The 113,768-nt window shown below is 73.7% G+C and carries 106 protein-coding genes and 2 tRNA genes (2 of these 108 cut by a window edge); 59 read left to right on the plus strand and 49 right to left on the minus strand.

Annotated elements, in window-relative coordinates; all coding sequences use genetic code 11:
* On the plus strand, positions 1-689 hold the 3' portion of the coding sequence (locus tag QRT03_RS02525) for an MT-A70 family methyltransferase (RefSeq protein WP_286050873.1). It extends 25 nt beyond the left edge of the window; 689 of the gene's 714 nt are visible here — the last part of the coding sequence; its start codon lies beyond the left edge, outside the window; its stop codon occupies positions 687-689.
* Positions 690-817: 128 nt separating this feature from the next.
* Positions 818-1,045 carry a helix-turn-helix domain-containing protein gene (locus QRT03_RS02530; RefSeq protein ID WP_286050874.1) on the plus strand — a complete coding sequence of 76 codons (228 nt, stop codon included), beginning with the start codon at positions 818-820 and terminating at the stop codon, positions 1,043-1,045.
* A 3-nt stretch (positions 1,046-1,048) separates the two neighbouring features.
* On the opposite strand, the gene QRT03_RS02535 is transcribed toward QRT03_RS02530, so the two are convergent.
* Positions 1,049-1,567, minus strand: coding sequence for an ester cyclase (locus QRT03_RS02535; protein WP_286050875.1), 519 nt, complete (start codon positions 1,565-1,567; stop codon positions 1,049-1,051).
* An 80-nt stretch (positions 1,568-1,647) separates the two neighbouring features.
* Between QRT03_RS02535 and QRT03_RS02540 the strand changes: the two genes are divergently transcribed.
* Positions 1,648-2,214, plus strand: coding sequence for a hypothetical protein (locus QRT03_RS02540; RefSeq protein WP_286050877.1), 567 nt, complete (start codon positions 1,648-1,650; stop codon positions 2,212-2,214).
* Between the two features lies 1 nt (position 2,215).
* On the opposite strand, the gene QRT03_RS02545 is transcribed toward QRT03_RS02540, so the two are convergent.
* Positions 2,216-3,070, minus strand: a complete 855-nt coding sequence (locus tag QRT03_RS02545) for an MBL fold metallo-hydrolase (protein WP_286050878.1) — start codon at positions 3,068-3,070, stop codon at positions 2,216-2,218.
* Positions 3,067-3,837: a type I methionyl aminopeptidase gene (gene map, locus QRT03_RS02550; protein ID WP_286050879.1), complete on the minus strand. Its 771-nt coding sequence runs from the start codon at positions 3,835-3,837 to the stop codon at positions 3,067-3,069. Before map ends, QRT03_RS02545 begins: the two co-directional genes overlap by 4 nt.
* Before the next feature lie 204 nt (positions 3,838-4,041).
* On the opposite strand from map, the gene budC reads away from it, so the two are divergent.
* On the plus strand, positions 4,042-4,812 hold the full coding sequence (gene budC / locus QRT03_RS02555; RefSeq protein ID WP_286050880.1) for a meso-2,3-butanediol dehydrogenase: 771 nt from the start codon (positions 4,042-4,044) through the stop codon (positions 4,810-4,812).
* 4 nt (positions 4,813-4,816) lie between these two features.
* On the opposite strand, the gene QRT03_RS02560 is transcribed toward budC, so the two are convergent.
* Positions 4,817-6,289, minus strand: coding sequence for a flavin-containing monooxygenase (locus QRT03_RS02560; RefSeq protein ID WP_286050881.1), 1,473 nt, complete (start codon positions 6,287-6,289; stop codon positions 4,817-4,819).
* Positions 6,290-6,314: 25 nt separating this feature from the next.
* Between QRT03_RS02560 and QRT03_RS02565 the strand changes: the two genes are divergently transcribed.
* Entirely contained in the window at positions 6,315-6,701 is a 387-nt protein-coding gene (locus QRT03_RS02565; protein WP_286050882.1) for a thiol-disulfide oxidoreductase DCC family protein, read from the plus strand.
* Here the strand turns inward: QRT03_RS02565 and QRT03_RS02570 are convergent.
* Positions 6,659-7,975 (minus strand): amidase, encoded by a 1,317-nt coding sequence (locus QRT03_RS02570; protein WP_286050883.1) that lies wholly within the window; start codon positions 7,973-7,975, stop codon positions 6,659-6,661. The genes QRT03_RS02565 and QRT03_RS02570 overlap by 43 nt on opposite strands.
* Positions 7,976-8,005: 30 nt before the next feature.
* Here QRT03_RS02570 and QRT03_RS02575 point away from each other — a divergent pair, with 30 nt between their 5' ends.
* From QRT03_RS02575 to QRT03_RS02615, 9 genes are all read left to right on the plus strand, one after another.
* Positions 8,006-8,803, plus strand: coding sequence for a helix-turn-helix domain-containing protein (locus QRT03_RS02575; RefSeq protein WP_286050884.1), 798 nt, complete (start codon positions 8,006-8,008; stop codon positions 8,801-8,803).
* 89 nt (positions 8,804-8,892) lie between these two features.
* The gene (locus tag QRT03_RS02580) at positions 8,893-9,255 is read left to right on the plus strand and encodes a VOC family protein (RefSeq protein ID WP_286050885.1); all 363 of its coding nucleotides are present in this window, start codon (positions 8,893-8,895) and stop codon (positions 9,253-9,255) included.
* Between the two features lie 233 nt (positions 9,256-9,488).
* Positions 9,489-9,899 carry a VOC family protein gene (locus QRT03_RS02585; protein WP_286050886.1) on the plus strand — a complete coding sequence of 137 codons (411 nt, stop codon included), beginning with the start codon at positions 9,489-9,491 and terminating at the stop codon, positions 9,897-9,899.
* Positions 9,900-9,917: 18 nt separating this feature from the next.
* Entirely contained in the window at positions 9,918-11,096 is a 1,179-nt protein-coding gene (locus QRT03_RS02590) for an MFS transporter (RefSeq protein WP_286050887.1), read from the plus strand.
* Positions 11,096-11,839: an IclR family transcriptional regulator gene (locus QRT03_RS02595; RefSeq protein WP_286050889.1), complete on the plus strand. Its 744-nt coding sequence runs from the start codon at positions 11,096-11,098 to the stop codon at positions 11,837-11,839. The genes QRT03_RS02590 and QRT03_RS02595 overlap by 1 nt, the downstream gene beginning before the upstream one ends.
* Before the next feature lie 49 nt (positions 11,840-11,888).
* Entirely contained in the window at positions 11,889-12,809 is a 921-nt protein-coding gene (locus tag QRT03_RS02600) for a PDR/VanB family oxidoreductase (protein WP_286050890.1), read from the plus strand.
* A complete protein-coding gene (locus QRT03_RS02605) occupies positions 12,809-14,017 on the plus strand; it encodes a cytochrome P450 (protein WP_286050891.1) in 1,209 nt (402 codons plus the stop codon). Before QRT03_RS02600 ends, QRT03_RS02605 begins: the two co-directional genes overlap by 1 nt.
* Positions 14,018-14,063: 46 nt before the next feature.
* Positions 14,064-14,390, plus strand: coding sequence for a DMT family transporter (locus tag QRT03_RS02610; protein ID WP_286050893.1), 327 nt, complete (start codon positions 14,064-14,066; stop codon positions 14,388-14,390).
* Complete coding sequence (locus QRT03_RS02615; protein ID WP_286050894.1) at positions 14,380-14,931, plus strand: TetR/AcrR family transcriptional regulator; 552 nt, start codon at positions 14,380-14,382, stop codon at positions 14,929-14,931. Before QRT03_RS02610 ends, QRT03_RS02615 begins: the two co-directional genes overlap by 11 nt.
* On the opposite strand, the gene QRT03_RS02620 is transcribed toward QRT03_RS02615, so the two are convergent.
* Together QRT03_RS02620 and QRT03_RS02625 are read right to left on the minus strand one after the other, a co-directional pair.
* Positions 14,905-14,977: transfer RNA gene (locus QRT03_RS02620), tRNA-Ala, on the minus strand. The two genes, QRT03_RS02615 and QRT03_RS02620, sit on opposite strands and share 27 nt — an antisense overlap.
* A gap of 8 nt (positions 14,978-14,985) precedes the next feature.
* Positions 14,986-15,102, minus strand: a complete 117-nt coding sequence (locus QRT03_RS02625; RefSeq protein ID WP_286050895.1) for a DLW-39 family protein — start codon at positions 15,100-15,102, stop codon at positions 14,986-14,988.
* A gap of 77 nt (positions 15,103-15,179) precedes the next feature.
* On the opposite strand from QRT03_RS02625, the gene QRT03_RS02630 reads away from it, so the two are divergent.
* The 3 genes from QRT03_RS02630 (at position 15,180) to QRT03_RS02640 (ending at position 17,792) form a co-directional block, all read left to right on the plus strand.
* Positions 15,180-16,376, plus strand: a complete 1,197-nt coding sequence (locus QRT03_RS02630; protein WP_286050896.1) for a Tm-1-like ATP-binding domain-containing protein — start codon at positions 15,180-15,182, stop codon at positions 16,374-16,376.
* A complete protein-coding gene (locus QRT03_RS02635; RefSeq protein ID WP_286050897.1) occupies positions 16,373-17,206 on the plus strand; it encodes a phosphoenolpyruvate hydrolase family protein in 834 nt (277 codons plus the stop codon). The genes QRT03_RS02630 and QRT03_RS02635 overlap by 4 nt, the downstream gene beginning before the upstream one ends.
* A gap of 169 nt (positions 17,207-17,375) precedes the next feature.
* A complete protein-coding gene (locus QRT03_RS02640) occupies positions 17,376-17,792 on the plus strand; it encodes a histone-like nucleoid-structuring protein Lsr2 (RefSeq protein ID WP_286050898.1) in 417 nt (138 codons plus the stop codon).
* Between the two features lie 61 nt (positions 17,793-17,853).
* On the opposite strand, the gene QRT03_RS02645 is transcribed toward QRT03_RS02640, so the two are convergent.
* From QRT03_RS02645 to dnaA, 11 genes are all read right to left on the minus strand, one after another.
* Positions 17,854-17,927, minus strand: a tRNA-Ile gene (locus tag QRT03_RS02645).
* Between the two features lie 55 nt (positions 17,928-17,982).
* Complete coding sequence (locus QRT03_RS02650) at positions 17,983-18,888, minus strand: DUF3566 domain-containing protein (protein WP_286050899.1); 906 nt, start codon at positions 18,886-18,888, stop codon at positions 17,983-17,985.
* 40 nt (positions 18,889-18,928) lie between these two features.
* Positions 18,929-22,705, minus strand: a complete 3,777-nt coding sequence (gyrA, locus tag QRT03_RS02655) for an intein-containing DNA gyrase subunit A (RefSeq protein WP_286050900.1) — start codon at positions 22,703-22,705, stop codon at positions 18,929-18,931.
* A gap of 195 nt (positions 22,706-22,900) precedes the next feature.
* A complete protein-coding gene (locus QRT03_RS02660) occupies positions 22,901-24,220 on the minus strand; it encodes an MFS transporter (protein WP_286050901.1) in 1,320 nt (439 codons plus the stop codon).
* Positions 24,221-24,270: 50 nt separating this feature from the next.
* Positions 24,271-24,975, minus strand: a complete 705-nt coding sequence (locus tag QRT03_RS02665) for an FkbM family methyltransferase (protein WP_286050902.1) — start codon at positions 24,973-24,975, stop codon at positions 24,271-24,273.
* A 127-nt stretch (positions 24,976-25,102) separates the two neighbouring features.
* Positions 25,103-27,103, minus strand: coding sequence for a DNA topoisomerase (ATP-hydrolyzing) subunit B (gene gyrB, locus QRT03_RS02670; RefSeq protein WP_286050903.1), 2,001 nt, complete (start codon positions 27,101-27,103; stop codon positions 25,103-25,105).
* A gap of 222 nt (positions 27,104-27,325) precedes the next feature.
* Positions 27,326-28,153, minus strand: a complete 828-nt coding sequence (locus tag QRT03_RS02675) for a DciA family protein (RefSeq protein ID WP_425604772.1) — start codon at positions 28,151-28,153, stop codon at positions 27,326-27,328.
* 67 nt (positions 28,154-28,220) lie between these two features.
* Entirely contained in the window at positions 28,221-29,405 is a 1,185-nt protein-coding gene (gene recF, locus QRT03_RS02680) for a DNA replication/repair protein RecF (protein ID WP_286050904.1), read from the minus strand.
* A 67-nt stretch (positions 29,406-29,472) separates the two neighbouring features.
* Positions 29,473-30,384 carry a phosphogluconate dehydrogenase (NAD(+)-dependent, decarboxylating) gene (gene gnd / locus QRT03_RS02685; RefSeq protein ID WP_286050905.1) on the minus strand — a complete coding sequence of 304 codons (912 nt, stop codon included), beginning with the start codon at positions 30,382-30,384 and terminating at the stop codon, positions 29,473-29,475.
* Positions 30,385-30,493: 109 nt separating this feature from the next.
* Entirely contained in the window at positions 30,494-31,726 is a 1,233-nt protein-coding gene (dnaN, locus tag QRT03_RS02690; protein WP_286050906.1) for a DNA polymerase III subunit beta, read from the minus strand.
* 953 nt (positions 31,727-32,679) lie between these two features.
* A complete protein-coding gene (gene dnaA / locus QRT03_RS02695) occupies positions 32,680-34,359 on the minus strand; it encodes a chromosomal replication initiator protein DnaA (RefSeq protein ID WP_286050907.1) in 1,680 nt (559 codons plus the stop codon).
* A gap of 503 nt (positions 34,360-34,862) precedes the next feature.
* On the opposite strand from dnaA, the gene rpmH reads away from it, so the two are divergent.
* From rpmH to QRT03_RS02735, 8 genes are all read left to right on the plus strand, one after another.
* On the plus strand, positions 34,863-35,006 hold the full coding sequence (rpmH, locus tag QRT03_RS02700) for a 50S ribosomal protein L34 (RefSeq protein ID WP_230750295.1): 144 nt from the start codon (positions 34,863-34,865) through the stop codon (positions 35,004-35,006).
* Positions 35,007-35,031: 25 nt separating this feature from the next.
* Positions 35,032-35,412 carry a ribonuclease P protein component gene (rnpA, locus tag QRT03_RS02705; protein WP_286050908.1) on the plus strand — a complete coding sequence of 127 codons (381 nt, stop codon included), beginning with the start codon at positions 35,032-35,034 and terminating at the stop codon, positions 35,410-35,412.
* Positions 35,413-35,604: 192 nt separating this feature from the next.
* On the plus strand, positions 35,605-35,895 hold the full coding sequence (gene yidD, locus QRT03_RS02710; protein ID WP_345783237.1) for a membrane protein insertion efficiency factor YidD: 291 nt from the start codon (positions 35,605-35,607) through the stop codon (positions 35,893-35,895).
* On the plus strand, positions 35,889-36,992 hold the full coding sequence (yidC, locus tag QRT03_RS02715; protein ID WP_286050910.1) for a membrane protein insertase YidC: 1,104 nt from the start codon (positions 35,889-35,891) through the stop codon (positions 36,990-36,992). The genes yidD and yidC overlap by 7 nt, the downstream gene beginning before the upstream one ends.
* A gap of 141 nt (positions 36,993-37,133) precedes the next feature.
* Positions 37,134-37,718: a Jag family protein gene (locus tag QRT03_RS02720; RefSeq protein ID WP_286050911.1), complete on the plus strand. Its 585-nt coding sequence runs from the start codon at positions 37,134-37,136 to the stop codon at positions 37,716-37,718.
* A gap of 46 nt (positions 37,719-37,764) precedes the next feature.
* On the plus strand, positions 37,765-38,508 hold the full coding sequence (rsmG, locus tag QRT03_RS02725) for a 16S rRNA (guanine(527)-N(7))-methyltransferase RsmG (protein WP_286050913.1): 744 nt from the start codon (positions 37,765-37,767) through the stop codon (positions 38,506-38,508).
* Between the two features lie 149 nt (positions 38,509-38,657).
* Positions 38,658-39,554: a ParA family protein gene (locus tag QRT03_RS02730; RefSeq protein WP_286052036.1), complete on the plus strand. Its 897-nt coding sequence runs from the start codon at positions 38,658-38,660 to the stop codon at positions 39,552-39,554.
* A complete protein-coding gene (locus QRT03_RS02735; RefSeq protein WP_286050914.1) occupies positions 39,551-40,597 on the plus strand; it encodes a ParB/RepB/Spo0J family partition protein in 1,047 nt (348 codons plus the stop codon). The genes QRT03_RS02730 and QRT03_RS02735 overlap by 4 nt, the downstream gene beginning before the upstream one ends.
* A gap of 53 nt (positions 40,598-40,650) precedes the next feature.
* Here QRT03_RS02735 and QRT03_RS02740 read toward each other — a convergent pair whose 3' ends face one another.
* Positions 40,651-41,649 carry a D-alanine--D-alanine ligase family protein gene (locus QRT03_RS02740; RefSeq protein ID WP_286050915.1) on the minus strand — a complete coding sequence of 333 codons (999 nt, stop codon included), beginning with the start codon at positions 41,647-41,649 and terminating at the stop codon, positions 40,651-40,653.
* 44 nt (positions 41,650-41,693) lie between these two features.
* Complete coding sequence (locus QRT03_RS02745) at positions 41,694-43,091, minus strand: aminotransferase-like domain-containing protein (RefSeq protein WP_286050916.1); 1,398 nt, start codon at positions 43,089-43,091, stop codon at positions 41,694-41,696.
* A gap of 252 nt (positions 43,092-43,343) precedes the next feature.
* On the opposite strand from QRT03_RS02745, the gene QRT03_RS02750 reads away from it, so the two are divergent.
* Entirely contained in the window at positions 43,344-44,018 is a 675-nt protein-coding gene (locus tag QRT03_RS02750) for a GNAT family N-acetyltransferase (RefSeq protein ID WP_286050917.1), read from the plus strand.
* Between the two features lie 83 nt (positions 44,019-44,101).
* Here QRT03_RS02750 and QRT03_RS02755 read toward each other — a convergent pair whose 3' ends face one another.
* From QRT03_RS02755 to QRT03_RS02795, 9 genes are all read right to left on the minus strand, one after another.
* The gene (locus tag QRT03_RS02755; RefSeq protein WP_286050919.1) at positions 44,102-45,262 is read right to left on the minus strand and encodes an N-acetylmuramoyl-L-alanine amidase; all 1,161 of its coding nucleotides are present in this window, start codon (positions 45,260-45,262) and stop codon (positions 44,102-44,104) included.
* 274 nt (positions 45,263-45,536) lie between these two features.
* Positions 45,537-45,863, minus strand: a complete 327-nt coding sequence (gene trxA, locus QRT03_RS02760; RefSeq protein ID WP_285594427.1) for a thioredoxin — start codon at positions 45,861-45,863, stop codon at positions 45,537-45,539.
* Positions 45,864-45,907: 44 nt separating this feature from the next.
* Positions 45,908-46,921 (minus strand): thioredoxin-disulfide reductase, encoded by a 1,014-nt coding sequence (gene trxB / locus QRT03_RS02765; protein WP_286050921.1) that lies wholly within the window; start codon positions 46,919-46,921, stop codon positions 45,908-45,910.
* 58 nt (positions 46,922-46,979) lie between these two features.
* Entirely contained in the window at positions 46,980-47,699 is a 720-nt protein-coding gene (locus QRT03_RS02770) for a hypothetical protein (protein ID WP_286050922.1), read from the minus strand.
* A complete protein-coding gene (gene sigM / locus QRT03_RS02775) occupies positions 47,696-48,343 on the minus strand; it encodes an RNA polymerase sigma factor SigM (protein WP_286050923.1) in 648 nt (215 codons plus the stop codon). The genes QRT03_RS02770 and sigM overlap by 4 nt, the downstream gene beginning before the upstream one ends.
* Before the next feature lie 60 nt (positions 48,344-48,403).
* On the minus strand, positions 48,404-50,368 hold the full coding sequence (locus QRT03_RS02780; RefSeq protein WP_286050924.1) for a protein kinase family protein: 1,965 nt from the start codon (positions 50,366-50,368) through the stop codon (positions 48,404-48,406).
* Positions 50,369-50,545: 177 nt separating this feature from the next.
* Positions 50,546-52,489, minus strand: a complete 1,944-nt coding sequence (gene murJ, locus QRT03_RS02785; RefSeq protein ID WP_286050925.1) for a murein biosynthesis integral membrane protein MurJ — start codon at positions 52,487-52,489, stop codon at positions 50,546-50,548.
* Between the two features lie 560 nt (positions 52,490-53,049).
* Positions 53,050-55,335, minus strand: a complete 2,286-nt coding sequence (locus tag QRT03_RS02790) for a DUF6049 family protein (RefSeq protein WP_286050927.1) — start codon at positions 55,333-55,335, stop codon at positions 53,050-53,052.
* A complete protein-coding gene (locus tag QRT03_RS02795; RefSeq protein WP_286050930.1) occupies positions 55,332-55,817 on the minus strand; it encodes an NUDIX hydrolase in 486 nt (161 codons plus the stop codon). The genes QRT03_RS02790 and QRT03_RS02795 overlap by 4 nt, the downstream gene beginning before the upstream one ends.
* Before the next feature lie 191 nt (positions 55,818-56,008).
* Between QRT03_RS02795 and QRT03_RS02800 the strand changes: the two genes are divergently transcribed.
* Both QRT03_RS02800 and QRT03_RS02805 read left to right on the plus strand, forming a co-directional pair.
* Complete coding sequence (locus QRT03_RS02800) at positions 56,009-57,406, plus strand: CCA tRNA nucleotidyltransferase (RefSeq protein WP_286052037.1); 1,398 nt, start codon at positions 56,009-56,011, stop codon at positions 57,404-57,406.
* Positions 57,407-57,514: 108 nt separating this feature from the next.
* Positions 57,515-58,096, plus strand: coding sequence for a hypothetical protein (locus QRT03_RS02805; protein WP_286050932.1), 582 nt, complete (start codon positions 57,515-57,517; stop codon positions 58,094-58,096).
* Here QRT03_RS02805 and QRT03_RS02810 read toward each other — a convergent pair.
* The gene (locus QRT03_RS02810; RefSeq protein WP_286050933.1) at positions 57,982-59,430 is read right to left on the minus strand and encodes an MFS transporter; all 1,449 of its coding nucleotides are present in this window, start codon (positions 59,428-59,430) and stop codon (positions 57,982-57,984) included. The genes QRT03_RS02805 and QRT03_RS02810 overlap by 115 nt on opposite strands.
* Positions 59,431-59,576: 146 nt before the next feature.
* On the opposite strand from QRT03_RS02810, the gene QRT03_RS02815 reads away from it, so the two are divergent.
* Positions 59,577-60,179, plus strand: coding sequence for a YqgE/AlgH family protein (locus QRT03_RS02815; protein WP_286050934.1), 603 nt, complete (start codon positions 59,577-59,579; stop codon positions 60,177-60,179).
* Positions 60,180-60,186: 7 nt separating this feature from the next.
* On the opposite strand, the gene QRT03_RS02820 is transcribed toward QRT03_RS02815, so the two are convergent.
* Positions 60,187-60,690 (minus strand): hypothetical protein, encoded by a 504-nt coding sequence (locus QRT03_RS02820; protein WP_286050936.1) that lies wholly within the window; start codon positions 60,688-60,690, stop codon positions 60,187-60,189.
* Positions 60,691-60,723: 33 nt separating this feature from the next.
* Here QRT03_RS02820 and QRT03_RS02825 point away from each other — a divergent pair, with 33 nt between their 5' ends.
* Positions 60,724-61,218, plus strand: a complete 495-nt coding sequence (locus QRT03_RS02825; RefSeq protein WP_286050938.1) for a DUF427 domain-containing protein — start codon at positions 60,724-60,726, stop codon at positions 61,216-61,218.
* Between the two features lies 1 nt (position 61,219).
* On the opposite strand, the gene QRT03_RS02830 is transcribed toward QRT03_RS02825, so the two are convergent.
* Positions 61,220-61,690, minus strand: coding sequence for an SdpI family protein (locus QRT03_RS02830; RefSeq protein ID WP_286050939.1), 471 nt, complete (start codon positions 61,688-61,690; stop codon positions 61,220-61,222).
* Positions 61,691-61,793: 103 nt separating this feature from the next.
* On the opposite strand from QRT03_RS02830, the gene QRT03_RS02835 reads away from it, so the two are divergent.
* Together QRT03_RS02835 and QRT03_RS02840 are read left to right on the plus strand one after the other, a co-directional pair.
* Entirely contained in the window at positions 61,794-64,724 is a 2,931-nt protein-coding gene (locus QRT03_RS02835; RefSeq protein WP_286050941.1) for a leucine--tRNA ligase, read from the plus strand.
* 211 nt (positions 64,725-64,935) lie between these two features.
* Positions 64,936-65,856: a hypothetical protein gene (locus tag QRT03_RS02840; protein WP_286050943.1), complete on the plus strand. Its 921-nt coding sequence runs from the start codon at positions 64,936-64,938 to the stop codon at positions 65,854-65,856.
* 155 nt (positions 65,857-66,011) lie between these two features.
* Here QRT03_RS02840 and QRT03_RS02845 read toward each other — a convergent pair whose 3' ends face one another.
* Positions 66,012-67,085 carry an inositol-3-phosphate synthase gene (locus QRT03_RS02845; protein WP_286050945.1) on the minus strand — a complete coding sequence of 358 codons (1,074 nt, stop codon included), beginning with the start codon at positions 67,083-67,085 and terminating at the stop codon, positions 66,012-66,014.
* Between the two features lie 45 nt (positions 67,086-67,130).
* A complete protein-coding gene (locus tag QRT03_RS02850) occupies positions 67,131-67,700 on the minus strand; it encodes a PadR family transcriptional regulator (protein WP_286050946.1) in 570 nt (189 codons plus the stop codon).
* 131 nt (positions 67,701-67,831) lie between these two features.
* Here QRT03_RS02850 and QRT03_RS02855 point away from each other — a divergent pair, with 131 nt between their 5' ends.
* The 9 genes from QRT03_RS02855 to dnaB all read left to right on the plus strand — a co-directional run bounded on the left by QRT03_RS02855 (position 67,832) and on the right by dnaB (position 78,768).
* On the plus strand, positions 67,832-68,239 hold the full coding sequence (locus QRT03_RS02855; RefSeq protein ID WP_286050947.1) for a DUF5318 family protein: 408 nt from the start codon (positions 67,832-67,834) through the stop codon (positions 68,237-68,239).
* 75 nt (positions 68,240-68,314) lie between these two features.
* Positions 68,315-71,017, plus strand: a complete 2,703-nt coding sequence (locus tag QRT03_RS02860) for a transglycosylase domain-containing protein (protein WP_286050948.1) — start codon at positions 68,315-68,317, stop codon at positions 71,015-71,017.
* A gap of 5 nt (positions 71,018-71,022) precedes the next feature.
* Positions 71,023-72,630, plus strand: coding sequence for a glycosyltransferase family 87 protein (locus tag QRT03_RS02865; RefSeq protein WP_286050949.1), 1,608 nt, complete (start codon positions 71,023-71,025; stop codon positions 72,628-72,630).
* A gap of 187 nt (positions 72,631-72,817) precedes the next feature.
* Entirely contained in the window at positions 72,818-73,840 is a 1,023-nt protein-coding gene (locus tag QRT03_RS02870) for a hypothetical protein (RefSeq protein WP_286050950.1), read from the plus strand.
* A gap of 149 nt (positions 73,841-73,989) precedes the next feature.
* Positions 73,990-74,322, plus strand: a complete 333-nt coding sequence (gene rpsF / locus QRT03_RS02875) for a 30S ribosomal protein S6 (protein WP_286050952.1) — start codon at positions 73,990-73,992, stop codon at positions 74,320-74,322.
* Positions 74,322-74,867 carry a single-stranded DNA-binding protein gene (locus QRT03_RS02880; protein ID WP_286050954.1) on the plus strand — a complete coding sequence of 182 codons (546 nt, stop codon included), beginning with the start codon at positions 74,322-74,324 and terminating at the stop codon, positions 74,865-74,867. Before rpsF ends, QRT03_RS02880 begins: the two co-directional genes overlap by 1 nt.
* Positions 74,868-74,900: 33 nt before the next feature.
* A complete protein-coding gene (gene rpsR, locus QRT03_RS02885; protein WP_018330393.1) occupies positions 74,901-75,137 on the plus strand; it encodes a 30S ribosomal protein S18 in 237 nt (78 codons plus the stop codon).
* Between the two features lie 17 nt (positions 75,138-75,154).
* Positions 75,155-75,607 (plus strand): 50S ribosomal protein L9, encoded by a 453-nt coding sequence (gene rplI / locus QRT03_RS02890; RefSeq protein ID WP_286050956.1) that lies wholly within the window; start codon positions 75,155-75,157, stop codon positions 75,605-75,607.
* Positions 75,608-76,143: 536 nt separating this feature from the next.
* A complete protein-coding gene (gene dnaB / locus QRT03_RS02895; RefSeq protein WP_286050957.1) occupies positions 76,144-78,768 on the plus strand; it encodes a replicative DNA helicase in 2,625 nt (874 codons plus the stop codon).
* A gap of 7 nt (positions 78,769-78,775) precedes the next feature.
* On the opposite strand, the gene QRT03_RS02900 is transcribed toward dnaB, so the two are convergent.
* On the minus strand, positions 78,776-79,726 hold the full coding sequence (locus QRT03_RS02900; protein ID WP_286050959.1) for a pyridoxal-phosphate dependent enzyme: 951 nt from the start codon (positions 79,724-79,726) through the stop codon (positions 78,776-78,778).
* Positions 79,727-79,863: 137 nt separating this feature from the next.
* Between QRT03_RS02900 and QRT03_RS02905 the strand changes: the two genes are divergently transcribed.
* Complete coding sequence (locus tag QRT03_RS02905; protein WP_286050960.1) at positions 79,864-80,022, plus strand: hypothetical protein; 159 nt, start codon at positions 79,864-79,866, stop codon at positions 80,020-80,022.
* Here QRT03_RS02905 and QRT03_RS02910 read toward each other — a convergent pair whose 3' ends face one another.
* The 3 genes from QRT03_RS02910 to cutA all read right to left on the minus strand — a co-directional run bounded on the left by QRT03_RS02910 (position 80,023) and on the right by cutA (position 82,736).
* Positions 80,023-81,051 (minus strand): sigma-70 family RNA polymerase sigma factor, encoded by a 1,029-nt coding sequence (locus QRT03_RS02910; RefSeq protein WP_286050961.1) that lies wholly within the window; start codon positions 81,049-81,051, stop codon positions 80,023-80,025.
* Between the two features lie 123 nt (positions 81,052-81,174).
* Positions 81,175-82,410 carry an MFS transporter gene (locus tag QRT03_RS02915; RefSeq protein ID WP_286050962.1) on the minus strand — a complete coding sequence of 412 codons (1,236 nt, stop codon included), beginning with the start codon at positions 82,408-82,410 and terminating at the stop codon, positions 81,175-81,177.
* A gap of 11 nt (positions 82,411-82,421) precedes the next feature.
* A complete protein-coding gene (cutA, locus tag QRT03_RS02920; RefSeq protein ID WP_286050963.1) occupies positions 82,422-82,736 on the minus strand; it encodes a divalent-cation tolerance protein CutA in 315 nt (104 codons plus the stop codon).
* Between the two features lie 44 nt (positions 82,737-82,780).
* On the opposite strand from cutA, the gene QRT03_RS02925 reads away from it, so the two are divergent.
* Positions 82,781-84,208, plus strand: coding sequence for an MFS transporter (locus tag QRT03_RS02925; protein ID WP_286050966.1), 1,428 nt, complete (start codon positions 82,781-82,783; stop codon positions 84,206-84,208).
* 152 nt (positions 84,209-84,360) lie between these two features.
* Positions 84,361-85,227, plus strand: a complete 867-nt coding sequence (locus QRT03_RS02930; protein ID WP_286050968.1) for an aldo/keto reductase — start codon at positions 84,361-84,363, stop codon at positions 85,225-85,227.
* Positions 85,228-85,320: 93 nt separating this feature from the next.
* On the opposite strand, the gene QRT03_RS02935 is transcribed toward QRT03_RS02930, so the two are convergent.
* Positions 85,321-86,970 carry an SDR family oxidoreductase gene (locus tag QRT03_RS02935; RefSeq protein WP_286050970.1) on the minus strand — a complete coding sequence of 550 codons (1,650 nt, stop codon included), beginning with the start codon at positions 86,968-86,970 and terminating at the stop codon, positions 85,321-85,323.
* Between the two features lie 400 nt (positions 86,971-87,370).
* On the opposite strand from QRT03_RS02935, the gene QRT03_RS02940 reads away from it, so the two are divergent.
* The 3 genes from QRT03_RS02940 (at position 87,371) to QRT03_RS02950 (ending at position 90,067) form a co-directional block, all read left to right on the plus strand.
* Positions 87,371-87,916, plus strand: coding sequence for a hypothetical protein (locus QRT03_RS02940; RefSeq protein ID WP_286050971.1), 546 nt, complete (start codon positions 87,371-87,373; stop codon positions 87,914-87,916).
* A gap of 186 nt (positions 87,917-88,102) precedes the next feature.
* The gene (locus tag QRT03_RS02945; protein WP_286050972.1) at positions 88,103-88,696 is read left to right on the plus strand and encodes a DoxX family protein; all 594 of its coding nucleotides are present in this window, start codon (positions 88,103-88,105) and stop codon (positions 88,694-88,696) included.
* Between the two features lie 96 nt (positions 88,697-88,792).
* On the plus strand, positions 88,793-90,067 hold the full coding sequence (locus tag QRT03_RS02950) for a D-arabinono-1,4-lactone oxidase (RefSeq protein ID WP_286050973.1): 1,275 nt from the start codon (positions 88,793-88,795) through the stop codon (positions 90,065-90,067).
* Here QRT03_RS02950 and QRT03_RS02955 read toward each other — a convergent pair.
* A complete protein-coding gene (locus QRT03_RS02955) occupies positions 90,010-92,415 on the minus strand; it encodes an FUSC family protein (RefSeq protein WP_286050974.1) in 2,406 nt (801 codons plus the stop codon). The genes QRT03_RS02950 and QRT03_RS02955 overlap by 58 nt on opposite strands.
* A gap of 170 nt (positions 92,416-92,585) precedes the next feature.
* Here QRT03_RS02955 and QRT03_RS02960 point away from each other — a divergent pair, with 170 nt between their 5' ends.
* The 3 genes from QRT03_RS02960 to QRT03_RS02970 all read left to right on the plus strand — a co-directional run bounded on the left by QRT03_RS02960 (position 92,586) and on the right by QRT03_RS02970 (position 96,298).
* Positions 92,586-94,445, plus strand: a complete 1,860-nt coding sequence (locus QRT03_RS02960; protein ID WP_286050975.1) for an acyl-CoA dehydrogenase — start codon at positions 92,586-92,588, stop codon at positions 94,443-94,445.
* A gap of 125 nt (positions 94,446-94,570) precedes the next feature.
* Complete coding sequence (gene argG / locus QRT03_RS02965; protein WP_286050976.1) at positions 94,571-95,986, plus strand: argininosuccinate synthase; 1,416 nt, start codon at positions 94,571-94,573, stop codon at positions 95,984-95,986.
* 105 nt (positions 95,987-96,091) lie between these two features.
* Entirely contained in the window at positions 96,092-96,298 is a 207-nt protein-coding gene (locus QRT03_RS02970; RefSeq protein WP_286050978.1) for a hypothetical protein, read from the plus strand.
* Positions 96,299-96,364: 66 nt separating this feature from the next.
* Here the strand turns inward: QRT03_RS02970 and QRT03_RS02975 are convergent, their stop codons facing one another.
* The 4 genes from QRT03_RS02975 to QRT03_RS02990 all read right to left on the minus strand — a co-directional run bounded on the left by QRT03_RS02975 (position 96,365) and on the right by QRT03_RS02990 (position 100,895).
* Positions 96,365-97,237 carry a DUF1206 domain-containing protein gene (locus QRT03_RS02975; protein ID WP_286050979.1) on the minus strand — a complete coding sequence of 291 codons (873 nt, stop codon included), beginning with the start codon at positions 97,235-97,237 and terminating at the stop codon, positions 96,365-96,367.
* Positions 97,234-99,105: a VanW family protein gene (locus tag QRT03_RS02980; protein ID WP_286050980.1), complete on the minus strand. Its 1,872-nt coding sequence runs from the start codon at positions 99,103-99,105 to the stop codon at positions 97,234-97,236. The genes QRT03_RS02975 and QRT03_RS02980 overlap by 4 nt, the downstream gene beginning before the upstream one ends.
* Before the next feature lie 80 nt (positions 99,106-99,185).
* Entirely contained in the window at positions 99,186-99,485 is a 300-nt protein-coding gene (locus QRT03_RS02985; RefSeq protein WP_373696103.1) for a GroES family chaperonin, read from the minus strand.
* 219 nt (positions 99,486-99,704) lie between these two features.
* The gene (locus tag QRT03_RS02990; protein WP_286050982.1) at positions 99,705-100,895 is read right to left on the minus strand and encodes an ATP-binding protein; all 1,191 of its coding nucleotides are present in this window, start codon (positions 100,893-100,895) and stop codon (positions 99,705-99,707) included.
* A 177-nt stretch (positions 100,896-101,072) separates the two neighbouring features.
* Between QRT03_RS02990 and QRT03_RS02995 the strand changes: the two genes are divergently transcribed.
* Together QRT03_RS02995 and QRT03_RS03000 are read left to right on the plus strand one after the other, a co-directional pair.
* Positions 101,073-102,014 (plus strand): AurF N-oxygenase family protein, encoded by a 942-nt coding sequence (locus QRT03_RS02995; RefSeq protein WP_286050983.1) that lies wholly within the window; start codon positions 101,073-101,075, stop codon positions 102,012-102,014.
* 11 nt (positions 102,015-102,025) lie between these two features.
* Positions 102,026-103,510, plus strand: coding sequence for an FAD-dependent oxidoreductase (locus tag QRT03_RS03000; RefSeq protein WP_286050984.1), 1,485 nt, complete (start codon positions 102,026-102,028; stop codon positions 103,508-103,510).
* Positions 103,511-103,623: 113 nt separating this feature from the next.
* On the opposite strand, the gene QRT03_RS03005 is transcribed toward QRT03_RS03000, so the two are convergent.
* Both QRT03_RS03005 and QRT03_RS03010 read right to left on the minus strand, forming a co-directional pair.
* Positions 103,624-104,256: a response regulator gene (locus QRT03_RS03005; RefSeq protein ID WP_286050985.1), complete on the minus strand. Its 633-nt coding sequence runs from the start codon at positions 104,254-104,256 to the stop codon at positions 103,624-103,626.
* Entirely contained in the window at positions 104,253-106,238 is a 1,986-nt protein-coding gene (locus QRT03_RS03010; protein ID WP_286050987.1) for a sensor histidine kinase, read from the minus strand. The genes QRT03_RS03005 and QRT03_RS03010 overlap by 4 nt, the downstream gene beginning before the upstream one ends.
* Positions 106,239-106,393: 155 nt before the next feature.
* Between QRT03_RS03010 and QRT03_RS03015 the strand changes: the two genes are divergently transcribed.
* The gene (locus tag QRT03_RS03015) at positions 106,394-106,813 is read left to right on the plus strand and encodes a hypothetical protein (protein WP_286050988.1); all 420 of its coding nucleotides are present in this window, start codon (positions 106,394-106,396) and stop codon (positions 106,811-106,813) included.
* Between the two features lie 32 nt (positions 106,814-106,845).
* Positions 106,846-107,367 carry a hypothetical protein gene (locus QRT03_RS03020; protein WP_286050989.1) on the plus strand — a complete coding sequence of 174 codons (522 nt, stop codon included), beginning with the start codon at positions 106,846-106,848 and terminating at the stop codon, positions 107,365-107,367.
* A gap of 219 nt (positions 107,368-107,586) precedes the next feature.
* Here QRT03_RS03020 and QRT03_RS03025 read toward each other — a convergent pair whose 3' ends face one another.
* Positions 107,587-108,210, minus strand: coding sequence for a TetR/AcrR family transcriptional regulator (locus tag QRT03_RS03025; protein ID WP_286050990.1), 624 nt, complete (start codon positions 108,208-108,210; stop codon positions 107,587-107,589).
* 91 nt (positions 108,211-108,301) lie between these two features.
* Here QRT03_RS03025 and QRT03_RS03030 point away from each other — a divergent pair, with 91 nt between their 5' ends.
* The 3 genes from QRT03_RS03030 (at position 108,302) to QRT03_RS03040 (ending at position 110,756) form a co-directional block, all read left to right on the plus strand.
* A complete protein-coding gene (locus QRT03_RS03030; protein WP_286050991.1) occupies positions 108,302-108,841 on the plus strand; it encodes an SCP2 sterol-binding domain-containing protein in 540 nt (179 codons plus the stop codon).
* 23 nt (positions 108,842-108,864) lie between these two features.
* Positions 108,865-110,064 carry an acyl-CoA dehydrogenase family protein gene (locus QRT03_RS03035; protein WP_286050992.1) on the plus strand — a complete coding sequence of 400 codons (1,200 nt, stop codon included), beginning with the start codon at positions 108,865-108,867 and terminating at the stop codon, positions 110,062-110,064.
* A 122-nt stretch (positions 110,065-110,186) separates the two neighbouring features.
* The gene (locus tag QRT03_RS03040) at positions 110,187-110,756 is read left to right on the plus strand and encodes a hypothetical protein (RefSeq protein ID WP_286050993.1); all 570 of its coding nucleotides are present in this window, start codon (positions 110,187-110,189) and stop codon (positions 110,754-110,756) included.
* Here QRT03_RS03040 and QRT03_RS03045 read toward each other — a convergent pair.
* Positions 110,740-111,354 carry a maleylpyruvate isomerase family mycothiol-dependent enzyme gene (locus QRT03_RS03045; protein ID WP_286050995.1) on the minus strand — a complete coding sequence of 205 codons (615 nt, stop codon included), beginning with the start codon at positions 111,352-111,354 and terminating at the stop codon, positions 110,740-110,742. The two genes, QRT03_RS03040 and QRT03_RS03045, sit on opposite strands and share 17 nt — an antisense overlap.
* A 108-nt stretch (positions 111,355-111,462) precedes the next feature.
* On the opposite strand from QRT03_RS03045, the gene QRT03_RS03050 reads away from it, so the two are divergent.
* Positions 111,463-112,683: an acyl-CoA dehydrogenase family protein gene (locus tag QRT03_RS03050; RefSeq protein WP_286050997.1), complete on the plus strand. Its 1,221-nt coding sequence runs from the start codon at positions 111,463-111,465 to the stop codon at positions 112,681-112,683.
* 6 nt (positions 112,684-112,689) lie between these two features.
* Here the strand turns inward: QRT03_RS03050 and QRT03_RS03055 are convergent, their stop codons facing one another.
* Positions 112,690-113,391 (minus strand): DUF1707 SHOCT-like domain-containing protein, encoded by a 702-nt coding sequence (locus QRT03_RS03055; RefSeq protein ID WP_286050998.1) that lies wholly within the window; start codon positions 113,389-113,391, stop codon positions 112,690-112,692.
* Positions 113,392-113,647: 256 nt separating this feature from the next.
* On the opposite strand from QRT03_RS03055, the gene QRT03_RS03060 reads away from it, so the two are divergent.
* Positions 113,648-113,768, plus strand: the 5' portion of a protein-coding gene (locus QRT03_RS03060) for a hypothetical protein (RefSeq protein WP_286051000.1). It continues 215 nt past the right edge of the window; the window shows 121 of its 336 coding nt (coding positions 1-121); its start codon is at positions 113,648-113,650; the stop codon falls past the right edge of the window.

The following is a 113,768-nucleotide window of genomic DNA, read 5'->3' on the forward strand; positions in this document are numbered from 1 at the left end:
CCTCCCCGGACGCCCCGCCCGCACGCCGCGCCCGCCGGGCCGACCCGCTGCGGGCCGACGTCACGCCCGCGGAGTCGGTGCCGCTGCCGACGGTCGAGGGCGGCTGGCCCTGCGTGTACGCCGATCCGCCCTGGCGCTTCTCCAACCGCACGGGGAAGGTCGCGCCGGAGCACCGCCGGCTCGACCGGTACGACACCATGACGGCGGCCGAGATCGCGGCGCTGCCCGTCGCCGACGTCGTGGCCGACAACGCCCACCTCTACCTGTGGGTGCCGAACGCGCTGCTGCCCGAGGGGCTCGCCGTCATGCAGGGCTGGGGCTTCCGGTACGTCTCGAACCTGGTGTGGGCGAAGCGACGCAAGGACGGCGGGCCCGACGGCCGTGGCGTCGGGTTCTACTTCCGCAACGTCACCGAGCTGATCCTGTTCGGCGTGCGCGGGTCGATGCGGACCCTCCCGCCCGCCCGTCGTCAGGTCAACATGATCGAGACGGTGAAGCGGGAGCACTCCCGGAAGCCCGACGAGGCCTACGACGTGATCGAGGAGTGCTCGCCCGGGCCGTACCTGGAGATGTTCGCCCGCTACCCACGGCCGGGCTGGACGGTGTGGGGGGCCGAGTCCGCGGAGGACGTGACCCCGCGCGGGCGGCAGCACCCGGCCTACCGCTCGGCTTCTCCGCCGCCGAACTGATACGAAGGGTCACTCCAATGCGCGAACGGTGACCACTTTCCGTCGTTCAGACGCCTATGTCGACCGTTCAGCATCTCTGTACCAGCAAGTTCTGGCGCTCGACGGCCACGCACGGTGAGAATACCGCCATGACGAAGACTCCCGACCTGGCGCGTAACCAGCGGGTGACCGGGTCCGAGCGCGAGAAGCTGTCGGGCGAGCTGCTGAAGCGGTACCAGAAGGGCGCGAGCATCCGGGAGATCTGTGCCGAGACCGGCTACAGCATCGGCCGGGTCCGTCGCCTGCTCGTCGACGCGGGCGTCGAGTTCCGTGGGCGCGGGGGCACGCACGGCCGCGCGCGCAAGAAGGTCGAGTAGCGCTCAGCCCCGCAGCCGCGCGAGCAGGTTGTAGCCCCGCCTGAGCCCGACGTCGAGCCGGGACCCGTCGGCGGGCAACAACCCGAGCTGACGCGCGAACTGCATCTGGTCGTAGATCACGAAGTTCGACAGGATCTTCCCGTCGCGGACGGTGAAGTGGTCCACGCCGTCGATGTCGAGCCGCTTCCCGGTCGGTTCGATGCCCTCGAGTGCGGCGCCGGTGTGCGTTCCGGTCATCGTCCAGCGCACGAACACGTCCTCGCCCTGCTCGGCCATCGCCTGCATCGTCAGGGTGAGGTCGGGCAGCGCGGCGAACAGGCCTTCGAAGTACGCCTGGATCTCTGCGCCGCCGCGGTAGGTGGCGTTCGGCATCCGCTCCCGCGTGTCGTCGGTCCACACCGCGCGCAGCGGGGCCGCGTGGTGGGTGTTGAGCACGTCGAAGGTCCAGCGCACGAGCGTGCCCGGGCTCGCGTCGGCCCCGGGCGGGGTGGGAGCGGGCGGGCCCGCGCTGGTCGACGGCATGGCAGCGGACCCTAGGGCAGAACCATCCCGTGGGCGCGTCGGTGAGTAGAAGGAGCCCCCGGGTGGGCACTCGCCCGCCCATGAGCTCCCAGACCATCGCCCAGTGGGTGTCCGCGATCGGCAGCGCCGGATCGCTCCTCGGTTTCGCCGCCTACGTCTGGATCATGCTCCTGAACCGCAAGGACTCGGTCGAGGTGCGCCAGGAGCAGCAGGCGCAGGGCGTCGCGTCGTGGCTCGACGACGGCGCGAACCACGACCGGGACGAGGACTACGTGCTGTGCGTGCACAACGGCGGCGACTCGCCGGTGTTCAACGTCAGGTGCCTGTTCTCCCTGCCCTCGAGCGACGACCAGCACTCGGTGGAGCTGGCCCTGCTGCCCCCGCACCACGACGCGGTGCGCTCCCTGCCGTTCGGCGCCGACGAGGTGTCACGCGAGGAGCTCTACTCCGCCCCGGCGGTGCCGGAGATGCGGTTCACCGACTCGCACGGCACGCACTGGGGCCGCGACGGCGAGGGACAGCTGCACCGGGTGGAGAACCGCGGCGTGCGGCGGCGGCCGCAGAGCCGCACGGACCAGGACACCGGGCGCGACGACTCGGACTGGGAGTCCGCACACCGCGAGCGGGCGGGCGCGACGCAGGACTGATTCAGGCCGGCAGGTACACCGAGCACCGGTCGAACACGGCCTCGCGGACCTCCTCGCCGTCGCATTCCCGCGCCGGCCGCACGACGACGGACGGGTCTCCTGCGACGAGCCGGTCGAACGCCTCGGCGACGTCGACGACGTAGCGCGGCTCGGCGACGGCCAGGCCGAAGTGCGCCATGCACACCAGGGAGACCTCGAGCTCCGCCAGGCGGGCGGTGGACCGGGCGAACGCCTCGAGGTCGCACTCCGGCGCCTGGGCGTAGATCGGCCCGGAGTTCAGGGTGTCGCCGCCGAACAGGACGCCGTCGCGCTCGTCGAGCAGGCAGATCGAGTCGGGGCTGTGCCCCGGGGTGTGGAGGACGGTCAGGGTGCGGCCGCCGAGGTCGATCCGGTCGCCGTCGTGCAGCGGCGCCGGCTCCGGTCCCGACGGCGGGCCGGGGTCCACCCAGCGCTCGACGTCGTCGGGCAGGGGTCGCGGGTCGGAGTCCGCCGTCAGCAGGTGGAAGTACCGCCGGTCCAGGTCGCGGTAGGCCGCGGCGGCGTCGAGGACCTCGCGCATCCAGGCGAGATAGGCCGCGCGCTCGGCGGCCGCACCCGCCGCCGGGGCCCCGAAGGCCGAGACGCGGGAGAACTCGGCGTTCCCGCCGACGTGGTCGAAGTGCGCGTGGGTGTTCACCACGTCCACCGGCAGGGAGCACACCGACTCGACGACCGGCCGGATCGGGGCGATCCCCAGGCCGGTGTCGACGAGCACGGTGCGGTCGTCCCCGGCGACCAGCCAGGAGTTCACGTGCGCCGGCTCCGCGATCAGCCACACCCCGCGCGCCACCGGGCGCACGTGGAACCAGGGGGTCACGGCAGCGTCAGGATCCGCGGCCCCTCCGGGGTGATCGCGACCGTGTGCTCGACGTGCGCGGCACGGCTGCCGTCGGCGGTGCGGAGGGTCCAGCCGTCCGGGTCGTGGCGGTAGTCGTCCTCCCCGCCCCGGTGCAGCATGGGTTCGATCGCGATGACGAGGCCGGGCTGGAGCTTCATGCCCTTGCCCCGGCGGCCCTCGTTGGGGACGTGCGGCTGCTCGTGCATGGCGCGCCCGATCCCGTGGCCGCCGTGGTCGGCGAGCATCCCGTAGCCCTGCGGGCGGGCCACGCCGGCGATCGCCGCCCCGACGTCGCCGAGGGTGTTGCCGCGCCGGGCCTCGGCGATCCCGGCGTGCAGGGCAGCGGCCGTGGTCTCGATGAGCGCGAGGTCCTCCGGGTCGGCCGTCCCGACCACGTAGCTCACCGCCGCGTCCCCGCACCAGCCGTCGACGAAGGCGCCGATGTCGATGCTGACCAGGTCCCCGTCCTGCAGGCGGTAGGAGCCCGGGATGGCGTGCACGACGGCGTCGTTGACGCTCGCGCAGATGACGCCCGGGTACGGCGAGGGGGCGAAGCGCGGGTGGTAGTCGAGGAACGCGGGCTTGGCGCCGTGGTCGTTCATCACGTCGTGCGCGACGGTGTCGAGCTCCTTCAGCGTCACGCCCGGGGCGCTCGCCTCCTGGACCGCGGCCAGGCAGCGCGCGACGACCCGACCGGCCTCGCGCATCAGCTCGATCTCGGCGGGCGTCTTCAGCTCGATGGTCACGCGTCGTCTCACCGGCGCGACAGTAGCCCGGGACCACCGACCCGGCGCGAACTACACACGTGTGCTTCATCCACACTGTGGACAACGCCTGTGGACGAACTACACCGGTGTCATTCGATCCCCACCGTGGACAGCTCCTGTGGACAACCCGCGTGTGACCGGCGTCCTCGTTCGGGCGTCGCGTCGGACGGGGATGCCGACGACATGGTTGAAGGTCGTTCCACCGGCAAGGTCGTCGTCGTCACCGGAGGGGGCTCCGGCATCGGCGCCGCCGCCGCGCACCGATTCGCCGCCGACGGCGCCACGGTCGTCGTCGCCGGCCGGTCGCAGGACAAGCTCGACAAGACCGTCGCCGACGCCCCGGCCGGCTCGACGGTCGTCGCGAAGGCGTGCGACACCTCCGACGAGCAGGCGATCACGCACCTGATCGACGAGGTCGCCCGCGAGCACGGGCGGTTGGACACGCTGGTCAACAACGCCGCGATCGCCCGGCCCGGCACCGTCGACGACCTCGACGCGAACACCTGGCGCGAGGTGATGGCGACCGACGTCGACGGCGTCTTCTACGCCTCGAAGGCCGCGATCGGGCACCTGAAGGCGACCCGCGGCAGCATCGTCAACGTCGGTTCGGTGTCCGGCACCGGCGGCGACTGGGGCATGGCCGCCTACAACGCCGCCAAGGGCGCGGTGGTCAACCTGACCAACGCCATGGCCCTCGACCACGGCGCCGACGGCGTCCGCGTCAACGCCGTCCACCCCTCGCTCACCGCGACGGAGATGAGCGAGGGGATCCGGTCCGACGACGAGGTCATGGCGCGCTTCCGCGACCGGATCCCGATGGGCCGGGCCGCCGAGCCCGCCGAGGTCGGCGACGTCATCGCCTTCCTCGCGAGCGACGACGCGCGCTTCGTCTCCGGCGCCCACATCCCGGTCGACGGCGGGCTGGGCGCCTCGAACGGTCAGCCCCGGATGTGACCGCTCAGGGCGACACCTTCTGCTCGCCCGGCGCCAGCCACACGTACTCGTCCGGGTCGATCGCCTCGGTCGCCTTCTCGTACTGCGACATGTAGCCGGGCCAGTTCGTGATGATCCGGCCGGACTCGTCGCGGTACCAGGAGTCGCACGCCTGCCAGGCCGTCCCCTCGAACGCGGACTGGACCTCGGCGTCGGAGGCCGCCTCGACCTCGGGGCGGACCTCCGCCGCTGAGGCCCCCCGCCGGTCGGCCTCCTCCAGCGCGGTACGCACGTAGCGTGCCTGCGCCTCCAGGTACACGATGATCGACCCGCCCGACGTGTTCGTGTTCGGGCCGTACATGACGAACAGGTTCGGGAAGCCCGGCACCGTCATCCCGAGATGGGCGTGCGGCCCGCTCGCCCACTCGTCGCGCAGCGACCGACCCTCGCGGCCGATCACCTCCATGGGGAACATGAAGCTCGTCGTCCGGAAGCCCGTGCCCCAGATGATCGTGTCGACCTCGTGCAGCCGTCCGTCCTTCGTCCGCACGCCCTCCGGCTCGACGCGCTCGACGGAGTCCGTGACCACCTCGACGTTGTCGCGCTGCAGCGCCGGCAGCCAGTACGAGCTGAACAGCACGCGCTTGCACCCGAACGTGTAGTCCGGCCAGACCTTGCGGCGCACCTCCGGGTCGCGCAGCTGGTGCCGCATGAAGATCTGCGACTTGAGCCTCAGCACCGGCCCGGCGGTGCGGGGATGGCGGATCGAGAGGGTCAGCGACTCCAGGTACAGCCGCTTCAGGCCCCAGCGGCGCACCTTCTGCACGCCCGGGACCTTCAGCAGGGCCCGCACCGAGCGCGGGTAGCGCAGGTTCTTGCGCGGCAGGAACCAGTTCCCGGTCCGCTGGAACACCGACAGCTTCCCGACGACGGGTGCGATCTCCGGGACGAATTGCACGGCGCTCGCGCCCGTCCCGATCACGGCGACGCGGCGGCCCGTCAGATCGTGCTCGTGGTCCCACTCGGCCGAGTGGAAGGAGCGGCCCGCGAAGTCGTCCTTCCCGGGGATGGCCGGGATCGACGGCTGGGCGAGCTGCCCCGTCGCGATGACGACGGCGTCGGCGGTGTACTCGTCGCCCTGCTCGGTCTCGACCCGCCACAGGCGTGCCTCGTCGTCCCACCGGGTGGCCGTGACCTTCGTGTCCGGCCGCACCAGGTGGTCCACCCCGTGCTCGCGGGCCACCGCGCGCAGGTACTCCAGGATCTCCGACTGCGGGGAGCACAGGCGCGACCAGGTCCGCCGCTGGGCGAAGGAGTACGAGTACAGGTGGCTCGGGACGTCGCACGCCGCACCGGGATAGGTGTTCGCGAGCCACGTCCCGCCGATGCCCGGTGCGGCGTCGAGGATCGTGACGTCCGTGAAGCCGTGTGCCCGCAGCTCGATGGCGGCACCGATGCCACCGAACCCGGCCCCGATGATGACCACGCGCCGACTCATGTCCCGGGAACCTACCCTGGGAGTCATGGCTGACGGTTTGTTGGTTTTCGACGGGTACTGCGGCTTCTGCACCCGCAGCGTCGGGTGGGCCCGCGCCCTGGACCGCCGCGGCCGGGTCGAGATGCGTCCGTACCAGGAGCCCGGGGTGCCCGAGTCGATCGGCACCGACGCGGCGACCTGCGCGGACGCGGTGCAGTTCCGCGGACCGGACGGCGTGCGCCACGGCGGGGCGGCGGCGGTGAACGCCCTGCTCGACACGGTCACCGGCACCCGCGTCCCGACTACGGTCTACCGCGCGACGGCGGGTCTGCAGGAGCGGGTCTACCGCTGGGTCGCCGACCACCGCGGGCGTTTCCCCGGCATGACCCCCTACTGCGAGTCCCACCCGTCGGAGTGCGCCGCGAGCACCTGACCCGCCAGCGACATCAGCAGCGCGTCGGCTCCCGGCGCGGCGGCGAGCTGGACGGCCGCCGGCAGCCCTGCCCCGGTGTCGACCGGCAGGGAGACCGCCGGCGCCCCGGTGTGGTTGTGGAGCGGGGTGTACCCGTAGAAGCGACCCATCGAGGTCAGTGTGCGCAGCCCGTTGCGCCCGGGCCCACCCCATCGGTCGACCGCCGGGGCCGTCCCCCGCATCGTCGGGGTGAGCAGCACGTCGACCCCCAGCTGCTCCAGCAGCCGCTCGCCGAGCCGACGGCCGTGGGCGACCGCGCGGACCACCACGGCGTCGGGGATCGCGGCGCCGGCGCGCACGAGGTCACGGATGCGTGGCTCGAACCGCTCGGGGTGGTCCGCCCCGGCCGCGGCGTCCGCGAGCCCGCGCAGGATGCGAGTGGTGACGGCGAGCGCGGCCGCCTGCGCCCGGTCGGCCCGGATGCGCACGGGCCGGACGTGGTGGCCCGCCGCCGCGAGCCGGTCCGCCACGAGCCGGACAGCCCCTCCGACGTGCGGGTCCAGTGGCACCGGTGGCGCGAGGGGCAGCGGGTCGACCGACACCCCGATCCGCAGCCGCCCCGGCTCGGCGTCCAGCGCGGCCCGCAACGGCTCGGGGAACGTGCCGACCGCGTCGTAGAAGGACGCCGCGAGCGCGAGCTCCCGGGTGAGGCAGCCCGTCGTCGCCAACCCGCACCAGCCGGCGGGGACCGCGGACGACGGGTCGTCGGGCCAGGAGCCGGGCATCGTCCCGGTGGTCGGCTTGAACCCGGGCAGCCCGCAGCAGGCCGCCGGGATGCGGATCGAGCCCGCGCCGTCGCCCGCGGTCGCGAGGTCGACCACCCCCGCGGCGACCGCGGCGGCCGACCCGCCGGAGGAGCCGCCGGGGGTGTGCCCGAGGGCGAGCGGGTTGCGGGTGGTGCCGTGCGCAGCGGAGTCGGTGACGCCGAACGCCGCGAGCTCGGGCAACGTCGTGCGGCCGATCGGCACGAGGCCGGCCCGCCGGACCGCGGCCATGAACGGGTCGTCGGCCGGGTGCGGGGACGTGAACGCGCGCCCGCCCCGCCCGGCGACCCGTCCCGCCGCGCCGACGTCGTCCTTCACCGCGATCGGCAGCCCGCGCAGCGGCGGCTCGCCGGCGGACCCGTCCGGGAGCTCGGGTCCGATCGCGACGAACGCGTTCAGCAGCGGCTGGGACTCGTGGGCGCGACGGACGGCGTCCCGCACGGCATCGCGGACCGGATCGGGGGCGGACACGCGCGGCACCGTAGCGGCATCATCACCGGGGTGTTCCTGGTCGCGGACGTGCCGGCGCCCTTGCGTGGCGTCGTCCGACGGCTGGTGGCCTACGACGAGCGGGCGACCGACCCGGTCCGTCGCCGCCAGGCCCCGGGCGCGACGTGCACGCTCGTGATCGGGCTGGCCGACCCGCTGCTGGTCGACGGGACCGCCCTGGGCTCGTTCGCCGGAGGCCTGACCGACGTGCCGGCGCTCACCGAGTTCCGCGGCCACCAGCGCGGGCTCCAGGCCGACCTGACCCCGGGCGGCGCGCTCCGGCTGTTCGGCACGCCCCTGCCGGGCACGGTGCCGCTGGACGCGCTCGGTCCCGCGTGGGCCCGCCTCCCCGGACGCCTCGCGGAGCTCCCGGGCTGGGCCGCCCGTCTGACCGCACTCGCCGGCACGCTCACCGCGCTGCTGGACGGCGCGCCCCCGGACCCCGAGGTCCGGCGGGCGTGGTCCCTGCTCGAGTCCTCGGCCGGCCGCGTGCCGGTGGGCTCGATCGCGGCCGACGTCGGGTGGAGCCGGCGGCACCTGTCCCGCCGGTTCGGCACGCAGCTCGGGCTGTCCCCGACGACGGCGGGTCGGGTGCTGCGCTTCCGCCGCGCGGCCGACCTGCTGGTGCCCCCGGCGGGCACGGCGGCGGTGGTCCGGCGCATCGCCGACGTCGCGGCGGACTGCGGGTTCGCCGACCACGCCCACCTCGACCGGGAGTTCGCCGCGCTCGCGGGCTGCTCGCCCCGGGCCTACGTCGCGGGCTGGGCGGACGTCGCGGTCGACCCGGCCGAGGTGACGCGGACGCCCTGACCGCGCACGCCCCGACCCCCCATGTCCGACCGCCCGCGATGTCCCCGACGTCCAAGACCACCGGGCGCCGACCGCGCCAGGATCGCCGCATGCTCGTTCCCACGCTGCGCAGCTCCGACATCCCCGCCCTCGCGGCGCACCTCACCGACGTCCTCGGACTCACCGCCGGCCACGTCTCGGCCGGGCACGCCGAACTCTTCTGGGGTGACGGGGCCGTCCTGCTCGGCCCGCGCCGCCCCCACGACCCGTTCGACACCGGACGCGCCGTCCTCTACCTCGTCCTCGACGACCCGGACGCCCACCACGCGCGGGTCAGCGCCGCCGGGGCCGACGTCGTCATGGGCCTCACCGACCAGGACTACGGCTCCCGCGAGTTCGCCGTCGTCGATCCCGAGGGCAACACGTGGTCCTTCGGGACGTACCGTCCGGTTCCGCCACACACGGAAACGTGACCATCCGGCACAATCCGGACCGTGAGGCGAGGGAGCACGCACGTCCTGGTGGCGGTGACGATCGTGCTCGTCCTCGCCGCGGCCGCCGTCGAGTTCGCCCTGCTGCACCAGATGTCGACCGGGCCGGCGCCGGTCTCGGCCACGCTCGTGGTCCCGACCGAGCCCGCCCCGGCGACGCCGGTGACCCCGCGTCCGGACCCCGTGACCGGATGTGATCTGGCTAACATTGGCCCATGGGCACCCACCTCAACCCCTACCTGCAGTTCGACGACTCCGCGCGGCAGGCCATGGAGTTCTACCGCGACGTCTTCGGCGGCACCCTGAACGTCATGTCCTTCGGCGACATGGGCGCGGAGGGCCCGGACGCGGACAAGGTCATGCACGGCCAGCTGGAGTCGCCCAGCGGCTTCGTGCTCATGGGCTCGGACACCCCGAGCGGCATGGACGCCCCGACCGGGTCGGCGTCCCGGATCAGCCTGTCCGGTGACCAGGGCGACGAGCTCCGCGGCTACTGGGCGAAGCTCTCCGACGGCGGCACCGTCGACGTCCCGCTGGAGAAGCAGATGTGGGGCGACGAGTTCGGGCAGTGCGTGGACCGCTTCGGGGTGAGGTGGCTGGTCAACATCTCGCAGCCGCAGGGGTGACCCTGGTGTGATGTGCCGGTGAGCGACGGTGCGAACGACGTGGCGGGGACCGCCTCCCGCGGAGCGATCGTCCCGCTCTACGCCGCGGGGTTCGTCACGGCGTTCGGGTCGCACGGCATCGCGGCGAACCTCGGCTTCACCGGCGACCTGGACCAGCAGCTGCTGACCCTCGGCATCCTGCTCGCGCTCTACGACGGCGCCGAGATCATCCTGAAGCCGGTGTTCGGCGCCCTCGCCGACCGCGTCGGGCTGCGCCCGGTCCTGCTCGGTGGGCTGTTCGCGTTCGCGGTGGCGTCCGCGGCGTTCGTGCTGGTCGGGAACCCGGCCCTGCTGGGCCTGGCACGGTTCGCCCAGGGCGCCGCCGCCGCGGCGTTCTCACCGTCGGCCGGCGCGCTGATCGGACGCATCGCCCCCCGGCAGGGACAGGGCCGGGCCTTCGGCAGCTACGGCGCGTGGAAGGGCCTGGGGTACACCGCGGGCCCGCTGCTCGGCGGCGTGCTGGTCGCGGCCGGCGGCTACGCGCTGCTGTTCACGGTCCTGACGGTGCTCGCGATCGCCGTCTTCGTGTGGGCGGTGATCGTCGTACCGAACCCGCCCCCGCTCCCCCGCCGTCGCCAGGGTCTCGGGCAGGCGCTCCGCGGCCTCGCCGACCCGGGCTTCCTGCCGCCGACCCTGGCCCTGGCCTCCAGCGCCGCTGCCCTCTCCTGCGGCGTCGGGTTCCTGCCGCTGGTCGGCGCCGCCGACGGCCTCTCCCCGGTGGCGACCGGCGCCGCGGTCTCCGTGCTCGCGATCGTCGCCGCGGTGAGCCAGCCCCTCGTCGGGCGGGTCCGCGACGCGGGCCGGCTGCCGGATCGCGTCGCGATCGTCGGCGGGATCCTCCTGACGGCGATCGGGCTGGCGGTCCCGGCCGTCGTCGGTCACCTGGTGGGCCTGCTGGCCGCGGCCGTCGTCATCGGACTGGGGACGGCCATGATCACCCCGGTGGCCTTCGCCGTCCTCGCGGCGTCGAGCCCGGAGGAACGCCTCGGCCAGACGATGGGGTCGGCCGAGATCGGCCGGGAGTTCGGCGAGGCGGGCGGACCCTTCCTCACCGGGCTGATCGCGGCCGGCCTCGGGCTCGGCGGCGGCTTCCTCGGGATCGCCGCGATCGTCGCCCTGACCGCGCTCGGGGGCCTGCGGATGCGCCGGACGATCTGATGGCCCGCTCGGACTCCGGCGAGTCGGTGCTCGAGCGGGTGGTGCGGATCCTGGAGGCGTTCACCCCGGACGCGCCCGCGCTCGGCGTGGGCGAGGTGGCCCGGCGGGCCGGTCTCCCGCCCGCGACGGCGTCGCGGCTGGTGGCCGACCTCGTCGCGCACGGGCTGCTGGTCCGCGACGACCGGCGGGTGCGGGTCGGAACGCGGCTGTGGGAACTGGCGTCCCGGGCGTCGCCCACCCTGTCGCTGCGCGAGACCGCGATGCCGGTGCTGGAGGACCTGCACCGCGTCGTCGGGCACCACGCCCAGCTCGGGGTGCTCGACGGCGACGAGGTGCTGTTCGTCGAGCGCCTCTCCGCCGACCGCGCCGTCATCAACCTGACCCGCATCGCCGCACGGTTGCCGTTGCACGCCTCGTCGTCGGGCCAGGTCCTGCTCGCGTTCGCCTCGACCGTGCTCCAGGAGCGCGTCCTGGCCCGGCCGCTGGGCGGTTTCACGCGGAACACGATCACCGACCCGGCGGCCCTGCGTCGCGTGCTCGCCGAGATCCGCGAGCGCGGCGTGGCCCTCTGCCCCGGCCACATCCACCTCGACGCGACGGGCGTGGCCGTCCCGGTGCGCCGGCCGGACGGTCAGGTGGTCGCCGCGGTGTCGGTGGTGGTCCCGAACGACGGCGAGGCGGCCAGGACCGTGCCCGCCCTCACCGAGGCCGCCCGCCGGATCGGGAGCCGTCTCACCCATTGAACGGGATACGGCTGTCGGTCGTGTCCGCCGTCACGCACCCTCACCGGCCATGACCTCGCTGGTGGTGACCGCCCGGGACGACGTCGCCGAGGGCGTCGTCGCCCTCACGCTCGCCCGTCCCGACGGCGGGCGGCTGCCGGACTGGACGCCGGGCGCGCACGTCGACCTCACCCTCGGCAGCGGCGACACCCGGACGTACTCGTTGTGCGGGGACCGTCGCGACCCGTCGTCGTACCGGGTCGCGGTACTGCGCGAGCCGGCCGGGCGGGGTGGGTCCAGCTACGTGCACGACGTGCTCCGGGTCGGCGACCGCATCGGCCTCGGTGGCCCGCGCAACCACTTCCCGCTGGTCCCGGCCGCGCGGTACCGCTTCGTCGCGGGCGGCATCGGCATCACCCCGCTGCTGCCGATGATGACGGCGGCCGACGTCCTCGGGGCGGAGTGGGCGCTGCTCTACGGCGGCCGCCGCCGTGCGTCGATGGCCTTCCTCGACGAGCTCCGGGCCGACCGGACGACCGTGGTCCCGCAGGACGAGCAGGGTCTCCTGCCGCTGGCCGCGTGGCTGGGTCCGGTCGATCCGGACACCATCGTCTACGCGTGCGGTCCGGCGCCGTTGCTCGCCGCCGTCGCCGAGCTCGTCCCGGCGGCCCGGCTGCGGACGGAGCTGTTCGTCGCCGCCGAGCTCGCCGCCCCGGTCCGCGACACGCCGTTCACGGTGGAGCTCGCCCGTGCCGGCGCGACGGTGACCGTCGACGCGGGGACCAGCGTCCTCGACGCCGCCCGGCGCGCGGGGGCGACGACGTTGTCGTCCTGCGAGCGCGGCACCTGCGGCACGTGCGAGACGACCGTCCTCGCCGGCGTCCCGGACCACCGCGACCAGATCCTCGCCGACCACGAGCGCGCGGCCGGCGACGTCATGCTGCCCTGCGTCTCGCGCGCCGCCTCCGACCACCTCGTCCTGGACCTGTGATGACCACCGCCGATCTCCTGCCCGTGAACGACACCGACCCGTTCTCCGTCGAGGTCCTCACCGACCCGCTGCCGTTCCAGGCCGCGCTGCGCGACGCGGGCCCGGTCGTGCACCTGAGCCGCTACGACCTGTACGCGATGGGCCGCCACGCCGAGGTCCGCGCGGCGCTCACCGACTGGCAGCGGTTCTGCTCGTCGGCCGGCGTCGGGCTGTCGAACTTCCGCCGCGAGGCGCCGTGGCGGCCACCGTCGTTGCTGCTCGAGGCGGACCCGCCGCACCACGACGCCCCGCGCCGGGTGCTCTCGGCGGTCCTCGGCCCGCGGGCGCTGCGCCGGTGGCGGGAGCGGTGGTCCGCCGCCGCGGTCGAGCACGTCGACGCGCTGCTCGACGGGCGCCGCGGGCCGGTGGAGGTCGACGGGATGGCGGCGCTCGCCGAGTCGTTCCCGCTGCGGGTGTTCCCGGACGCGGTCGGCATCCCGCGCGAGGGGCGCGAGCACCTCCTGCCCTACGGCGAGTACCTGTTCAACGCCTTCGGGCCGCACAACGAGCTGGTGGCGGCCCGCGCGGCCGCCGCGTCGGAGCACGCGGCCTGGGTGAACGCGCAGTGTGCGCGCGAGGTCCTCGCCGACGAGGGCTTCGGCGCCGACATCTGGGCCGCCGCGGACCGCGGCGACCTGACCCCCGAGCAGGCCCCGCTGGTCGTGCGCTCGCTGCTCTCGGCCGGCGTCGACACCACCGTGCACGGTCTGGGCTGGGTGCTGCACGGCCTGGCCACCCACCCCGACCAGTGGGAGCTCTTCCGCGCCGACCCGTCCCGACGGCGGGTCTGCTTCGACGAGGCGGTCCGCTGGGGCTCGCCGGTGCAGACGTTCTTCCGCACCGCCGAGGTGGACGTGCCGATCGGCGACGTCGTCGTCCCCGAGGGGTCGAAGATCCTGATGTTCCTCGGCTCGGCGAACCACGACCCGCGGGCCTGGGACGACCCCGACCGCTTCGACCTGCGTCGCGACCCGTCCGGTCACGTCGGCTTCGGGTTCGGGCTGCACCAGTGCGTCGGCCAGCACGTGGCCCGTCTCGAGCCGGAGACCCTGCTCGCGGCGCTGGCCGACCGGGTCGAGCGGATCGAGCCCGCCGGGGAGCCGGTGCGCCGGCCGAACAACACGATGCGCGAGTGGGCGTCGCTGCCGCTGCGGCTCCACGTCCGGTGAGCAGCGACGCAGACTTCTGGAGCGAGTGCTCCAGTAGTCTGGGGGCATGTACCTCTGGTTGGCGCTGGCGATCGTGGCCGAGGTCGCGGCGACCGTGTCGTTGAAGCTCTCCGAGGGCTTCAGCCGGCTGGTCCCGTCGATCGTCGTGGTGATCGGGTACGGGACCGCCTTCTTCTCGCTGTCGCAGGCGCTCGGTCGCGGCCTGCCCGTCGGGGTCGCCTACGGGATCTGGGCCGCGACCGGGGTGGCGGCGATCGCCGTCATCGGGGCGCTGTTCCTGGGCGAGTCGCTGACCTGGGTGCAGGTCGGCGGGATCGCCCTCGTCATCTGCGGCGTCCTGGCCCTCGAGCTCGGCGGGTCGCATGCCGCCTGACGTGATCGCGGACGGGCGCCGGCGCAAGGGCGCGACCCGTCGTCGGGAACTGCTCGAGGCGACGCTGCGGCTCGTCGCGCGCGACGGGGTCGGCGGTGTGAGTCAGCGCCGGGTCGCGGACGAGGCCGGCGTGCCCGCCAGTGCGGTCCTGTACTACTTCGCCTCGGTCGACGAGCTGCTCGTGAGCACGCTGGCCGGGGTGAACGACCGCTACATCGCCGGGCTCGAGGCCGAGCCGTCCCTCGCCGGCCTGGCCACGACGATCGCGTCGTCGGACCGGGCGGAGCTGATCGCCGAGTACGACCTGTTCCTGCTCGCCGCCCGGCGCGACGACCTGCGCGGCGAGGTCGACCGCTGGGACGCCGCGCTGCGGGCGGTGGCGGACCGCCTGGCCCCCGAGCGGCCCGAGGTGCTGGTGGCGGCCGTCAATGGCCTGTGGCTGCAGGCGGCGGTGTCCGGCGTCGGCGAGGACGAGGTGATGCGCGTCCTGACGGGCGCGGCGGGTGCCGGTGGGTGGAGACAAGGGGAATCGAACCCCTAACCCCCGCCTTGCAAAGGCGGTGCTCTGCCAATTGAGCTATGTCCCCTCGGGGGCCTACGACGCGCGGGTCGCCTCGCGCCAGACCTCCGCGGCCGGCCGCTCCTGCTGCTTGCGCCGCACGAGGTGGACCACCCCGTACGCCGCCGCGGCGAGCACGACCAGCTTCTTCACGACTCCACGCTAGCAGCCGCGGGAGGCCGTCGAGTGCGGTAGGACTCGGGCGACGACACCGAGGTCAGGAGCTCCGTATGGCACACGCGTACGTGGTGGGCACGTTCGACACGAAGGGCGACGAGCTGCACCACGTCGCCGACCTCGTCCGGGCCGCCGGTCACGAGGTGACCACGGTCGACGTCGGGACCTCCGAGGCGGACGCGCGGCGGGCGGACGTGACGCCCCACGAGGTCGCCGGTCCCGAGGTGTTCACCGGCGACCGCGGCACCTCGGTGAGCGCGATGGCCGACGCCCTGGCGCGGTGGCTGCCGCCGCGGCGCCCCGACGGGGTGCTCGCGCTGGGCGGCTCCGGCGGGACCGCGATCGTGACCCCGGCGCTGCAGCGGCTCCCGGTCGGCGTGCCGAAGATCGTCGTGTCCACCGTGGCCTCCGGGAACACCGCGCCGTACGTCGGCTCCTCGGACATCACGCTCATGTACTCCGTGACCGACGTGGCCGGGCTCAACCGGATCAGCCGCGTCGTCCTGTCCAACGCCGCCCACGCGCTCGCCGGCGCGCTGTCCGCGCCCCCGGTCGACACCGTGGACCGCCCCGCCCTCGGGCTCACGATGTTCGGGGTGACCACCCCGTGCGTGACCGCGGTGACCGAGCAGGTCGCCGACGAGTACGACTGCCTCGTCTTCCACGCCACCGGGACCGGCGGGCGGGCGATGGAGAAGCTCGTCGACGACGGGTTGATCTCCGCCGTCGTCGACGTCTCCACCACCGAGATCGCCGATTTCGTGGCCGGCGGGATCATGGCCGCCGACGCCGACCGGCTCGGGGCGATCTCCCGGCGGCGGGTCCCCTGGGTCGGTAGCGTCGGTGCCCTGGACATGGTCAACTTCGGCGCCCCGGACACCGTGCCGGAGCACTACCGCGGCCGGACCCTCTACGAGCACAACGCCCAGGTGACGCTCATGCGCACCACCCCCGACGAGTGTCGCGCCGCGGCACGCTTCCTCGCCGAGGGGCTGAACGCGTGTGAGGGTCCGGTCCGGCTGGTGGTCCCGACGGCGGGAGTCTCGGCCCTCGACGTCGAGGGCGGTCCCTTCGCCGATCCCGACGCGACCGCCGCACTGGTCGAGACGCTGCGCGCGGAACTGCGCGCGTCGGCCGACCGCCGGTTGATCGAGACCGATCTGCACGTGAACGACCCGGAGTTCGCGCGGGTGCTCGTCGAGAACCTGCACGAGATCGCCGGACACGACCAGGAGAGCGGAGAGGCATGAGGCGCGAGGAGATCCTGGAGCGGTTGCGGGACAAGGTCGGACGCGGCGAACCGATCGTCGGAGGGGGCGCCGGAACGGGGCTCTCGGCCCGCTGCGAGGAGGCGGGCGGCATCGATCTCATCGTCATCTACAACTCGGGGCGCTATCGAATGGCGGGCCGCGGGTCGCTGGCCGGGCTGCTCGCCTACGGCAACGCGAACGACATCGTCGTCGAGATGGCGCGCGAGGTCCTGCCCGTGGTGCGCGAGACCCCGGTGCTCGCGGGAGTCAACGGCACCGACCCGTTCCTCCTGCGGGACCGATTCCTGCGCGAACTCGCCGATCTCGGATTCGCCGGCATCCAGAACTTCCCGACCGTCGGGCTCATCGACGGGACGTTCCGCGCGAATCTCGAGGAGACCGGGATGGGCTTCGCGCACGAGGTGGACCTCGTCGCCGCGGCGCGGGAGCACGACCTGCTGACCACGCCCTACGTCTTCTCCGCGGACGACGCGCGGGCGATGACCCGGGCCGGCGCGGACGTCGTGGTCTGCCACATGGGCCTGACGACGGGTGGGTCGATCGGCGCCGGGACCGCCAAGTCGCTGGACGACTGCGTCGCGCTCACCGACGAGTGGGCCACGGCCGCGCGGGAGGTCCGCGACGACGTCCTCGTCCTCGTCCACGGCGGGCCGGTCTCGGCCCCGGAGGACGCGGCCTACGTGCTCGAACGGGCCCGGACCTGCCACGGTTTCTACGGGGCCAGCAGCATGGAGCGTCTGCCCACCGAGGAGGCACTCACGGCACGCACCCGGGAATTCACCCGACTCCGACTCGCGAAGGGGAACTGACCGCCGGGCAGCGAGGTGTGACGCGTGTGACTTCGACGGTCGGCATTTCGCGCCACCGTCGGGTGACATCACCCCGGGTGCTCGCGTTCGTGGGAATTCTTGATAACGTGAATACACACCGGATCTGTTTCCGGTCGCATTTCCCCCGCGAGCCGAGGAGTACCGCCAGATGGCCCAGAAGACCGTCGTCACGTTGGTGGACGACCTGACCGGTGAGGAGTCCGAGGACATCACGACCGTCGAGTTCGCGCTCGACGGTGTGACCTACGAGATCGACCTCGACGACAAGAACAGCGCCGAACTGCGGGATTCGCTCGCGCAGTACGTCGCCGCGGCCCGGCGAACGGGTGGACGCCGCGCCGCAGGCGGCGGCGGACGCCGCCGCGCCTCCGGTGGGGCGGGCACCGGCACCCCGCGCGCGACCTCGCCCGGCGGGTACGACCGCGAGACCTCCAAGCAGATCCGCGACTGGGCCCGGTCCGAGGGCTTCGAGGTGTCCGACCGCGGACGCGTCCCGAACAACGTCGTGGAGGCCTGGGAGTCCCGCGGCAAGAACGGCAGCACCGCGGCGGCCTTCTCCGGCTGATCCCGCGACGACGAAGGGCCCCGGAGCAGACGCTCCGGGGCCCTTCGTCGTGAGGGGGGAGTGGGCCCAGATGGATTTGAACCATCGACCTCGTCGTTATCAGCGACGCGCTCTAACCAACTGAGCTATGGGCCCGAACGGTGACGAGGTTACCGGAGGGTGTCCGGGCGCCCCGCCACCGGGGTGGCCCCTAGTCGCGCTCCGAGAGCGTGACCTCGATGCCGCCCGCGACGTCCGCGGAGATGTTGTAGATGAACGCCGAGACGCTCGCGAGCGCGGTGAACAGGATCGTGTTGACGACCCCGACGATCGCCGCGACGCCGAACACCCCGCCCGCCGTGATCAGCTGCCCGCCGGTCCCCCCGGTGTCCGAGGTGAGGTCCTGGTAGGTGCCGTTGAGCTGCGCCCACACTCCCATGCCGTCCAGCACGGCGTAGAGCACGCCCACGGCGAACATCCACACGAAGAAGAGCGCGACGCCGAGCACCAGGGCGAGCTTGAGCACCGACCACGGGTCGAAGCGCTTGACCTGCAGGCTCGCCCGCCGCGGGACCTTGCCGCGGGCGGGACGGGCACTCGGGGTGTCGTCGTCGTCGTCCAGCGCGTCGAAGTCCGGCTCCGGCTCGGGCCGCATGCCCGTGCGCATCCCCAGCTGCTCCGGGGAGAGCTGGTTGGTCGGCGCGTCGATGAGTGCCGTCGACGAGCGACCCTGCTCCCCGGGTCGACCCGGACGGGGGGTGCCGGCGGCCGGGGTCCCGGGTGCCGGGGTGCCGGACGCCGGGGTCGGGCCGGACCCACCCGGTGCGGGACCGGATCCGCCCGGTACCGGGCCGCCACCGGCCGGCAGCGGTCCCGTGGGCGGCCGCGACGGCGACGGGGCGTCCGGGCGCGGCTCGCCACCGCCGGCCGGGCCACCCTCGGTCCCGCGCGCTCCGGAACGCTGCCAGGGCGGCGGGGGACCACCGGCGGGCGGCGTGCCCTTGGCGGGCGACTCGTCACCCGCCGCGGTCGTCACCACGGTGTCCTCGGCGGACCCGGGGCCCTGGCCCTTCGGCGTGGCCCCGGCCTTGCCTTCGTCCGGTGTCGGTGTGCTCACGTGGCTCGTTCCATCGTCGGATCGTGTCGCGCCGGCCGGCTCACAGCAGCGTGTTCGGAGGCTGCTCCGAACCGCCGGAGTCGGGGTCGGAGGCGTTCTCGGCGTTGCGGGCGACGGCGAGCAGGGTCGCGTTCTCCCCGAGGTTCATCAGGCGCACGCCCTTGGTCTGGCGGCCCGCCTTGCGGACCTCCTTCGCCGTGGTGCGGATGACCCCGCCGCTCGAGGTGATGGCGTACAGCTCGTCCTCCAGCTCGACGATCAGGGCGCCCACCAGCGTGCCGCGCCGACGGTCGTACTGCAGCGTCAGCACGCCCTTCCCGCCGCGGCCCTGCACCGGGTAGTCCTCGATCGGCGTCCGCTTCGCGTACCCGCCGCCCGTCGCGACCAGCAGGAACGTGCCGTCGCGCACGACCCCGAGGGAGAGCAGCTCGTCGCCGGAGTTGAAGCGCATCCCCATCACGCCCGACGTGGCGCGGCCCATCGGGCGCAGCACCTCGTCGGTCGCCGAGAAGCGGATCGACTGGCCCTCGGCGGAGACCAGGAGCAGGTCGTCGTCCCCGGAGCAGAGCACCGCGCCGACGAGCTCGTCGCCGTCGCGCAGGTTGATGCCGATCAGCCCGCCGGTGCGGTTGGAGTCGAAGTCGGTCAGCTTCGACTTCTTGACCAGCCCGCTCTTCGTGGCGAGCACCAGGTACGGCGCGGCCTCGTAGTTCGTGATCTGCATGACCTGGGCGATCTGCTCCTCGGGCTGGAACGCGAGGAGGTTCGCCACGTGCTGGCCGCGGGCGTTCCGGGTGGCCTCGGGCAGCTCGTAGGCCTTCGCCCGGTACACCCGGCCCTTGTTCGTGAAGAACAGCAGCCAGTCGTGCGTGGAGCAGACGAAGAAGTGGGCGACGATGTCGTCCTGCTTGAGCGTCGCGCCCTGCACGCCCCGGCCGCCGCGCTTCTGGGCGCGGTACAGGTCGGTCTTGGTGCGCTTCGCGTAGCCGGTCCGCGTGATCGTGACGACGACGTCCTCGACGGCGATCAGGTCCTCGTCGGCGACCTCGCCGTCGTAGCCGACGATCCGCGTCAGGCGGTCGTCGCCGTACTTCTCGACGATCTCGGCGAGCTCGTCGCGGACGATCTGCCGCTGCCGCTCGGGCCGGTCGAGGATGTCCTGCAGGTCGCGGATCGTCTCCTCGATCTCGGCCAGCTCGTCGATGATCTTCTGGCGCTCGAGGGCGGCCAGGCGCCGCAGCTGCATGTCCAGGATCGCCTGCGCCTGGATCTCGTCGACCTCGAGGAGCTCCATCAGGCCGGTGCGCGCGAGGTCGACGGTCTCCGAGGCGCGGATCAGCGCGATGACCTCGTCCAGCGCGTCCAGCGCCTTCGCGAGACCACGCAGGATGTGGGCCCGCTCCTCGGCCTTGCGCAGGCGGTAGCGCGTCCGCCGGACGATGACCTCGATCTGGTGGCGGATCCAGTGCCGGATCAGCTGGTCGAGCCGCAGCGTGCGCGGCACGCCGTCGACGATCGTCAGCATGTTCACGCCGAAGCTGAACTGCAGCTGCGAGTGCTTGTAGAGGTTGTTCAGCACCACCTTGGCGACCGCGTCGCGGCGCAGGGTGATGACGATGCGTCGGCCGACCCGGTCCGAGGACTCGTCGTTGATCTCGGCGATGCCGGTGACCCGGCCCTCGCGGACCATCGTCGCGATCGACTCGATGAGGTTGTCCGGGTTGACCTGGTAGGGCAGCTCGGTGACGACGAGGGTGGTGCGACCCTTCGTGTCCTCCTCCACCTCCACCACGGCGCGCATGCGGATGGAGCCGCGGCCGGTGCGGTAGGCGGAGTCGATGCCGTCCTTGCCGACGACCAGACCCGCCGTCGGGAAGTCCGGACCCTTGATGCGCTCCATGAGCGCCTCGAGGGTCTCCTCCTCGGAGGCCTCCGGGTGGTCGAGCGCCCAGGTGGCGCCGTCGGCGACCTCGCGCAGGTTGTGCGGCGGCATGTTCGTCGCCATGCCGACCGCGATGCCGGCGGACCCGTTGATCAGCAGGTTCGGCACGCGGCCGGGGAGGACGGCCGGCTCCTGGGTGCGGCCGTCGTAGTTGTCGACGAAGTCGACGGTCTCCTCGTCGATGTCCTGCAGCATCGACATCGCGAGCGGCGTGAGTCGGCATTCGGTGTTGTGGCTGACGAAGCCGTCGGTGAGGAAGGCGTGATCGTCGGAGTCCACCCGCACGCTGTAGACGTCCTGCACGCCGGCGTCGGCCACGGAGGCGACCTCGGCGTAGTAGAAGCGCCCGTCGGTCAGCTCCTCGGCGATCGTGCGCGCGTCCGGGTCGTCGACGTGGGCGAGGATCTCGTCGCGGGCGAGGTCCCAGCGCTCGATCCGGTCGAGGTTGTGCTTGTCGAGCCACTGCTGCTTGCGGCGGTCCGTCGTCCCGTGCGCGCGGAGGAACGCGCCGAGTCCGGGGACGTGGTCCGAGCCCATCGCCCGCGTCGCCCGGGCCTCCGGCCCGAGGATCCCGGCGATCTTCTCCTGCTTGGCGCCGAGGAAGCCGATCCGCGTGGCGAACAGGCGGGCGTCCCGGCGGTTGGTGACGACGACCTTCCACTCGCCGACGGCGTGGAGGTAGCGCTTGCTGACCACGCCGAACTCGAGGAGCAGGTTCTGGACGTCCTTCGCGAGCTGCTCGCTGCGCGTCGAGTACGACACCTGCACGGTGTTCCGCGGCAGCGCCGAGCACGACCCGTCGCCGGTGAACAGCGCCTGGAGGAAGAACCGCTTGCGGGCCGCCCCACCCCGCCAGATGAACTCCGGCACCCGCTTCTGCGCGCTGCGCGCACCGGCGAGCTCGGCGAGCACGCTCGTGCGGACCTCGGTGAGATCCTGCACGTCGATCTCCCGCAGCTCGGAGCCGGAGGCGATGGTGCGGGAGGAGACGTACCGACGCCCGCCGACGGCGGTGTCGTAGGCGGCGAGGACCAGGCCGAAGTACTCCGGGTCGATGTTGTTGAAGCCGGCGCGGCGTTCCGAGACGAAGCCCTCGGCGACGAAGGCGCCCAGGACGATCGCCGCCGCGGCCTCCCTCCACTCCGGACCGCCGGGGTCGAACGCGGGGGTCCGGGCCATGGCGACGCGGTCGCCGGGTCGGATCTCCTCGGCCAGCTTCCACAGCAGCGTCGGGATGCCGGCGACGTCGACCAGGCAGAGCACCGGGTGGTTGTGCGTGCCGGTGAGCTCGTAGCCCTCGCGCGTGGTGACGGTCAGCGTCGGGTGGGTCCCGGAGTGGAAGAACGCCTCCGCGCGGACCGGGTCGCCGTTGCGGTCGAGCAGCTTCTCGTCGATCGGGGTGTCGGAGTTCGGTGCGGCGCCCGGCACGAGGTCGGCGATGCGGGGGCTCCCACCGGTCGCACGACGCACGCGTGTGACCCCAGTCACACAGTAGCGCATTGCGGCAGCCGGGTCGTTACCCGGCGAGCCGAAGTTGCCCTGGCCGTCGATCAGCGGGTAGCGCATCGACCACGGCTGGGCCAGGCGGACCAGGGCGTCGTAGATCGCCGAGTCGCCGTGCGGGTGGTAGTTGCCCATGACGTCGCCGACGACGCGCGCACACTTGACGTAGCTGCGGTCCGGGCGGAAACCCGAGTCGTACATCGAGTAGAGGACACGGCGGTGCACCGGCTTGAGGCCGTCCTCCACCAGCGGCAGGGCGCGCCCCACGATCACGCTCATGGCGTAGTCGATGTAGGAGCGCTGCATCTCCTGCTGGATGTCGACCGGCTCGATCCGGTCGCCGGAATCCGGAGGCAGCGTCGTCTCGGTCACGCGGTGTCCACTCCACTCTGGGCGCCCCCGGAGCACGGCTGGTCACCGCGTCGAACTCGTCAGGGGCGAGCCCGTCCCGTCGGGAGCCGACACGCCGGTCCCGACCACCCGATTCTACCGAGAGCACCGACGATCTCGTGGGCGCCCCGCGCAGGTCGTGGCCGGTCAGGTGCGGTGCGGGCCGGTGACGGAGGGTCAGGAGCGGACCGCGGCCCCCGCCCCGTCGTCGGGAACGGAGACGAGGTCACGGCGGAGCGTCTCGGTCATGGCCCACGAGCACGCGAGCGAGACCAGCGCCATCGCGGCGACGTAGGCCGCGACCGACATGAGGCTGCCGGTCCAGAGCACGAGCAGCCCGCAGACCGCCGGCGCCACGCCACCGAGGATCGAGGCGAGCTGGTAGGCCAGGGATGCCCCGCTGTAGCGCAGGTGGGTGGGGAACTGCTCCGCGAAGTACGCCGACTGCGGGCCGTAGACCGCGCTGCGGCACGCCTGGACGACCAGCCCACCCAGGATGAACAGGCCGATGTTGCCGCTGCCGACGAGCAGGAAGTACGGGACCGCGGTGATCGCGAGGACCGCCATGCCGACCAGGAACAACGGCCGCCGGCCGACCCGGTCGGAGAGCAGCCCGAGCAGCAGGATCATCGGGATGTCCGAGGCGGAGAGGAACGTGTTCGCGCCGAGGATCGTGGACCGCTCGTACCCGAGCTCGGTGGTCGCGTAGGACACCAGCCACACCGAGCTCACGTAGAACGTGGCGTTCGTGGCCAGGAACGAGCCCGCGGCCAGGAAGATGATCCGGGGGTGCTCCCGCAGCACCTCGAGGACGGGGAGGCGGCTCGCCTCGCGTCGCTCGGCGTCCGCGGTGAAGACCGGGCTCTCGGCGACCGTCAGGCGGATCCACATCCCGACGGCGATCAGCAGGGCGCTCGCGAGGAACGGGATCCGCCAGCCCCAGGCGAGGAACGCGGACTCGCTGACGGTGAGGTCCAGGACGAGGAACGAGCCGGTGCCGAGGACCAGGCCGAGCGGGACGCCGACCTGGGGCCAGCTGCCGTAGAAGCCACGGCGGTGGTCCGGGGCGTTCTCCACGGCCATCAGCGCGGCGCCGCCCCACTCCCCGCCGACGCCGAGGCCCTGGCAGAAGCGCAGCAGGACGAGCAGCACCGGGGCGCCCACGCCGATCGTCGCGTAGCCGGGCAGCAGACCGATGCACACCGTCGCGGCGCCCATGAGCAGCAGCGAGTAGACGAGCATCGGCTTGCGCCCGACCCGGTCCCCGAAGTGCGCGAACAGCGCGCCGCCGATGGGCCGGGCGACGAAGCCCGAGGCGAAGGTGCCGAGCGCGGCGATCGTCCCCAGGGCCGGGTCGAACGAGGGGAAGAAGACCTTGTTGAAGACCAGGGCCGCCGCGGTCCCGTAGATGAAGAAGTCGAACCACTCGATGGTCGTGCCGACCAGGCTCGCGGCGGCGACCTTGCGGGGGACCCGGAGGGCCGGACCGGTGACCATGGCTGCCTCCCGTGGCGTCGGTGCCAAGTCGACCAGTGGTACGGGCCCGGTCAAGGAATGGTCAAGCCCTCTTCCGTCGGCAGGAAGAGCACGTTGCGTCGCCTGTCGTCCGTGTGCCGGGGCAACCACCGTCCCCGCCAGGTCCACGGCGCGTACCCGCGTCCGGCCAGGTCGTCGACGACCTCGGCCACGCTCGTGTCGAAACGGGCCAGGTGGCGGTCCTCGAGCTCGAGCATCAGCACCGGGCGGAAGCTCTCCAGCGTCTTGTGCGCCCCGGCGAGCAGGCCGGCCTCGGCGCCCTCGATGTCGACCTTCACCAGGTCGAGGCGGTCGAGCGCGAGGTCGGCCACCAGCTCGTCGAGGGTGCCGACCTCGACCGGAACGTCCTCGTGGTGGGCGAACTCCGCGTTCGAGCCCAGGCCGACCGCACCCGTCGTCAGGAAGGCGCGGCCGTGGACGGGGAGCAGGCGGCGGCGCGGCAGGGAGAGCACGCCCGCCCCGCCCTGCGCTCCGAGGGCGAGGCGATGCACGGTGACGTGCCCGGCGCGCAGCAGCCGACGGACCGCCCCGATGAGGGTCGCGGGTGCCGGCTGGGGCTCGACGGCGTGCACGTGTCCGGTCGGCCCGACGAGCCCGGCGAGCGTCCAGGTGTAGAGGCCGTACTCCGCACCGACGTCCACGCAGACCGCGCCCGGACCGACGAACGGTGCGAGCCCACCGACCTCGTCCTCGAGGAACCAGGCGTGGGGCGCCACGGCCCGGAGCGTCCGACTCAATCGCTCGGTGGCACCCACTGGGCCGTGCACCTCCATCCGCGCGTCCGGACGGGCGCGCGGATGGAGGTTATCGCCGACGTTTCCCGTGGAACGCCGCAGGCCTCACCTACACGTCCAGGAAGCGGACGTCCTTCGCGTTCCGGGTGATGAACGAGCGTCGCGACTCCACGTCCTCACCCATGAGGACGCTGAACAGCTCGTCGGCCGTCGCGGCGTCGTCCAGGGTCACCTGCATCATCAGGCGCGTGGCGGGATCCATCGTGGTCTCCCAGAGCTCCTTGGCGTTCATCTCGCCGAGGCCCTTGTAGCGCTGGATGCCCTCGTCCTTGTTGACCTTCTTGCCCGCGGCGCGGCCGGCCTCGAGCAGCGCGTCCCGTTCGCGGTCGGAGTACGCGAACTCCGGCTCGGCGTTCCGGCCGCCCCACTTGATCTTGTACAGCGGCGGCATCGCGAGGAACACGTGGCCGTTCTCGATCAGCGGGCGCATGAAGCGGAACAGCAGCGTGAGCAGCAGCGTCCGGATGTGCTGGCCGTCGACGTCGGCGTCGGCCATCAGCACGATCTTGTGGTAGCGCAGCTTGGCGAGGTCGAACTCGTCGTGGATGCCGGTGCCGAGCGCCGTGATGATCGACTGGACCTCGTTGTTCTTGAGGACGCGGTCGATGCGGGCCTTCTCGACGTTGATGATCTTGCCGCGGATCGGCAGGATCGCCTGGTACATCGAGTCGCGGCCGGACTTCGCCGAGCCACCCGCGGAGTCGCCCTCGACGATGTAGACCTCGCTGCGCGACGGGTCGTTCGAGCGGCAGTCCGCGAGCTTGCCGGGCAGGCCGCCGAGGTCGCCGGCGGTCTTGCGCCGGACCAGCTCCCGGGCCTTGCGGGCCGCCATCCGGGCCTGCGCCGAGCCGACCGCCTTGTTGATGATGGTCTTGGCGTCGGCCGGGTTCCGCTCGAACCAGTCCGCGAGGTGCTCGTTGCAGACGCGCTGCACGAACGACTTCACCTCGGTGTTGCCCAGCTTGGTCTTGGTCTGGCCCTCGAACTGGGGCTCGGCGACCTTGACCGAGACGATCGCGGCGAGGCCCTCGCGGATGTCGTCGCCGGTCAGCGCCGGGTCCTTCTCCTTGATGAGCTTCTTGTCGCGCGCGTACCGGTTCACCGTGGTGGTCAGCGCCGAGCGGAAGCCCTCCTCGTGGGTGCCGCCCTCGGTCGTGTTGATCGTGTTGCAGAAGGTGTAGACCGACTCCGAGTAGCCGGAGTTCCACTGCATCGCGATCTCGACCTGGTGGCCGGTGCCCTCGGCGGTGAAGCCGACCGGCTTCTTGTGGATCGGGTCCTTCGAGTTGTTGATGAAGGCGACGAAGTCCTCGAGGCCGCCGGGGTAGTGGAAGGTCCGCTCCTTGACCTTCGCGACGTAGCCCTCGGCGTCGGGCACGTCGTCGAGGCCGTCGCCCGTGGCCTCGCCCTCGGGCTTGCGCTCGTCGCGCAGGTTGATGGTCAGCCCCTTGTTGAGGAAGGCCATCTCCTGCAGCCGACGCGAGATCGTCTCGAAGTTGTACGTCGTGGTCTCGAAGATGTCCGGGTCGGCCCAGAACGTGATCGTGGTGCCGGACTTCTTCGTGGGGCCGACCTCGGTGAGCGGGCCCGGGCGGGCCTTCTCGTAGTGCTGGGTCCAGATCTTCCCCTTGGTGTGCACCTCGACGTCGAGCTCGGTGGACAGCGCGTTGACCACCGAGACGCCGACGCCGTGCAGACCACCGGAGACCGCGTAGGACTTGTCGTCGAACTTGCCGCCCGCGTGCAGCATGGTCAGGACCATCTCCACGGCGGGCTTCTTCTCCACCGGGTGCATGTCGACCGGGATGCCGCGCCCGTCGTCGACGACCGAGATGCCGCCGTCCGTCTGCAGGGTGACGGTGACCGCCGTGGCGTAGCCGGCCATGGCCTCGTCGACGGAGTTGTCCACCACCTCCCAGATCAGGTGGTGCAGCCCGCGCTCGCCCGTGGACCCGATGTACATGCCGGGCCGCTTGCGGACCGCCTCGAGACCCTCGAGGACGGTGATGGACGAGGCGCTGTACTCGTTGTTGTTCTTCGCGGCAGCCACGGGCCTCGGTGTCTCCCTACCTCCGGTGCGGGCGAGAGATCGCCCGGACGTCGCCCTCCAGTCTACTGGTCCGCCCTTACGGGAAGGGGTCGGATGGCATGTTGAGCGCGTCGCAGACGGCCTGACGGCATCGAGGGAGGGTCCCGACGGCGGGTCTGGCGCTCGCCGGGAGCCTGGGCGCGGTCAACGGGCGCTGAGAGGGCGAACGGCGCCGTGAGGGTGTCAGCCGTACGTGTCGCGGGGTCCGCGGCCCGAGACGTGCCGGGGGCCGCGCCGCCAGCTCGGTGCCGAGGGGCCGTGGATGCGCATGCCGGTCACGACGCCGGGTCCGAGGCCGGCGGCGATGCGGCCGAGCAGCTGGCGCTGCAGCAGCCGGAGCTGGGTGGCCCATGCCGTCGAGTCGGCCTGGACGGTGAGCTCCCCGTCGCGCAGGGCGGTCGGGGTGGCGTGCTCGGCGACCTCCGGCCCGACCAGCTCCGCCCACCGGCCGAACACCGAGCCGTTCGCCAGCTTCGGCACCCAGCCGCGCTGGGTGGACAACCGGGAGGCGATCCGGCCGAAGGTCTGGGGATCGCGGTCGTCGGCGCCCGCCCCGGACCAGCCGCGGCGCCGCCGCCGGGTGCCCTCACCGGCGTCCCGGCGCACCGTGCGCCGGGGCCGGCCCCGGGTGAGGCCCCGCTCCGCCTGCCGGGCCCGGGCCGCCTCGAGCGCGGCTCGGGCGATGTCCGCGCCCCGGGGGGCGTCGGGGTCGGCGGGGTCGGCGGGATCGCGGGGGTCCTGCGGGTCCCGGAGGTCCGACTCCATCGGGTCGGTCCCGGAAGCCTCGATGTGGTCCTCGTCGTGGGCACCCTGCGTGGCCGGGCGGCCGCCGTCCGGGGTGCGCCCGGGGCCGAGTCTCGCGGGCGGCAGTGCCACCGGCTCGCGGTCCGTGGGCGGGGTGTGGACGGCCGGGTCAGCGACGTCGAAGAGCCCCTGCAGGTCATCCGCCGGGTCCGGGCGCCGCGCGAGGCGCCGGGATCGTCCGGACCCCGAGTTGTCCACAGCATCCACAGGTCTGTCCCCAGATTCGCCGCCGTCTTCACCGATTCGGATCACCAGTGTCCACCCCGGTCGTCCGTCACGACGCCACTTCGTCACGCACCGTGCCACCCTCGATCACGTAGCGTGCTCCACGCAGGGTCGCCGGGACGTCATCGTCCACGGCGGCCGTCACGAGGACCTGCTCGGCCCGGGCGGCCGTCCGGGCGAGGGCCTCCCGACGCCGGGCGTCGAGCTCCGCGAAGACGTCGTCGAGGACCAGGATCGGCTCCGAGCCCTCCTCGCGCAGCAACTCGAACCCGCCGAGCCGCAGGGCCAGGGCGAGCGCCCAGGACTCGCCGTGGCTGGCATAGCCCTTCGCCGGCCCCTCCCCGAGGCTGAGGTCCAGCTCGTCGCGGTGCGGGCCGACCAGGCACACGCCGCGCTCGATCTCCTGGTCGCGCCGCCGCCCGATCTCGGCGAGCAGCGCGGCCTCGACCTCCGCGGCGAGCTCGGCGTGGGTGGCGCCGCCGGTCACGTCCTGCCACCCGTCGTCGGGACCCGGCTCCGCGCGGCCGGCGAGGTCGTCCACCGCCTCGACCCGCGAGCGGTACCGCGCGCCCACCGGGACCGACTCGGGCGCGACGTCGGCGTAGGCGGCCGTGACGTGCGGCGCGAGGGCCGCGGCCAGCAGGATGCGGCCCGCGGTCAGGGCGGCGCCCGCCCGGGCGAGGTGGCTGTCCCAGACGTCCAGGGTGCCGGTGTCGCCGCGGGCGTGGCGGGCGGTCTTGAGCAGCGCGGAGCGCTGGCGGAGCACCTTGTCGTACTCGGCCCGGACGCCCGCCCAGCGGGGCGCGCGGGCGACCAGGAGCTCGTCGAGGAAGCCCCGGCGCTCCCCCGGATCGCCGCGGACCAGGGCGAGGTCCTCGGGCGCGAAGACCACGGTGCGCACGATCCCGAGGATCTCGCGGGCCCGGGGCACCGGCGAGCGGTTCACCCGCGCCCGGTTGGCCTTGCCGGGCTGGATCTCGACCTGCACGGTCAGCTCCCGGCCCGCGTTGACCACGGTGGCCCGCACGTGGGCCGCGGCCGCCCCGCGGCGGACGAGCGGGGCGTCGGACGACACGCGGTGCGAGCCCAGGGTGGCCAGGTACCCGACGGCCTCGACGAGGTTCGTCTTGCCCTGGCCGTTCGCCCCGACGAGCACCGAGACCCCCGGCGCGAACGACAGGTCGGCCTGCGCCCACGACCGGAAGTCGGTGACCGACAGCTCCCGCACGTACATCGGCTCTCCCGTCGCCGGCTCGCCCCCGGTGGCTCTCCCTCGCTCCGCTCGCCCCGGGGCGCCGGGCTCAGCCGCCCGTCGGCGGCTCGTTCGCGGCCTCGCCCGCCTTGTGCACCGCGTGCCCACCGAACTGGGCCCGGAGGGCGGCCACCGCCTTCATCGCGGGCGAGTCGACCTGCCGCGAGGCGAAGCGCGCGAAGAGCGCCGCGGAGATCACCGGCAGCGGCACGGCGTGCACGATCGCCTCGTCGACCGTCCACCGGCCCTCGCCGGAGTCCTCCGCGTAGCCGGTGATCCGGTCGAGGTGCGGGTCCTCCTCGAGGGCCCGGACCATGAGGTCGAGCAGCCAGCTGCGGACGACCGTGCCGCGGCTCCAGGCCTTCATCACCGCGCCGACGTCGGTGACCGGACCACCGGCGCTGAGCAGCTCGTAGCCCTCGGCGTAGGCCTGCATCAGGCCGTACTCGACGCCGTTGTGGACCATCTTCGCGTAGTGCCCGGCCCCGACCGGTCCGGCGTGGGCGAAGCCCTCCTCGCGCGGGCCCTCGGGACGCAGCGCGTCGAAGACCGGCATGAGGCGCTCGATGTCCTCGTCGGAGCCGCCCGCCATCAGGCCGTAGCCCTCGGTGCGGCCCCAGACGCCGCCGGACACCCCGCAGTCCGCGTAGTGGACGTCGCGGGCGCCGAGGCGCTCGGCGTGCACCGCGTCGTCGGTGAAGCGGCTGTTGCCGCCGTCGACCACCAGGTCACCGGGCTCGAGGAGCTCGGCGAGGGCGTCCACAGTGGAGTGCGTCGCGTTCCCCGAGGGGACCATGAGCCACACGGTGCGCGGCGCGGTGAGCGCCTTCACCAGCTCGTCGAGGGACTGCACGTCCCCGGACCCGTCGTTGGCGTACCCGACGACCTCGTGGCCGGCGGCCCGGAGCCGCTCGGCCATGTTGCCGCCCATCCGCCCCAGCCCGACCATTCCCAGCTGCACCGCGATCCGCTCCCCACTCGTCGACGGGTCGGGCGGCGCCGCCCGACAACCGGTTCGTTCGCGATCGTCGTACCCCTGATCGATCCCCGTGTCCCGGGGACGGCGGGAATCAGCCCGGCAGGCGCACCGGCATCAGCAGGTACAGGTACCCCGGGCGGGGTTCGGGCAACTCGACGTCGCCACCGGGGCCGGGCTCGACCGCCGTGGTCGAGGCCTCGTCCGCGGCGACCTCCCCGGCGGCGGCCGCGTCGCTCTCCCCGGGTGCGCTCGCGGGCCGCAGCAGCGCCGGCCGGCTGGGCGTGGTGAACGAGAGGTGGGCGTACTCCGAGCCGAGGGCGCCGAGACCGTCGAGGAGGTAGCCCGGGTTGAACGCGATCGTCAGCGGCTCGCCGGCGAACGAGCAGGGCAGCTGCTCCTCGGCGCTCCCCTCGTCGTCACCCCCGGCGGTGAGGCGCAGCGAGCCCTCGTCGAACTCCAGCCGCACCTGCGTGCCCCGCTCGGCGACCAGCGAGACGCGCTTGATGGCGTCGACGAGCGGCGCGACCTCGAGCACGGCGGCCGAGGTGTGCTCCTTGGGGAGCAGCTGGCGGTAGCGGGGGAACTCCGCGTCGAGCAGGCGGGTGGTGGACCGGCGCCCGGCCCCCGACAGGCCGAGCAGCCCGTCACCCCGCCCGAGCGCGAGCTCGATCGTGCCGCCGGCCGACGTCAGGGTCTTCGCCGCCTCGGAGAGCGTCTTGGCCGGGGCCAGGATCGCCGTGGGCTCGCCGTCGGCGGCCGCGGCGTCGGCACCGGGCTCCCAGGTGAACTCCCGCACCGCGAGGCGGAACCGGTCGGTCGCCGCCATCGTCAGCGAGGAGCCGTCGATCTCGACCCGGATGCCGGTGAGCATCGGCAGCGTGTCGTCCCGGCCGGCGGCCACCGCCACCTGGGAGACGGCCCGCGCGAAGACCTCCGGGGCGAGCTCGCCGACCACCGGCGGCATCTCGGGCAGCTGGGGGTAGTCCTCGGCCGACATGGTCGGGAGGCTGAACCGAGCGTTGCCGCACGTGAGCGAGGCGCGCGGACCGTCGACGGTCAGGTCGACCGGGTGCGGCGGCAGGGACCGGGTGATGTCGGCGAGCAGGCGCCCGGAGACCAGCGCGCGGCCGCCGTCCCCGATCATCGCCGGCACCTCGACGCGCGCCGAGACCTCGTAGTCGAACCCGGAGACGGTGAGCGTCCCGTCGTCGGAGGCGTCCAGCAGGACGCCGCCGAGGACCGGCACGGGCGCGCGGCTGGGCAGGCTGCGCGCGACGAAGGCCACCGCGTCGGCGAAGGCGTCGCGCTCCACGCGGAACTTCATCGGTGCTCTCCTGACGTCGTGGCGGGCGTGCGGCGACCCCGGATCCGGGCAGGTCGTCACGGTAGAGCCTGCCAGGGGGGTACGACACTCCGGCCCTGTGCAGCCTCGCGGCGTCCGTTCCTCCCCAGGCCCTGTTTCTCTGTAGTTCTCCTAGAGAGGAAGAACAGCAGTGACAGTAGGTCCTGTGGGCGCTGTGGAGCACCGTCGTCGCCGCAGGTCGGGCGGCCCGACCCGGTGTGGAGCGAGGACCTCCGTCCACCCCCCGATCCGGGGACGGATCGGCGTGTCAGGTGGACGGAGGCCGGGCACCCCCTCCCGCTCGGACCTCCGTCCACCCGTTCTCCACGGCTGTCCACAGACTTGTCCCCAGCTGTGGGTCGATCGGGAGTCGAACGATCGCGGTGTGCTACCGGGGCACGATGGACGGCACGCGTGGCGCGGGCGCCGGACGAGCGGTGACGCCGGTCGAGGGTGACCCTTCATCCCTCCCGCGTCGGATGTCCGGATCATCCTCACTCCGGGTACCGGAGCCGGCTCCTCAGCGTGTCCGCCGGCCGTTCGTCGACCACGGAGCGGCCGCGGTGGCGATGGTGCGGTGAGGGCCGACTCCTGGCTCCCGTGCCGGACCGGGCTCCCTAGCCGGGCCCTGTCGGGGGTTCTCGACGGTGGATGAGCGCCTTGTCGCGGGGATTCCCGGCGACAAGGTGCCGGCAGACGTGCGGAAACCCGCGACAGGGCGGACCGGGCGGAATCTCCGGGTGCGAGTGCGACACCACGCAGGTTCCGAGGCGCCAGGACCTGCGTCATGGCGCACTCGGCACCGGGCCGAGGAGGTCGGCGACCGACGAGCGAGGGCGACACCACGCACGCTCGAGCGCCGCGGGACCTGCGCCACGTCGCACTCGGTACCGGCTCGCCTCCGCGGGCCGGCCCGGGCCGCCGTCGGGAAGAGCTCAGCTCCGGGCGCGCTGCTTGATCCGCGCGGTGAGCTCCTGGACCTGCTCGTAGGTCCGGCGCCGCTCCGCCATCTCCTTACGGATCTTCTTGTCGGCGTGCATGACCGTCGTGTGGTCACGGTTGCCGAACATCTGCCCGATGCGGGGCAGCGAGAGGTCGGTGAGCTCGCGGCAGAGGTACATCGCGATCTGGCGGGCCAGGGCGAGGGCCTTCGTCTTCCCGGGCCCGGTGAGGTCGTCGATGGAGACCCCGTAGAACTCGGCCGTCACCGCCATGATCGTCGGCGCGGTGATCTCGGACTGCCGGGAGTCCGGGATGAGGTCGCGTAGCACGATCTCGGCGAGCTGCAGGTCGATCGGCTGCCGGTTGAGCGAGGCGAAGGCGGTGACCCGGATCAGCGCGCCCTCGAGCTCGCGGATGTTGCGCTCGATGCGATCGGCGATGAACTCGAGGACCTCGGGCGGCGCGGCCATCCGTTCGCCGGCCGCCTTCTTGCGCAGGATCGCGATCCGCGTCTCGAGCTCAGGCGGCTGGATGTCGGTGATCAGACCCCACTCGAAGCGGGTGCGCAGCCGGTCCTCCAGGGTCTCCAGCCGCTTCGGCGGCCGGTCCGAGGACACGACGATCTGCTTGTTCGCGTTGTGGAGGGTGTTGAAGGTGTGGAAGAACTCCTCCTGGGTCCCCTCCTTGCCCTCGAGGAACTGAATGTCGTCCACGAGGAGCACGTCGACGTCGCGGTAGCGGCGCTGGAAGGCCACCTTGCGGTCGTCGCGCAGGGAGTTGATGAAGTCGTTCGTGAACTCCTCGGTCGACACGTACCGCACCCGCATGCCGGAGAAGAGGCGCTGGGCGTAGTGGCCGACGGCGTGCAGCAGGTGGGTCTTGCCGAGCCCGGAGTCGCCCCAGACGAACAGCGGGTTGTAGGCCCGCGCGGGGGCCTCGGCGACCGCGACCGCCGCGGCGTGGGCGAACCGGTTCGAGGCGCCGATGACGAAGGTGTCGAAGAGGTACTTCTCGTTCAGCTTGGTCTGCGAGCGGGGAGCACCGCGGGCGCCGTCGCCGGCGGGCTCGGGCTCGGTGCGCCCCGACGACGAGGAGCGTCCGGGCGGGCTCCAGATCTCGTGGACGGCGGCGAGGCCGTCACGGACCTCGTCGACCTCCTCCTCCGGGTGCGACCGGTCCGGGTTGTGCGTCACCCGACCCACGCCGGCGGCCGCGGCGATCGCGTCCGCGCGGTGCGACCGCTCGCTCCCCGTCAGGTAACCGGTGTCCGGGCCGCCGTCGTCCTCGACGGTCCCGCGGGCACCCCGGGCGTAGCCGTGGCCGTCGAACTCGCCGCCGGAGAGCCGCGGCAGCGGCGAGGTCTCGGGGCCGACGACGGCGCCGTCCCCACCGCGGCCGCTGTGGTCGACGCGGACCGCGAGCTGGACGGGGCGGCCGATCTGACGGGAGAGGGCGTCGACGATGGGATCGCGCAGGGCCCGCTCGATGGCCTCCTTGGCGAACTCGCTCGGCGCCGCGAGCAGGGCGGTGTCGTCGAGCAGACCCAGCGGGCGCGTCACGCGGATCCAGGCGCGCTGCTGGGCGGAGAGCGAGGCGCCGTCGGTGCGCGGACCGGCGAGCTCGGCGACGACGCGGGCCCAGGTCTCGTCGAGATCGGAGAGCTGGTCCGTCATCGGTGAGCCTCTCCGTCCCCCGGCACTCGTCCCCGGGCGCGCGCGTCCACAGGCTTGTCCACAACTGTGCACGACGATCCGCCGTCGACGGCACGGGCCCCCGCCTCCGAGGTCCGTACCTTGCCCCTGCGCACGCTGCGACGCGTGCCCGCCCCCACCGCTTCGTCCCCCGCGGCCCGGATGTGGCGCCGGCGTCCGATCCCTCGGCGGCGCCCGGTCGTGGCGGGGTGCAGGACGCTAACAAGGCCGCGTCCCCACCCACAACCTCCCTGACGGCCGTGAGGTCCACCGGTCACGGAGGGCGTGCGGTGTCGATGATCGCGCAGGCCGCGGTGTCCGGCCGCGGCGGGGCCGGTTCCGGGTGTCGACGGGGGCCTGGGCTACTCTGGTCGAGACCAGATCCGGGTCCGTCGTCCCAGGCACGCGCCTGGGCGCGTCGACGTGCCCCGGGTGACCCGCGCTCTCCCACGATCCGGGGTGAGCCGACGCAGGAGTTCTCAGTCGTGGCCAAGGGCAAGCGCACGTTCCAGCCGAACAACCGTCGTCGGTCGAAGACCCACGGCTTCCGGCTGCGCATGTCGACGCGCGCCGGCCGTGCGGTGCTGGCGAACCGCCGCCGCAAGGGCCGCGCCGCGCTGTCCGCCTGACCCGTCGCGGGTCGAGAGCGCGCACGTGCTGCCCCGGGCGCACCGGGTCCGACGGCCGGACGACTTCCGGCTCGTGCTGCGCCGTGGGCGCAAGGCGGGCCGGCGTCGGTTGTCGGTCCACGCGCTGACCTCCGCGGACGGTGCCGGACCGCCCCGCGCGGGCTTCGTGGTCGGGCGGACCGTCGGCAACTCGGTCGAGCGGCACCGGGTGACCCGCCGCCTGCGACACGTGGCGGCAGAGCGTCTCGGCCGGCTGCCGTCGGGGACCGCGCTGGTCGTCCGAGCCCATCCGGCTGCGGCGGGTGCGACGTCGGCCGAGCTCGCGGAGGACCTCGACGGCGCCCTGCGACGGCTGGGGCTCGCGCCCCGGCTGCACGTGGTCGGGTCGGACCGGGCCGACGGCTGATGCGGGTCCGGACGAGGGGTGGCGAGGTACGACCGGGTGCCGGTTCCTCGCCCACGACGGACGTCGCGGGCACCATGGAGCCCGACCACACGGTGTGCCACCGGTGAGGGGGACGACGTGACGCAGGCCCGGACGCAAGCCGACGTCGGCGCGCCCGGGTACTCCCGGCGCCCCGGACCGGCGGCCCGGCTCGTGATCGCGCTCCTCGGCGTCTACCGGCGCTGGATCTCACCGATGTTCCCGCCGCACTGCCGGTTCCAGCCGAGCTGCAGCGCCTACGCCGTCGAGGCGGTCCGCGTGCACGGTGTCCTGCTGGGCAGTGATCTCGCGGTGGTGCGCCTTCTCAAGTGCGCGCCCTGGCACCCTGGTGGCCCGGACCCCGTTCCCCCACGCCGTCGTCGCCGACCGGCGACACCCGACACCGGTCGCACCGCCCCCCGGGGAGCCGGAGCCCCCACCAGCGAGGAGCAAGCGTCGTGCTGAACTTCATCTACTACCCGGTCTCGGGCATCCTGTGGTTCTGGCACAAGGTGTTCGGCTTCCTCTTCGGCGCCGACAACGGCTTCGCCTGGGCGCTGGCGGTCATCTTCCTGGTCTTCACCCTGCGCGCGCTGTTGTTCAAGCCGTTCGTCAGCCAGGTCCGCTCGATGCGGAAGATGCAGGAGTTCCAGCCGCAGATCAAGAAGCTGCAGGAGAAGTACAAGAACGACCGCCAGAAGCTCGCGGAGGAGATGCAGAAGCTCCAGAAGGAGCACGGCGTCAACCCGCTGGGCGGCTGCCTGCCGGTCCTGGTGCAGGTCCCGGTCTTCATCGGTCTGTTCCACGTGCTGCGCGGCTTCCGGCTGGACTACGCCTACAACTACGTCTTCAGCTACGCCGACATCCAGTCGTTCGACAACGCGACGATCTTCGGGGCGAAGCTCTCCGACGCGATCAGCGGGAACCTGCAGGCGGTCGGCTCCTTCTCGCTGAACTTCAGCGACTTCAACGCCCACGTCATCCCGGTCGCCCTGCCGCTGATGATCGTCGCGAGCGTCGCGACCCACTTCACCGCCCGCGTCTCGGCCGCCCACCAGTCGCCGGCCGCCGCCGCGAACCCGCAGGCGGCGATCATGCAGAAGCTGACGATGTGGCTGTTCCCGCTCGGTGTCCTGGTCTTCGGTGTCTTCTTCCCGATCGCGATCCTGCTGTACTGGCTCTCGAACAACTCCTGGACGCTGACCCAGCAGTACCTGGTCTACGGGAAGATCGCGCGCGAGGAGGAGGAGCAGCGCGCCCAGGCCGCGGCCCAGCGTGACCTCCTCGCCCCGAAGCCCGGCCAGAAGCCGAAGCGGGTGACCGCGTCCGGCAACGGATCCGAGCCCGCCGACGAGCCGCAGGACGAGGCGACCGTCGAGGCCGCGCCGAGCAAGCCGCGCCCCGGGGCACGTCCGACGACCGGGAAGAGCAGCGGCCGTGCCGCCCCGGGCAAGGTGAACTCCCCGGCGGGCAAGAGCGGCGGAGGCTCGTCGAAGAACGGGCGGGGGTCGGGCCAGCTGGCCTCGTCCCGCCCGGGCAAGAAGTCCAAGAAGCGCCGCTGACCCGTTCGACCCCGCGGTCCGGTCACCCCGGACGGGGTCGGGACCGATCGACCAACACCCGCAGGCCGTGCCTCGCCCCGTGAGGATCGGCCGGAGGGACCGGAGGGCCGCAGCGCGCGGCCCGGCGAGAGGAGACAAGCCGTGTCCGAGACCCTGGAGTCGGACGGCAAGGCCGAGGGCCGCAGCGCCGACACTTCCGAGAGCGCCGACACCGGCGACACCGCCGGGGCCGCCTCGGGCGGCGAGGGCGAGACGTCGACGCAGGACGTCCTCGTGCGCGAGGGCGACATCGCGGGCGACTACCTCGAGCGGCTGCTGGACATCCTCGACTTCGACGGCGACATCGACCTCGACGTCGAGGCCGGACGGGCGATCGTGAGCATCGACGGGGGCAAGGACCTCGAGAAGCTCGTCGGCCAGCGGGGTGACGTGCTGGAGGCGCTGCAGGAGCTGACCCGGCTCGCGGTGCAGCAGTCCACCGGCACGCGCAACCGGCTGATGCTCGACATCGCGGGCTGGCGGTCGCACCGCCGCTCGGAGCTGACCGACCTCGGCCGCCGGACCGCCGAGGAGGTGCGCGACTCGGGCGAGAGCCAGAAGCTGCGGCCGATGACGCCGTTCGAGCGCAAGATCGTCCACGACGCCGTGGCGGCCGTCGACGGCGTCCACAGCGAGAGCGAGGGCGAGGAGCCCCGTCGTCGCGTGGTCGTCCTGCCCGGGCGGTGACCGCCGGCGGGGCGCGTGCTGTTCCACGTGGAACAGGCGGTCGCTCGTGACCCTCGGGGAGCAGGACCGGCTGGACGGACCCTCGTCCCCCACGCCGGAGGCGGTGGAGCTCTTCGGTGACGCCCTCCCCCGGGCCCAGCGCTACGCGGAGCTGCTGGCGGGTCCCGGCATGGAGCAGGGAGTCATCGGGCCGCGCGAACTGCCTCGCCTCTGGAACCGGCACCTGGTGAACTCGGCGTGGGTCGGGCAGGTGATCCCGGAGGACAGCACGGTCGTCGACGTCGGGTCCGGCGCCGGGCTCCCCGGGATCCCGCTCGCGCTCGCGCGCCCGGATTTGCGCATCACGCTCCTCGAACCGATGGCCCGCCGGGTCGCGTGGCTGGAGGAGGTCGCGGCAGCGCTCGAGCTGGACGTCACCGTCGTGCGCGGCCGCGCGGAGGAGCGCGAGACCCGACGCGCGGTGGGCGAGGCGGACGTCGTCACGGCCCGGGCCGTGGCGCCGATGGGGCGACTCGCGGCCTGGACGCTCCCCCTCGTCCGCCCGGGTGGGAGACTGGCTGCGCTGAAGGGCGCCAGTGCACAGGACGAGGTGCGCCGGGACGCCGTCGAGCTCCGTGCTGCGGGCGGTGGTGACGTCGAGGTCGTCACGCGCGGCGCGGGAGACGCACTCACGCACATCGTGGTGGTACATCGAACGGAGCGGCGGACCCGGAACGACAGGAACGACTCCGTCGGCTCGGGTCCCCCCGGTCAGCGCCGCAGCCGTGGCAGGAAGGATCGATCCTCGTGACCGAAGGACAGGCCGTTCCACGTGAAACACGGCCCCGGCCGGACCGGGCGAGTGCCGAGAAGGTCCGGGAGGCCGTGAGCGAGGCGGTGTCCGCGGTGGGCGCCGGCGTACTCGGGGCGGGTGAGGTCCTGCACGGCGACGGCGGCGGCATGACGCCGATCGCCGAGGAGGCGGCCCGCGCGGCGCGCGTGCTGCACCCCGAGGACCACCGGATGCCGCGCCCGACCCGGCGGCGGGTCATCACCGTGGCCAACCAGAAGGGCGGCGTCGGCAAGACGACGAGCACCGTCAACCTGGCGGCCGCGCTGGCGCTCCACGGCGCCCGGGTCCTCGTCGTCGACCTCGACCCGCAGGGCAACGCCAGCACCGCGCTGGGGGTCGACCACCGCAGCGGCGTCCCCTCGATCTACGAGGTGCTCATCGGGGAGCTCACGCTCGACCAGGCCGCCCAGCAGTGCGACCGGTCGGCCGACCTGCTCTGCGTCCCCGCGACGATCGACCTCGCCGGCGCCGAGATCGAGCTGGTCTCGATGATGAACCGCGAGTCGCGGCTGCGGCAGGCGCTCTCCACGGAGGCGCTCGACGCGCTCGACGTGGACTACGTCCTCGTCGACTGCCCGCCGTCGCTGGGCCTGCTCACGCTGAACGCGATGGTCGCGGCGCCCGAGGTGCTCATCCCGATCCAGTGCGAGTACTACGCGCTGGAGGGTCTGAGCCAGCTGCTCAACAACATCGGTCTCGTGCAGTCGCACCTCAACCCGAGCCTGCACGTCTCGACGATCCTGCTGACGATGTACGACGGCCGCACGAAGCTCGCCGACCAGGTGACCCACGAGGTCCGCAACCACTTCGGCGACCTCGTCCTGCGCACCGTCATCCCCCGCAGCGTCAAGGTCAGCGAGGCGCCGGGCTTCGGGCAGACCGTCCTGACCTACGACCCGGGGTCCCGCGGCGCGATGAGCTATCTCGACGCCGCCCGCGAGTTCGCGATGCGGGCCGCGGTCGCCGATCAGCGGGCCGGCGCAGCGGCGGGAGAGCGGGCATGACCGAGCGTCGGGGCGGCCTGGGCCGCGGACTCGCCGCCCTCATCCCGACCGGCCCTCCGGAGCCGGGCGGTGACGCGCGGCCGGGCGTGGGCACGCGCGCCGCTGACGTCGTCATCGGCCAGCGCACCCGCCCGGACCTCCCGCCCGCGCCGGAGCCGGCGCCCCCCGTGGATGAGGGCGGCACCGTCGCCGGCGCCGTCTACCGCGAGGTCCGGGTCGACGGGATCCGGGCCAACCCGCGCCAGCCACGGACCGTCTTCGACGAGGAGGCCCTCGCCGAGCTCGAGCACTCCGTCCGGGAGTTCGGGCTCCTGCAGCCGATCGTCGTCCGCGAGCTCGACACGCCGGTGTCCGGTGAGGCCGGCGTCGAGCTCACCCACGAGCTCGTCATGGGCGAGCGCCGCTGGCGGGCCGCGCAGCGGGCGGGGCTCACGCACATCCCCGCCATCGTGCGGAAGACCTCCGACGACGACCTGCTCCGCGACGCGTTGCTGGAGAACATCCACCGCGTCCAGCTCAACCCGCTCGAGGAGGCGGCCGCCTACCAGCAGCTGCTGACCGAGTTCGACGTGACGCACGAGCAGCTCGCCGACCGCATCGGCCGCAGTCGCCCCGCCATCACGAACACCATCCGTCTGCTGCGGCTGCCCGTGGCCGTACAGCGCCGGGTCGCGGCCGGTGTGCTGTCCGCCGGCCACGCCCGCGCCCTGCTCGGGATGGAGGACGCCGGCGCCCAGGAGGAGCTGGCGGCCCGGATCGTCGCCGAGGGGATGTCGGTGCGCGCGGCCGAGGAGGCGGTGACGCTCGCCCGGGGCGACGAGCCGACCGCGGCCCGCCGTCGCGCCCCCGCGCGCAAGCTGCACGCTCCGGGGCTGCAGGACCTCGCCGAGCGGCTGTCGGACGCGTACGACACCCGGGTCAAGGTCGAGCTGGGTCAGCGCAAGGGCCGGATCGTCGTCGAGTTCGGCTCGGTCGACGATCTGGAGCGCATCGCCGCGCTGATGGACCAGAAGGGCTTCCCGGGCTCCCCACCTTCGGGATGACCGCCGGGGTGCTCAGCGACGATCTGAGGGCGCCCTGAGATCGTCTGTACGGATCAGCGTGGCGTCGGGACGTCGGCCCCGCGAGTGACCGCGCGCGCCACGAGGAGCCCGAACACCTCGCCGAGGTCCCGGCCCGCGGCCTCGATGGCGCGCGGCAGCAACGACGTCTCGGTCAGCCCCGGGGACACGTTGACCTCGAGGACCCACACCCGACCCTCCCCGTCGACGATCGCGTCGGTGCGGGAGAGGTCCCGGAGCCCGAGGGCCCGGTGCGCGGCGACGGCGGTCGCCGCCACCCGCTGCGCCACCGCGTCGTCGAGCCGGGCCGGGCAGTGGAAGCGGGTCAGGCCGGCGGTGTAGCGGGCGGTGTAGTCGTACACCCCGCTCTCCGGGGCCACCTCGACCGCGGGCAGCGCGACCGGCCCGTCGTCGCCCTCGACGACCGACACCGCGAGCTCCACCCCCTCGACGAAGCGCTCGACGAGCACCGTCTCGGAGTAGGCCAGCGCGCCCACCATCGCCGAGGGCAGCTCCGCCGCGTCCCGGACGACCTGCGCCCCGAGCGCGGATCCGCCCTGGTCGGGCTTGAGCATGAGCGGCAGCCCGAGTCGTGCCACGAGCGCGTCCAGCACCGCGGCGGCCCCGAGCTCCCGGAACGTCGTGTGCGGGAGCGCGACCCACTCCGGTGTGTCGATCCCGGCGCGGACCAGCTCGGCCTTCGCGCTCGGTTTGTCGTGGGCGCGCCGGCAGGCCCGGCCCTGGGTGCCGACGAACGGCACGCCCATCAGCTCCAGCACGCTCTGCACGGCGCCGTTCTCCCCCTCGCCGCCGTGCAGGGCGACGACGACCGCGTCCGGGCGCGTCGCCCGCAGCCGGCCGAGCAGGGCGGCGTCGGTGTCCCACTCGTCGACCGTCGCGCCCGCGTCGCGCAGCTCGGCCGCGATCCGCCGACCGGAGCGCAGCGACACGTCCCGCTCGTGCGAGAGGCCCCCGGCCAGGACGGCGACCGTCCACTCGGAGGTCGGGACGGGCGGGGCGGCTGGCGTGGACACGCGTGGACCCTAACCAGCCCGCCCCGACCCGCCGTCGGGACGCCTCAGGCGGTGTCGACCGCCGGCGCCTGCGGTCCGGGGCCTCCCGACGACGGGCGTGCGCCGCTCCCGGACAGGCCGAAGGTGCGCAGCACCTCCAGCTCGCCGTCGAGCACCCCCGCCAGGCGACGGACGCCCTCGGTGATGCGTTCCGGCGGCGGGTAGCAGAACGACAGCCGCATGTGCCGGGCTCCCGAGCCGTCGGCGTGGAAGCCCGTCCCGGACGCGTACGCGACGCGTGCGGTGATCGCCCGCGGCAGCATCGCGCGGGTGTCCACGCCCTCGGGCACGGTCGCCCAGACGAAGAAGCCCCCGCGGGGCCGGGTCCACCGGCAGCCGTCGGGCAGGTGGACCTCGAGGGCCGCGAGCATGGCGTCGCAGCGCTCGCGGTACATCTCGCGGAAGGACTTCACCAGGCTCCGCCAGTCGTGCGTGGCGAGGTAGCGGGAGACCACGAGCTGGGTGAACGCCGGCGGGCACAGCGTGGCCGACTCGGCGGCCAGGACGAGCTTGTCCCGGATGCCGTGCGGCGCGAGCGCCCAGCCCACCCGCAGGCCGGAGGCGAAGATCTTGGAGAACGAGCCGAGGTAGACCACGTTCTCCGGGTCGAGCGAGCGCAGCGACGGGTAGGTCTGGCCGTCGAAGCCGAGCAGGCCGTACGGGTTGTCCTCGACGACCAGCACCCCGTGGCGGCGGCACAGCTCGACGATCTCGGGCCGGCGGTCGGCGGACAGCGAGACGCCGACCGGGTTGTGGAAGTTCGGCACCGTGTAGAGGAACTTCGCCCGCCGGCCCTCCCGGGCCAGCCGCGCGAGGGCCTCCTCCAGCGCCGCGGGCACGAGGCCGTCGTCGTCCATGGCGACGTGGCGGACCTCGGCCTGGTAGGCGGCGAACGAGCCCAGCGCGCCGACGTAGGACGGCGACTCGGCGAGTACGACGTCCCCGGGGTCCACGAACAGGCGGGTCAGCATGTCCAACGCGGACTGCGAGCCCACGGTGACGACGACGTCGTCGGGGTGGAAGCCGCCGGTGGCCGACGTCGAGCCGGCCTCGAACGCCATGACCTCCCCGATCTGCTCGCGCAGCACCGGGACGCCCTGGGCGGAGCCGTACTGCAGCGCCCCCTGGCCCTCGGCGGCGATGAGCCCGGCGACCTCGACGGCCAGCGAGTCCAGCGGCAGCGCGGCCAGGTTCGGCATCCCGCCGGCCAGGGAGACCACCTCGGGGCGGCTGGCCACGGCGAACAGGGCCCGGATCTCCGAGGCCGTCATCCCGGCCGTGCGGGCCGCGTAGCGGTGGGAGTGGGGGTCGCCGGTGGAGCCGCCCGCCGCCGCGTCCGCTGCCGCCGCCGCGCCGGCCCCGTGGGGGGCGTCGTTCCGGGGGGCGGGGGGCGTCGGCGTCATCAGCGACTCTCCGTGATCATCTTCACGACAGGATCGTCGCGACTCTACGCGGCCGTGGCCCGCGTCCCGGCGCGAGCGTCGTCACGCCGCGCACCGCCGACCGCCCGGCGCCCACGACCCGCAGCCGATCACCCGACCCGGTCCGCCCGTATTGTCGAGGGCGGCGCGGGAGAGTACGCATGCCAGGGCCGGTCCGGTGGCGGGGTTCGACCCGCCCGACCGGGGTCGGGGTGGAGGCAGACGGGAGTGTCGGTGTCGCGAGAGTGTGTCGGGATCACCCTCGACAACATCGAGGAACTGCCCAAGGGCTGCCGTCGATGCGTCTACTGGGAGCTCCCCCCGCACCTGGGCAGCCAGGCCGAGGAGTTCGGCACCCTCGAGCTGGAGAAGGAGGCCTGGGTCTCGGGCGTCCTGCTCGAGTGGGGCTCCTGCGGCCGGATCGCGCACGTCGACGGTGTCCCGGCCGGCTACGCCTTCTACGCCCCGCCGGCGGCCGTGCCCCGGGCCGCCGCGTTCCCGACCGCACCGGTGGGGGCGGACGCCGTGCTGCTGTGCGGGCTGCACGTGGTCCCGGACTTCGCCGAGGTCGGCATCGGCCGGCTCCTCGTGCAGGACGTCGTCCGTGACCTCTCCCGCCGCGGCGTCAAGGCCCTGGAGGCGTTCGGCGACGCGGCCGACCGCCCGCGGGCCGAGGCGCACGGCCGCACGCCCGAGGACAGCCCGACCTGCGTGCTGCCCGCCGCCTTCCTGCGAGCCGTCGGGTTCAAGACCGTCGCCCCGCACCACCGCTGGCCGCGGCTGCGCCTGGAGATGCGCACCGGGTTCTCCTGGAAGGAGGACGTCGAGGCCGCGATCGCCCAGCTCCTCGGCTCGGTGACGGTGACGACGGCGCCGGCGGCTCCCGTGGGGGCCCCGGCGCCCCGCTGAGGCGCCCCGGAACGAACGAACGGCACTCTCGCGCACGTCGATGCTGCGAGAGTGCCGTTCGCTGGTCCGGAAGGGGTGCCGGACTACGCGCCGATCGGGCTGCCTTCCTCGCGCTGGAGGATGTCCGAGAAGGTGAACGTCCCGGTGGGCTTGTCGTTCTGCCCGAGCAGGTAGAGCCGCTTGACCGCGACGAGGATCCCCTCGGCGACGACGTCGCGGAACGCCGGGTCGAGCAGGGCCGCACGGTCCCCGGCGTTGGTGAGGTAGCCGAGCTCGATGCGCACGGCCGGCATCCGGGTGAGGCGAAGCAGCTCCCACGGCCGCGGGTGCACGCCGCAGTCGAGCATCCGGGTGCGTGCGAGCAGCTCACGGTGGATGTAGCCCGCGAGGGCCTCGCCGACGGTCGAGGTGGCGCCGGTCCCGGTGCCGAAGTGGAAGGCCGCGAGCCCGTTGGCCGCCGGGCTGGCGTTCGCGTCGACGTGCAGGGAGAGCACGACGTCGGCGCCGGCCGAGTTGGCGAACCCGGCCCGCTCGGCGTCGGTCGGGCAGTCCTGCGGGCCGTGCGAGAGCAGTGCCTCCATGCCGGCCGCGGACATCCGGCCCTCGAGGCGGCGGGCGATGTCGGACACGAGCCCGGCCTCGGTGACCTCGCCGACGGCGACGCCGGGGACGGGGCCGCCGTGGCCGGGGTCGATGACGATCCGCTTGCCGGACAACCGGGGCCCGGCGCGGTGCAGACGTTCCTGCTCGCGCAGCAGGCCGGGACGTCCGCCGGTGACCTTCCGGCCCAGGTAGCCGAGGTGGCGCAGGGTGCGGGGACCGCAGATGCCGTCCGGGGCCATGCCGTAGTCGCGCTGGAAGCTGCGCAGGGCCTGCTCGGTCTGGCGCCCGAAGGCACCGTCGGCCCGCCCGGAGTCGTAGCCCAGCTCGAGCAGGCGCTCCTGCAGGGAGGACACGTCGTCGCCGGTCATCATGCTGGTCGCCTGGAGGCAGAGCATGCGGTCGCCCAGCGACCAGCGGGCGTCCCGCAGGGCACGGTAGGTGGCCGACCCGACCACCCCGTCGGTGATCAGCCCACGGTTCTGCTGGAAGGCGCGGACGGCGTCCTCGAGCGCGGAGTCGAACAGCGCGGCGTCGAACACGGAGTGCGCCGCGTCCGCCGGCTCGAGCAGGCCCAGGCCCTCGAGCGCTGCGCGGACCTCGGCGACCGCCGGACCGGTGTCGCCGCGGCTGAGCAGCTGCATTCGGTTGCTCCCGTCGAAGTCCGATCCCCTGCCGGTGATCCGGCCCGCACCCGGCGGCGCACTGTCGTGCCGTCGGCCGGACCGATTCACTCGGACCTCATTGTGCCCTGTCACCCCGCGCACACCCGGCATCGGGCCCGCGCCGGAGGGTCACGGTTCGGGTTCGCCGTCCCCGGGCGGGTCCCGGGGACGGTCGCGACCGGGGACGGGCCCTCCGACGACGAACGCCGGGCCCGGACGAGGTCCGGACCCGGCGTCGGTGGTGCCGTGTGGCTCAGGCAAGCACGTCGGAGAGGTCGTTGAGCAGCGCGGCCTTCGGCTTCGCGCCCACGATCTGCTTCACCGGCTTGCCGCCCTGGAAGACGATCATCGTCGGGATCGACATGACCTGGTAGTCACGCGCGGTGGCCTGGTTCTGGTCGATGTCCAGCTTGGCCACGGTGATCTTGTCGCCGTGCTCCTGGGCGATCTCCTCGAGCACCGGCGCGACCATCTTGCACGGCCCGCACCAGGTCGCCCAGAAGTCGACGACGACCGGCTTGTCGCTGTTCAGCACCTCGTCCGAGAACGTGGAGTCGGTGACGTTGATCGGGCTGCCCATGGGGGCTCCTTCGGGTCGTGGACGGGTCGGTGGTTCCGGGTCGGTCAGGACGCCGGGACGGCGTCGAGCTCGGGGGTGAGCTCGGTGCCCGCACCGGGCTTGGGCGACGTGGCCGGCGTACCGGTCGCCGGGTTCTCGGCGAGCCAGCGCTCGGCGTCGATCGAGGCCGTGCAACCGCTGCCCGCGGCCGTGACGGCCTGCTGGTAGGTCTTGTCGGTGAGGTCACCGCACGCGAACACGCCGGGCAGGTTCGTGTAGGTGCTCGGGTGCTCGACGAGGACGTAGCCCTCGTCGTCGGTGTCGACCTGGCCGGCGAGCAGCGCCGACCGCGGGTCGTGCCCGATGGCGACGAACATGCCGGTCGCCTCCAGGGTGTCCTCCTCGCCGGTGACGACGTCCCGCACCCGCACGCCGGTCACGGCGCCGTCCCCGAGCACCTCGGTGACGACGGCGTTCGTCCGGAAGCGGATCTTGTCGTTGGCGCGGGCGCGCTCCAGCATGATCCCCGAGGCCCGGAACTCCTCACGACGGTGCACGATCGTCACCGATCGGGCGAACCGCGTCAGGAACGTGGCCTCCTCCATCGCGGAGTCGCCGCCGCCGACGACCACGATGTCGTGGTCGCGGAAGAAGAAGCCGTCACAGGTCGCACAGGCGCTGACGCCGTGGCCCAGGAGGCGCTCCTCGCCGGGGACGCCGACGTAACGCGGCGCCGCTCCCATCGCGAGGACGACCGACCGGGCCCGGTGCTGCTCGCGGCCCACCGTCACGGTCTTGACGTCACCGGCGAGATCCAGGGCGTCGACGTCGGCGGGGCGCAGGTCGGCGCCGAAGCGCTCGGCCTGGCGGCGCATCTGGTCCATGAGCTCCGGGCCCATGATGCCCTCGGCGAACCCGGGGTAGTTCTCGACCTCCGTGGTGGTCATGAGAGCACCACCGAACTGGCTGCCCTCGAAGACCACGACGTCGAGCTGCGCCCGTGCCGCGTAGGTCGCCGCGGTGTAGCCGGCCGGTCCGGAACCCACGATGATCACGTCGTGGATCGTCTGCTCACTCACGTCCGCTGAAACGTCGCCCACCGCCCCAGGATTCCCCACCGGGTGTCGCCCGGACCACTCACCCGCCCACGGTGACGTCGGCGAGCCCGTCCGGCGAGCCCGGGGCGCAGTCGGGACCCACGACGAGCAGGCGGAACTCGGCCGCGCGGCCGGTGGGCAGCACGTAGAGCGTCCCGGGGCGTCCGTCCAGGACCACGGCGCGGGCACCGACCGGCACCGTGCCCGCGGGCAGGCCGTGGGCGACCAGGCAGCCGGTCCGTGCGGCCGGGTCGGCGAGCGGGCCGCCGTCGCGGGCACCGAGGCCCGAGCGCCACGCCCGCGGGAGTTCCCCGGACGCCAGGACGACCGGCCGGCCGGGGTCCGGGGCGGGCGACGGGGCGGCCGTCGGGGCGGGCGACGGGGCGGGCCCGCCGGCGGACACGCCCAGGACCCCCACGACGACGGCGGCCGCGGCGGCGGCGAGCAGCCCCGCGGCCAGGAACCGACGCCGACGCGGTCGGCCGACCCGGGGCGACCGGGTGGGACCCGGCCCCGCCGCGCCGCCGTCCGTGGTCCCGGCGGCGCGCTCCGCCGCGACGGCGGCGGCGAGGGCGTCCGCGAACCCGGCCGGCGCCGCGGGACGGGGCGCGGCGGCCAGGTCGGCCCGGGTGCGGTCGAGGGCGGCGAAGAGTTCCTCCTCGCCGGGCCCGGGCGCCTCCCCGTCGCCGTGCCGCGTCGCCGCGTCCACCGGCCCCGCGTCGCCGGGTGCTCCCCCTCCCCCGGCCGACCGCTCGCTCATCGCTCTCCTCCCGTCGGGCTGCGCACGTGGCCTCCCGGGGCTCGGACGTCGCCGGACCCCGGATCGTTCCCGATCCGCCCCGATCGGTCCCCGGCCGACGCGCCCCCGGGTCGCAGGTGCCCGAGCAGGAGCGCCAGCCGGTACCGTCCCCGCGCCGCCCGACTCTTCACCGTGCCCTCCTTGACCTCCAGCACCGCGGCCGCCTCGGCCACCGTCATGCCCTCCATGTCGACCAGCACGACGGCCGCGCGCTGCGGGAGCGGGAGCCGCCCCAGGGCCTCCTCGACGGCGAGGACCCGCTCGCGGTCGACGATCGGGTCCCGGCGCAGGGGCACGTCGAGCGCGGCGGTGAGCGGGGCGGCGCTGCGGTGCCGACGGCGCCGCAACCGGTCGAGCGCCGCGTGGTGGACGATCCGGTGCAACCAGGTCCGCACGGAGGCCTCCCCGCGCCACCGCCCGGCGTGCCGGAACGCCGAGAGCATCGCGTCCTGGACGACGTCCGCGGCGTCGTGCTGGTCCCGCACGATCCGCACCGCGTAGGCCCACAGCGGGTCGCGGTAGCGCCGCACGAGCTCGTCGAAGGCCAGCGGCTCACCCGCGACGTGCGCGACCAGCAGCGCCTCGTCGGAGCGGTCGTCGTCCACGGGAGCGGACGCTAGGCGGCCCGCGCCGGGGACAGGGGCGGTTTGACCGAACCCGGCCGGTCAGCCGGCGCCGATCACCGTGACCTCGGCGATCTCGCTGGAGTAGTTGCCGTCGGACGGGGCGAGCCCGGTGATCCACACCAGCAGGTTGCCGGTCGGTGTCCCGGCCTGCAGCGGGATCGTCGTCGTGTCCCCGGAGACGGTGCCCGTGCCGAGCAGCTGGGTCTGCGCCAACGGCAGGTTCGGGGCGGCCGCGGACCGGATCTCGATCGTCGTGCCCGGGCTGGGCGACCGGACGACGACCTGCGCCGGCCTGGCCGGGGCCCGGAACGTCGTCATGAGCCCGATGCCGGGCTTGAGCGACGGGAACTGCTGGCGGTAGTCGGAGGTCGACCAGGTGGTCGACGGGTCGTTGTCTGCGGCGCGACCGACCCGGTCCGGGTTGTCGGGGTTCCCGGACGGGTCGTAGACCGCGATGCTCGCGAGCTGCACGGGGCCGCTCGGCGCCGCCGGCGCCGCGGGGACCGCCGGCACGGCCGGTGCCGACGGGGCCGGGGCGGGCGGCGCGGAGGTCGGGATGACCAACGGGGGCCCGGAGGACGGTCCGCCGCCGAGCAGCGAGACCGCCTGGAAGGCCACGAACGCGACGATCGCGAGCACGGCGACGACGAGCAGCGTCACCCCGATCCGCAGCTTGCGGCGGGTGGACGGGTCCTGCCGTTCGGAGTCCTCGTCGTCGGGGTGCCAGACCGCGCCGTCGTCGTCGGCGAGCTGGACGCCGTCCTCGGTCAGGGGCAGCAGCACGCCGTCGTCCTCGGCGCCCTCGCGCAGCTGGCGGATCAGCCCGTGCACGGCGGCGGCGGTGCGGATGCCGCCCGTGGCGTCGAGGGTCCGGTCGACCAGCGCCGCGAGCCCGACCGGGAGCGCCGGGCGCAGGTCGCGGATCGGGGCGACCGCGCCGGACGCCCCGCGCGGGGCCGCCTTCAGCCCGGCCGGGGTGCTCCCGTCGGTGGAGGGCCAGCGCCCCGTCAGGAGCAGGTAGAGCGTCGCGCCGAGACCGCGGACGTCGTCGTCGACCTCGGCGTCACCGCGCGGCATCGGGAAGGCCAACCGGGCGTTCGCCCGCGACGTGACGCGGACGCGCTGCGGGTGGTCCAGACCCAGGACCAGCCCGGCCCGGTGGGCGTCCGCGACCGCCTGGGCGAGGGGTTCGACGACGCGCAGCGCCGCGCTCGGCGAGAGCGGGCCGCCGGCCACGAGCTCGGCGAGGTCCCGCCCCGGGGTCCACTCGGCCACGGCCGCGCCGAGGACCCCGGCGGGCAGGCGGCTCGACCCGGGCTGGATGACGTCGAGGACCCGCGCGGCGTGGCGGTGGGAGAAGTGCGCGGAGCGGGTCGCCCGGGACAGCGCGGAGGACGCCCGCGCGTCCGCCTGCCAGCCCCCGACCAGCAGGGTCATCGCGACGTCGCGCTCGAGCGTCGTGTCCCGCGCCTTCCAGAGCGCGGCGTCGGCCGGCCGGTCGCGGCCGACCTCGGCGACGAGCCGGTAGCGGTCGGCGATCACGGTGCCGGGTACGAGGGCGCCGTTCCGCCCGACCGGGATCGGGCCCGACGACGGCGGGCGTGGCCCGGGCGGCGGCGTCGGCCGGCGGGTGCCGCGCCGGGTGCCGGCCGTGCGGCCCCCGGTGCCGCCCCGGCGGGGGCCGTCGGGCAGGAGGGTGGTCGGGCCGTCGAGACCGTGCCCGGACGGGGCCGCGGCGTTCCCCCGCGGCGGTGTCTCCGCGACGGGCGGGACGGCCGTGGTCGGCGCGTCGGGCTCCGACGCGGCCGCGACCTCACCGTCGTCGTCCGGTTCGGGCGCGGCGGGCTCCGTCCCGTCGTCCTCGACACTGTTCCCGACGGCGGGTGCGGGCGGGTCGACGGGCCCGCTCCCGGATCCCCCGGGGTCGGCGGTCTCCGCCGGGTCGACGACGGCGCCCGAGCCGGGCCGGGACGGGGCCGGGACCGGCACTCGTCGCCCGCTCATCGCGTCGTCCACCCCTCACCTCCGGGCTCGCCCCACCCGTGACGGCACCACGGCCCGGCGACCCGGGATCACGTCACGCGGCGAGCCTACGGGACACCCGCCCCCGCGTCGTGGACGCAGGCCCGGGCGCGACGCCTCTCACCGTGGCGCAACCGCGACGTGGTTCCCCCGCTCGGGTCAACGCCCGACCAGGCGTCGCAACCGGGTGACGACGGGATCGAGCTCCGGCACGCGCAGCAGCCGCATCGCGACCGCGAGGACGCCCAGCGAGACCACGCCGCCGAGCACCACGGTCAACCAGGCCCGCCCGACGGCCCCCGTCCCGGGCAGCAGCCGTTCGAGCAGCGTGACCAGCAGGACCGCGACCAGCACCGCCATCACCGACGCCAGGCCGGTGAGCAGCATCGTGCGCAGGACGCGCCGGGTGTCCAGCCGGCCGAGCCGTGACCGCAGCCAGATGTCGCCGGTCACCATCCCGACCACGAACCCGAAGGCGTTCACGGCGGCGAGCCCGAGCACCACCTGCTCCGGTGGGAGCAGGACGGGGCACAGGTAGGCCAGCGGCACCTTCACCGCGGTCATCACGACCATGATCAGCGTGGGTGTCCGCGCGTCGGCCATCGCGTAGAAGACGCGCAGCTGCAGCATGACGACCGCCATCGGCAGCAGCCCGAAGGCCGAGGCCGACAGCGTCGCGCCCAGGGTCGCCGCGGACGCGCCGCCGGACTTGCCGAGCGAGAACATCGCGATGCCGAGCTGGGAGCCGAACACCGTGAGGATGGCGCTGACCGGCAGCAGCGTGACCGTCGAGAGCCGGGAGCCCAGGGACAGGTCGGCCACCACCTGGTCGAGGCGGCCGTTCGCGGCGGCGGCGCTCATCCGCGGCATCAGGGCGGTGAGCAGCGAGACGCCCAGGACGCCGTAGGGCACCTGGATCAGCAGCCAGGCGTTCGCGTAGACCGAGGGTCCGCCGGGGTCGGAGGACAGCGCGACGCGCAGGATCGCCGTCAGCCCGACCTGCGAGATGATCACGTAGGCGACCACCCAGGCGGCCAGCCCGCCGAACGCGGACAGCCGCGGGTCCCAGCCGAAGCGCCATTTCCAGCGGAAGCCGGTCCGACGCATCGCGGGCAGCATCACCGCCGCCTGCAGCACGATGCCCAGCGTGCTGCCCAACCCCACCACCAGCAGCTGCGTGGTGGAGATCCCGCCGTCGGGCGGGCTCGGCAGGAACCAGTACACGGCGAGCGCCGCGAGGACGACGACGTTGTTCAGCACCGGGGCCCACGCCGCCGGACCGAACACCGCGCGGGCGTTGAGGATCGCGCCGAACAGCGCCCCCATCCCGTAGAAGAAGATCTGCGGCAGGAGCAGGTACGCGAAGTCGACCGCGAGCGGGCGGTACGCCTCGTTCTCGATGTAGGGCAGGACGAGCAGGGGCGCGGCGACGACGGCGAGCGTGGTCGCTACGGCGAGCGCCACCGCCGCACCGGAGAGCAGTTTCCGGGCGAACTCGTCCCCGTCGTCGCCGTCCTCCTTGGCGGCCCGCACCAGGACCGGGATGACGACGCTGGTCAGGACCCCGCCGAGCAGCAGCTCGAAGATGATGTTCGGGAGCGTGTTCGCGATCTGGAACGCGCTGCCGACCAGCTCCAGGCCGATCGTCGCCGCCAGCGCGAGCGTGCGCAGGAAGCCGGTGAGTCGGCTCACCAGCGTCGCGATCGCCATCCCGCCCGAGGCCTTGACCAGGGACGAGTCGTCCCGGTCGTCGCTGGGGGTGCGCGGGGCCGGGACGGCGGGGGCGTCCTGCTCGAGCGGCGGGCGCGGCAGCAGGACGGTCTCGTCGCGGGAGTCGCCCACGGTCCACGACGCGAGCGGGGCTCCCCGGGCGACCGTGGCGTCGGGGTCGGCGAGGGCGGCGAGCCGGGTGGTCGCCTCCTCGACGCGGGCGGGCGCGGTCCGGGTGGAGTCGTCGTCCGGCGCGGTCCCCGGGCGGTCGGGGTGCCGGAGAGCGCGCGCGGGCACCGTGGCCGCGTCGCGCGGCTGCGCGCCGAGCGGGCGGGTGGCGCCCGGGTCGGGCGTGCGGGAGCCGCCGGGCGGCATCGGGCCGGGCGAGGGCACCGGCCCGGGCAGGGGTGCCGCTCCCGGGGGCGGCGGTCCCGGGGTTCCCGACGGCGGGTGGGCGGTCCCGGGTGGGCGGCCTCCCCGGAGCGGGGGCGCCGGCGGGGCCCCGGGGGGCGGTGGACCCGCTGACCCGGCCGATCCGGGCGGTCCGGGCGGCGGGGGTCGTCGCGCCGGCTCCGTGCGGGGCTCGGGCGGCGCGGTGCGGGCGTCGGGGGCGCGCGGCGGCCCGGCCGGCGGCGGACCTGACGGGGCCCCGGACGGTGGCCGCGGCCCGGCCGGCGGGACCTGGCCCGGACCGGGGCCGTGACCCGGAACAGTGCCGTGACCCGGACCCGTCGGACCCCGGCCCGCGGGTGGGGCCGGCCGCTCGGGCGGCCGCGGGGGCCCGTGCCCACCGGGCGGCGGGGACGCCGGCCCCGGGGACGGCTCGTCGACCGGCGCGGGCGGCGGCGGGACGACGACGTACTCGTCCGGGTCGTGGGGGGAGGTGTCGTGGGACGGCTGGGGAGCGTCGGGCGCCGGTCCGGCGCCGGAGGTCCCCCGACCGGGGCGGCCGGTCATCGCGCCTGCAGCGGACGGTCGCCGTCCTCGGTCGTCCCCGCCCCGCCCGGCCCCGTCGTGTCCGTCGGACCCCCGTCCGGACCGTCGCTCGGCGTCGTGGACCGACGTCTGCGCCGGGACCGCTGCTCGCGCCGGGCCGTCCGGACCCGCAGCGCCACCCGCAGGCTCGCCAGGATCACCAGCACGACGGCTGCGGACGCGGTCAACCACACCGTGATCGTGCCGTAGGCGGTCGATCTCAGCAGCAGACGAGCGGTGGGTCCGAGCGCTTCTCCCCCGGGCGTGCGGGCCGTCGCGTCGATCGTGAACGGCCCGCTGCGCTCGACGTCGAGCGCCACCTGGAACTGGTAGCTCCCGAAGGCGGGCACCTGGCGCACTCCGACCGGGGACGCGCGGACGCCCGGCGTCGGCTCCAGCGCCACGGTGACGTCGACGGCGACCGGGAGCTGGTTCTCGACGGTGAGCAGCAGCGGCGCGTCGCTGGAGCCCAGCGAGTAGGTCCCGGCGGGCTGGATCACCCGGACCATGCCGCGCAGGGTGCGCATCTGGGCGGCGACGTCGTCGGCCGCGGCCCGTTGCAGCGCGGGGTCGCCGCGGCCGGCGGCCGAGAGGCTCCGCAGCAGCGCCCCGGTGAGCGGTTGCACGTAGTCCGACGGGGTCGGTGCGCCCGCCCGGTCCTGGCGGCTCGCGGCGAGCAGGTCCCGCTGGTCGTCGCGCACTCCCCGGATCTCATCCAGGATCGCCGGGGACTGGTCCGAGACGGCGGCCCGGTCACCGGGACCGAGGGCCACGGGGGCCGCCGTGCCGGCCGTGCGCGCCACGAGGGTGCCGACGTCGGTGGGGACGACGAGCCCGCGCCGGGCGAGGTCGGTGATGCCGGCGAGCAGGGCCGCGGCCGCGGTCGCGTCGGCGCCCCACACCGGGGGCGGGGCGAGGACCGTCGTGCGGGGCGGCGCGGGCGGCTGGTCCGGCCCGGCCAGGGAGCGCAGCGCGGTGACGGCGAGCGCGTCCTGCGTGGCCAGGGCCCCACCGGCCGGCCCGGTGGCGGGGTCCTCGGCGAGGGCGCGGGCCGCGAGCGGGTCGGTCGCGACGGCGAGCGTGCTGCCGTCGCCGCCGGCGAAGCGACCGGTGCCGCCGGGCGGGACGCCCCCGGTCAGCGTGGACCCGTCGACGACGAGCGCGCGGGCGCCGCCGGTGACGAGGTCGGCCAGGCTCCGCTCGTCGAGCAGGCCGCCGACCGGGACGGTCGTCCCCGGGACCGGGCTGACCCCGAGCAGGTCCGCGGTGCGGCGCTCCCCGAGCGTCCGTGCGGACGTCGTCAGGTCGCTCATGTTCCCGCGGCTGGTCGCGAGCAGGTCGGCGTCGGCGTAGGGCAGCGCGACCACGCACCGGCCCCGGGCGGTCGCCTGCACCGCCGCCAGCCAGCGACCGGCCGCGTCGGCACCCGTCCCCGGACGCGGGCCGGTCGGGCTGGTCACCTCGTAGCCCGCGCTCATGTCCCGGGCGGTCTCGAGGAGGTCGGCGTCGACGGCGAGGCAGGTCGCGGCGGCGGCGGGGCTGCCGGGCGGGGCGGCGCGGGCCAGGGCGGTGACCAGCCCGTCCAGGCGGCCGCCCGGTGCGAACGACGCGGCCAGCGAGTCGTCCGCGAGCAGGGTGGGGCTCCCGGGCGGCACCGCGAGGCGCCGGGGCCGGTCGGAGAGCGGGTAGAGCAGTGAGACCGCGCCCGGCGTCGGGGCGGCCGCGGGCCGGCCGGGCAGCCCCGTCACGGGCAGCAGGAACCGCAGGGCGGCGAGCCGCTCCGGCGCGGTGTCGGTGCCCGGGGTGCCGTTCACCTCGACGACCAGCGGGTAGACGCCGGGACCGGGCAGTGCGAGGGCGGCCGGCGGCACCCGCAGCGTCACCGGGGCCTCGTCGCCGGGGTCGAGCACGCCCGCGACGGGGGTGAACGGCGGGGCACCGGCGGACGGGTCCGGGGAGATCGCCCCGCCCAGCGCGCGGTCCACCTCCCGGTCCGCGGCCACCGCGGCGCCGCGCTGGACCCGGACGCCCAGGTCGCGGACCGGGACCGGCCCGCGGTTGGTCACGCGCCCGGTGATCGTCACCTCGGTGGTCTCGGGTCCGACGACCCGGGGGGCGGCGTCCACGGTGAGGGTCACGGTGCCCGTCGGGCCCTGCCGCGGGGCCGCGTGGGCGCCGCCCGCCGTCACCAGGGCGGGGAGGAGCGCGACCACCGCCGTGACCAGGAGGTGCAGGAGGGTCCGCCGGGCCCCTCCAGCGATCACGCGGACTCCTCCAGGATCTCCGCCGCCAGCCGCACCAGGCGCCGCTCGTCGGCGTAGGCCAGGCGCGACCCGAGCTCGGCCAGCGGCACCCACGCGACCTCGGTGACCTCGACGTCCTCGTCGGAGAGCTCGCCGCCCCGGGCCGTCAGCAGGAAGTGCTGGACCGTCTTGTGCACCCGGCGGTCCTCGGCGACGAACCAGTAGTCGATGCTGCCGAGCGGGGCCTGCACGGCCGCGATGATGCCGGTCTCCTCCTCGACCTCGCGCACCGCCGCCTGTTCCGCCGTCTCGCCCTCCTCGATGTGGCCCTTGGGCAGCGACCACAGGAGCCGCCCGCGCCGGTCCAGGCGCCCGATCAGCGCCGCGGCGCCCTGCTCGGCGTCCACGACGAGGCCACCCGCGGAGAACTCGTCCACCGTGCGCATGCGCCGCCGGGGACCGCGCCGACGGCGGTCGGCGGGTCGGCGCGGCGACGGGGGCATTCCGTGATGGTACGGCCGACGGACGTCCGACGGGGTCGTGACGAGGCCCGGCCGGCGCCCCTCACCGGGTGGTCCGGGTGGGCCGCGCGATAGGCTGTCCCGCCGTGCCCGGACCCGTCCAGACCGCTCCACCTGCCGTCGAGAACGCCGGAAACGAGCAGCACGCCGACCGCGACGCCGGTCAGACTGCCGTGGTGGAGCTGTTGCGCTACTCGCCCGTCGCCGACGAGCTCGGTCGGCGGTTCGCCGACGCCGGGCACCGCCTGTACCTCGTGGGGGGCAGCGTCCGGGACGCGTTGCTGGGCCGCCTGTCGGCCGACCTGGACTTCACCACCGACGCCCGTCCGGACCGGGTCAAGAAGATCGTGTCGGGCTGGGCCGAGGCGGTCTGGGACACCGGGATCGAGTTCGGGACGATCGGGTTGGCGCGGCACGGCGTGACGCTCGAGGTCACGACCTTCCGGGCGGACACCTACGACGGCGTCTCCCGCAATCCCGTCGTCGCCTTCGGCGACACCGTCGAGGGCGACCTGGTGCGCCGGGACTTCACGGCCAACGCCATGGCCGTCTCGCTGCCCGACCGCACGTTCGTCGACCCGTGCGGCGGGCTCGCGGCCCTGGCCCGCGGCGTGCTCGACACCCCGATCGAACCCGAGCGCTCCTTCGCCGACGACCCGCTGCGGCTGCTGCGCGCGGCCCGGTTCGTCTCCCAGCTCGGGTTCACGGTGGCGCCGCGGGTGCGCGAGGCGATGGTCGCGATGGCCCCGCAGCTCGCCAGGATCACCGCCGAGCGGGTGCAGGCCGAGCTGACGAAGCTGCTGCTCGGCGCGCACCCCCGGGCCGGGATCGAGCTGATGGTCGGGACCGGGCTCGCCGAGGCCGTGCTGCCCGAGGTCCCGGCGATGCGTCTGGAGATCGACGAGCACGCCCAGCACAAGGACGTCTACGAGCACTCGCTCACCGTCATGGAGCAGGCGATCGACCGGGAGACCGACGGCCCGGACCTGACGCTGCGCCTCGCGGCCCTGCTGCACGACATCGGCAAGCCGGCGACGCGGAAGGTCGAGCCGGGGAACCGCGTCAGCTTCCACCACCACGAGGTGGTCGGCGCGAAGATGACCCGCAAGCGGCTGCGCGAGCTGCGCTACCCGAAGCAGCTGATCGACGACGTCTCGCAGCTCGTGTTCCTGCACCTGCGCTTCCACGGCTACGGCAAGGGCGAGTGGACCGACTCCGCCGTCCGGCGTTACGTCACCGACGCGGGCCCGCTGCTCGACCGGCTGCACCAGCTGGTCCGCTCGGACTCGACGACCCGCAACAAGCGGCGGGCCGCGGCCCTGCAGCGCACCTACGACGACCTCGAGGAGCGGATCGCGCGGATCTCCGAGCAGGAGGACCTCGCGCGGGTGCGCCCCGACCTCGACGGCAACGCGATCATGGAGCTGCTCGGGGTCGGGCCCGGACCCGTCGTCGGGAAGGCGTGGCGGCACCTCAAGGACGTGCGCCTGGAGAAGGGCCCGCTCGATCGGGACGAGGCCGAGGCCGAGCTGCTGGCGTGGGCGCGCGCGGAGGGGATCCTCGACTCCTGAGGTGCCCAGTGACGTCAGCACTGCGGCCATGCTGACGCTGGACGTCACATTCGCGGGTGGTACGGACAGGCCCGGAACCGATCACGGGCGCCGGGAGTCGGTACCGGTGTGATCACCTACCACTTCGGCACCGGCCACGGGCCGGTCCACCGCCACCGCTCACCGGCCGACCGGACGGTGGGCGGCGGCGCGCCGGACGCGGTCGCGCTCGACTTCGACGGTGACGGGCGGGTCGACGACGCGCTGTGGGACTCCGACGGCGACGGCGTCGCCGACCGCGCCCTGCTCGACCTCGACGACGACGGGCGGCCCGAGCGGGCCTTCACCGACCCGTCCGGCCGCGGCGTGTGGGACGGCCGCGCGGAGCCGTCGCGGCTGGGCTTCTCCGACGTGCGCGGCCGGGCGGGTGAGGTCGCCGCGGAGCGGGACACCGACGGCGACGGCGTTCCCGACGGCGGGTGGGCGGACGTGGACGACGACCCCGCGACCCGCGAGGTCGTCTGCGACCTCGACGGCGACGACCGGGCCGACCAGCTGCTCGTCGACCACGACGGCGACGGCCGGTTCGAGAGCGCCTACGCGTCGTCGTCGGCGGCCGGGCGCTGGGACGTGCTGCTCGCGGACACCGACTCCGACGGGGCCGTCGACGTCGAGGTCGCCGAGGGCGCGCCGGGTTGGGTGCCGCCCTGATCCTCGGCCGCCCCGCCGTCGGGCCCGCGGGTGTCCCCGACCGGGACGCCGCGGCGCAGCGCGATCTCGTGGACCACGAGCCCGAGCACGTAGAGCCCCGCAGCGAGCACGACCAGGCCGACCGAGCGCCCGTCGAACGGGGCGAGCAGCGCGGCCGCGGCGACGGCCAGCACGTAGGTGACGTTGAAGACCGTGTCGGAGAGGGCGAACACGCGTCCACGGCGGGCGTCGTCGACCTCGCGCTGCACGGCCGCGTCGGAGCACAGCTTGATCGCCTGCCCCACGAGGCCGAGGACGAAGCCCGCGCCGAGGATCGTCGGGAGGGTCATCGGCAGGCCGAGCGTGAGCAGGGCGAGCACGGCCAGGACGAGCATGATCCGGACGGTCGCGGGCCGGCCGACGCGGGCGGTCAGCCACGGCGTCACCACGGCCGCGACCCCGAGTCCGGCGGCCGCCGCGACGACCGTCTCGCCGAGCCCGGCCACGCCGGCCTGCAGCGGTCCCCAGTCGGTGAGGCCGTTGCGCATGAGCAGGAGCATCACCAGCGTCGCGACGCCGAAGGCGAGCCGGTGCGCGGCGACCGCCCAGAACGCGGCCACCACCCCGGGCGCCTCGCGGGCCGCCCGGGCCCCGTCGACGAGGCCCAGGGCGACGGCCTTCAGCGCCCGGGCCGCCTCGGACGGGTCGTCGGGACCCAGCGAGCCGCGCGCGAAGCCGACCGCCACGGTCACGATCACCACCGAACCGACGACCGACGCCGCCGCCGCGATCCCGGACTGCGCGTCGCCCGCGCCGATCAGGCCCGTCAGCGCGAACGAGCACGCGGCGCCGACAGCGGCCGCCACCGCCCCGCTCGTCGTCACCAGGGAGTTCGCCGCCACCAGCCGCCGGGGCGCGACGACGTGCGGCAGCGCGGCGGACAGGCCCGCCTGCACGAACCGGCTGACCCCGATCGTCGTCAGGGCGCCGAGGTAGAGCGCGGGCCCGGTCACGCCGGCCGCGACCACCGCCGCCGTCACGAGTGTCAGCACCGCGCGCAGCCCGCCCGCCACGATGAACACCCGGCGCCGGTCCCACCGGTCGAGCAGCGCGCCCGCGAAGGGTCCGACCAGGGAGTACGGCATCAGCACGACGGCGAGCCCGAGCGCCACGAGGACGGGGTCGGACTGGCGCTCGGGGTTGAACAGCACGGCCCCGCCGAGGGCGGCCTGGAAGACGCCGTCGCCCCACTGCGCGCCCAGCCGGATCGTCAGCAGCCGCAGGAACCCGGGCTGCGCCGCGAGGTCCCGACGACGGCCGCGCTCGGGGGGCGTCCGGTCGGGCGGGGCGAGCACGGCACCGCACGCTACGCGGCCCGACGCGGGTGCCGGGAGGGCGCGGTAGAGGTCGTCACCGCGGGTGTCCGCCAGGCGGGTGTGAGGTGCTCGCAGCGGGGGCGGTCGGGCTGACCGTCGCCGGGCGGTGGTGCCACGATGGGGACGTGGCCGAGGGAACCCGCGACGAGCCAGCCGAACGGTCGGCCCAGCCGGTGGAGGCGGGCACGCTCCTGGTCTCCGCGCCCTCCCTGACCGACCCCAACTTCGTCCGCACGGTCGTGTTCGTGATCGACCACCGGCGCGAGGGGACGCTCGGCGTCATCCTCAACCGGCCCAGCGAGGTCGCGGTGTCCGACGTCCTGCCGACGTGGGGTCCGCACACCTCGCGGCCGAGCGCGGTGTTCGTCGGCGGGCCGGTCGAGCAGAAGACCGCCCTCTGCCTCGCCGCCCTGCGCACCGGGGAGGACCCGGGCGCGACGGCGGGCGTGGTCGGGGTCCGCGGACCGGTGGCGCTGGTGGACCTCGACGGCGACCCGGAGGCCCTCGCCCCTCGGGTGCGCGGCCTGCGGGTGTTCGCCGGCTACTCCGGGTGGGACCGGGGCCAGCTCGCGGGCGAGATCGCCCGCGGTGACTGGTACGTCGTGCCGGCGCTGCCCGACGACGTCCTCGCCCCCGCGCGCTACGACCTGTGGGGCGGCGTGCTGCGCCGCCAGGGCGTGCCGCTCGCGCTGCTGGCCACGCACGTCTCGGAGCCGACGCGGAACTGACCGCCCGTCAGTGGGCGAGCAGCTTCACCGCCACCACCAGCCCGCCGATCACGAGGTTGACCGCGCCGGAGACCAGCGCCGGGAAGAGACCGGCACCCATCCGGCGCCCGGCGAGCAGGCCCCACGCGAAGAGCGCGGCCGCGTCCACCCCGACCGAGACCCACAGCGCCGTCACCAACGGCAGCACGCCCAGGGCGGCCAGCCCGACCATGATCAGGGGGCCGATCGCCGCCGTGAGCAGCGGCGAGGTGACGTAGAGCATGTGCCCGAGGTCGTGGCCGCGGGCGAGCCTGCCGTACAGCACGCGGTGCGACTGCTGGTCGGCCGCCACGGTCGCGAGCCAGAGCCCCGCGGCGGTCGCCGCGACGGATGCGGCCGCGGCGACCGCGCTGTGCGTGTCGCCCAGCGCGAGCCCCGCGGTCACCGCCACGACGGAGAGCAGCGCGTAGATCCGTTCCTTGAGCCGCTCGCCGAGCACCTCGACCGGGGGCGGCGCGTGTTCGTCGGACACGCGCCGCACCCTAGGTGCGCCTACCGTGGCGGCGTGCGACGCGAGGAGCCCGGGCCTGGTCAGGAGTCGGTGTGGGACTACCCGCGACCGCCACGGGCGGAGCGGGACGGGCGCCGGTGCGTGATCACGCACGCGGGCACGGTCGTGGTCGACACCGACGACCTGGTGCGGGTCCTCGAGACCAGCCACCCGCCGACGTTCTACCTGTCGCGCACCGCGTTCCCGGACGGCGTGCTGCGACCGGCCGACCGGCGGACCGTGTGCGAGTGGAAGGGGACGGCCCGGTACGTCGACGTCGTGCTGCCGGGCGTGACCCTGGACGGGATCGGCTGGTGGTACCCGGAGGGTGACGTCAGCGCGACCTACCCGGAGCTCGCCGACCGCGTGTCGCTGTACCCCGCCCCGTTCGACGAGATCACGCTCGACGGCGAGCGGGTGGTCCCGCAGCCCGGCGGTTTCTACGGCGGGTGGATCACCGGCGACGTCGTCGGCCCGTTCAAGGGCGGGCCGGGCACCTGGGGCTGGTGAGCTACGAGCTGCTGCGCGGGCAGATCGCGCACGAGCCGGCGCAGGCCGACTGCTCGGCCGCCCCGCAGCCGTCGTCGGGAACCGGGACGGAGCAAGGCTGTGCGGGGCGGTTCTCGGCCTCGAGCGTCGCCGCGCGGTCCGCCTCGGCGTAGCGACCACCGACGGCGCCGCCGACCCCGAGCAGCACCACCAGCCCGAGCGCGCCGACGACGAGCAGCGTCACGGCCGCCGTCGTCACCGGGCTCACCATCGCCGCGACGCCCGCGGCCAGTCCCAGCACCCCGGCGCCGACGAACGCCGGCGCGGCGACCCGGTTGGCCCGGCGGAACGCGTCGACGCGCGCCATCGTCCAGCCCGTGCGCACGCCGATCACGCGGTTGCGCGGGAGGCGGTGCGTCGCGGCGAGAACTCCGACGACACCGACGGCGAGTGCCGCGACGACGAGCACGGCGGCCAGCACGGGGACGACCATGGCCCCAGAGTAGGCTCGATGGTCGTATCGCCGGTCCCCGAGGGACCCGGCCCCGCCCCGGCTGTCGATCGCGCCGGAGGCCAGTGGTGACCAGGAGGAAGCCGTGACCGCCCAGCCCGACGTCGCCCGGCGGGAGACTCCCGGGGCCGCCGTGCCCCCGTTCCGGTACACCGCCGCGCTGGCGAACGAGATCGAGGCCCGCTGGCAGGACCGGTGGGAGGCCGAGGGCACGTTCGAGACGCCGAACCCCTCCGGCCCGCTGTCCGACGGCGAGACGCTGGACCCGGCCGAGAAGTACTACCTGATGGACATGTTCCCGTACCCGAGCGGTGCGGGGCTGCACGTCGGGCACCCGCTGGGCTTCATCGGCACCGACGTGCTCGGCCGCTTCCTGCGGATGACCGGGCGCACCGTGCTGCATACGATGGGCTTCGACGCCTTCGGCCTGCCCGCGGAGCAGTACGCGGTGCAGACCGGGACGCACCCGCGGACCACCACCGAGGCGAACGTCGAGCGCTACCGCGCGCAGATCCGCCGTCTGGGGCTGGCGCACGACAAGCGGCGGTCCGTGTCGACCACGGACGTCGAGTTCTATCGCTGGACGCAGTGGATCTTCCTGCAGATCCACGGCTCGTGGTTCGACGTCGCGCAGGACCGGGCGCGCCCGATCACCGAGCTGGAGACGGAGTTCGCCGCCGGGACGCGCGCTCTTCCCGACGGGCGGTCGTGGGACGCGCTCACGCGCCCCGAGCAGGACCGCGTCCTGGACGGCCACCGCCTGGCCTACCTGGCCGACGCGCCGGTCAACTGGTGCCCGGCGCTGGGCACGGTGCTCTCCAACGAGGAGGTCACCGCCGACGGGCGCTCCGAGCGCGGCAACTTCCCCGTCTTCCGGCGCAACCTGCGCCAGTGGATGATGCGGATCACCGCGTACGCCGACCGCCTGGCCGACGACCTGGACGGCGTCGACTGGCCGGAGTCGGTCAAGGCGATGCAGCGGAACTGGATCGGGCGCTCGCAGGGTGCGTCGGTGCGGTTCGGCGTCGCCGGTTCCGCCGCGCCGATCGAGGTCTTCACGACGCGGCCCGACACGCTCTTCGGGGCGACCTACCTGGTCCTGGCGCCGGAGCACCCGCTCGTGGACGCGATCCTGCCTGCCGCGTGGCCGCAGCCCGGGACCGGTGAGGAGCTCGACGGCCGCTGGACCGGGGGCGCCGAGACGCCGGCGGACGCGGTGGTGGGCTACCGCAGCGTCGTCGCCTCACGCTCGGACCTGGAGCGTCAGGAGGCCCGCGACAAGACCGGTGTCTTCACCGGGGCGTGGGCGACCAACCCGGTGAACGGCGAGCCGCTGCCGGTGTTCGTCGCCGACTACGTGCTGATGGGCTACGGCACCGGCGCGATCATGGCCGTCCCTGGGCAGGACCAGCGCGACTGGGACTTCGCGACGGTGTTCGGCCTGCCGATCAAGCGCACCGTTCAGCCGCCGGAGGACTTCGACGGCGAGGCGTACACCGGCGCGGGTGCGGCGATCAACTCCGCGAACTCCGAGGTGTCCCTGGACGGGCTGGGCGTCGACGAGGCGAAGTCGACGATCATCGCGTGGCTGGCGGAGCGCGGCGACGGCGAGGCCGTCGTGCAGTACAAGCTGCGCGACTGGCTGTTCAGCCGGCAGCGGTACTGGGGCGAGCCCTTCCCGGTGGCCTACGCCGCCGAGGGCGAGACCGACGGTGGGCCGTCGATCCCGCGCGCGCTCCCCGACTCCGACCTGCCGGTGCTGCTGCCCGACGTGGACGAGTACGCGCCGAAGACCTTCGCGCCCGACGACCGGGACTCCGCGCCGGAGTCGCCGCTGGCCCGGGCCGGCGAGTGGGTGGCGTTCGGCGAGGACCTGGCCTCCGACCCGGAGCGGGGCTGGGCGGACTACGTCCGCGAGACGAACACGATGCCGCAGTGGGCCGGCTCGTGCTGGTACCACCTGCGCTACCTCGACCCGACCAACACCGAGCGCTTCGTCGACCCCGACGTCGAGCGGTTCTGGCTGGGACCGCGCCCCGAGGTCTTCGGCGCGGGCGACCCGGGCGGGGTCGACCTGTACGTCGGCGGCGTCGAGCACGCGGTGCTGCACCTGCTGTACGCCCGGTTCTGGCAGAAGGTGATGTTCGACCTGGGCCACGTGTCGTCCTCGGAGCCGTTCCGGCGGCTGTTCAACCAGGGCTACATCCAGGCGTGGGCCTACACGGACGCGCGCGGGGTCTACGTGCCGGCCGAGGAGGTCGTCGAGGCCGAGGGCGGCGGATTCACGTGGAACGGCGAGCCCGTGTCCCGCGAGTACGGGAAGATGGGCAAGTCGCTGCGCAACGTCGTGACCCCGGACGAGATGTGCGCGACCTACGGGGCCGACACCTTCCGGCTCTACGAGATGTCGACGGGTCCGATGGAGGCGTCGCGCCCGTGGTCGACCCGCGACGTCGTCGGCTCGCAGCGCTTTCTGCAGCGCGTGTGGCGGCTGCTGGTCGACGAGCAGGACGGGTCGCTGCGGGTCTCCTCCGCCGAGCCCGGTGACGAGACCCTGCGGTTGCTGCACCGGACCATCGACGGCGTGCGCACCGACTTCCCGGCCCTGCACTACAACACCGGTGCCGCGAAGCTGATCGAGCTGTCGAACCACCTGACGAAGACCTATCCCGACGGCGGGTGCCCCCGCTCGGTGACCGAACCCCTCGTGCTGATGCTCGCGCCGCTCTGCCCGCACCTCGCCGAGGAGCTGTGGTCGAAGCTGGGCCACCCGACCTCGCTGGCGTACGCCGACTTCCCGGTCGCCGACGCGTCCCTGCTGGTCGAGGAGTCGGTCGTCTACCCGATCCAGGTCAAGGGCAAGGTGCGCTCCCGGATCACGGTGCCGACCACGGCGTCGGAGGACGAGATCCGGGCGGCGGCCCTGGCCGACGAGAAGATCGCGGAGATCCTCGGGGGCGCGGAGCCGAAGAAGGTCATCGTCGTGCCCGGCCGTCTGGTGAACGTGGTCCCCTGAAGCCACGTCGAGCGAAGGGCACCCTCGCTCGAATAGGTGGGCCGTGGGCGCCCTTCGCCAACGGCGCCGCCCTCCGGCTCGGCTGAGCGAAGGGCCCCTTCGCTCAATAGACCCGCCGGTGGGCGCCCTTCGCTGACGACGATGGATCCAGGGCGGCCCGGGCTGCGTCAGCCCCTGTGTGCCCCCACGTACCAAGGTCGACTGGAACGCGGTGTCCGACGCCGCCCCGTCGAACCTCATCCTCGTCCGAACCCTCCTCGCGCTCGGCGTCCCGTCGAGCACCATCGCGTTCCGCTGCCGCAAGGCCGGCGGGATGTGGTGGCATCCGCTGCAGGGCCTCGTCGCCCTGGTCCGCGGCGTCCTGACCGTCCACCAACGGCTCGTCGCCGCGCTGCTCGTGGCGGGCGACGAGGCCATGGTCACCGGTCTCGCGGCCTGTCGGCTGTACGGCCTCGACCGGGTCCCGGACCACGACCAGGTCCACGTCCTCATCCCGCACGAGCAGCGGCGGCGGTCCGAGGGCTTCCTCCTCGTCGAACGCACCTCACGACTACCCCCGAACCCGGTCGTCCGGGACGGCATCCGGTGCGCGCCGCTGGTCCGCGCTCTCGTCGACGCCGCCCGACGTCTGATGCGGATCGACGAGGTGCGGGCGCTGCTGTGCGAGGCGGTCCAGCGCCGCATGGTCACCGTCGTGGCCCTGCGTGCGGAACTCGAGGCCGGCTCGGGTCGCGGCGCCGCCCTCGTGCGTCAGGTCGTCGTCGAGCTCGAGGACGGGATCCGCTCCGCTGCGGAGGGCTGGCTGCGCGAGATGGTGCGGGCGATGCCGGAGTTCACGGCGATCCGCTGGAACGTCGCGCTCCGCCTGCCGAATGGTCAGAAGTTCGTCGCGGACGGCTTCCTCGACGGGGTCGCCCTCGCCATCGAGCTCCACTCGTTCGCCCACCACGCCGATCTCGCGACGTTCGACGCGACGATGCGGCGGCAGGCCGAGATGATCGCCGCCGGGATCGTCGTCGTCCCCGTGACGCCGAGAGAACTGCGGGACGACCCGGCCGCGGTCCGCCGCAAGCTCCGGGACGCCCTCGAGCAGGCCCGCCTGCGCCCGCGACCCGCCGTCGTCGTGATCTGACCCGGAACGAGCGAAGGGCCCCTTCCGTCGATCTACTCGACCGAAGGGGCCCTTCGCTCAACCGCCGGTCCCGCCGAACGAATTGGCGATGGGCGCCCACGGCCCATCTACTCGACCGAAGGGGCCCTTCGCTCAACTCGGGGCGCGGGAAGAGCTCAGTCCTCGCCGCGGATGAAGGCCTCGACCCGCTCGTAGGCCACCGAGTCGCGGTACTGCTCGGGCGGGGACTTCATGAAGTACGACGAGGCGCCGAGCAGCGGGCCGCCGATCCCCCGGTCCTTCGCGATCTTCGCCGCGCGGACGGCGTCGATGATGATCCCGGCCGAGTTCGGGGAGTCCCAGACCTCCAGCTTGTACTCCAGCGACAGCGGCACGTCGCCGAAGGCGCGGCCCTCGAGGCGGACGTAGGCCCACTTGCGGTCGTCGAGCCACGGAACGTGGTCCGACGGGCCGATGTGGACGTTGTCCTTGCCCATGTCGCGGTCGACCTGCGAGGTGACCGACTGGGTCTTCGACGTCTTCTTGGACTCCAGGCGCTCGCGCTCGAGCATGTTCTTGAAGTCCATGTTGCCGCCCACGTTGAGCTGCATCGTGCGGTCGAGCTGGACGCCGCGGTCCTCGAAGAGCTTGGCCAGCACCCGGTGGGTGATGGTCGCGCCGACCTGGGACTTGATGTCGTCGCCGACGATCGGCACGCCCGCGTCGGTGAACTTCTGCGCCCACTCCGGGTCGGAGGCGATGAACACGGGCAGGGCGTTGACGAAGGCGACGCCGGCGTCGAGCGCGCACTGCGCGTAGAACTTGTCGGCCTCCTCGGACCCCACCGGGAGGTAGGAGACGAGCACGTCGGCGCGGGCCTCGCGCAGCGCGGCGACCACGTCGACCGGCTCGTCGTCGGCCTCGGTGATCGTCTCGCGGTAGTACCGGCCCAGGCCATCGTGGGTGTGCCCGCGCTGGACGATCACCCCAGTCGGCGGCACGTCCGCGATCTTGATCGTGTTGTTCTCGCTGGCGGTGATCGCCTCGGCCAGGTCCTGCCCGACCTTCTTCGCGTCGACGTCGAACGCCGCCACGAAGGTGAGGTCCCGGACGTGGTACCCGCCGAAGTCGACGTGCATGAGACCCGGCACGCGGGCGGCCGGGTCGGCGTCGGCGTAGTACGTGACGCCCTGGACCAACGAGGCGGCGCAGTTGCCCACGCCGACGACGGCCACACGGACCTGACCCATGGATGTTCTCCTTCGATTCGATGTATCGCTCACGACGGCGGGTCGTCAGCCCGTCGGTTCGTCGGTGCCCCGGCCCAGCGACCGCTCGTGGTCGATGAGCTCGTCGAGCCACCGCACCTCGCGCTCGGTGGTGTCCAGTCCGAGGCGGTGCAGCTCGCGGGTGTACCGGTCGATCTGTTCGCCGGCCCGGGTCATCGTCGACCGCAGGCCGTCGCGCCGCTCCTCGACACGACGTCGGCGTCCCTCCAGGATGCGCATCCGCACCTCGGCGGGGGTGCGGGAGAAGAAGGCCAGGTGGACGCCGAACCCGTCGTCGTCGTACGCCTGCGGACCGGACTCGCCGAGCAGCTCGTCGAGCCGGTCCTTGCCCTCGGCCGTGATCTCGTAGACCCGGCGGCTGCGCCGTCCCTGGCGTCCCCACCCCGTGCCGGAGGTGGTGGCCACCGGCTCCTGCTCCGCGATCAGCGCGGCGCGTTGCAGACGGCGCAGGGTCGGGTACAGCGAACCCCACGAGAACGGCCGGAACGACCCGAGCCGCGCGTGGAGCTGTTTGCGCAGTTCGTAGCCGTGCATCGGGGTCTCACGCAGGAGTCCGAGGACCGCGAGCTCGAGCACCGTCGTCCCCTTCCCCTCGGCGCGTTCCGACCCGCGATCATATCGCGCCGATACATCGGGACCTCGTCGCCGACGATCTCGTCACAACGCACCCGGCGCGCCCGGCCGTCCCGCTGGCTACGCTGGATCGCGTGCGGAACCCCCGGCAGGTCGTCGACTACGCGTTGCAGCGGCGCGCGCACCTCGCCGACGTCGCCGCCGGACGCACCTCCACCGACGACGCCTGCGACGCCGGGGCCTACCTGCTCCAGGCCGCCTCGTACCACGGGCTGCCGACGACGACGCCGTGCCCGATCTGCCGGCGCGAGGAGCTGACCAACGTCTCGTGGGTGTTCGGGGACCGGCTCGGTCCGGTGTCCGGATCCGCCCGTTCGGCCGACGAGATCGCTCGGTTGGACGACGCGGCCGGGGAGTTCACGGTGCACGTCGTGGAGGTCTGCCGCACGTGCCGGTGGAACCACCTCGTACAGTCCTACGTCTTGGGAGCGGACGACGCCTCGGGCTCGGGCCGCCGTCGGCGTCGGACGGCCTCGCCCTGACGTCGCCACGGCGGGCGTGAGGCCGACGGAGTCCGCGACCGGCAGAGCCGTCCGAGCTGTTCCTGGAGGCGCCACGTGACCGACGACCGTCGAGGAGACCGTCGTCCCGTCGGTGGCTCCGCGCCCCCGTCCCCGGGGCCCGCCGCCCCGCCCCGTCCGGCGCAGCGCAACCTCCCACCAGGCTGGACGGCCGCACCCCCCGGACCGCCGCCCGGGCCGAACGGCCGCCGCCCCGACGCACCGCCTCCCCGCGGCCCGCAGGGCGCGCCGCCCCCGGCGCCGACCCGCACCACCGGACGCCACGGGTCCGAGTCGCCGCCACCCGCCGTCGGGAACGGGCCGGAGGGGACCCGCGTCGGCGGTCCCTTCCCCGACCCGCGCCGGCCCGGTGGGGAGCAGCGGCCCGAGCCGCGGCTGCTGACCCACGACGCGTCGCGCCCGCTGGTGACCGCGGCCACGGCCGCTCCCACCCGCGCGAACGCCGCGACCCGGACGGGCGCCCGCCCCGGCACGGCCCCGACCGCCGCGACGGAGGTCGTGCAGGGCACGGCCGCGCCGGGCCGCAGCGGCACGCGCACCCCGCCGCCGGGCACGCCGCCGCGGGGCACCGACGGCGACGACGACCAGCCCGACCCGAAGCGCCGGAAGCGCCGCATCCGCCGCGTGATCTACGTGCTCGTCGGCCTGCTCGTGCTGGGCCCGATCCTGGCCTTCGCGATCGGCTGGATCTTCTTCCGGATCCCCAGCCCGGACGACGCGACGAACAACCAGGTGGCGACGATCTCGTACGCCGACGGCTCGTCGATGGCGAGCCTGACGCAGGCCGAGGGCAACCGGATCAAGGTCCCGCTCTCCCAGGTGCCGCTCCCCGTGCAGCACGCCGTGGCCTCGGCGGAGGACCGGAGCTTCTACACCAACTACGGCTTCGACCCGATCGGCATCGCCCGCGCCGCGTGGAACCAGGCGCAGGGCGGGGTCGGCGGCGGGTCGACGATCACCCAGCAGTACGTCAAGAACGTGCTGGTGGGCGACGAGTACTCGTACTGGCGCAAGTACCGCGAGGTCGTGATCGCGGCCAAGATCAACCAGGAGCAGTCGAAGGAGCAGATCCTCGAGAACTACCTGAACACGATCTACTTCGGCCGCGGGGCGTACGGCATCCAGGCGGCGTCGCAGGCCTACTTCGGCCGCGACGTCGCGACGTTGAACCCGTCCGAGGGCGCGATGCTCGCCGGGCTGATCCAGGCCCCCTCGAAGTGGGACCCCGCCGTCGACCGGGGCGGGTCGGAGCAGCGCTGGAACTACGTCCTGGACGGCATGGTCGCCCAGAACTGGCTCGCGCGCGCCGACCGGCAGGCCGCGGTGTTCCCGACGACGATCCCGCCCTCGCAGCGCCGGTCCGGCATCCCGGACAACGACCGCGGCCACATCGTGTCGGCGGTGAAGGACGAGCTCGCCTCCTACGGCATCACCGAGCAGCAGGTGAACCAGGAGGGCCTCAAGGTCGAGACCACGGTCGACCCGAAGCTCCAGCAGCAGGCCGCGGACGCGGCGGTGAAGACCCTGCAGGGCCAGCCGGCGAACCTGCGGACGTCGCTGGTCTCGGTCGAGCCGGAGACCGGGGCGATCAAGGCCTACTACGGCGGCAAGGACGGCTCCGGGTTCGACTACGCGCAGGCCAGGCGGCAGCCGGGTTCGTCGTTCAAGCCCTTCGTCCTGCTCGCCGGCCTCGAGCAGAACCCGCCGATCGGCCTGGGCAAGACCTACGACGGGTCGTCCCCGAGGGAGATCGCCGGCACGAAGATCGCGAACTCCGAGGGCGAGAGCTGCGCGAACTGCGACCTGAAGACGGCGATGACGCTGTCGATCAACACCGTCTTCTACCAGCTGGGTGTGGACGTCGGACCGCAGAAGGTCGCCGACGCCGCGCACCAGGCGGGCGTGTCGGCCCCGCTCGAGGGCGCCACCGGCGGTATCTCGATCGGTGACAAGGAGGTCCGCCCGGGCGACATGGCGTCCGCCTACGCGACCTTCGCCGCCGACGGCCAGTACCACCGCCCGCACATGGTGACGCGCGTGACGACCGCGGACGGCCGGATCCTCTACGACGGCGGGGTCCCCGCGGTCGAGCAGCGGATGAGCCAGCAGCTCGCGCGCAACGTCACGGAGTCCATGCTCGACGTGGCGTCGCACTCCCAGATCGGCCTGTCCGGCGGCCGACCGGTGGCGACCAAGACCGGCACCGTGCAGTCGTCCCAGGAGGGCCAGAACAACGACGCCTGGACCGTCGGGTACACCCCGCAGATGTCCACGGCGGTCTGGGTCGGCACGGACGACAACTCGCCGATCAAGACCTCCAACGGCAAGCCGATCTACGGCCGCGGCGTGCCGGGCCAGATCTGGCAGCGGTTCATGAACCAGGCCCTGCGCAGCGAGCCGGTGGAGCAGTTCTCCGACTTCAAGGCGATCGGCACCCCGCCGGCCCCGCCCGCGCCCGCCACCCCCACGCCCGATCCGAACAACCCGGACGGCCAGAACAACGGCCAGTACTGCGTCGACGGGGTGTGCGTGAACTACGGGGACGGGCAGAACGGGAACAACGGCGACAACGGCAACGGCCAGAACAACGGCAACAACGGGCAGAACGGCGACGGCCAGAACAACGGCCAGAACGGCAACAACAACGGGGACAACGGCGGGAACGGCAACCAGCCCGACAACGGCGGTGACGGCGGCGGCTTCGGGGACATCTTCGGCGATCGTGGCGGCGGTGGCTGACCCGCGTGTCCGCTGACGCCCCGCCGACGCGCAGCCGCGCACACGACCCGGAGTCGCTGGACGCCGAGTCGCGCGTGCTGCCCGCGCACGACGACGGGTTCGTGCGGGCCGCGAGCGCGAGCGTCGGCGGCCCGATGGGGGCACACGCCGTCGTCGGGCGGGCCGCGTTCTTCACGCCGCTGCGGGTCGTGCTGCTCCTCGCGACGATCGTGCTCGCGCTGGGCTGGTTCGCGAAGTCCCCGTGCCTGCAGCAGTACGTGGACGACTCCGGGCAGCTCCAGCTCGACTGGCGTGACAGCCGCCAGTACGTCGCGATGTGCTACTCGGACACCGTCCCGCTCTACACCGCCGAGCGGCTCGACGCCGGCGGCGTGCCGTACGTGACGAACTGGGTCGACCAGCGCGACGACGGCACCACGCAGGTCCGGTACATGGAGTACCCGGTGCTCACCGGGTTCTTCCAGTGGGCCAACGCGCGCCTGACCGCCGGCTGGCTCGCCGTCGGGCTGCCCTCCGCGCTCCCGGTGGTCGTCTACTTCGACCTCTCGGCGTTCTGGCTGGCGCTGGCGTGGCTCGGCGTGATCTGGGCGATGGTGCGGCTGCGTCCTGGCCGGCCGTGGGACGCCGCGATCGCGGCCACGTCCCCTCTGGTGGCGGTGCACGCGTTCACCAACTTCGACACCCTCGCGGTTGCCGGGGCGACGCTGGGGATGCTCGCCTGGTCCCGACGACGGCCCGGGCTGGCGGGCGTGCTGCTCGGGCTGGGCGCCGCGGCCAAGCTCTACCCGCTCTTCCTGCTCTTCCCGCTGCTCCTGCTGTGCCTGCGGGCGGGCCGGATGCGCCCGTGGTGGGTCGTGACGGTGACCGGGCTGGCGTCCTGGGCGGTGGTCAACGGGCCGGTCGCGGTCCTGGCGCCGACCGGGTGGTGGGAGTTCTTCCGCCTCAACTCCACCCGGGCGGCGGATCCCGACTCGATCTACAACATCGTCTCCGCGTCCACGGGGTGGCCGGGGTTCGACGGCACGCTCGCGAGCGGGCAGACCCCGAGCGTGCTGAATGCGGTGACCGCCGTGCTGTTCGCGCTCTGCTGCGTCGCCGTCGCGGTCCTGGTGTGGCGGGCGCCCACCCGGCCCCGCCTGGCGTCGATCGCGTTCCTCGTCGTCGCGGCGTTCCTGCTGACGAACAAGGTGTGGAGCCCGCAGTACTCGCTGTGGCTGATCCCGCTGGCGGTGCTCGCGTACCCGCGCTGGAAGCCGCTGCTCGCGTGGATGGCGCTGGACGCGTTCGTGTGGGTGCCGCGGATGTACTACTACCTCGGCACGAACAACAAGGGCCTGCCCGCGCCCTGGTTCCACGGGGCGGTGCTGCTGCGCGACCTGGCGGTCGTGGCGGTCGCGGTCCTGATCGTGCGGACCGTGCTCCGGCCCGAGCTCGACCCGGTGCGACGGCGGGCCGGGCGACCCGGGCCGGTGCGCCCGGGCGCCGACCCCGACGGCGGGGTGCTCGACGGTGCCCCCGACGCCGCCTGGTTCGACCGACGCCGCGGGGCCGGCCCGGCCCCGGCCACGAGCGACCGTCCACCCGCCGTCGCCACCCGATCCGGGCGCGATTGAGCCCGGCCGGCCCAGGCCGGTCCGCACCCGCCGTCGCCTGACCGTGACGGTCCGGTGATGGTCGCGTCACCTCCGGAGCAGTGCGTCGTTGGGGTTCTCGTCGCTCCCTCCACGACGCCGCACGGGGCATGCGTGTCGGTGGACCGGGACGGCCGGGCAGCGTCGTTGTGAGAAGGGGTCCGATCTGATGGGTGCGCGGTTCTCGCGTCTGGTGTCGGTGGCTGCGGCCGGAGGTGTCCTCACCGGCGCCCTGCTGCTCGGAGGTGGCGTGGCGTCCGCGGCTCCGGCCGCGCCGGGCGACGTCGTCCCGGCCCGCTGCGGCCAGACGGTCAAGGCCGAGGCGGGTGACACCGTGAAGGTGAGCCCGCCGCTGGGTCTGCCGTTCCTGGTGCCGATCACCGAGGCGGCCGGGCCACTGCAGTCGATCACGAAGCCGCTGACCGGGCTGCTCTGCTCGGTGCAGGTCCAGCTCGTCGAGCCGGTGACGGCGGGTGTCGCCGCGGCCGTGCCGCAGGCCGCACCGCTGGCGGCCGCCGCCGAGCAGGGCACCGCGAAGGTGCTCGGCAACGGCGCGCCGAAGCAGACCGCCGCCGCGACCGCGCCGACGGCCGCGGCCGTCGCGCCGCCCGCCCCGCTGGTCGCCGCCGCGCCGGCCCCCGCGCTGCCCCCGGCCGCGCTCGCCGCGGCCGCTCCCGCGTTCGCGCCGTCGTTCAACGCGCTGCCCTCGTCGTTCCTCGGCGCCACGGCACCCGGGTCGGCGCCCGCCGGGCTCCCGGCCTACGACCCCGGCCAGCTGCTCGGTTCGGCGTTCCCCGGCCTCAAGGCGGGGGCGCCCGCCTACCTCGGCTACGACCCGGCCAGCGCCGTGACCACCGCCAGCCAGGTCCAGGCCCTGCCGGTCGACGGTCTGTCCGGTGGCATGGGCGTGCCGGTGATGATCGCGGTCCTGGCGCTCGCCGGTGTGGCCGCCTTCGTCGTCCGCTCCATGGTCCTGCGGCGCGCCGCGGCGGCGGGCTCGTCGGCGGGTGCCGCACCCGCCGTCGCACCCGTCGTCACGAAGGAGCCGGAGGACGACGACGAGTACACCGCGGCGGCGATGGAGGAGCTCACCGCCGTGCACGGGGACGCCCCGCAGTCGCCGGCGGTCGGCTTCCCGGTCGCCCGTCCCGAGGCGGACGAGACCGAGATGATGGGAACCACGCGCCGCTGAGCTGCGTCGGGACCCACGAGGGTCGTCAACGGGCGGGTCGGGGTCTTCCCCGGCCCGCCCGTCGTCGTATGCGGGCCCGCCCGTAGACTGGGCGGACCGAGTTCCCTCCTGCCACGGATCGTCCGTGGCCACCAGTCCATAGGAGGTGAGTGGTACTCGTGCGCCACTACGAAATGGTCGTCATCCTCGAGCCCAGTCTCGACGAGCGCACCGTCGCCCCGTCCCTGGAGACGTTCCTCAACGTCATCCGCAAGGACGGCGGCACCGTCGAGAACGTCGAGGTCTGGGGCCGTCGACGTCTCGCCTACGAGATCGAGAAGAACGCCGAGGGCATCTACGCCGTCCTCGACGTCAACTGCGAGCCGAAGACCATCAAGGAGATGGACCGGCAGCTCGCGCTGAACGAGTCGGTGCTCCGCACCAAGGTCATGCGCCGCGACCCGGCCGCCGCGACGCGCCGGGGCAAGGCCGGCGCGAGCTGATGGCTGGCGACACCGTCATCACCGTGGTCGGCAACCTCACCGCCGACCCGGAGCTGCGGTTCACGCCGTCCGGCGCCGCCGTCGCGAACTTCACCGTCGCGTCGACCCCCCGCACCTTCGACCGCCAGAGCGGCGAGTGGAAGGACGGGGAAGCCCTGTTCCTGCGCTGCAACATCTGGCGACAGGCGGCGGAGAACGTCGCCGAGTCGCTGACCCGCGGTGCGCGGGTGATCGTGCAGGGCCGACTCAAGCAGCGTTCGTTCGAGACCCGTGAAGGGGAGAAGCGCACCGTCATCGAGCTGGAGGTCGACGAGGTCGGCCCCTCGCTGCGGTACGCGACCGCGTCGGTCACCAAGGCCAGCCGCTCCGGCGGTGGGCAGGGTGGCGGCGGGGGTGGCTACGGCGCCGGGAACGGCGGCGGCTACTCCGGCGGCGGCGGTGGGTACGGCGGCGGCCAGTCCGGCCCGGCCGACGACCCCTGGGCCTCCGCGCCCGCGGCCGGTTCGTCCGGCGCCGGCGGGTACGACGACGAGCCCCCCTTCTGATTCCCCAGATTTAGACCAGGAGACAGAGACACCATGGCGAAGCCGCCGGTGCGCAAGCCCAAGAAGAAGGTCTGCGCGTTCTGCAAGGACAAGAACCAGCTGATCGACTACAAGGACACCAACCTCCTCCGCAAGTACATCTCGGACCGCGGCAAGATCCGCGCCCGCCGGGTCTCGGGCAACTGCTCGCAGCACCAGCGGGACGTCGCCGTCGCCGTGAAGAACTCGCGTGAGATGGCGCTGCTGCCCTACACGTCGACCGCGCGCTGAGGAAGGGGACCCACGCGATGAAGCTCATCCTCACCGCCGACGTCGCCAACCTCGGTGGCCCCGGAGACCTCGTGGACGTCAAGGACGGCTACGGGCGCAACTTCCTGCTGCCCCGCGGGCTGGCGATCGTCGCCACCCGTGGCGCGATGAAGCAGGTCGAGACGATCCGCCGCACCCAGGAGGGCAAGCGGATCCGCGACCTGGACCACGCCCGCGAGGTCGCCGGCGAGATCCAGGAGCTCGGCAAGGTCACCGTCTCGGCCAAGGCCGCCGGCGAGGGCGGTCGGCTGTTCGGCTCGGTCAGCCCGGCCGACATCGTGACCGCGGTGAAGACCGCGGGCGGGCCGAACCTCGACAAGCGTCTGGTCGAGATCTCCGGGCACATCAAGACCACCGGGTCGCACTCGGTCCACGTCCGGCTCCACCCGGACGTCCGGGTCGAGCTCCCGTTGGCCGTGCAGGGCACCTAGGCCCCACCGCACCACCCACCTCGGGCCCCGGACCGCGTCGTCGGTCCGGGGCCCGACGTGTGTCCGGGCCCGGCCGCCGATCGGCAGCTGGTCTCAAGGTCTCCCTCACACCCTGTGGACGAGACGGTGACGGTGCGCCGAGAGGTCACCCGCGCGTCACCGGGCCGTCCGCCGCGCGGTGTCGGCCGGTCGTCTCGACGGAGGGTGAGCGTGTCGCGACACGCCGAAAACGATCGTGCGGCGACATGCCGATCCACTTGTTGTCCCCAGCATGCACATCGCGCTGACCTGCACGGACGCCGAATCCGGGCGACTTGCCAACAGGTTGTCCCCAGGTGTGCCCACCACGGGTGCCTGTGCATCGTGATCGGTCCCCAGCCCATCAACAGGGACGTGCACACCACCGCCTACCGGTGCCCGGGGCGGCGGCCCTAGCGTGCGCGTCGGCGGTGGGCGGCGGTGACTGTCGGACCCTCGTGCGAACGTGTGTTCGACGGGCCCGGAGGTCCGGTCGCAGACGGTGGGAGGAGCAATCGGTGGCGGTGCTCGACGAGCGGGGCGCGGGCGGGCGCGACGGCGGCTACGGCGGTGGGCGGTCCCGGTCCGGTGACGGCGAGGGGCGCCCGGAGTTCGACCGGCAGCCCCCGCAGGACATCGCGGCCGAGCAGTCCGTGCTCGGCGCCGTCCTGCTGAGCAAGGACGCGATCGCCGACGTCATCGAGCTGCTCAAGCCGGACGACTTCTACCGGCCCGCCCACCAGACGGTCTACGAGTGCGTCCTCGACCTGTACGGCCGCGGCGAGCCGGCGGACGCGGTCACCGTCTCCGCCGACCTCGAGCGGCGCGGCGAGCTCCTGCGGGTCGGCGGTGCGCCGTACCTGCACACGCTGATCGCGAGCGTGCCCACGGCGGCGAACGCCTCGTACTACGCCGAGATCGTGGCCGACCGCGCCGTCCTGCGGCGCCTGGTCGAGGCGGGGACGCGCATCGTCCAGCTCGGCTACCACGGCGGGGACGGCGCCGACACCGACGACATCGTCGACCGCGCCCAGGCCGCCGTCTACGAGGTCACCGACCGGCGCGTCACCGAGGACTACGTGGCCCTCGAGGACGTCCTGCAGCCGACGATGGACGAGATCGACGCCATCGCCTCGCGGGGCGGCGTCTCGTTCGGTGTGCCGACCGGGTTCGCCGACCTCGACGACGTCACGAACGGTCTGCACGCCGGGCAGATGATCATCGTGGCGGCGCGCCCGGGTATCGGGAAGGCACTCGCGCTGGACACCCCGCTCGCGACCCCGACGGGCTGGACCACGATGGGCGATGTCGCCGTCGGCGACGAGCTCATCGACGCCGACGGCCGCCCGACCCGGGTCATGGCGGCGACCGAGGTGATGGTCGGGCGCCCGTGCTACGAGGTGACGTTCTCCGACGGCACCGTGATCGTCGCGGACGCGCAGCACCAGTGGCTGACCGACACCCGGGCCTCCCGTCGCTCGGCGCGCGTCCCGGCCGGCGTGCGCACCACCGAGGAGATCGCGGCCACCCTGCGCACCCCGACGGCCGACGCCCGCCTCAACCACTCCGTGGACACCTGCCGCGCCCTGCAGCTCCCCGAACAGGAGCTGCTCGTGCCGCCCTACGCCCTCGGCATCTGGCTCGGCGACGGCACGACCGACGCTGCGAGCTTCACCAGCGCGGACCCGGAGGTCGCGGCCCTGATCGAGGCCGAGGGGCTGCTCGCGCCGAAGCTGGGTACGCCGATGCGCTACGGCCTGCGGCTGCCGGTGGGCCCGGGGCCCGCCCAGCGAGCCTGCGAGGTGTGCGGGGCCGCCTTCGTCCCGGCCACCTCGCAGGTGCGCACCTGCGGGCAGTCATGTGGTGGGAAGGCGCGCTTCGTCTCGGCTCCGGTTCCGGTCCCGACCTGCCCGGACTGCGGCATCGCGACGTCCGGTCTCGTCCGGTGCCAGAGCTGTCACCACGCTCACGGCACCGTGCAGGGGCGTCTGCGCACCCTCGGTGTGCTGGGTGACAAGCACATCCCCGCCGCCTACCTCCGCGCGTCCGAGGCCCAGCGGCGTGCTCTCCTCGCGGGCCTGCTGGACTCCGACGGCACGGTACTGCCGAAGGGTGTCGTCCAGTTCGCGGTCGTCCACGAGCGGCTCGCGCGCGACGTGGCGGAGCTCGTGGCCTCGCTGGGATTCCGGTGCTCGGTCACCACGAAGGCCGTCCGGGGGCGTACCGAGGCGTCGAGCACGGCCCATCTGGTCACCTTCAGCACCACCGAGCAGGTCTTCCGGCTCGAGCGGAAGCGGCTCGCACACAAGGAGCGGAGCCGGGCGACGTCCGACGTCCGGACGAGCCGACGCTACGTCACCGACGTCCGCCCGATCGACTCCGTGCCAGTCCGCTGCGTGGAGGTGGACAACGCGGACCACCTGTATCTCGCGGGCCGGGCGATGGTGCCCACGCACAACTCGACGCTCGGACTCGACTTCGCCCGCTCGGCGAGCGTCAAGCACGGCCTCACGAGCTGCGTGTTCTCGCTGGAGATGGGCCGGACGGAGATCGTCATGCGCATGCTCTCGGCCGAGGCGAAGATCCGCCTGGCCGACATGCGCGCCGGCACGATGACCGACGACGACTGGACGCGGCTCGCCCGGCGGATGAGCGAGATCTCCGAGGCGCCGCTGTTCATCGACGACTCGCCGAACATGACGATCATGGAGATCCGGGCGAAGGCCCGGCGGCTCAAGCAGCGCCACGACCTGCGGTTGATCATCCTCGACTACATGCAGCTGATGACCTCCGGCAAGAAGGTCGAGAGCCGGCAGCAGGAGGTCTCGGAGTTCTCCCGTCAGCTCAAGCTGCTGGCCAAGGAGCTGGAGATCCCGCTGGTCGCGATGAGCCAGCTGAACCGCGGTCCCGAGCAGCGCACCGACAAGAAGCCGCAGCTCTCCGACCTGCGTGAGTCCGGGTCGCTGGAGCAGGACGCGGACATGGTCATGCTGATCAACCGCCCGGACGCCTTCGAGCGCGACGACCCCCGAGCCGGCGAGGCCGACATCATCCTGGCCAAGCACCGCAACGGGCCCACCGCGACGATCCCGATCGCGCACCAGCTGCACTACAGCCGGTTCGCCGACCTCGCCCGGGGCTGAGCCGCGGTCAGGCCAGGCCCCCGTCGGCCGCGCGGGCGAGGGCCTGCGGGTGACCGAAGAGGCCCGGGAGCCCGCCGGTGTGCAGGAACACCGTGCGGGCGCCCGGTCGGACGGTGCCGTCGGCGACGGCGGCGACGAGACCGGCGAGGGCACGTCCGGTGTAGACGGGGTCCAGGACGATGCCCTCGGTGCGCGCGGCCAGGAGCATCGCCTCGGCGACGGCGTCGGTCTGTGTCGCGTAGCCGGGCCCGACCTGGTCGAGACGCAGCCGCAGCTCTTCCGCCCGGATCGGGCGGGCGACGGGCAGGCCGTCGAGCAGGCCCGTCACCACCGGGAGGGGGTCGGCGAGCGCACCGGTGTGCACCGCGAGCACGGCCCGTGGGCCCAGGGCCGCGACGAGACCCGCCGTCGTGCCGCCGGAGCCGAGTGCGACCACGACCGTGTCGAGGTCGGGGACCTGCCCGCGGAGCTCGCGGCCGGCGTCGACGTACCCGAGGGCGCCGGCCGGGCTGGACCCGCCGAAGGGGATCAGCACGTTGCCGGGACGTGAGTCGGCGATCTCGGCCGCGGTCCCCGCGAGGCCGTCGTGGTCGACGTCGCCCGCCCAGACGATCCGCGCGCCGAACAGGGCGTCGAGGACCAGGTTGCCGATCGCGGGCTCGGGCTCACCGGGGAACACCAGGATCGCGTTCAGCCCCGCCCGAGCCGCGGCCGCGGCGGTCAGCCGGGCGTGGTTGCTCTGCGGCGCTCCGGTGGTGACCAGGGTGTCGGCACCGTCCGCGACCGCCGCACCCACAGTGTACTCGAGCTTGCGCACCTTGTTGCCACCGCCGCCGAGCCCGGTGAGGTCGTCCCGCTTGACGACGAGGTCGTCCGGGCCGAGCCCGAGTGCCATGGCCAGGCGGGGCGCCGGCTCGACGGGGGTCGGCCAGGTGCCCAACGACAGTCGCGTCTCCACGCCGCCCATCGTTCTCCCCGGGTCACGGTCGTCGGCGGGCGGCTCGGGCGCCGTCGGAGATCCGGCCGGTCGGAGAGGTGACACGGGCCACTCCGCGGGTAGCCGACAGGGTCCCTCGACGACGAAAGGACTCCGTCATGAGCAACGAGAACCAGACCGACCGGTCGACCGTCGTGCCCCCGGCCGCGCCGCTGACCGGGGTGAACACCGAGCCGGACCAGCCGGAGGTGTCCGAGGTGTTCCCGGCCGGCGAGGCCGCGTCCGAGGAGCACCTCGAGAGCAACGACCGCCGCTGATCAGCCCAGCGCGAGCGGGAGACCCGCCGTCGTGAAGTGCTCCGGGCCGATGAACGAGGTCAGCCCGGCGATGCGGTCGCCGCGCAGCGTCAGCACCGTCAGCGACCAGGCGCGGAACGCCTCGTCCTCGGCACCCTGCGCGACGGCGGGACCGTTGAGGTAGAGCGCGACGGCCGGTTGGCCGTTCGAGGTGGTCACCACCGTGCGCCAGGTGCCGCAGTCGCCCAGGGGCACCGCGCGGGTGAAGGCGTCGACGTCCGCGTGTCCGGAGTACCAGCCGGGCAGCGGCGGCATCGACCACGTGACGTCCTCGGTGAGCAGGGCCACCAGCCGGTCGGCGTCGCCCTGCTCGAGCGCGGCCGCGTAGCCGGCGACGACGGCCCGCAGCCGTGCGTCGTCGACCTCGGTGAGCGTCCGTGCCTGCGACACCGGCGGGACCTTCTCGGCGACGATGCGCCGGGCCCGCTGCAGGGCGGAGTTCACCGAGGCCGTGGACGTGTCCATCGTCGTCGCGATCTCGGCGGCGGAGAACCCGAGGACCTCGAACAGCAGCAGCGCCGCCCGCTGGTTCCCGGGCAGGTGCTGCAGCGCGGCGACGAACGCCAACTCCACGGACTCGCGTTCCTCGACGGCGAGCGCGGCGTCCGGGTAGGGCGTCAGCCACGCGACCTCGGCCGGGGTGTCGTCGACGACGGGCTCCGGCGACGCAGGCCCGAGGTCCATCGGGAGGGCGCGCCGGCCGCGGGCCGCCGCCAGGTCCAGGCAGGTGCGGGTGGCGACGGTGTAGAGCCAGGACCGCACGGTGCTGCGGCCCTCGAAGCGCGCGATCCCGCGCCACGCGCGGAGCAGGGCGTCCTGCAGCGCGTCGTCGGCGTCGTGGACCGACCCGAGCATCCGGTAGCAGTGCGCGTGGAGCTCGCGGCGCAACGGTCCGACCAACCGGTCGAACGCCGACGCGTCCCCCTGGCGTGCGGCCGCGAGGTCGGCATCGCCGTCCGTCGTGCTGTCTCCCGCGAGGACGGCGTCCATGTCCCGAGTGTGCCGTGCGGCGGTGTCCGATTTCGAGCGACGGGGCCCATCGGTCGGAAGAGCCGACCATGGGCGCCCACGGCCGGGAGCGGCCGCTCGTGGCGAAGGGCGCCCACGGCCCGTCTACTCGACGGAAGGGGCCCTTCGCTCAGCGGGCGGTGCCGCGGGCTCCCGCCCCAGTGGCACCACGACGACCACGGTCGCCGCGAGCAGCAGCACGAGGAACCCGACCGTCGCCGACCAGCCCCCGGCGCCGAACACCACGCCGCCGAGGGTGCCGCCGACCGACGAGCCGACGTAGAACGAGAACAGGTACATCCCGGAGGCGAGGGCCCGGGCGTGCTCGGCGCGCCGGCCGACCCACGCCGAGGCGACCGCGTGCCCGGCGAAGAAGCCGATCGTCAGCAGGGCGAGGCCGCCGACGACCAGCGCGAGCACGGGCGCCAGCATCGCCACCGCGCCGAGGGCCGCGACCCCGCACGCGGCGAGCACGGTCGTCCGCGAGCCCCACCGACCCGAGATGCGGCCCGCCACCGAGGACGTCACCGTCCCGACGGCGTAGAGCACGAACACGAACCCGACGACCAGGTCGGGCAGCGAGAACGGCGGGGCGAGCAGCCGGAAGGCGACGAAGTTGTAGGCGCACACGAACGTGCCGGTGAGCAGCAGTGCGACGGCGAACAGTCGTCGCAGGACCGGGTCGGCCAGGTGGTCCCGGGCCGCCGCGAGCAGGGTCGAGGCCGCCACCGGCCCGGGCGTGAACCGGCGCGACGGCGGCAGCACCAGCCAGAACACGACGAGGCACGCCGCGGAGACCGCCGCGATGCCGCCGAGGGCGAGGCGCCAGGACCCGGTGAGGTCGTTGATCGCGCTCACCACGATCCGCCCGCCGAAGCCGCCGATCGAGTTCCCGGCGATGTAGAGCCCCATGACGCCGCCGAGGTGCCCGCCGTCGATCTCGTCGGCCAGGTAGGCCATCCCCACGGCCGGCAGCCCGGCGAGCGCGGCTCCCTCGAGGGCGCGCAGCACTAGCAGCAGCCACAGCGCCGGCGCCACCGCCGCGGCCAGCCCCAGCACCACGGCCGCCGTCAGGGACCACAGCATCACCGGCCGCCGTCCCCACCGTTCCGAGAGCGCCGACGCCGGGACGATGGCCAGGGCCAGCCCGCCGGTGGTGACCGACACCGACAGCGACGCGGTGCCGGGCGAGATCGCGAAGACCTCGACCAGCCGCGGCAGCAGCGGCTGCGAGGCGTAGAGCAGCGCGAACGTCGTGAACCCGGCGAACAGCAGCCCGACCGAGATGCGCCGGAAGCCCGGGTCGCCCCGCCGGAGGGCCGGTGCTTCCGTGACGGTCATCGTTGCTCAGGCTAACCGGACGATTCGTCCGCGACCCACGTCAGATACGTCTCATGGCCGCCGACGACGGGCAGCGCGACCACCTCGGCCACGTCGTAGGAGTGATTCCCGACGATCCACTCGGTCACCTCCGGCACCCGGGTCGTCTTCACGACGAGCTGGTACTCCGGCTCGACCGACACCGAGCCCTCCCAGCGGAACACGCTGCGGACCGGGCCGACGATCTGCACGCAGGCGGCGAGGCGGGCCTCGACCAGGCCGCGCGCGAGCCGCTGGGCCTCGTCGTCGGAGTCGGTGGTGGTGATGACGACAGCGGTTCCGGCCACGGACCCGTCCTACCCCGGGGTGCGGCACGCCTACGCTCGTTGCCATGGCGAACGATCCCCGCGACGGTGCCCGGCACCGGTGGCTCGTCCTCGCGATCTGCTGCACGAGCCTGCTCGTGGTCTCGATGGACAATACGATCGTCAACGTCGCGCTCCCGGTGATCCGCACCGACCTGGCGGCCTCGATCACGGAGCTGCAGTGGACGGTCGACGCCTACACGCTGGTCCTCGCGTGCTTCCTCATGCTCGCCGGGGCGACCGGCGACCGGGTCGGGCGCCGGCGCACCTTCCAGGTCGGGCTCGCGGTGTTCGGTCTCGGGTCCCTGCTGTGCAGCCTCGCGCCGTCGGTGGGCTGGCTGATCGCCGCGCGGGCCGTGCAGGGGGCCGGCGGGACGATGCTCAACCCGATCGCGCTGTCGATCGTCACGAACGTCTTCGTCGATCCGCGGGAGCGGGCGCGCGCGATCGGCATCTGGGGCTCGGTGGTGGGGATCGCCCTCGGGCTCGGGCCGGTGCTGGGCGGGGTGCTGACCGAGGCGGTCGGGTGGCGGGCGATCTTCTGGGTGAACGTGCCGGTGGTGCTGGCCGCGATCGTGCTGACGGCCCGGTTCGTGCCGGAGTCGCGGGCCGCGCACGCCCGGCGGGCCGACCCGGTCGGCCAGGTCCTCGTCGTGGTCCTGCTCGGGTCGCTGACGACGGCCGTGATCGAGGCGCCCCGCCTGGGCTGGACCTCGGGCCTCATCCTCGGTCTCGGCGGCGCCGCCCTGGTCGCGCTGGTCGCCCTGCTGGCCTGGGAGCGTCGCCGCCGGGAGCCGCTGCTCGAGCTCGGCTTCTTCGCAAGCGTCCCGTTCTCGGGCGCGACCGTGGTCGCGGTGTGCGCCTTCGCCGCGTTCGGCTCGTTCCTGTTCCTCTCCACGCTCTACCTGCAGGACGTGCGCGGGCTCTCCGCCCTCGGGGCCGGGCTGATGCTGCTGCCGGCGGCGGTCACGGCGACGGTCTGCGCGCCGTTGTCCGGGCGACTGGTCGGCACCCGCGGTTCGCGCCCCTCGCTGGTCGGCGCCGGGATCGCGATGACGGCCGTCGCGGTCCTGCTCACGCAGGTCGGCCCGACGACGCCGACCCCGGTGCTGCTCGTGGCCTTCGGGGTGTTCGGGATCGGCTTCGGGCTGGTCAACCCGCCGATCACGAACACCGCGGTCAGCGGGATGCCGCGCGCCCAGGCCGGCGTGGCCGCGGCGGTCGCCTCGACCAGCCGTCAGGTGGGCCAGACGTTCGGGGTGGCGGTCAGCGGGACCGTCGTGGCGGCCACGGTGTCGCTCGGCGTCGGGCTGCCCCGGGCCTGGGCGGTCGTGGTGTTCGCGACGGCGGTCGTCGGGGTGGTCGGAGTCGTGGCGACGACCGCCCGGGCCCGGGCGAGCGCGGAGCGGGTCGCCGCCCGCTTCGCGGACGAACCGGTGCCCGCCGCAGCATGACATCACCCCATGTGACATGTGCAGACGGCATCGGCGAGGGATCCGACCGCAGGACGGGTCCGTCCTGGGAGATCGCCCACTGTGTCGGTCGGGCCGTGCCGGGGAATGACACGCTGATGGTCCGCGCCAGCACGCGGGGAAGGAGATGCCACGTGACGACGACGCAGTCACCGGCGGCCGCGGCAGGGACGTTCCTGCTGGGCGGGGAGTTCACGGTCCGACGCCTCGGGTACGGCGCGATGCGCCTGACCGGCGAGGGCATCTGGGGCCCGCCGAAGGACCACGACAACGCCCTCGCGGTGCTCCGCCGCGCGGTCGAGCTCGGGGTCGACTTCATCGACACCGCCGACTCCTACGGCCCGTACGTGAGCGAGGAGCTCGTCCGGGAGGCGCTGTACCCCTACCGCGAGGTCCGGGTCGCGACGAAGGCCGGCCTGCTGCGCACCGGGCCGAACCGCTGGATCCCGTGCGGGCGCCCGGACTACCTGCGCCAGGAGTGCGAGATGAGCCTGCGCCGCCTCGGTGTGGAGACCATCGACCTCTTCCAGCTGCACCGGGTGGACCCGCACGTCGCCGCGGACGAGCAGTACGGCCTGCTCGCCGACCTGCAGCGCGAGGGCAAGGTCCGCCACGTCGGCCTGTCCCAGGTCTCGGTCGCCCAGATCGAGGCCGCGTCCACGATCGTGGACGTGGCGTCGGTGCAGAACCGCTACAACCTCGTCGACCGGTCCTCGGACGCGGAGCTCCGGCACTGCACCGAGCACGGCATCGCGTTCATCCCCTGGGCCCCGGCCGACGCCGGCAACCTCGCGCAGGAGGGCAACGCGGCGCACGACGTGGCCGTCGAGCTCGGTGCCACCCCGGCGCAGGTCGCGCTGGCGTGGCTGCTGCAGCGCAGCTCGGTCATGCTGCCGATCCCCGGCACGGCCTCGTTGGAGCACCTCGAGGAGAACTGCGGGGCCGGGGCCCTGGAGCTGCCCCGCGCCGCCGCGGAGCGCCTGGACGCCGCCGCCTCCTGACGCCCTCCCCGACCGTACGAACGGCACTCTCGCGCCCAGAGAAGCTGCGAGGGTGCCGTTCGGCTCGTCGGGGGTGCCGCCGAGCGGATCCGCTCAGGCGCCGACGCGGCTGCGGGCCTTCTCGGCGTCCCGCCGTGCCCGGTCGCGGCGGCGGCGACGCACCGCCGCGACCGGACCGTGCCCGTCGTCGGGAACGGCGAGGGGACCGTTGCCCTCGGCGAGCTCGGCGGCGGCGACGATCCGGCGCTCCATGCCGCCGAAGACCAGGACGTGGAACGGCGCGATCACCCACCAGTAGGCGTGCCCGGCGAGCCCGCGAGGCAGGAAGATCGCCCGCTGGCGGTAGAGCGCCCCCTCGGGGCGCGGGGCGACGCGCAGCTCGAGCCAGGCCAGGCCGGGAGCCTTCATCTCCGCGCGCAGGCGCAGGAGGTACTCGCCGTCCTCCAGGTCCGGGACGGACTCGGAGGAGCCCTCGACGTCGGCGGGCCCGCCCTCGACGCACTCCTCGACCCGCCACCAGTCGAGCGCGTCGCCCACCTGGAGGGTGTCCTCGTCGCGCCGGCCGCGGCGCAGCCCGACCCCGCCGACGAGGCGGTCGATGATCCCGCGGGCCTTCCACCCGATCGGGAACGAGTACCAGCCGCGGTTGCCGCCGATCCCGACGATCACGTGCCACAGGGTCGCCGCGGACGCGGCCGAGCTGCGCTCGCGGACGTCGGTGTAGACGGTGCCGCCGGCCCACTCCGGGTCGGAGGGCAGCGGGTCCGAGGGCAGCGGGGCGGACGGGGCGTAGCGGGCGTTCGCGCCCGACCACCGGGTCTCCACCTGACCCTCGCGGATGCGGGTGAGGGCCAGCTCGACGGCGCGTCGGAAGGTGGTCAGCCCGCCCTCCGGCGCCGGGATGTGGTCGTCGACGTCGTGGTCGGACGCCACGACCTCGTGCACCAGGGAGTCGATCAGGGGTACGGCCGTGGACCGGGGCACCGGGGTCACGAGGTTGACCCAGTGCGAGGACAGCCGCGGCGTCAGCACCGGCACCGGCAGCATCCGGCGCGGCGGCAGCCCCGCCACGTCCGCGAACCCCTCCATCATCTGCAGGTAGGTCAGGACGTCCGGTCCGCCGATGTCGAAGGTGCGGTTCACCTCGGGCGCGAGGTCGACCGCGCCGACCAGGTAGTGCAGCACGTCGCGGATCGCGATCGGCTGGACGCGGTGGTGCACCCAGCTCGGCGTGAGCATCACCGGCAGGCGCTCGGTGAGGTAGCGCAGCATCTCGAAGCTCGCCGAGCCCGACCCGAGGATGACCGCGGCCTGCATCACCGCGGTCGGCACGCCGGAGCGCAGGAAGATCTCGCCGACCTCGGCGCGGGACGCGAGGTGCTCGGAGAGCTCGACCCCGGCCGGGTGGATGCCCCCGAGGTAGACGATCCGGCGGACGCCGGCGTCACGGGCGGCCTGGGCGGTGATCAGGGCGGCGTGCCGGTCGACCTCGGCGAACCCCGACTCGGACAGCGAGTGCACGAGGTAGAACAGGACGTCCGCGCCCTCGCACGCCGCGCGCATCGCGTCCTCGTCCAGCACGTCGCCCGCGACGATCTCCACCGCGTCCTGCTGGGCCCAGGGGATGTCCTTCATCTTCGCGGGGGTGCGCACCACGCACCGCACCTCGTGCCCCTCGGCCGCGAGCCGCGGCGCGAGCCGTCCGCCGATGTAGCCGGTCGCGCCGGTCACCACGCACTTCACGGAACCGATCGTCCCGGTTGACGCGTGCGGCCGCAGCGTCGACGGGCGCGCCCGACGTGCCTCGATGGGGTGTGCCACCACCGTGCGCATCCACTCGATGGGGTGGCCGACCGGCCGTGTGCACCTCGCGGAGGCGGGCGACTCACCCGGGTGCCCGGTCGAGCGCGTCGACGTGACGGCGGGTGATCACCGACCGGAGGAACGACACGGATGTGGTTCTGCTCCTGTGGAGTGACACACGACCAGGGGGTCTTCGGGCGTGTCGCGATTCGTTCGGCGCGTCGCCCGAAAGGTGCGCCTGCGGGCTGCCGTTGCCCCTCATGACGCGAGCGAGCAACGGGCGCTGCCGTTCGTCGCAGCGTCAGCAGGACCGTGTGGTTCAACGGCGGAGGTGGGGAACATGTGGGTCTGGCGCGACGAGACGGTGCGCGGCGGATGGCGTCTCGACGACACGGGGTCGTGGAGGTACGACGAGCCCGCGCGCCTGGAGTCGGTCGGGGCACCGGGTCGCCGGGAGCGTCCGGAGGCCGACGCCCGGGTCCGTGAGCAGTGGGCGCGGGAGCGGTTCCTGGCCGACCAGAGGGCGCGGCGGGAGCGGCTGCGTCCCGCGCTCGCGTCGACCCCGGGCGACCCGTTCGAGGCGGAGCCGATCTTCCGGTCGGTGGCGCACGAGGTGCGCGAGGAGCGTCGCTACGAGGACGGCCGCTACCGGCACGCGCCCTCCGACCGCGGCGCCCGCATCCCCGAGCCGCACCCGGGTTCGGGTCCGTTCCCGGCCCAGGACGGCGGCCGTCGCCGGCTCGCCCCGGTCGACGAGGTCCCGCCGCCCGGCGTGGGCGACTTCGACCCGGCCGTCTCCCCCGAGGAGGAGATGCGCCGCCGCGCCGAGCGCCGCCGGCGCCCGCAGGCCGAGCCCGCCGGCGGGCGCCACGTCCTGCGTCGCTGAGTCCCTGGACCGGGCCCGTCGGGGGTGTCCGGCACAGCGCGATCGACCGACCACGGGCCCCACCGCCGCACGACCGGCGGGCGGGGCCCGTCGTCGTTCCCGTCGGGCCGGCGAGGTGTGCCCGCCGACGGGGAGGGGTATCGCCCCGGCCAGCGTCGGAACCCTGACCGCCTGGAGGTCCCCCACATGCTCGTCCGCCGACTCGCCCGGCCGATGCTGGCCGCGATTTTCATCAAGGGCGGGATCGACACCCTGCTCAACCCGGAGCCGCGCGTCGGGAAGGCGGCCCCGAAGATCCAGCAGGCCGAGAACCTCGTCGGCGACAAGCTCCCGCCGCAGGCGCCCACCCAGCCGGACCAGCTGGTGCGCATCGACGCCGGGGTCAAGATCGGCGCCGGGGTGCTCCTCGCGCTCGGCAAGTTCCCGCGGATCGCGTCCCTGGCGCTGGCCGCGAGCGTCATCCCGACGACCGTGGTCGGCCACGCCTTCTGGGAGTACGACGGCGAGGACCGCACGGCCCAGGAGCAGCACTTCCTCAAGAACCTCGGGCTGCTCGGCGGGCTGATCCTCGCCGCGGTCGACACCGAGGGGAAGCCGTCGCTGGGCTGGCGGGCGCGCCGGGCGTCGCGGAAGCTCGCGAAGCAGACCCGGGAGCTGACCGGCTCGTCCTCGGACACGGACTTCTCGGAGTTCGCCGAGAGCGCGAAGTCCGCCGCCGGGACCGCCGGGGCCACCGCCCGCGACGCGGTGGACGTCGCGATCGGCAAGTTCGCTGCCTGATCTGGGCCACACGGCACGGCCCTCCTGCTGCGTCCGGCGCAGCGGGAGGGCCGTTCCTGCGTTCCGGGTCGGTCGCGGCCCCCTAGGGTGACCCCGGTGTGGACGAACTGGTCGGGCGGGCAGCGCTGCCGGCCCGTCGCGACCGCGCGGCCCCTCGACGAGGCCGGCGTCGCGGGCGTGATCCGCCGTGCGGCGCAGCGCGGGCAGACGGTGCGTCCGGTCGGCGCGGGCCACGGCTTCTCCGACCTCGCGGTGACCGACGGCGTCCACCTCGACTGCTCGGCCTTCTCCGGCATCACGGGCGTGTCCGCCACGGCGGGCGGCTCCGCGGCCACCGTCCGGGTGCGGGGCGGGACGACGGTCGGCGAGCTCCAGGAGGCCCTCGCCGAGCGCGGCCTCGCCCTCCCGGTCCCCCTCGACGTCGGCGCCCCCACCCTGGGCGGTGCCCTCGCGGTCGGGGCCCACGGCAGCGCCTCGACGGTCGGCTCGATCGCCGAGCAGGTGATCGCGCTGCGGCTGGTCGACGGTCGCGGCGAGGTGCGTGACGTCCCGCGCGCGGACCTCGACGCCGCCCGCACCGCCCTCGGTGCCCTCGGGGTGGTCCTCGACGCCGAGCTCCTCGTGGTCCCGGCCGCCCCGATCACCGTGACCCGGGCCCAGCGACCGGTCGACGAGGTGCTCGACCCGGCGTTCTGGGAGGCCCACGACCTCGCCGAGGCGGCCCTGTTCCCGTCGTCGGGGACCGCGCTGGCCCGCTGGGCGGGCGCCGCGGAGGGGGAGGAACCGGAGCGCGGGGTCGGGGTCACCAGCGCCGGGGCCACCGGACGCACCGCCCTCGGTGGCGCGGTGGTCGTCGAGCGGGCACTGCCGCGGCTCGCCCCCTCACTGAACCGGGTCGTCTCCCGGCTGGCGCGGACCGTGTCGGCCACGGGCGCAGGTCACCGGGTCCTCTCCGACCCGCCCGCGGTGCGCTACGAGCAGGCCGAGTGGGCGGTGCCGCGCGAGCTGCTCGTGCCGAGCCTGCGGGACCTCCTGCCGCGGCTCGCCGACGGGCTCGAGACCGGGCTGCCGGTGCGGATGCGGGTGGGGCCGGCCGAGCGGGGCTGGCTGCACCCGGCGTACGGCCGGGACACCGGGTGGGTGGCCGTACGGATCCCGCGCGGCACCGACCCCGGCCCGGTCCTCGCCCGGACGGCCGCGGTGCTGCGCGCGCACGGCGGACGCCCGCACTGGGGGACCCGCCACGACTTCGACGCGGTCGACGTCGCCGCCGCCTACCCCCGCTCCGCCGACTTCGGCCGGGTCCGCGACGACTACGACCCGGACCGCGTGTTCACCAACCCGGCCCTGTCCCGGCTGCTCGGCGACTGACCGTCCTCCGGGGCGTCGGGGTCCCGGGCGGCCCCGAGGTCGACCGCGAGGGCCACGACGGCCTGGTCGATCCGGCGCAGCAGCCGCGTGACCACCAGGGCGTCGTTGCGGCGGCGCGGGTCCTGGCTGCGCGCGGCCTGTTCCTCGGCGCGGTCGACCAGATCCTCCGCGGAGTGCACCAGGACCTGCCCGCCGTCCGAACGCCGCTTCCCCCGGACGACGACGTCGCGCAGCCCGTCGAGGTTCGCCCGGACCGCGGCGAGCGCCGGTTCGAGCGTCGGGGCCCAGCCCGGCGTCGGGTCGGAGCCGAGGTCGGCCGCCGTCCGGGTCATCGAGCGGGCGTAGTGGTCGACGATCGTGAAGACCCGCAGCGCCCGTCGGTGGCTGGAGCGTCCGCGGCGCTTCGGGGTGTTCACCATCAGCGGTCGGGCCCGGGCGCGCAGCGTCGCGAGCGCGGTGTCCATGTCGCGGGCGCCGTCGAGCGCCGCAGGGGTGCCCGCGCCGCGCCCGACGATCGTCGCGACGGCGGCGTCGAGCACCCCGTCGGCCGCGTCCACGAACGCCTCGACGGCCTCGCCGAACGCCTCCCGCGTGCCCTTGGGCAGCACGAGGAAGGCCGCGACGACGCTCGCGAGGACACCGAGGAGCGTCTCCTCGATGCGCAGCACCAGCGTCTGCACGCTGAACTGTCCGATCAGGCCGTACACCAGCGCGAGCACCGCGGTGATCCAGAACGCCAGCATCCCCGGCGAGAGGCGGACCAGGTACAGCGCGAGGAACGCGCAGCCGAACAGCAGCACGAGCGAGACGACCCGGTCGCCCGCCGTCAGCGCGGCCAGCCCCATGCCGGCCGCCACCCCGCCGATCGTGCCGACCACCCGTCCCCAGCCCCGCGAGAGCAGGTCGCCGCGGCTCGCGGTGTTCGCGAAGACGACGAACGAGGCGATCACGGCCCAGTACCACCGGGTGGGCGCGAGCAGCTCCCCCAGCGTGATCGCGATCGTGGTGCCCACGCCGACCTGGATCGACTGGCGGGTGGTCAGGAGCAGGCCCCGGTCCGGGTCTCCCGACGACGGGTCGGTGCCGGGCCCGTCGTCCGACCCCGCCGGCCGGCCGGTGCCGATCCCGTCCGGTGCGGCCTGAGCGGCGACGGCGACCGGGTTCGCGGTCGTCGTCCGCGGCACCCCCGGCAGCTCGATCCCCTGCGTCATCGCCTCGCCGGGTCGGGCGGGGAGGTCCCGCTGCGCGTACTCCACCGAGTCCGCCACCCGGCGCACCGCGAACGCGGCGCGCTGCATGCGTTCGTGGCCCCGGCTGGTGTCCGCGACGAGACCGGCGACCGCGCCGCGGGCGTCGGCGAGCTCCTCGAGGATCGTGCGGTGCCCGACCTGACGGTCGGTGGCCCGCGCCAGGTGCCCGACGCCGGTGCGCAGGGCCGTGAGCGCGAGCGCGGTCGGGCGTTGTGCGTCGGCGCCCCGCACCATCCGGCGCACCGACACGCCGAGCCGCTCCAGGCCGAGCTCGGTGTCGACCACCCGCAGGGCGAGCAGGTCGTTCTCCAGCCCGGGCCACACGCGGTCGGCCGCGCTGTGTTCGAGCTGGTCCTCCACGAGCAGTGCGGTCTCGTTGAGCCGGCGCCGCGCCCGGTAGAGGCGCTCGAGCACGGCGTCGCCGACCTGCTCGTGCTCGTGGGGTCCCGGGGTCGACGCGGTGCCGTCCTGGGCCTCGGCGAGCACCTCGTCGACGCGCAGCACCATCTCGTGGGCGCGGGCCCGGAAGGCGTCGACCAGCCGGCGCAGCGTGCGCTCCGGGCGCTCGGCGAACAGGAACCCGCGCAGCAGCAGTGTCGAGGAGAGCCCGATGACCACCGCGACGCACAGCGCCGGCACCTGCGGCGGCTTCGCCTGGAGGAACTGCGTGAAGAAGAACGGCATGAAGGCCGCCATGCCGAGGGCGAAGCCGCGCGGGCCGAACCTCCGTACGTAGACGGCGGCGATCATCACGGCCACGAAGACGACGTCCGCGACCACCCGGTAGGGGGACAGCAGGGTCCCGGTGACCGTCGAGGCGAGGGCCGGCAGCGCCATGAGTGCGGTGGTGGCCCGCTGGCGCGGCACGGTCTTCTCGTTGACCGCGAGGTTGGAGATCATCGCGAGCACGCCGGCGAAGAGCACGACGGTGACCGGCTCGTCGGTGGCGACGGTGGCCCGCCCCCACGCCACCAGCCCGGCGGCCAGCGCCATCGAGGCCACCGCCACCGACGCGAGGCGCAGCCGGGCGAGCCCCGGGTCGGAGGTGACGAACAGCGTCCGCAGCGCCTCGAGGGCCCTCGTCGTCCGCGCGCCCACCCCGGACCCTCCCCTCGTCGCGGGCGGAGTCTCCCACGCGGTCCCCGGGAGGGGATCCACTCTCGACACGGTTACCCCGCGGTAATAGCCTGGGGTTACCCGCCGGTACGACCGGCTCCCGCCCGCCGCCACCGGACGGGTCTCCTCGACGGAGCACGGAGTTCCACGCCATGAGCCACTACAGGTCCAACGTCCGCGACATCGAGTTCACCCTCTTCGAGCTGCTGCGCGTGCAGGACCGGTTCGGGCAGGGACCCTTCGCGGAGACCGACGAGGAGACCGCCCGCGCCCTCCTGCAGGAGGCGGCGGCGCTCGCGGAGGGACCGCTGGCGGAGTCCTACGAGTCCGGCGACCGCAACCCGGTGCGCTTCGACCCGCAGACCCACACCGCCCACCTCGACGAGGGCATCAAGAAGTCCTACCGCGCGATGTGGGACGCCGAGTGGTGGCGTCTCTCGGCCGACAACGCCATCGGCGGCATGGGCGTGCCCCCGTCGATCCAGTGGTCGGCCGCCGAGATGATCCTCGGCGCGAACGCCCCGGTGTTCATGTACATGACCGGCCCGAACTTCGCCTCGGTGATCTACCGCAACGGCACCGAGCAGCAGAAGCACTGGGCGCAGGTCATGGTGGACCGCGCCTGGAGCGCCACGATGGTGCTGACCGAGCCCGACGCGGGCTCCGACGTCGGCGCCGGCCGCACCAAGGCCCGCGACAACGGTGACGGCACCTGGTCGATCGAGGGCGTCAAGCGCTTCATCACCTCGGCCGACTCCGACGACCTCGTCGAGAACATCCTGCACCTCGTCCTGGCCCGCCCCGAGGGCGCGAAGCCGGGCACCAAGGGCCTCTCGCTCTTCCTCGTGCCGAAGTTCCACTTCGACCCCGAGACCGGCGAGCCGGGCGAGCGCAACGGCGCCTTCGTGACGAACGTCGAGCACAAGATGGGCCTCAACGCCTCGGCGACCTGCGAGGTCACCTTCGGTGGGAACGGCGTGCCCGCGACCGGCTTCCTGCTCGGCGACGTCCACGACGGCATCGCGCAGATGTTCCAGGTCATCGAGTACGCCCGGATGATGGTCGGCACGAAGGCGATCGGCACCCTGTCGACCGGCTACCTGAACGCCCTCGACTACGCCAAGGAGCGCATCCAGGGCGCCGACCTCACGCAGCAGACCAACAAGGCCGCGCCGCGCGTGCCGATCACCAACCACCCGGACGTCCGCCGCAGCCTCATGCTGCAGAAGGCGTACGCCGAGGGTCTCCGCGCGGTGTACGCGTTCACCGCGACCTACCAGGACACCGTCCGCCTGGGCGAGGCCCCGGACGCCGAGTCCGGGTCGGTCACCGCCGAGGACGTCGCGCTCGCGGAGAAGGTCAACGACCTGCTGCTCCCGATCGTCAAGGGGGTCGGCTCCGAGCGGGCCTCCGAGCAGCTGATCGGCTCGCTGCAGACCCTGGGTGGCTCGGGCTACCTGCAGGACTACCCGATCGAGCAGTACATCCGCGACGCCAAGATCGACTCGCTCTACGAGGGCACCACGGCGATCCAGGCGCAGGACTTCTTCTTCCGCAAGATCGTCAAGGACAACGGCCAGGCCCTGGTGCACGTGGCCGGGCTCGTGCAGTCCTTCCTGGAGTCCGAGGCCGGCAACGGGCGCCTCAAGGAGGACCGGGCGCTGCTCGCGACCGCTCTCGCGGACGTGCAGGCGATGCTCGGCACGATGGTCGGCTACCTGACGTCCTCGCAGGAGGACGTGCGCAACCTCTACAAGGTCGGCCAGCACGCGGTCCGCTTCCTGCTGTCCGTCGGCGACATGCTGATCGGCTACCTGCTCCTGCGCGGGGCGGAGGTCGCGATCGGTGCGCTCGACCGCGGGGCCTCAACGAAGGACACCGCGTTCTACGAGGGCAAGATCGCCGTCGCGCACTTCTTCGCCAAGAACGTGCTCCCGGAGCTCTCGGCCCGCCGCGCGGTCGTCGAGGGTGCGGACAACGCGCTCATGGACGTGGACATCGCCTCGTTCTGATCTCCCCCTGCCATCCCACGAACGGGCCGTTCGTCACGATCCATCGTGATGAACGGCCCGTTCGTCGTTCTCGGAGCACGGGTGATCCCCGGGTCACACGGACCCGGGAGATAGGTTCTCCAGCTGTGTCGAAGGTCCTGACGAATCTGCCGGTCGGCGAGCGTGTCGGCATCGCCTTCTCCGGGGGTCTGGACACCTCGGTCGCCGTGGCGTGGATGCGCCACCACGGCGCCGTGCCGTGCGCCTACTCGGCCGACCTCGGTCAGTACGACGAGGACGACATGGCCACGCTGCCCGACCGTGCGAAGGAGTACGGCGCGGAGATCGCGCGGCTGGTCGACTGCCGTGGCCCGCTGGTCGAGGAGGGCCTCGTCGCCCTGATGTGCGGCGCCTTCCACATCCGGTCCGGGTCCCGCGTCTACTTCAACACCACGCCGCTCGGACGCGCCGTCACCGGCACGCTGCTGGTGCGCGCGATGCAGGACGACGGCGTCTCGATCTGGGGCGACGGGTCGACCTACAAGGGCAACGACATCGAGCGGTTCTACCGCTACGGCCTGCTCGCGAACCCGCAGCTGCGCATCTACAAGCCGTGGCTGGACGCGCAGTTCGTCGACGAGCTCGGCGGCCGCGCGGAGATGAGCCAGTGGCTCACCGAGCACGACCTGCCCTACCGCGCCAGCAAGGAGAAGGCGTACTCGACCGACGCCAACATCTGGGGCGCCACGCACGAGGCGAAGACCCTCGAGCACCTCGACGAGTCCCTCGAGGTCGTCGAGCCGATCATGGGCGTGCGGTTCTGGGACCCGTCCGTGACGATCGAGCCCGAGGACGTGACGATCACGTTCGAGCAGGGCTACCCGGTCGCGATCGACGGGGAGCGGTTCGGGAACAACGTCGACCTCGTGATGGCCGCCAACGGCATCGGCGGGCGACACGGGCTCGGCATGTCCGACCAGATCGAGAACCGCATCATCGAGGCCAAGAGTCGCGGGATCTACGAGGCGCCCGGCATGGCGCTGCTGTTCATCGCCTACGAGCGGTTGCTGAACGCGATCCACAACGAGGACACGATCGCCAACTACCACAACGAGGGCCGCCGCCTCGGCCGGCTGCTCTACGAGGGCCGCTGGCTGGACCCGCAGTCGATCATGCTGCGCGAGTCGATCGTGCGGTGGATCGGGCGCACCGTGACCGGCAGCGTCACCATCCGGCTGCGGCGCGGCGAGGACTACACGATCGTCCGCACCGAGGGCCCGTCGCTCTCCTACCACCCGGACAAGCTCTCCATGGAGCGCACCGAGGACGCCGCGTTCGGCCCGCTGGACCGCATCGGGCAGCTGACGATGCGCAACCTCGACATCGCCGACTCGCGCACCAAGCTCGAGCAGTACGCCGCGTTCGGCCAGCTGACCGGACAGGCCGCGTTCGTCGGTGAGCTCGAGCAGGGTCGGGCGGACGCCATCACCGGCCGCGGCGCGGAGTCCGACACCGACGAGTCCGCCCTGGACCGGGCCGCGATCGAATCGGGCGTCGACTAGACGCTCCCGGTCGGCGCGGGGCGGATTCGACCCGACCGTCATGCGGTAAAGAGACCTCTGCGGGCGCGGACGTCCCGCGCCGTGACGACGAGGAGGGGACCCGGCATGGCGGGCATCGAGGACAAGGTCGACAAGGACTACGCGTCGAAGAGCGCCGCGGAGATCGCCGACGCGCCGGTCGACGCGCTCAAGGGCGTCTCGGAGGGCGACGCGCAGCACCTCAAGGACGCGTTCAACATCAAGACGGTGCGCGACCTCGGCACGAACAAGTACTTCCTCTGGGCCCAGGCGATCTCGAAGGTCGCCGAGTAGAGGTGCCTCCGGCTCGTGAGTGCTCATCCGTGTCCAGGCACGGATGAGTACTCACGGGCGCAGCACCTACACGCGTCGCGCCCGCGCCTCGGCGAACAGGTAGAGGCCGAAGGCGACGAAGCCCAGGGCCACCGCCAGCAGCAGGAACACCCCGTACGGCTGGCCCGCGAGCGTCTTCAGTGCGGCGTCCAGCCCGCCGGCGCGGTTCGGGTCGGCGGTCAGGGCGGCGAGCGCGAACAGCACGCCCATCACCGCGAACGCCAGCCCGCGCAGCACGTGTCCGGCGACGCCGAGCCAGACGAGCGGACCGCGGGCCCACGACGGGAGCCGGGACCGGTCGAGTTCGGACAGGAAGTCCCGGCGCACCCCGGTCCAGATGGTCGCGCCGGCGGCGATCAGCACCACGAGTGCGCCGAGGCCGACGAGCACCCGGCCACCCGGGAGCGCGAGCACCCCTGCCGTGGCCTGCTGCGAACCGCCGGTCGACGACCCCGCCGATCCGGTGACGAGCAGCCGCACGCCGAGGAAGGCCACGCCGAGGACGGCGACGGCGCGGGCCCCGCTGCCGATGCGCTTCTGCGCCCGGTCCCAGCCGCTCGCCCACCGGAACCCGGTGAGCGCGGCCAGTCCCTGCCACACGCCGAAGGCGAGCAGCCCGAGCACGATCACGACGATGACGACGACGCCGAACGGCTCACCCGCGATCGTGCTGAGCGCCCCCTGCTGGTCGGCCTGCCCGCCGCCGGAGAGCGCGATCTGCACCGCGATCCCACCGACGAGCAGGTGGACCAGACCGTAGGCGACCAGTCCGACCCGCCCGAGGAGCTCGACGCCGCGGGCCGGCGCCTCGCCCTCACCGCTGCGGCCGAGGCCCTCCAGGGCGCCGCGGACCTCGCGGGCGGCGCGCTGACCGGTGTGGTCGGACTCCTCGGTCGTCACTTGTTGTTGCAGGTGATCTCGGGCTCGGGGTTGTAGCGGACGGTGCGGGGCTCGGACTTCGTCTGGCCGGTCTTCACGTCGGTCAGGACACGGGTGTCGGTGACGGTGAAGCCACCGACGCCCTTGGACGGCTTGCACTTCGGGTTGTCCGAGAGGTCCCGGGTGCCCGGCGGCACCGGGTTGGTGCGCGGTCCGGTCTGCGACGTCACGTCGAAGCGCTTCTGGCCGTAGAGCTGGACCTTGATCGACGACGGGGTCCACTGGGTGCGGATCAGCACCGGCGTGTCGCCGTCGTTGCGGAACTTCAGGTCGATCGCGCCCTCGAAGACGGTCGCCTCGCGGCCGGCCGGGTACCGGCTGATGTAGTAGCTGTGCTCCTTGTGCTCGACCTGCTGGAGGCCGGCGAAGTACGAGGCGTTGTACAGCGTCGTCGCGAACTGCGAGATGCCGCCGCCGATCCCGCGGCCGGGCACGCCGTCGTCGATGATGCCGGCCTCGACGAAGCCCTGGCTCGCGTCGCGCGGCCCGGTGAAGCCGTTGAGGCTGAACGTCTCGCCCGGCTTCACGGTGGCGCCGTTGACGATCTCCGCGACCCGCTTGATGTTCTGGCCGGAGTCGGCGGCGAACCCGTTGGTCTGGAACTCACCGATGACGGTGGCCGGCCCGAGCGCCTGCAGCGCCTCGGTGGTGACCTTCGGCGGGGTCGTCGTGTAGATCGCGTTCACGGCACGTCCGTCGGCGGGCGGCGGCGCGGCCGGCGTGGCGCCCGGGGGCACCGGCGGCGGGGTGAACGTGGTCGGCGGCGTGGCGTCGGGCTGCTTCGCCAGCGCGTCGACGAGGCCCTCGAAGGTCTTCGGGTAGTCGATCGTGCGGCCGGTGACCGCGGGCACCACGGTCGCCGCGGCCCCCTCGAAGGCGAACGTCGCGTCCTTGGGCTCGGCCTCGGTGGACGCCAGGTCCCGGTCGACGATCCGCTGCGCGGTGGGCACGTCGACCCGCGGGGTGAGCCCGCCGGAACCGTCCGGGTCGAACTTGAGGAACTGCCCGATCTCCTCCGGTGACAGCGTCGCGTTCTTCGCGTCCCCGACGACGTAGGCCGGCCCGGCCACGGCGGGCGTGGCCACGTCGCGCAGTGCCGTGTCGATCCCCTCCTGGGTCACCGAGACCGGCTGGGCGGTGACCGGGAGGCCGACGGGGGCCGGGTCGAGCCAGTGCGCCAGGACGACGTCGGGTGCGGTGCGGCTGTCAACGACGTGTCCCGGCACCGACGGCACCGGCACCGGGCGGTCGCCCTCGAAGCGCACGGTGCCCTCGACGGACGGCCGGTCGAGCTGCGGGCGGGCGGCGTCCACGGCCTGCCCGACCGCGACCGGGTTGCCCTTGCTGATCGGCGCGATCTCGCGGTCGGAGAACAGCGAGGACAGCCGGGTGAAGGGGTTCAGCGGCTGCTCGCCCGCCTCGGCGATCGTCGCGGGGACGTCGAGGTCGAGGCCGGCGGTCCGCGGGTCCAGGGTCGCGGTCGCCGCGTCCGGACCGGTGCCCGCGACCAGGGTGATCGGCCGGGTGACGCGCGGGGCGAGCTCGGTCGTCAGCTTCTCCTGGGCGGCGAGACGGTTCATGCCGCCGATCTCGACGCCGGCGACGGTGACGCCGCGGGGCACGTTCGTGGCCGAGATCAGCAGGTCCCCGACGTAGAGGACGGCGAGCAGGCCGACCACGGCGGCACCGCTGATGAGCAGCGTGCGCCGCGAGCGGCCCCCGGAACCCGCACCCGACCCGCCGTCGCCACCCTCGTCGGGGCCGGCCACGGGCGGGATCTGCACGGTGGCCTCGGCGTCCGGGTCGTAGCCGCGCGACTCGGCCGACATCGTCCGCGTGGCCTCGTCGTCGGGCCCACCGGCCGGATCGATGCGGGTGTCCCCGGAGGATCCCGGCTGAGAAGGTGTCGTCACAGGTACAGCCCCGTCCCGCTGGTCGGCTCGATGTTCTCGCTGGCCACGGCGTGCACGTCGCGCTCGCGCATGACGACGAAGGTGCGGCCGTCGACCTCCACCTCGGCGTGGTCGTCGGGCCCGTAGAGGACCCGGTCGCCCGCCTTCACGGTCCGCACGTGGTTGCCGGTCCCGTAGACGTCCCCCCAGGCCAGCCGCTTCGACACCGAGGCGGTCGCGGGGATGACGATCCCTCCGGTGCTGCGGCGCTCGCCCTCGGCAACGGAGGGGGACACCAGCACGCGGTCGTGCAGCATCTGGATTTCCAGCCGGGGGTCCGACACGCGCGAATCGTACGGGGACGCCGCTTCCGCCCGGGCGGGTGGGAGGCGCCACCCGGACCCCGGGCACGAAGAAGCCCCGCGGCTCTGCCAGGTCGGGGGTCCGGCAGAGCCGCGGGGCTCATGGGAGGTGTCGTCCCGGGGCCGCCGTTCGTTACCGTCCTCGCCGCCTTCACCCGATCGGTGCAGTACGGATCAGTCGCGGCCCAGCAGGAAGCGCCCGAAGTGCGGGACGGTGAAGGCGATCCAGCCGCGCTCGGCCGAGAACACGAGGCCCTTGCGCAGCAGGCTGTCGCGCGCCGGGGAGAGCGAGGAAGCGCGCTTGCCCAGGTGGGCGGCGAGCTTCGCGGTCTGCACCGCCTCGTCGCGGCCCTCGGCGAGCTCGGCCATGCCCTGCAGGTACTCCCGCTCGGCCGGGGTGGCGCGTTCGTAGCGGGAGCCGAAGAACCCGACCGCGAGCTCCGCGCCCGCCTCCGGGGCGGCGACCCGGACGTCCTCGGCGTCGATCGGGCTCTGCACCGCGGCGTCCCAGGCCGCCTTGCCGTAGGCCTGCACGAAGTACGGGTAGCCGCCGGAGACCTCGTAGAGCGCGTCGAGCGCCGCCGGGGTGAGCTCGGCGTCCTCCCGTTTCGCCGGGGCGGTGAGGGCGAAGTCGGCGTCGGACCGGTCGAGCTGGCCGATGCGCACGTAGCGGAAGAGCCGCTCGGAGTAGGACTTCGACGCCGAGAGCACGGCCGGCAGGTGCGGCAGGCCCGCGCCGACGACGACGAGCGGCGCCCCGGACTGGGAGAGCTCGTGGCAGGCCGCGCACAGGGCGGAGACGTCGTCGATCTGCAGGTCCTGCATCTCGTCGATGAGCAGCGCGACCCCGACCCCGACGTCCGCGGCGAGCTCGGCGACCACCCCGAAGAGCTCGACCAGGTCGATCTCGATGTCCCCGGAGTCGGCGCGGCCGGTGAGGGTGGGGGCGTCGATCCCGGGCTGCCAGCGGTCCTTGAGCTTGGCGTCCGAGGCCGTGGCCTTGAGGGCGAACGCCTTGAGGACGCCCAGCACCTCCTCCACCCGGTCCGGGGCGCGGTGGCGCACCGCGAGGTCGCGCACCGCCCGGTGCAGGGCCGCGGACAGTGGTCGGCGCAGGTCCGCGTCCGGGCGTGCCTCGATCTTCCCGGCGCCCCAGCCGGCCCGAACGGCCATCGAGCGTAGCTCACCGAGCAGCACCGTCTTGCCGACACCGCGCAGGCCGGTGAGTACGAGGCTGCGCTCCGGACGCCCACGCGCCACCCGCTCGAGGACCACGTCGAACGCGGTCAGTTCGCGGTCGCGCCCGGCGAGCTCGGGCGGGCGCTGGCCCGCGCCGGGGGCGAAGGGATTGCGCACCGGATCCACGATCGGAGCGTATGGCGCCGTCTAGATCAGGTCCGATACGTCAGCAGAAACGGCGATCGGCGTGTCGCGGTGTGACGGCGCGAACAGTCCCAGGTCGTAGGACACCGTGTATCGGTTACCTTTGGTACGGGTAACCGCAGGTAACAGTGACCGCCGGTACGGAAGGATGAGCGGATCATGACGACCGTCGAGCAGGGCCAGGAGACGGAGCGCAGCGGAGCTCGACCCGTCGAGCGGGGTTCGGACCGTCGCGACGACGTCGCGGAGCGGCTGCTCCGGTCCGCCGGTGAGCTGTCCTACGACCCCCAGCAGGAGGTCGACTGGGAGACCCCGCTCGACCCGTCGCACCACGGCTGCAGCCCGGAGTGGAGCACGCTCTACGGCACGGCCTACTGGGACGAGATGACCGAGGAGCAGCGCGCGGCGCTGACCCGGCAGGAGGCGGCGTCGGTCGCCAGCACGGGCATCTGGTTCGAGATGATCCTGCAGCAGATGGTCATCCGGGACTTCTACGCGAAGGACCCGACGGACCCGGCGTTCCAGTGGGCGCTCACGGAGATCGCCGACGAGTGCCGGCACTCCATCATGTTCGCCCGCGGGGCGGAGAAGCTGGGCGCGCCGGCGTACCGACCGGCCCGCCACGTCGTCGAGGGCGGCCGCGTGTTCAAGGCCGTGGCCTCCGGTGAGGCCGCCTACGCGTCGATCCTCGTCGCCGAGGAGGTCCTCGACGTCATGCAGCGCGACTGGATGCGCGACGACCGCGTCGCCCCGTTCGCGCGCACGATCAACAACATCCACGTGGTCGAGGAGGCGCGGCACATGCGCTTCGCCCGCGAGGAGACCCGTGAGCGCCTCGAGGGCGTGGGGCCGGTCCGTCGTCGGGCGCAGGCGCTGCTGGTCGCCTTCGCGGCCTTCTTCATCGTCACGAGCATGTGGAACAAGCAGGTGTACGCCAACGCGGGGCTCGACCCGAAGCGTGCGCTGCGCGAGGCGAAGGCCAACGAGCACCACCGCGCGATGCTGCGTTCCAGCTGCGCGGAGCTGATGGACTTCCTCGGATCGGTGGGTCTCCTGACCCGTCCGGCGCGGGCGATCTACCGCGCCGCGCACATCCTGTAAGGCCTCGACCCGTGCCGTTCGCCATCACGCAGTCGTGCTGCGTCGACGCCTCGTGCGTCTCCGCCTGCCCGGTCAACTGCATCCACCCCGCGCCGGGCGAGCCCGACTTCGGGACGACGGACATGCTCTACGTCGACCCGCGGACGTGCATCGACTGCGGGGCGTGCGCCGAGGTCTGCCCGGTCGACGCCGTGTTCCCCGTCGAGAACCTGGTCGGGTCGTTGCGCGAGTACGCCGGGATCAACGCGGAGTACTACGCCGACCGGGAGGCGCCGGCGGCGCTCGCCGGGTCCCCGCTGTTCCACGCGTGGGACCCGGTCCGCTTCGACCGGGTGCTGCCGGCGGACTTCCCGCGCCTCGACGTGGCGGTGGTCGGCAGCGGGCCCGCGGCGATGTACACCGTGGAGGACCTGCTGCTGCACACGACGGCGCGGGTCACGGTCGTCGACCGGCTCCGCGAGCCCGGCGGCCTGGTGCGCTTCGGCGTCGCCCCGGACCACGCCAGCACCAAGCAGGTCGGCGAGCACTTCGCCCGCTACCACGACCACCACCGCGTGACGATGCGCCTCGGGGTCGAGGTGGGCCGCGACGTCACGGTCGAGGAGCTGGGCCACCGGTACGACGCCGTGGTCTACGCGGTCGGCGCGGCCGAGTCACGGGACCTCGGGATCCCGGGCGAGGACCTGCCGGGCAACCTCGCCTCCACCACCGTGGTCGGTTGGTACAACGGCCACCCCGAGACCCCGGCCGATGCGGTCGACCTGCGCGGTCCGCGCGTCGTCGTGGTCGGGACGGGCAACGTCGCGCTCGACATCGCGCGGATCGTCGCCGCCGACCCGGACGGGCTCGACGGCGTCGCGCCGGCGGCCCGCGCGGCGCTGCGTGGCAGCGGCGTGCGGGAGATCGTCCTGCTGGGTCGCCGTGGTCCGCGCGAGGCGGCGTGGACCCGGGGCGAGCTGCTCGGGCTCCTGCGCCGGGACGACCTCGAGGTCGTCGTCGACGACCACGACCCTCGCACCGCGGAGGAGATCGCGGTGGCGACGGACGCGGAGACGGCGAGCCTGCTCCGGGACGTGCCGCGGGCGTCCGCCGCCCCCGAATCCCCCCGACGGCGGGTGGTGCTGCGCTTCCACGCCGTCCCCGAGGAGATCCTCGGCACGGACCGCGTCACCGGCGTTCGGCTCGCCGGCGGTGACGAGCTCGACGCGAGCGCCGTCGTCCGGGCGATCGGGCACCGGGGGCGTGCGGTCCCCGGGCTGCCGTTCGACCCGTCGTCGGGAACGGTGCCGCACGTCGAGGGCCGCGTGGAGGGCCGCCCCGGGACCTACGTGGTGGGCTGGATCAAGCGCGGGGCGTCCGGCGGCATCGGCGCCAACCGGGCCGACTCGGCCGAGACCGTCGCCTCCCTGATCGCGGACGGGGCGTCCGGGGTGCTCGGCCGGGGCGCCTCGCGCAACCCGGTCCGCCGGGCGGTGCGGCGCCTCTCGCGCCACTGACCTCCGCGCTGAGCGAGCGGCACCCTCGCAGCGTCTCTGCGCTCGAGAGTGCCGTTCGCTCGCCGTCTATCAGGCTCTCTCGGGCTCGTCGTAGACGACGGTAGAGAGCGCGATCAGCGGCCCAGCCCGCGCTCCCGGGCCCGGGCGATCGCCGCGTAGCGGTCGGTCACCTGCAGCTTCGCGTAGGTCGCCGAGAGGTAGTTGCGGACCGTCTTGGTGCTGAGCGAGAGCTCGGCCGCGATCCCGGCGGTCGGTCGACCGGCGGCGAGGAGCTCGAGGACGCGCTGCTCCTGCTCGGTGAGCTCCGGGAAGGCGCGGTCGACGTCGGCGCCGCGCGCGAGGGACGTCGGGGTCACGGCCGGGCCGAGGACCGTGCCACCGGCCGTGACCAGTCGCAGCGCGGCGAGGATCTCCGCCTCGTCGGCACCCTTGAGGAGGTAGCCGCGTGCCCCGGCCCGCAGTGCGGCCACCACCGACGCGTCCTCCTCGACCATGGTCAGGACGACGACGGCGGGTGCCTCGGGGAGCGCGAGGAGCCGGCGGCACGTCTCCAGCCCACCGATCCCCGGCATCCGCAGGTCGAGCAGGACGACGTCGCAGGCGACCTCCGTGATCCGCTCGAGGGCCTCCTCCCCGGAGGCGGCGGCCCCCGCGCACTCGATGCCCTCGACCCGGTCGACCATCGCCTGCAGGCCCGAGCGGTAGAGCGGGTGGTCGTCGACGACGAGGACGCGCACGTCGGTCACACCGCCTCGTGCAGCGGCAGGGTGGCGGTCAGCGTCGTCCCGCCGGGCCGGTGCCGGACGTCGAGTCCGCCGCCCAGCTCCTCGGTGCGGTGCCGCAGCGAGGACAGCCCGATCCCGCCGGCCGTCCGCTCGACCGGGCCGCTGCCGTCGTCACTCACGACGATGCGCAGCGACCCGTCCCCGACCGCGAGGGCGACCGTGCAGGCGGTGGCCCGGGCGTGCCGGGTGACGTTGGTCAGGGCCTCGGTCACGACGCGGTACGCGGCCACCTCGACGGCGGCCGGGAGGTCCTCGGGGACGTCCGCGGCGTCCAGGACGACGACCAGCCCGCTCCCCTCGACGAGCCCGACGTGCTTCCCGAGCGCGGCGACGAGCCCGACGTCGTCGAGGGCCGGGGGACGCAGTCCGTGCACGAGGCGGCGCAGGTCGACCAGGGCGTCCTGGAGCGTGCTCTTGAGGGTCGCCGCCCCCGCCTCGTCGGCGGCCTCGGGCCCGACCTCCCGCCGGAGCCCGTCGAGCGCGAGCACGGCGTGGGAGAGCACCGGTCCGAGCCCGTCGTGCAGGTCGTGGTGCAGCCGTCGCCGTTCGTCCTCCCCGGCCCGGACGAGGTGCTCGCGGGCCTGCTGCAGGTCCGCGGCCAGGGCGTGTGCGTCGAGGGTGCCGGCGAGCACCCGGCCCAGGGCCTCGAGCAGGCCGGCGTCGCGTGGGTCGGGGGCGCGTTCTCCGGGCCGCAGGGCCACCGTGAGGACTCCGAGGAGCCGGCCGCGGGCACGGAGCGGGACCTCGTGGCGCGGTCGCGTGGCGACCGGCTCGCCGGCGGCGGCCACGGCGGCCCCGTCCGGGTCGAGGATCGCCACCCCGGGGACGCGCAGGAGCTCACGGACGGACTCGAGCGCCGCCCGACCGCCGTCGTGGTCCGTGCCGACTCCCGAGGCGGGTGCGTCGTCGAGCCGGGTGCCGAGGGCCCGGAGCACCGCCAGCGGGTCGGACCGGGCGCCGTGCAGCAGACGGTCGACGGCCCGCTGCGTCCACGTCCGCACGGGCGCGAAGGTCACGGCGACCACCGCCACGCCCAGGAACCCGGCAGCGTCCGGCAGGAAGGAGCCGCCCGCGGTCACCGCGACCACGTAGAGCAGGTAGGTCGCAGCGGCGGTGAACGCGTACACGAGCGAGCGGTCGACGACGGCGTCGAGCCCGTGCAGCCCGCCGAGCACCGCCGCGACCACCGCGGCGGCGACGAGACTCGTCGTCACACCGCTCAGGACGTCCCCCACCGTGGTCGGGACCCCGGGGAGGAGCACGACCCCGACGGCGAGCACGACGGCGAGCCCGAACCACCGCAGCCGCAGCCGGTCCGCGCGGTCGGCACGGACGTACCGCACCAGCAGGCTCGCCAGGCAGACCGGCGCGCAGAACACGAGCGCGGTGGTGATCAGCCGGACGACGTCCGTCGGCCAGTCCGGGAGGTGCCCGGTGAGCGGGCTCGGTGTGCCGTCCTCGAGTCGCGGGTGCAGGACGCACGCGACGAACAGCGCGGCGAACAGGGCGAGGACGACGACCTGCACCGCGAGCCAGGGGCGGGAGGGGACCCGTCCGGTCGGGAACCACAGCGGGAGCAGGGTGAGCAGGGCGAGGAAGGGGAGCCAGACGATCTCGGAGACCCAGCCGGCGAGCGCGGCGAGCGGGAGCGAGCCGGGCACCGTGTGCAGCCCGAAGCCGGACCACTCGGCGAGGAAGAAGCCGAGCGCGAGCCCGGCGGTCGAGAGCAGCAGCCAGCCGACCCGGTCCCGGGGACGGTGGGTGAGGATCAACGCCCCCGCGGTCGGGACGAGTGCTCCCGTCACGGCGTCGCCGAGGTAGATGTCCTCGAGGCCCTCGGTCGCGCCGTTCGCCACCGCCAGGGGCGCCCCGGCGAGGGAGAGCGCGGCCGCGGCAACGGCGACACCCCAGGGCCAGCGTCGACGCACCGCGGCGGATGGCACGCCGTCGAGCATGGCCGACCCCTCCCGCCCGGCGCCACGGTCACGGTGTCCCGCGCGCTCCGGGTCACCGTGCCCCTGCCGTCGGGCCGGGAGGCCGCGGTGTGCTCGTCCCGGGTCGGCCGGCGGTCGGTCGGACGGGCGTCGGAGGGAGCGACATGGACCGGGTGAGCTGGGTCCGGATCACCGGAGCGGTGGCTGTGATCGGTGCGGTGTGCTGGGCCGTCAAGTGGGCGGCGATCGGAGCTCAGGGCTCCTCCGGGAGCGCGGTCGACGTCTCTGCGTTCGTGCTCGGCCTGGTCGGCATCGTCGTCGGTTCGTGCTCGGCGTCGCTGCGTCTCACCGCAGGTCGTGGCTCCGCGGCGACGGCGGTGGCCTGCGTGCTGGGCGCGGTGGTCACCTTCCTCCTGGTGCCGGTCCTGTCGACCGTCTCCGAGGCCGTGTTCGGGGCGGGGACCTTCCTCGGCGGCGAGGCAGGCCTGATGGTCCTGGCCCTGCTCGCGGTCGTGGTCGGGCTGAGCGGGTTCTGGACCGCACCCTCCGGGTCGGCCTCCCGCCGCGCGGCGGGGGTGGCGTGATGCTCCCGATCCGACCGTGCGGGTGCGGGACCGTGCAGCCCCCGGACTCCGGGAACGTCGACGCCGAGGACGTCGAGGCGTCGGACGATCCGACCCTGGAGGCCCTGCTCGCCCACCCCTTCGTCGGTACCTACCGCACGATGCTGCGTGCCGCGGCCGCCCAGGTCCGCCGGGCGGACGCGGAGCGGGCACTCGCGCGCGAGAAGCTCGCAGGGCTGCGGGCGGTGACGGAGGCCTTCGCCGCGGGAGCGACGTCGGCGACGACCCCGCGGGGCGGCAACGAGTCGGCGCAGAGCGCGGCGCAGGCGCTGCAGGAGTGCATGGACGCCCTCGACGAGTGCGGGTCCCGCCACGCCGGCGAGGGCGACGCGGCCCTGGTCCTGTGCGCCGCGCAGTACACGGCGTGCATCGCGACGATCGTCATCCACGGTCCGTCCGGAGGCGGTGGTGGTCGCCCGCCGAGCCGCCCGCCGTTGGCGACCGTGCTGCAGGCCGACGCGGAGCTCGAGGACCCGGCGGGGTATCCGTGGGCGGTCGACCACGGCCGCCGATAGGGCCCGATCGGGATGTATCGCGTCCTCTCGTGTCAGCGCTAGACGGGGGTAGAGAGCGCGATCCGCACCATAGATCCCGGCGACCGGTCCGACGATGGCGATCTGCTCGCATGGGGTGGGAGTGAGGCGCCATCGTCGACCGGGGCGCTGGTGACAGGGCAGCGACGATGTGGCAAATCTGCCACTGGATGACAGCAACGACGCTTCGCTGCCACGACCTCAGACCCGTCGGAGGGCGTCGAGGCCCGGCCAGACGACGGCCATGAGCATGTCCGCGAGCAGGTCGGCCGGCTCCTGCTCCCCTGGGGCGTGGTCCCCGCCCAGCCACCAGTCGGCCAGGCCCTCCGCGGCGCCGACGAGGGTGTGGGCGATCGGTTCCGCAGCCTCCACGGACCCGCCGAGCTCCGCGGCGAGCAGCTCCGCAGCACGGATGACGATGCTGCGCCGGGCCGCGTCGACCGGACCGGCGAACTCGCCGGTGGACGCCTGCCGGTACAGGACCGTCCAGCCCTGCCGGTGCGTGGTGACCGCACGGAAGAAGGCCCGCAGCGCCCGGCGGAGCCGCTGCTGCGCGCCGTCCTCGCCCGACGAGCCGTCGGGGAGGACCGCCGCCGTCATCGACGACATCAACCGGTCGGCCTCGCGGGCCAGGCACGCGGCGAACAGCTCGTCCTTCGTCCCGCCGTGCGCGTAGACCGACGGCTTCGACACCCCGGCCCGGGCGGCGATCGCGTCCATCGAGGCGCCGTGCAGGCCCTCCTCGGAGAACACCGCGATGGCCGCGTCGAGGACCTGCCGGCGACGCACCTCGGGGGCGAGGCGGCGACGCGTTCCGGTGGTCACGGTTGCAACCTATCTACTCCTGCGTAAAGTAGCGAGTGAACGCGGGACCGTTGGTACCTGACACCCGCCCCCTCACACCGGAGTGGAGACCGTGGCCGAGAAGATCGACGTCAACGAGCTGGGTCGCAGCGTCGACCTCAAGAAGCTCTCCTCCGACGAGCTCGTCGCCGTGATGCGCGACGCGCTGGCCGAGCCCGAGGGCGCGAAGACGGTGGACGCCTCGGTGTTCGCGCGGCTGGTCAAGGGCGCGAGCAAGGCCCAGCTCGAGGCGATCATGACCTCGGACGCCCGCCGCCCCGTCATCGACGCGATCTTCGGGCGGATGAGCGAGTTCTACTCGTCGAAGGGTGCGAGCTCGAAGCGCCAGGTCGTGCACTGGCACGTCACCGGCGCCCCGGGCGGTGGCAGCGACGACTACCAGACCGCCATGCAGCACGGCGTCTGCACCGTCTCCACCACCCTCGACGAGGAGCCGCGCACCGAGCTGTTCATGAACGGCACGGAGTTCCTCAAGGTCGTCACGAACAACGCCAACCCGATCACGCTGTTCATGACCCGCAAGCTCAAGGTCTCCGGCGACGTCGGGTTCGCCACCGCTCTGCAGAAGATGTTCACGATCCCCTCGGCCTGAAGGCGCTCACCATGACTTTCTCGATGGAACTGTCCGAGGAGCACACCGACCTGCGGGACTGGGCCCACGGCTTCGCCGCCGAGGTGATCCGCCCCGCGGCCGAGGAGTGGGACGAGCGCGAGGCGACCCCGTGGCCCGTCCTGCAGGAGGCCGCGAAGATCGAGCTCTACAACTTCGAGACGCTCGCGTCCTTCTGGGGCGACGAGACCGGCCTCTCGCTGCCGATCGTCAACGAGGAGCTCTTCTGGGGCGACGGCGGCATCGGCATGGCCATCTTCGGCACCACGCTCGCGGTCGCGGGCATCTTCTCCTCCGGCACCCCCGAGCAGATGGTCGAGTGGATCCCGCAGTGCTACGGCGACGTCGACGACGTCAAGGTGGCGGCGTTCTGCTCCTCGGAGCCGGAGTCTGGCTCCGACGTCGGGGCGATGCGCACCAAGGCCGTGTACGACGAGGCCAGGGACCAGTGGACGATCTCCGGCGCCAAGGCGTGGGCCACCAACGGCGGGATCGCGAACATCCACGTGGTCCAGGCCGTCGTCGACCCGTCGCTGGGCACCCGCGGCCAGGCCGGCTTCGTCATCCCGCCGAACACGCCGGGCCTGGAGTCGACGCGCAAGATCAAGAAGATGGGGCTGCGGGCGTCGCACACCGCGGACGTCTTCCTCGACGACGTCGTCGTTCCCGGCTCCTGCCTGCTCGGCGGTAAGGAGAAGCTCGACGAGCGCCTCGCGAGGGCCCGGGAGGGACAGAAGTCCAAGGGCTCGGCGGCCATGCAGACCTTCGAGCTGTCCCGCCCGACCGTGGGTTCGCAGGCCATCGGCATCGCCCGGGGCGCCTACGAGTACGCGTTGGAGTACGCGAAGGGCCGGGAGACGTTCGGCCGGCCCATCATCGACAACCAGTCGATCGCGTTCACCCTCGCCGACATGAAGACCGAGATCGACGCCGCCCGCCTGCTGGTCTGGCGGGCCGCCTGGATGGGGCGCAACGGCGTGCCGTTCGAGGCGGGCGAGGGGTCGATGTCCAAGCTCAAGGCCGGCCGCGTCGCGGTGTGGGTCACCGAGCGGGCCATCCAGATCCTCGGGGGCGCGGGCTACTCGCGCGAGCACCCGGTGGAGCGCATGCACCGCGACTCGAAGATCTACGACATCTTCGAGGGCACCGAGCAGATCCAGCAGCTCGTCATCGCCCGCTCGATCTCCGGTCGCCACATCGCCTGAACGACCCGCCCCGTCCGCCCGAGGGGGGCGGGCGGGGCACCCCTCCGAGAGCAATGCTCTTGACGAGAGCAGTGCACTCGCCCAAGATGTGAGCACTGCTCTCACAGTGCTCGGAGGTCGGGATGTCGGGTCGGGTCGTGCCGGTGGTCGCCGGGGCGCTGTTCGTCGTCTACCCGGCCCTGCGTCCATGGGGGGACGCGACGACGGCGGGGATGGCGGACGCCTTCGCGTCGCCGCTGTGGCTCGTCGCGCATCTGGCGGCGGTCGCCGGGTTCGTGCTGGTCGGGCTCGGGCTCCGGTCGTACGGGCGGTCCGCGGAGACGGTGTGTTGGGTCGGCGTCGCGCTGGTCCTGCCGTACTACGGCGCGGAGGTCTTCGCGCTGCACGCGCTCGGGGAGCGCATGACCGGGGACGCCCTGGCGGCGACCGCGGAGGCGATCCGGCTCGGCCCGGTGGCCGCGACGTTGTTCGCGGTGGGCCTGGTGGCCCTGGCGGTCGCTGCGGTGCTCGTGGCGGTCCGGGATCGGACGGCCGTCGTGTTCGCCGTCGCGATGGTGGCGTTCCTGCCGCAGTTCTTCGCCCCGCCGGCGGTGCGGATCGCGCACGGGATCGTCCTCGGCCTGGGCCTGGCGCTCCTCGCGGTGCCGCATCGCTCCCCGGTCGGGCGGGAGGCGCTCACCGCCAGCGCGTGAGGCCCTCGCCGTCGAGCAGGTCGTACGCCGGCGTCCTCCCGCACGCACCTGCGGCCAGGGCGAGCGCCGGGCCGCGGACGGTCTCGCCCTCGCCCCACGTGAAGTCGACGTCGTCGGCCTCCAGACGGATCCCGTCCAGGCGGCCGCGGGTCAGGAAGACGCCCACCGCCCGCGGCGTCGTCAGGAACTCCAGGGCCGGCAGGACGTGCGCGGGATCGACGTGATCGACGGCGGGCGGCTCGACGGCCCACCGGATGTCGAGGGTGTGGACGAGGACGTCCGTCAGGGGTGCCTCGAGGGGGAGCCCCGGCGGGTGGAACGTCGAGTCGGCGTTCGCCTCGAGGACGTCGATCAGGTCACCCGGCGCCCGCCGTCCGAGCGTCCTCGCCCACACGTCCATGGCGCCCGCCGGTCCGCGGTGCCGGAGCATCGACACCGCCATGCGCGGCATCGAGACCTCGAACGGTGTCACCAGGTGCGCGAGCACCTCGCGCGTGCGCCATCCGGTGCAGAGGCTGGGGCGGGACCACGCGTCGAGATCGAGCGTGCGGAGGTGGCGCGCCGTAGCCAGGCGTTGGTCCCGGAGGAGTTCCTTCACATCGGCAACTCTATGGTCCTGACGTCGTACCAGGGAAGCCGTAGGTTTCTCGAAGGAGACGCCGGGCACAGGAGTGACACGACCTGTCGTCGGGAAGGGACGTGCCCCATGGCCATCGAGACTCCGATCGCCGATCCGTCGGGGGCGCCGCACCAGCTGACCGAGGCGCTGGGCACCGACTACTTCTCGGTGCGCTCCCGCTTCACCCCGAAGCAGTGGGACACGTTCATGGCGGTGCGACGGTTCGTCGACCACGAGGTGCTGCCCGCGGCATCGGAGGCCTGGGACGCGGCGCAGATGTCGTGGGACGTGATCAACAAGCTGCCGCCACTCGGCATCGTCGGTGACGACATCGCGGGCAACGGCTGCCCGGGGCTCGACCCGTTGTCGTGCGGCCTGGTGGCGATGGAGCTCGCTCGCGGCGACGGCAGCCTCGCCACCTTCTTCGCGGTGCAGTCCGGACTGGCCATGAAGGCCATCGACATGCTCGGGTCGGACGAGCAGCGGGCGCGGTTCCTGCCGGGCATGGCGCGCCTGGAGACGATCGGTGCCTTCGGACTGACCGAGCCCGACCACGGGTCCGACTCGGTGGCGCTCGAGACCACGGCGCGCCGGGACGGCGACGACTGGATCCTCGACGGGGCGAAGCGGTGGATCGGCAACGGGTCGGTCGCGCACCGCACCGTGGTCTGGGCCCGCAACACCGACTCGGGGGACGTGCACGGCTTCGTCGTCGACACCACGACCCCGGGCTACGAGGCGTCGGTGATCCCGCGCAAGGGGTCGATGCGGTCGGTGTGGCAGGCCGACATCCGCCTCGACGGCGTCCGCGTCCCCGAGTCCGACCGGCTGCCCGGCGCGGAGACCTTCCGCGACACCGGCCGCGTCCTCGCGACCACGCGCGGCACGTGCGCGTGGATCGCGCTGGGGCACGCGACCGCGGGCTACGACGCCGCACTGCGCTACACCCTCGAGCGCACACAGTTCGGCAAGCCGCTCGCCGCACTCCAGATCGTCCAGCAGCGGCTGGTGAAGATGCTCGCCGAGCTGACCGGCATGCAGCTCTACTGCATACAGATCGCCGGGCTCGCCGAGCAGGGCGACATCTCCCCGACCATCGCCGGGCTGGCGAAGATGAACAACACCTCGAAGGCGCGCTGGATCCTGTCCGAGGCCCGCGACCTGCTGGGCGGCAACGGCATCCTGCTCGACAACCACGTCATGCGGCACATGGCCGACATCGAGTCGGTGCACACCTTCGAGGGCACCGAGACGATCCAGACGCTCATCGTCGGGCGGGAGATCACCGGGCTGTCGGCCTTCACCTGAGTCGGGTCACCGCCACCACTTCGGGCCCTTCACCTCGACCGACCCGAGGGCGACCTTCCCGGTCACGACGACGTGCGGGCGACCGGAGGCCCGCCCACCGCGCCGCTTGTCCTCGACGCTGCCCGCGGTCGCCGTGACGCCGTCGAGCGAGGCGCTGGCGGTCTCGGGCAACCGCAGCTCGACCGAGCCGAGGGTCATGTCGACGTCGATCTCCACGACGTCGTGATCGACGACCGCCTCGGTGAGGTCCAGCTCGGCCGAACCCATCCACCCGTCGATCTCGAGGCGACGCGGGACCGCCCACGCGCCCGAGCGCTTCACCGACGAGAGGGTGGCGTGCAGCGCGACGGTGCCGCTGGTGTCGCCTCCGGCGTAGGGGTCGCGCGGCGCCTGCCGACGCTCCCGGGACTCGGCCTCGGTGCGGGCGCGGGCCCGGTCCGGGTGCTCGAGCGGCAGGTCGAGCACGAGGGTGTTCAGCTCGCGGCGGGTGCGGGCGGCGATGGCGAGCCCGGAGCGGCGGTCGAACTCCAGGGTGTCGACGAGCCCGCGGTTCACCGCGTCCTGGAGCAGACCGACGATGTGCTCCCGGTCGTCGTGGCCGACGGGGAGGTCGGCCGGTGAGGGCGGCAGCTCCTCCCCGGCCGGCGGGCGAGGCCGGTCCTGCGGGGCCTCGCTACTGGTGGTCTCGGTGCTGGTCTGCTCGTCCATACGCACACCCTCCCGTCCGGGGACACGGCGCACCTCGGGGTCGGACCCTGAACTCCCTCCGGGCCGATCGGGTTCTCTCGCTGCGTCTCGGAGATGCCGTAGACCGCGGTGGAGAAGAGGAGAGACACGGACGAGTGGCGGTTGCGTGCAACCGACTAACACTTGCGGGGGTGACGACGATGACAGCGATGTAGCCCGTTCGGCCCAGTGCACCGCCGCCGTCCGTCGGGTCCCGTCCCTTCCCGAGGAGTCCGCCGTGCCCGTTCCCGCCCGTGGCCCCCGCAGCACCGTCGCCCGTGTGCCGCATCCCGCCGTCCCGGCCGCCCGCCGGTCGCCCGAGGAGGCGGCCGCGGCGGTGAGCCCCCGTGACCGCGCCG

This window comes from Actinomycetospora termitidis (assembly GCF_030286555.1).
Taxonomy (GTDB): Bacteria; Actinomycetota; Actinomycetes; order Mycobacteriales; family Pseudonocardiaceae; genus Actinomycetospora; species Actinomycetospora termitidis.

What these genes read in the sequence shown, in the direction of transcription:
- QRT03_RS02530 (WP_286050874.1), top strand. Translation starts at nt 818, where the DNA reads ATGACGAAGACTCCCGACCTGGCGCGTAACCAGCGGGTGACCGGGTCC.
- QRT03_RS02535 (WP_286050875.1), bottom strand. Translation starts at nt 1,567, where the DNA reads ATGCCGTCGACCAGCGCGGGCCCGCCCGCTCCCACCCCGCCCGGGGCC.
- QRT03_RS02540 (WP_286050877.1), top strand. Translation starts at nt 1,648, where the DNA reads ATGAGCTCCCAGACCATCGCCCAGTGGGTGTCCGCGATCGGCAGCGCC.
- budC (WP_286050880.1), top strand. Translation starts at nt 4,042, where the DNA reads ATGGTTGAAGGTCGTTCCACCGGCAAGGTCGTCGTCGTCACCGGAGGG.
- QRT03_RS02560 (WP_286050881.1), bottom strand. Translation starts at nt 6,289, where the DNA reads ATGAGTCGGCGCGTGGTCATCATCGGGGCCGGGTTCGGTGGCATCGGT.
- QRT03_RS02565 (WP_286050882.1), top strand. Translation starts at nt 6,315, where the DNA reads ATGGCTGACGGTTTGTTGGTTTTCGACGGGTACTGCGGCTTCTGCACC.
- QRT03_RS02580 (WP_286050885.1), top strand. Translation starts at nt 8,893, where the DNA reads ATGCTCGTTCCCACGCTGCGCAGCTCCGACATCCCCGCCCTCGCGGCG.
- QRT03_RS02585 (WP_286050886.1), top strand. Translation starts at nt 9,489, where the DNA reads ATGGGCACCCACCTCAACCCCTACCTGCAGTTCGACGACTCCGCGCGG.
- QRT03_RS02595 (WP_286050889.1), top strand. Translation starts at nt 11,096, where the DNA reads ATGGCCCGCTCGGACTCCGGCGAGTCGGTGCTCGAGCGGGTGGTGCGG.
- QRT03_RS02600 (WP_286050890.1), top strand. Translation starts at nt 11,889, where the DNA reads ATGACCTCGCTGGTGGTGACCGCCCGGGACGACGTCGCCGAGGGCGTC.
- QRT03_RS02605 (WP_286050891.1), top strand. Translation starts at nt 12,809, where the DNA reads ATGACCACCGCCGATCTCCTGCCCGTGAACGACACCGACCCGTTCTCC.
- QRT03_RS02610 (WP_286050893.1), top strand. Translation starts at nt 14,064, where the DNA reads ATGTACCTCTGGTTGGCGCTGGCGATCGTGGCCGAGGTCGCGGCGACC.
- QRT03_RS02615 (WP_286050894.1), top strand. Translation starts at nt 14,380, where the DNA reads ATGCCGCCTGACGTGATCGCGGACGGGCGCCGGCGCAAGGGCGCGACC.
- QRT03_RS02630 (WP_286050896.1), top strand. Translation starts at nt 15,180, where the DNA reads ATGGCACACGCGTACGTGGTGGGCACGTTCGACACGAAGGGCGACGAG.
- QRT03_RS02635 (WP_286050897.1), top strand. Translation starts at nt 16,373, where the DNA reads ATGAGGCGCGAGGAGATCCTGGAGCGGTTGCGGGACAAGGTCGGACGC.
- QRT03_RS02640 (WP_286050898.1), top strand. Translation starts at nt 17,376, where the DNA reads ATGGCCCAGAAGACCGTCGTCACGTTGGTGGACGACCTGACCGGTGAG.
- QRT03_RS02660 (WP_286050901.1), bottom strand. Translation starts at nt 24,220, where the DNA reads ATGGTCACCGGTCCGGCCCTCCGGGTCCCCCGCAAGGTCGCCGCCGCG.
- recF (WP_286050904.1), bottom strand. Translation starts at nt 29,405, where the DNA reads ATGTACGTGCGGGAGCTGTCGGTCACCGACTTCCGGTCGTGGGCGCAG.
- dnaN (WP_286050906.1), bottom strand. Translation starts at nt 31,726, where the DNA reads ATGAAGTTCCGCGTGGAGCGCGACGCCTTCGCCGACGCGGTGGCCTTC.
- dnaA (WP_286050907.1), bottom strand. Translation starts at nt 34,359, where the DNA reads ATGACGGACCAGCTCTCCGATCTCGACGAGACCTGGGCCCGCGTCGTC.
- QRT03_RS02730 (WP_286052036.1), top strand. Translation starts at nt 38,658, where the DNA reads ATGACGCCGATCGCCGAGGAGGCGGCCCGCGCGGCGCGCGTGCTGCAC.
- QRT03_RS02735 (WP_286050914.1), top strand. Translation starts at nt 39,551, where the DNA reads ATGACCGAGCGTCGGGGCGGCCTGGGCCGCGGACTCGCCGCCCTCATC.
- QRT03_RS02745 (WP_286050916.1), bottom strand. Translation starts at nt 43,091, where the DNA reads ATGACGCCGACGCCCCCCGCCCCCCGGAACGACGCCCCCCACGGGGCC.
- QRT03_RS02755 (WP_286050919.1), bottom strand. Translation starts at nt 45,262, where the DNA reads ATGCAGCTGCTCAGCCGCGGCGACACCGGTCCGGCGGTCGCCGAGGTC.
- trxA (WP_285594427.1), bottom strand. Translation starts at nt 45,863, where the DNA reads ATGGGCAGCCCGATCAACGTCACCGACTCCACGTTCTCGGACGAGGTG.
- QRT03_RS02770 (WP_286050922.1), bottom strand. Translation starts at nt 47,699, where the DNA reads ATGAGCGAGCGGTCGGCCGGGGGAGGGGGAGCACCCGGCGACGCGGGG.
- QRT03_RS02780 (WP_286050924.1), bottom strand. Translation starts at nt 50,368, where the DNA reads ATGAGCGGGCGACGAGTGCCGGTCCCGGCCCCGTCCCGGCCCGGCTCG.
- QRT03_RS02795 (WP_286050930.1), bottom strand. Translation starts at nt 55,817, where the DNA reads ATGCCCCCGTCGCCGCGCCGACCCGCCGACCGCCGTCGGCGCGGTCCC.
- QRT03_RS02830 (WP_286050939.1), bottom strand. Translation starts at nt 61,690, where the DNA reads ATGGTCGTCCCCGTGCTGGCCGCCGTGCTCGTCGTCGCGGCACTCGCC.
- QRT03_RS02845 (WP_286050945.1), bottom strand. Translation starts at nt 67,085, where the DNA reads ATGGGTCAGGTCCGTGTGGCCGTCGTCGGCGTGGGCAACTGCGCCGCC.
- QRT03_RS02870 (WP_286050950.1), top strand. Translation starts at nt 72,818, where the DNA reads ATGGGTGCGCGGTTCTCGCGTCTGGTGTCGGTGGCTGCGGCCGGAGGT.
- QRT03_RS02880 (WP_286050954.1), top strand. Translation starts at nt 74,322, where the DNA reads ATGGCTGGCGACACCGTCATCACCGTGGTCGGCAACCTCACCGCCGAC.
- rpsR (WP_018330393.1), top strand. Translation starts at nt 74,901, where the DNA reads ATGGCGAAGCCGCCGGTGCGCAAGCCCAAGAAGAAGGTCTGCGCGTTC.
- rplI (WP_286050956.1), top strand. Translation starts at nt 75,155, where the DNA reads ATGAAGCTCATCCTCACCGCCGACGTCGCCAACCTCGGTGGCCCCGGA.
- QRT03_RS02905 (WP_286050960.1), top strand. Translation starts at nt 79,864, where the DNA reads ATGAGCAACGAGAACCAGACCGACCGGTCGACCGTCGTGCCCCCGGCC.
- QRT03_RS02910 (WP_286050961.1), bottom strand. Translation starts at nt 81,051, where the DNA reads ATGGACGCCGTCCTCGCGGGAGACAGCACGACGGACGGCGATGCCGAC.
- QRT03_RS02915 (WP_286050962.1), bottom strand. Translation starts at nt 82,410, where the DNA reads ATGACCGTCACGGAAGCACCGGCCCTCCGGCGGGGCGACCCGGGCTTC.
- QRT03_RS02925 (WP_286050966.1), top strand. Translation starts at nt 82,781, where the DNA reads ATGGCGAACGATCCCCGCGACGGTGCCCGGCACCGGTGGCTCGTCCTC.
- QRT03_RS02940 (WP_286050971.1), top strand. Translation starts at nt 87,371, where the DNA reads ATGTGGGTCTGGCGCGACGAGACGGTGCGCGGCGGATGGCGTCTCGAC.
- QRT03_RS02945 (WP_286050972.1), top strand. Translation starts at nt 88,103, where the DNA reads ATGCTCGTCCGCCGACTCGCCCGGCCGATGCTGGCCGCGATTTTCATC.
- QRT03_RS02960 (WP_286050975.1), top strand. Translation starts at nt 92,586, where the DNA reads ATGAGCCACTACAGGTCCAACGTCCGCGACATCGAGTTCACCCTCTTC.
- QRT03_RS02970 (WP_286050978.1), top strand. Translation starts at nt 96,092, where the DNA reads ATGGCGGGCATCGAGGACAAGGTCGACAAGGACTACGCGTCGAAGAGC.
- QRT03_RS02980 (WP_286050980.1), bottom strand. Translation starts at nt 99,105, where the DNA reads ATGTCGGCCGAGTCGCGCGGCTACGACCCGGACGCCGAGGCCACCGTG.
- QRT03_RS02985 (WP_373696103.1), bottom strand. Translation starts at nt 99,485, where the DNA reads ATGCTGCACGACCGCGTGCTGGTGTCCCCCTCCGTTGCCGAGGGCGAG.
- QRT03_RS02995 (WP_286050983.1), top strand. Translation starts at nt 101,073, where the DNA reads ATGACGACCGTCGAGCAGGGCCAGGAGACGGAGCGCAGCGGAGCTCGA.
- QRT03_RS03015 (WP_286050988.1), top strand. Translation starts at nt 106,394, where the DNA reads ATGGACCGGGTGAGCTGGGTCCGGATCACCGGAGCGGTGGCTGTGATC.
- QRT03_RS03035 (WP_286050992.1), top strand. Translation starts at nt 108,865, where the DNA reads ATGGAACTGTCCGAGGAGCACACCGACCTGCGGGACTGGGCCCACGGC.
- QRT03_RS03040 (WP_286050993.1), top strand. Translation starts at nt 110,187, where the DNA reads ATGTCGGGTCGGGTCGTGCCGGTGGTCGCCGGGGCGCTGTTCGTCGTC.
- QRT03_RS03050 (WP_286050997.1), top strand. Translation starts at nt 111,463, where the DNA reads ATGGCCATCGAGACTCCGATCGCCGATCCGTCGGGGGCGCCGCACCAG.
- QRT03_RS03055 (WP_286050998.1), bottom strand. Translation starts at nt 113,391, where the DNA reads ATGGACGAGCAGACCAGCACCGAGACCACCAGTAGCGAGGCCCCGCAG.